Genomic DNA, 113085 nt, shown 5'->3' with positions numbered 1-113085 from the left:
TTGCCGAGTACCGGATTGCGCGATCGCGTCGGCGTGCTCGCCCGGCCCGCCGTACTGCGGGTTCTGCTGGTGACGACCCTGCAGATGACCGCGGCCTACACGACCATCGTCTACCTGCCGGTCGTCGTCGCACCATCGGTGCCGCAGGGGCACCTCGCCTGGCTGCTGCTGGTCATGGGCATCGGTCAGGTCATCGGCAACTCGCAGGCGGGCCGGGCAGTGGACCGCTTCGGCCCGGCACCGACGCTGACCGTCGGACTCGTCGGCAGCCTCATCGGCCTGCTCCTGCTCGACCCGGCCACCCACGCCAACTGGGCGGTCTTCGCGGTACTCGGCCTGACCGGCCTGTTCGGATCCGCGATCCTCATCCCGCAGCAGTTCCGGCTCTTCGCCATTGCGCACGACGCGCCGACCGTCGCACTCGGACTCAATGGCTCGGCCATCTACCTCGGCAGCGGCATCGGCTCCCTGCTCGGCGGCACGGTGCTGGATTCATCGGGCGCGAACTGGCTCCCGTGGACCTCCGCCGCGGTCGGCTTCGTCGCACTCGCGCTCGGCGTCGCGACACTGCGTCGACCGGCCCGCACCGCAACGGCGGTAGCCGTCGCGGCGTGAAATCGCGCGCACGCCAATAGCTCCCGGGTCGATCCGATCCGGGAGCTATTTTTTCGGCGCGGATTCGGGGCGAATGGAATCGAGCAGATCGGCGCAGCGGGTGAGCAGCTCGCGCAGCGCGGCGTGTTCGGCCTCGGTGAATTCGTCGGCCAATGCGCGTTCCACGCGCACGGCATTCACGTCCGCCTCTTTCGCGAGCGCCGCGCCCGCTTCGGTGAGACGGGTCTCCAGGACGTTCTTGTGCCAGGCATGCGGGGTGCGCTCGATGAGGCCGCGGTCCTGGAGGTTGGTCAGGATCGTATTCATGGTCGGCGGGGTCACCCCGCACAGCCGGGCCAGTGCGGCGGCATTGATACCCGGGTTTTCGATGAGGAACAACAGGGCCCCGTACTGGGGAACGGTGAGGCCCACCGGTTTGAGCGCCGCGCTCTTCGCCGAGTTGAGGGCCTGTTCGGCGCGCTTGAGATACGAGCCGAGGCGCTCGGAGGAGTGCATGGACGTCATATCCGCATGGTAACTGCGCGTCTTCTCGTTAGGATCTTGACGTTGATTAGAGTCCTAATATAGATTCGTGCACATTCCAGGATTTGAACACGTCTAGATGTTCGACTATCAGGAGTCATGAGCATGTTCCGCACCATCTCGACCATCGCCACCGCCATTGCCTGCACCGCCCTCACGTCCTGCGGCACCGCGACACAGGCCGTGAGCCAACCGACGACCCGCATCAGCACCGCATACGAACTGCCCGGTGATCGCGTCTATCCGGAGGGCATCGCCGTCGATCCGCGCACCGGCGACACCTACGTCGGCTCATACACCAACGGCGCCGTCTATCGCGCAACACCCGGCGCCGCGCGGGCCGAAATCTTCCTGCCCGAAGGGGCCGACGGCCGCAAGACCGCCAATGGGCTGAAAGTGGATGCGGCGGGGCGACTGTGGGTTATCGATTCGACGGCCGGAGTCGCGGTATACGACATCGGCAGCCGTGCGCTGATCGCCCGCTTCGAAGTCACCGGCACCGGGCCGAGACTGGTCAATGATCTGGCCATCACCCCTGACGGCAGCGCATACCTGACCGACAGCCTGCGACCGGTCGTCTACCGGGTCACCCCGGAGCAGGTCACCGCGGCACACGGCGGAAAGGCGGATCTGACAGCACAATTCGATCTGAGCACCATAATCAGCCCGCATGCGCCGGACGCATTCACCTTGAACGGCATCGTGTCCGACGATTCCGGTCGCTATCTGCTGATCGTCGATATGAACTCCGGTGACCTGTATCGCGTTGCGACCGCGCCGAATTCGCCGGAACCGATTCGAAAGGTGAGCATGCGCGGCGCCGATCTGAAACACGGTGACGGCCTGGAACTGCACGGCAGCACGCTGTGGGCGGCTCAGAATACGAGCAACACCATTACCCGCTGGAAGATCAGCGATGATGGCGCGACCGTCGAGCTGGAACGCACGGTCACCGATGAATCCCTGCGCATTCCCACCACATTGGTGCGCAGCAATGATCGGACGCTGGTTGTCTCTTCTCAATTCGATAGGGGCGGCCCGATGGGGCCCGGAACCCCGAGCATGCCGTTCGCCGTCCTGACGATCGACGGAATCTGATCCCACCGCACGGCCGGTTCGTTCAGCGGACCGGCCTTTGTCTTATTCGGCACATGACAACTTGATCTAAATCACGACGAAACGCCCGCACCGATCGCGGGTATGCCGCCGCGATGACGTAAGCTCGGCCGACTGACCGGGCACGAGGCTGGGGTGGCGACCTTCGGTCGAGTGTCATACGCTTCGCCGCGGAGGAAAACCGCCTCATGGAGGGACAATTGACCACTCCGAGCCATGGCGATGTCGGAACCGGCGGGCCACAAAAGGTTCCACTGTCGCAGCTGATCCACCTGATGGCCGAATATCAGAAGCTCGGCACGCACCGACAGACCTTTCTACCGGCGCCGGCGAGCGATAGCCTCGTGCGCGGCTACGGGATTGTCGCGGGCGGGTTCACGGCAGTCGGGGTTATCTGCGTGACGGTGGGGGCATATCCCGGTGCGCTCGCGATCGGTCTCATAGCCTTGGTGCCAGCGTCGTTGGCATTCTTCCGCGGACGGCGTAATCGTCGGCACCGCACCGCTCGGCTGGATCTATTCGAATTCGGCATGACCGTATACCGCTCCGGTGAGCAGGTGGCCGGATTCCGCTGGAACAGTGCCGAAGTGCGCCAGCAGGTCATCCCCTTCCAGAATTCCGCGCACACCGAGTACTCGCTGCGGATGTCGGGCCCCGACGGCGCCGAGGCAGCATTCGACGACACCCTGTTCGGCGATGCGCGCGAGTGGGGCAGGGCCATCCAGTCTGCCGTCACCCTGGCTCAACTCCCCCGCGCCGTGGCCGCCATCGATGACGGCGCGACCGTCCATTTCGGCGAAATCGCCCTCGACCTGGCCGCGCTCTATTTCCGCAGCCGGGCCTACGCCTGGGAACAGATCCAATTGATCGACGCCCGAAGCGGTTTGGTTCGCATGAAGGTAGACGGCAACTGGGTCTCGCTCACCCCCGTCGGCCAGATCCCCAACTTCTACATCTTCAACGAACTCGCCGAACGCCTACGCTTGGCCGCCGCCGCGGAGTTCGCCGCCGAATCGGCCGCAATCGGACCGGCGGAGTCCGAACTGCCCACCAGCACATCGGCCGCCGAACCCGATCCGATGGTCGACAGTGCACCCGAGACAACCGCCGATCAACAAATCGAATCCCCGACCCCAACGACCAACGGCACCGCCAAAACAGCCGATGGTCCCATCGAAATAACGCCCGCCCCAACATCTTCCACCGAATCAGTAGCAACAAAGCTTTGATCCGTTCGCTATCGCCGTACCCTTCGAACTGCAACGCCGCGATATCGAAATCTCCCCTCCGATAACCGAACACGCACAATCCATCCGCAAACCCATTGCGCCCCTGACGAACTCCCATCAGACAAATCCCGTAGTTCGGATAGGCCGAAGGCCGGGCCACCAAATGGTGGCCCGGCCTTCGGGTCTAGAAGTGGTGCCAGGAGGCTGGACTCAGAAGTCCATGCCACCCATGCCGCCGGTCGGGTCACCGGCGGGAGCGGCGGACTTCTCCGGCTTGTCGGCGACGACGGCCTCGGTGGTGAGGAACAGGGCCGCGATGGAGGCCGCGTTCTGCAGGGCCGAACGGGTGACCTTGACCGGGTCGGCGACACCGGCCGCCAACAGGTCCTGGTACTCGCCCGAGTCGGCGTTCAGGCCGTGGCCCGCCGGCAGGTTCGAAACCTTCTCGGCGACAACGCCGGGCTCCAGGCCCGCGTTGAAGGCGATCTGCTTCAGCGGAGCCGACAGCGCGACACGCACGATGTTCGCACCGGTCGCCTCGTCACCGGTGAGCTTCAGGTCGTCCAGCGCCGGAGCCGACTGCAGCAGGGCCACGCCACCACCGGCGACGATGCCCTCTTCGACGGCGGCCTTGGCGTTGCGCACGGCATCCTCGATGCGGTGCTTGCGCTCCTTGAGCTCGACCTCGGTCGCGGCGCCCGCCTTGATGACGGCGACGCCACCGGCCAGCTTGGCCAGACGCTCCTGCAGCTTCTCCCGGTCGTAGTCCGAGTCCGAGTTCTCGATCTCGGTGCGGATCTGCGCGACGCGGCCCTTGATGGCCTCCGCGTCACCCGCGCCCTCGACGATGGTGGTCTCGTCCTTGGTGATGACGACCTTGCGGGCCTGGCCGAGCAGCTCGATGCCGGCGGTCTCCAGGGAGAGGCCGACCTCTTCGCTGATGACCTCGCCACCGGTCAGGATGGCGATATCGGCGAGCTGCGCCTTGCGACGGTCACCGAAGCCAGGAGCCTTGACGGCGACGGACTTGAAGGTGCCGCGGATCTTGTTCACGACCAGGGTCGACAGGGCCTCGCCCTCGACGTCCTCGGCGATGATCAGCAGCGGCTTACCGGCCTGGATGACCTTCTCCAGCAGCGGCAGCAGGTCCTTGACGGTGGAAACCTTGGAACCGACGAGCAGGATGTACGGATCCTCGAGGACCGCTTCCTGACGCTCCGGGTCGGTCACGAAGTAACCCGAGATGTAGCCCTTGTCGAAGCGCATACCCTCGGTGAGCTCCAGCTGGAGCCCGAAGGTGTTGCTCTCCTCGACGGTGATGACGCCTTCCTTGCCGACCTTGTCCATGGCCTCGGCGATCAGCTCACCGATGGACGAGTCGCCGGCGGAGATACCAGCGGTAGCAGCGATCTGCTCCTTGGTGTCGATCTCCTTGGCGGTCGCGAGGAGCTTGGTGGTGACTGCCTCGACGGCCTTCTCGATGCCGCGCTTCAGACCCAGCGGGTTGGCGCCGGCCGCGACATTGCGCAGACCCTCACGTACGAGCGCCTGGGCCAGCACGGTGGCGGTGGTGGTGCCGTCGCCCGCGACGTCGTCGGTCTTCTTGGCGACTTCCTTGACCAGCTCGGCGCCGATCTTCTCGTACGGGTCCTCCAGCTCGATCTCCTTGGCGATGGAAACACCATCGTTGGTGATCGTGGGGGCGCCCCACTTCTTCTCCAGGACAACGTTGCGACCCTTGGGTCCCAGCGTCACCTTGACCGCGTCGGCGAGGGCGTTCAGGCCCCGCTCGAGGCCGCGACGGGCCTCTTCGTCGTACGCAATTGTCTTGGCCATTGCGTTGAGATCCTCCACATGTATATGGCTGACACACAGGACGATCGCAGGTTGGATCGCCCCATTTACGCTGGCCAGGTTCGGTGCCCGCGACGGACGACCGAGGGTGTCGATGGAACCCGGTCTCACCGTCCCGACCTGGCACTCACACGTCGAGAGTGCCAAGCCCTTTTTAGCACTCAAGGGTATCGAGTGCAAGGTCCGCCGCGCTGCTCAGGCCGAGCTGCGGTCGTCCACCCGGAGTATCAATGCGACAAACGCGTCGGCCCGGCGCTCTTCGGGCGTGCGTGGCTCACCCTCATCGACCGTTACGAGTTCCGCGTCGTTCAGCAGCAACTCCGCCTCCACCCGCATGATCGCCCGGATGAACGGTGGCGCGACATCGGGTGGCAGGTCGCCATTGATGATGTAGCTGCCGTCGGGCTGCGATTCGGTGGAGACATAGGTCAGCGCACGCTCGAGATCAGCGCGTCGTTCCCCCGCAACTAGGTCGGAATCCATGTCATCCGCCATTGCTATAGCTTACCGGTGCGCCGGATCAGCCCTTTCCCGACAGGCCGACCAGTCCGGGACCCGGTCGCTCGACCCGCAAATCGCTGTCCGCCAAGGGCTTGCGATCCCTGTGGCGCGGCGCATGGTCCGCGCCGACCTTATGGTGTCCAGGTGAGTGAAAGTCCCGGCTGGAACGCTATCGACGCCGCGTTGGAACAGCTGTACCACGACACCGCACCCAGCCATTGGGGGACGGGGGTCCCCTGGTCGCTCGGCGGGCCCGATCCGCTGGACGGCATCAGCGCCTATCCGCGCACCGAACCGGTCCCACACTGGCACTACATCAGCTACGGGATGACCGAGCTGTACGAGAAGGAATGGGATAATCCGGACGAATCCGGCTGGGGATTCGAATTCACCTTCCGACTGCTGCGCACACCGGCCGACGAGAAACCGCCGGTCTGGCCCGCGAACTTCCTGCAGAACCTGGCCAGGTACGTGTTCCAGTCCGGGAATTGGTTCGCACCCGGCCACACCATCAAGTCGAACGGTCCGATCGCCGCGGACCATCCGGATTCGGATATCCACGCCGTCGCCTTCGCCCTCGACCCGGAGCTCGGCGCCATCGATACACCGCACGGGCGCGTGCAGTTCCTGCAGATCGTCGGTCTGACCATGCCGGAGTACCGAGCCGCGCAGGGCGGGCAAACTCAGGCCGTCCTCGACGAACTCGCACCACGGCTGCCGCTGTTGGTCACCGATATCGAGCGCGGACCGCTCATGGAGGAACCGAAGACCAAGGCGAAATGGCCGCGCTGGGGCGGGGGTCTGCGCGGGCGGGCGTAAATTTCGAAGTGCAGGAAGATCAACGATCCCGAAAGGGGACGCCCGTGCCCGAACTGCCGTTCGACTCGCTTTATCGGCACGGGTTCGCGCGAGTGGCGGTCGCGGTGCCGCCGATCCGGGTCGCCGATCCCGCGTTCAATGTCGAGCAGACGCTCGAGCTCGCTCGGCAAGCGGCCGCCGACGGTGTGGTGCTGACGGTCTTTCCCGAACTCGGACTTTCCAGCTACACCGCCGACGATCTGTTCCACCAGGATGCGCTCGACGATGCGGTCGGCGCGGCGATCGAGCAGGTAGTCGCGGCGAGCGCGGAAATCGACACGGTGCTGTTGATCGGTGCGCCGGTACGTACCCAGGGTCGGCTGTTCAACTGCGCGATCGCGGTATGCCGCGGCACCGTGCTCGGCGCCGCGCCGAAGAGCTATCTGCCGAACTACCGCGAGTTCTACGAGAAGCGCCAGTTCGCGGCGGCGCGCGAGACCCTGGACGACCACATCACGATCGCGGGTCAGCGGGTGCCGTTCGGTTCCGATCTGTTGTTCACCGCGACCAATCTCGACGGCTTCGTATTCCACCTGGAGATCTGCGAGGACGGCTGGGTGCCGTTGCCGCCCAGTGGGTATGCCGCGCTGGCCGGTGCGACGGTGCTTGTCAATCTCTCGGCGAGCAATATCGTCATCGGCAAGGCCGACTACCGGCGCGCGCTGTGCACCTCACATTCCGCGCGCTATCTGGCCGCCTATCTGTATTCGGCTGCCGGACACGGTGAATCGACCACCGATATGGCCTGGGACGGGCAGGCGCTGGTCTGCGAGAACGGCGATCTTCTCGCCGAGGGCGAGCGGTTCTGCGACCATCCCCAGTTGATCACCGCCGATCTCGATCTGCAGCGGCTGGCCGCGGATCGCATCCGGACCACCAGTTTCGCCGACAATGTGCATGATCACCGCGAACGTCTGCTGCGGCTGCGGCGCATCGAGGTGGAGTTGCCGGTTCCGACGAGCGCCGCCGCCCTGCGACGCGAAATCCAGCGCTTCCCTTACGTTCCCAGCGATCCGGCCGCGCGCAACGAACGCTGTGCCGAGGTACATCACATCCAGGTCGAGGGCCTGAGCACCCGCTTACGAGCTACCGGCAGCCAGCGTTTGGTCATCGGCGTCTCCGGCGGATTGGACTCCACGCAGGCACTGATCGTCGCGGCCAAAACCATGGACCGGCTCGGCCTGCCGCGCACGAATGTACTGGCCTACACCATGCCCGGTTTCGCGACCAGCTCCCGGACCCGCACCGACGCGCACGCGCTGATGGACGCGCTCGGCGTGACCGCGCAGGAGATCGATATCCGCCCATCCGCCACCCAGATGCTGCGCGATCTGAATCACCCTGCCGCCGAAGGTATCCCGCAGTACGACATCACCTACGAGAATGTCCAGGCGGGCGAGCGCACCTCGCACCTGTTCCGACTCGCCAACCAGCACAACGCACTCGTGGTCGGCACCGGCGATCTCAGTGAACTCGCCCTTGGCTGGTGCACTTTCGGCGTCGGCGACCATATGGCGCACTACAGTGTGAACGCCTCGGTCCCCAAAACACTGATCAAGTATCTGATCGCCTGGGCGGTCGACACCCATCAGTTCGGCCCCGAGGCAAGCCGGGTGCTGTCATCGATCCTGCAGACCGAGATCTCGCCGGAGCTGGTGCCAAGCCACGATTCCACCGCCCCGGGCCAGAGTTCCGAAGCCACCGTCGGCCCCTATGAACTGCAGGACTTCCACCTCTACTACCTGCTGCGCTTCGGCTACCGCCCGAGCCGGGTCGCCTACCTGGCCCGGCACGCCTGGTCCGAGCGCGACCGCGGCAGCTGGCCGGACCTGATCCCGGCCGACCAGCGCAACACCTACGACCTGCCGACCATCAAACACTGGCTCGCCGAATTCCTGCGCCGCTTCGTCCAGACCAGCCAGTTCAAACGCTCCACCCTGCCCAATGCACCGAAAGTCGGTTCCGGCGGGTCGCTTTCACCCCGCGGCGACTGGCGTGCGCCGAGCGACGCCTCCGCCGCCGCCTGGTTGGACGAACTCGCCCGCAACGTGCCGGAGAACTGAGCCGCCGTCACGCCGCACCGAGCTCATCCGTGCGCCGCGTCGCGCCGATATCGCACGGGATCGGATGGTCCGCCGCTGCCGTGCCCTGGCCGCGTGCGCGCATCGAATGCCGATGACTATCCGGGCAATTCGACGTTGTCCGGCGGCGAACGCGGCCCGGACGTTCATGACTTCTCGGCGGCGATCACCGAAAGCAGTTCGGCCAGATCGGCTTCGGCCTTCGCCTTGTCGACCCCGAGATCGGACAGGATCCCGGAACCGTTCTCCTGTTCGAGCAGTGCGAGCAGTACATGTTCGGTGCCGACGTAATTGTGTCCCAAGCGAAGTGCCTCACGGAAGGTCAGCTCCAGCACCTTCTTGGCGTCGGGTCCGAACGGAATGAGGGCGGGCACATTCGCCGGATCGGCGGGCCTTTGGTCGATCGCGGCTGTTGCCGCATCCCGGACCGCGTCGAGTTCTACCCCTTGGGCGATGATCTCCCTGGCCCCGAGACCTTCCGATTGGGACAGCAGGGCCAGCACCAGATGTCCGAGGGCGATCTCCGTATGACCGGAGGCGCGCGCCGCCTCCTGGGAGCCCACCACCATTTTCCGTGCGCGCGGGGTGAACTTCGCGAAGCCCGCACTGGGATCCATGGTCGCCGGGTCACCCGGCCCCTTCGGCACGAACCGCTTCTGCGCCGCCTGTTTGGTGACGCCCATGCTCGCGCCGATATCGGTCCACGAGGCGCCGGAACGGCGGGCCTGATCCACGAAGTGGCCGATCAGATGATCGGCCACTTCGCCGAGATGCCCGGCCGCGACCACCGCATCGGAGAGTTGGTCGAGCACATTGTCCGGACGTGCCTTTTTGATGCCCTCGATCAGATCGTCGAGTCGTACGTTGATTGTCATACGTCAACCATAGGTTGACGATTCAGGCTTCGTCAACCTTTAGTTGACGATAATTAGGGACGCGCCGCTCCGGCCGCACCGCGCACGATCTGCTCCTTGAACCAGGCCGCCGTGCGCCCGGTGAGCACGGTCCGTCCCGGCGAGTCGTCCGCGTGCAGAAACTGGATGACGCCATCGCGGCGACCGAGACTGATGCACTGGAAGAAGTACCGGAACCGCAGCTCACGCGGCGCACGACCGGCCAGCCGGGCGACAACGGCATCGGCGGCGTACTTACCGGTAGGCAATGCCGTCGCACAGGCCATCCGCAGCTCTCTACCACCCGGACCCGCGATCACGGCGGCGTCACCGGCCGCGTACACATCCGGATGCGATATCGAGCGCAATGTCTCATCGGTCAGCACCCGACCGTGCCCGTCCACCGCGAGGCCGGACCGCCGCGCCAGCTCCGGCACCCCGAATCCGGCGGTCCACACCGTCGCGGCGGCCTCGACCACGGAACCGTCGGCCAACCGGACGCTCTCCGGCGTCACCTCGATAACCTTTGCGTCCGAACGGATCTCGACCCCGAGCCGCTCCAGCGTCCGTCGCACATGATCGCGCGCCCGCGCGGACAGCCAAGAGGCGGGCTCATCCGAGCCGAGCAGCAACACCCGCGAATCCGGACGGGACTCGGCCAGTTCCGCGGCCAACTCGATTCCGGTGGCGCCGCCACCGACCACCACGACCCGCCCCACCGGAATACTGGTCCGCAGGTACTCCGAATCCTCCGGTGTGGCAACCGAATACGCGCACTCGGCCACTCCTTGCACGCCCGGATCGTTGGTACTGCCCAACGCGTAGATGAGTGAGTCGTATTCGACATCCGGTGCGCCGTCGAGGATCACCCGCTTATGCTCGATCGCCTGCGCCGAGGCCTGCACGAAGTGGATTCGCTTGGGCTCGAGCAACTCGCGCAGATCCCATTCCGGAATCGACTGCCCCGCACCGTATTGGTGCAACCGCACCCGTTCGACGAAGCTCGCGCGGGCATCGACAACGGTGATGTGGGCGTCGCGGGCGGTGGGCACCAACCTGCGGGCCGCCGCCAGCCCCGCGTATCCGGCGCCGAGGACGACGATTCGATGCTGTCCGGTCATGATGTGGCTCCCTTTCGATCGGCCGACACCCCTCGGACTGGACAGCCCCGCGATCCCTGACAGCCTCGGATAATGACCCGCGTCACTCCCGGCCGATATGGGTCAGCTTCGCCGGATTGACGATCAAGCGCAGCGCGGTCACCGCATCGTCGAGAGTGTCCACGCCGACCACCAGTGCGGGCTCGCCCGCCAACCGCACGACGACCGCGAGCGCACCGTTGATCTCCTCCAGCGCCATCACCATCCCCGGCACTTCCCAGCGGAACAGTCCGGCCACATACCGCGCGACCGCGGAAGCCCCGACGATCGGCCGCCGGGCCGCGCTGACCTGACCGCCGCCGTCCGCGGTCGAGACGACATCGGCCGCGAGCATCCGCTCCAACGCCTCGATATCGCCGATCCGCGCCGCCTTCAGGAAGCGTTCGATCAGTTCGCGGGCCTGATCGGCCGGAACATCGAAGCGCGGCCGCCCCTCGCGCACCCGGATACCGGCCCGGCGGAAGATCTGCTGCGAATTGGCCTCGGATACCGCGAGCATGTCCGCGATCTCCCGGTGCGCGTATCCGAACGCCTCGCGCAGGACGAAAACCGCCCGCTCGATCGGGCTCAACCGTTCCAATGCCGTCAGCAGCGCAAGCGATACCAGCTCGCGCTCCTCCACCGTCTCCAGCGGCCCGAGCTCACCACGCGCGGTCGGCACCGGCTCGGGCAACCATGGGCCGACATAGGTCTCGCGGCGGGCCCGCGCCGAAACCAGCCAGGTGCGGCAGAGATTCACGATCGTGGTGGTCAGCCAGGCCTCGGCCGAACGAATCGTGCTGCGGTCGGTGCCATCCCAGCGCAGGTAGGTCTCCTGGACCGCGTCCTCGGCCTCGGTCGCGGAGCCGAGCATCCGATAGGCGAGCGCGAACAGACGCGGGCGATGCGCCTGGAATCCGCGCAGTCCGTCCGGTTCCACCGCCACCTTCTTCCGTGCTCGGCCGCCGAAGATGACGGTACCGGTCGCGATCCTCCCGGCCCCCGAGAGTTCGCCGGCCGATCCGATGGTCCGGCCGCCACCGAAAACCCGACCCAGATCGAATCCCCAGAACCCCAAACCACCAAGTGCCGCAACGCCGCTCATAGCTGCAGCATTCCCGCACGACCTAGATGATTCCTTAAGGAATACCTGGCAACCGGCAACAGCTCAGTGACGCAGATCGTCTACCGGACGTTCCTTACCCGGACGGCGCAGCCGCAAGCGGCTCGCCCCGCGGATCGCCGGACGCCGCAGCGCGGGCCGTCGCCGCTGCGCACGCCGCTGGGCCCGGCGTTCGGATGGCTTGTGCTGCCAGGTCTCCGGACGCGCGGCCACCCAGCGCTGCGAATGCCATGCGAACGGGATATGCCCGAGGTAGAGCGCGACCAGCACCAGCAGCAGCACGATCGGGTAGGTAACCAACAGCGCCGCCGCGAGCGCGGTCAGCACCAGCAGCCCGGCCGCCGCCTGCGGCGCCACCGATACCGACTTCATGGCCAGCGTCGGAATCGTACTGACCGCCAACCCCGCCGCGAATAACGTCCAAGCGGCGACCTCGTAGTAGCCGACCCACCAGCCGTCACCGAACTGCACGTACAGCCCGATCGGCACCAGCGCGATCAACGCCGCCGCCGGTGCGGGGACGCCGACGAAATACTCACGCGCCCACTGCGGTCGAGTGTCGTCGTCGAGCAGGGTGTTGAACCTGGCCAGGCGCAGCACAAGGCTCACCGCGAAAACCAGCGCGATGATCCAGCCCGCGCTGTTGCTGTCCAGCAGCGCGATGTAGATCACCAGACCGGGCGCGACACCGAAGGAGATGGCGTCGGAGAGCGAATCGAGTTCCGCGCCCATCTTGGTGGTGGCGCTCAACATCCGGGCCAGCCGACCGTCGAGGGTGTCCAGTACGGCTGCCGCGCCGACCATCGCCAAGGAAATGTCGAGCCTGTCGTCCAAGGCGAACTTCACCGCGGACAGTCCGGCGCACAGCGCCATGATTGTCACGATGCTCGGCAACAGCCGGATGGACCGGCGCCTTCGCTGCGGTGTGGGCAGGGCCTGCTCCATCATGAGTCGGTGGCAAGTACGGCCAGCACGGTCTCGCCCCCGATCGTGCGCTGTCCGGGTTCGACGAGCAGTTCGGTGCCCGCCGGGAAGTACGTGTCGACCCGGGACCCGAAACGGATCAGGCCGTAGGTGTCGCCGATGGTCAGTTTGTCACCGACCTGCGCGTCGCAGACGATGCGCCGCGCCAGCAGACCCGCGATCTGCACGACCACGAGCTGCGCGCCACCGGGGGTATCGATGACCATGCTGTTGCGCTCGTTCACCGCACTGGCCTCGGGCAGATCCGCCGAACGGAACTGACCGGACTGGTGCAGCACGGTGCGCACGGTGCCGGAGATGGGCGTGCGCTGCACATGGACGTCGAGCACCGAAAGGAAAATGCTCACGCGCGGCAGCGGCGCGTCACCGAGGCCGAGTTCGGCGGGCGGAGTCGCGGTATCGACCAGCGCGATCTCGCCGTCGGCCGGGGCGACGACCACGCCCGCCCGGTTCGGCGGCACCCGGTTCGGATGCCGGAAGAAGGTCGCACAGGCCGCGGCGGCCAACAGCCCCGTCCGGCGCACCCACTTGCGCTTACCCCCGATTACCGCCACCGCGAGCGGTGCCGCGACGAAGGGCAGCCCGGCGGGATGCAGCGGGGGAATCGCGGCCCGGACCAGATCGACGACATGGCCGACTCCGGTCGTTTCGGGCGTGCCGGGCGGGGTGGGACGGCGTGCCACAGGCTCCTCTTTCGTGCTCGATGCAGACGGTTTGCGCCCCTCAACGATAGGTCGGCGCAAGCGTTCACACCTTACGGGAATCGAGCCTGTGGCACCCTGCGGTCACCGCATGGCTTTACGGCCGGTGAACAGCCGCACCAGGAACAGCAGAATCACCGCGCCACCGAGGCAGGTGAAGAAGCTGAACCAGAGACCACCGCCCTCGACGTCGACGCCGAGCAACTTGAGTAGGAATCCACCAAGTAGGCCGCCGACCACGCCGACCACGATGTTGAGAAGGATGCCTTGTTGGGCATCCGTCTTCATGATCTTGCTGGCGATCCAGCCGGCCAGACCTCCGATGATGATCCACCCGATAATCCCGAGTCCGAGCATGGTGACCTCGAATCACTAGTTGGGGCAGCGCCGCAGCACAGGGCGTGCTTCGAGGGTATACCCGCCAAATGTGAGAATACGCACTCCCAACACGCGCGACTCGGGCTAATATGAGGGGGCCTCATGTCTACGGTGACGTAGGCGGCCGGCCGATGAGGGACTCATTTTTTGCTTTCGGGGTAGCACCCGGCGGCGCCGCCGCAGGTACATAGGAGACGCATCATGGCTGCTCGAATCGCCCAGACGACAGGGGCTGAGCACACGGCGATCCTCGGGCTCGGCGTTTACCGCCCCGCTCGAATCGTCACCAACGACGAGGTGGCCGGACCCATCGACTCGAGTGACGAGTGGATCCGCACCCGTTCCGGAATCAAAACGCGGCGCTTCGCCTCGAAGGAGGAGACGATTCAGAGCATGAGCGTCGCGGCCTCTCGCGGCGCGCTCGAATCCGCCGGAGTCGAAGTCGATCAGGTCGACTGTGTCATCGTCGCCACCTCCACCCATCTCTTGCTGACTCCGGCGGCCGCGCCGCAGATCGCCACCGAGCTGGGCATGAACGGCACGGCGGCATTCGATGTTTCGGCCGGATGCGCTGGCTTCTGTCACGCGCTCGCGCTGGCCTCGGATCTGGTGCGCGCAGGAACCGCCGGACATGTGCTGGTGATCGGCGTGGAGAAGCTGACCAACACCATCAATCCGAAGGACCGCGCGACCGCCTTCCTGTTCGCCGACGGCGCGGGCGCGGTGGTGGTCGGTCCTGCGGAGGAACAGGGCATCGGCCCGACGGTCTGGGGTTCGGACGGCACCCAGCACCATGCGATCCGCCAGGACAAGGACTGGATGGAGTTCTTCGCCGAAATCGAGGAGAAGGGCCTGGACGCGGTGCGGCCCTACCTCGCCATGGAGGGTACGGCGGTATTCCGCTGGGCGGCACATTCTTTGGAGAAGGTCTGCCGCGATGCCATCGATCGCGCGGGCCTATCCACCGACGACCTGGACGCGATGATCCCGCACCAGGCCAACGGCCGGATCATCGAGATCATGGCCCGGGTGCTCAAGCTTCCCGAGCACTGCGCACTCGCCAACGACATCGAGGAGACCGGAAATACCTCGGCCGCCTCGATTCCGCTGGCCATGGAGGCGCTGCTGCGCAAGGGCGAGTCGAAGCCGGGCGATACCGCGCTGCTGATCGCCTTCGGTGCGGGTCTTTCCTACGCCGCGCAGGTCGTGACGCTGCCCAACTGGCAGTAACTCAGCCCCAGATCCCAGGTGGCCTTCACCGTGAAGGTCACCTGGGGGTGCCCGGTTCCAGTTGGCCGGTGCAGCGGCCTTCCGGTCTTGTTGTCGGGCTCGCTGATGGTGATGACCGGGACACGGCCGCACGAGCCCAATCAGACTTCCTTGCGCTGCAGGTCTCGGCTTCGTACGGCTGGCAGGAAGTAGTCCCCAACCCTATCCGGGCCCGGTAGATCGCCGTTGCCGACGAGCGCGATCGGAAACGCCACCACTAAGTACAGATCTACCAACCACACGGCCAACAATCGTCCGAGCGAAGGGAAGGTTCCGTCGTCGGGGCGGATGACGCGCAATCCGAATACAGCCTTGCCAACGGTCGTGTGGAAGATCGCCTGCACACCGACGCGGTCGGCTACCGACGCCAGCGTCCAGAACCCCAGTGCGACAATCGGACTCACACCCAGATGCTTCCAATCGAACCGGGTAGCGGCCTCGATCGAAAACTCGGGACTGACCGCGATCGCCGAGCCGAGCCCGATGCCGAGATGTAATGCCCAATCAAGTGCGAAGGCCAAGACTCGCCGGAGCAGGCGGGGCGACGGATAACGAGTGTCTTGTGAGCCACCATGCCGCACCCTCGCTGACTCACCAACCGGCTTCATCAGCACGCGACCGCGGTCTGGAGTCAATTGGAATTCGCGAACGGGCCGTGGCGGCGAACCCTCCGGATCGGGTCGAGTGCCAGCACGATTCTCTCGGAAAGAGAACCTCGGAGGCTGTCTCGACCGTGAAAAGTATGCGTATCGAAGGTCACCGCCGCCGGGTCGGGAAATCACTCCGTACTTCGTCGGGTCCCCCGCGAACCACACCTCGGATGTCTTGTGATCGAAGACCTTGCCGATGTCTTTCGGCCACGTGCTCAAGATCAGGGTGGAGACCGGTTGACCATTCGGGTCGAGCAGTTCCACCCATTCGTGACGCCCGGCGGTGATGTAGTTCATTCGCCAGACTATCCACGGGTTCCTTTTCAGAGCTCGTCGTCTTCTGCGGTTTATCCAGAGCAGAGTTCCACCGAAGATGAGACCTACGGTCATCCCGACTGCGGCGAGGTTCCTGGTGACCCCGACAAGCGCCGACATGGTCGCGGACTCGATCCCCTCTCCACCATCGATCAGCATCGCAGTCAATGCCAGGCACACCAAGCCGAACAGCAGCAACGACCAACGAACGAACACGCCCTTCCGCGCCGATGCCCTGGTCGCAGGACACGACATCGCAGGAGGAACCCCGGAATCTACGTTACGAGACATCGCCAAACCCTTACAAATCCAACGACGATGGACCGGCAGACCGTCTCGGTAATAACCGGAACTCAATCGACGCCGCCATTGCAGCAATCATCGAAAGATACTCTTCGCCGCTATCTACAAATGGCGTGGATAGGTCGATAACCGCGATAGCCGAGCCATCCGGGGATGGCACGACTGCCTCGAGTTGGTAGACCTGCTGCTGCGGCTCGGACAAGTCGTACCCGGGGAGATCAGGAGTTGGCGTGGGTTTCACTCGGTCGAGCAACAAGACGGGACGCGTTGGTAATTCGACGAACTCGGCATTCTTGAATTTCTCACCGGCGGCCAGTCGGCCGGTCAGCACGTCACCGAGTGTCAACCTTGGATTTCTCTGCTCACCGTACTCTGTCAATGAAATAGTCAGTGTCGACGAGATCTGCCGCCCACCAGCAGACACGTGCCTGCCGAGGCCGCAGTAGGCGGTATTGACCTGCGCGAGGCGGGAAAGAAGGACTCTCAAGGCCTGGAGCACCGCGGGAGCGGCGGAAGTCACTGTGCCAGCGCCTAGCGAACCGAACAACGAATCCGCTTGGGCGATAGATTCATCGATGGTGTCGAGGGGGAGCTCCATAAAGCCCTGCGGGATATCGACAGTAATCGAGAAATTTATCGGCGTTTCATTTTCCGCCATCAGTCGCCTCCGAGCACAGGGTTCAGCATGGCTGACACCGCCTTACCCGAGCGAGCAAAAATGTCTACCGCCTCGACACCGGAAACGGAAGCATACGGACCGGCAACGCCGGTGAATTGCAGTACTTTGGTCGCGGCACCATCGAGATGCAGGAACTCGGCAGCCTTTGATGCCCCGAGACCACCGACAATCTTCGACGACAGAAGGGGCTCGTGCGTCAGAGCGTTATATGCTGCGGCTCCGAACCGTTCACCAACGCTGACTTCCTGAGCGGCATGTGCACCCGCCGCGACAGCCTCACCGCCCTTGAATAAATTCCATCCGACCTTCAAGGAGGAAATACCGGCACCTCCGACGGGCGCAATCCCCAGGGAGTCCAGGCCGACCTTCTTCCATGCGTCGAGCTCACCGTTCGCGAGTCCTTGTCGTATTTCTGGATCGGATAGATCGAGCGCTAACAGGCCACCGGTTGCGGCGGCCGCGACCGCGAACCCGATGATGTCGAACGGCGGAGGGGTGCAGACGGCGACAACACTGCCGACCGCGGCGATAATCGAGAGCGCCTGGTGGATTCCCTCGCGGTGCTGATCGATCCATTCGCCCAGAGACTTTACGGCATCGGTGATGCGATCCCAGATGCTCTTGTCCGGCGGGCTGGGCGCGAAATCCTTTGCGGCCGCATCCAGTTCGCTGGCTATCCGCCGGGCAACGGTGTCATGTGTGCTTTCGAGATCCCGCGCGCGACGGATGATCGAATCGACGTTCCCTTCCCAGGTGTTGACTGCCGCGACGGCAGCGTTGACCTGCGCGGTGGCCGCGTTGAGGCGGGTCTGCGCGGCCTGCAACTCAACCGGATCGGTGAAGGTCATACTGCCCAGACCCAGGTCTGTATTCGACCGAGCTTGCTGCAATGTTTGGAGCGCGCTGTTGTACTGCCCTTTGGCCTCGGCGGCTTCGGCTTCCAAAGCCTTGGCGGTGTCCTGGAAGCCCACCAGGTCCGTGTGCCATTCGGCGAGGAGCCCGACGGCCTTTTCGAGGGAATTCTGTGCGTAGCCGAGATCCTGGGCGAGGGTGGCATCGAAATGGGCGCGGAAAGCATCGCCGCCCTCGCCCTTCCAGACATTGTCGTTGCTGTTGCGCAGACCGTTCAACAGCTGATTGGTTTCCTTGACCGCCTCGGCGGCTGTGTTGATCTGCCCGCGCAGCCCCGCCACATCGTCAGGAGCGCCCGGGACGGGATCGAAACCGAGGTAGGGGTAAGGGTTCTGGCTCATGCGGTGGCCGAGGTGGTCGGCTGTCCGTCAACGACGCTCGCGGCTTGCTCGACCACCTTGGCAAATGCCTGGTCGGTCTGTTGATAGGCATCGAGGCACTGTGCGACACCGTCCGCGGTCGCCCTGGCCGACTCACCGATCCGTTCGATGCCGAATCTCCATCGCCGTTGGAAGCTGTCGGCGGCATCGTTGAGAGTCTTGGTCCCGATGTCGCCGTGGCTGCCTTCCTTCATCGCGTTCATCGCATCGTTGAGAACCTGCTCGGCGCCGCGCAGCGACTGAACCGTCTTACTCAACACCTCGATGTCTACCCCTAGAAACCCGGCCAACTCGACACTCTCCTTCACACGCGATCACGTACATGCCAGCCGCCGAGAAACCTGCCCGGCCCGTAGGACGGTTCACAGGGTGGAGTGGAGTTCCGGTCGGATCCAGGCACTTGTATCAGTAATGGACGCACCGGCTTTCGAAACGGTTCCATCGCGTGAACATTCTTGTGTGCCAGGTATCCGGATCGGCACCCCGCCGCACGAGTCCGCCGTCGAGGAACGCGACCTCCCCCACCGACCGCCGGTTTCCCGTGCGCATCGAACACGAGTCAGGCCCGGCCCGATGATGCGGACCGGGCCTGACTCGTGTTCAGGAAACGCTACCCGAGCGCGGGGCCGATGGGGTTCTTCGAGTGCCGGGCGCGATGGGTTCTAGACAGCCGCCTCCACCGCGGACTTGATCTTGGCGAGCGTTTCGTTCATCCCGCGTTCGAGCAGCTCCTCGAACGGCTGCTCGCCGCCCATCGCGGCGTCGATGGACTTACGGGAAAACCAGGTGGTGCCATTGGGCACATCACGGCGTTCGATCAGCCGGGTGCCGGTCGCGGTCGGCTCCAGCGTGTAGCTCCAGATACTGCGGTTCTCGTTGATCCGAAATGCGAAGGCCTGGTTGGGCTCATAGCGCACGATGCGCGCGGTGGTCGGCCAGTACTTCTTGCCGTCGGTATTGAGGTTGATCGTCCAGGTGCCGGCCTTCGGTGTGCCGAGCGCGAGCATCCGCACACACTGCGGGCTGAACTCCGGCATCCGCTTGAGATCGGCGACGACGGCCCAGACCTGTTCTGGCGGTGCCGCGATCTCGATCGTGGCTTCGATATTCTTCGGCAACGTTGCCTCCGGAGAACTGTGCGACGGACGTCCGTCTAGCACTACTTGACGTTTCGGCAAACAGCCTAGTCGGCGGCTGTTGGAAGACAAATGGGTCACTTTTTCGCGATTTGATGACCCGGCCTTGTAATGGCGGGCGCACAATGACGGATAGACGAAGCATCAGACACTGCCACAAGCTTTTCCGTCAAGCGTGAGGTGATCGGCCGTGAAACTGCGCTCGCTCTTACATCGTCGGCACGCGGATCAGGTTCCGCTGCTTCCCCCTATCGAGCCCGAGATCCGCGCTACCCGAGACATCTCCGCACCCCGCACCACCCACCCGCTGGTCACGGATGAACAACTCGAGCGACTGCTCACGCCTACCGAACTCGACTTGGTGCGCGAGCATCGCGTTTGACGAGCGTTCCATACTCGATAGGTGACTGCACCCGCTGCTACGAAACCGGCCATCCTCAGTGTCGACGACGATCCGGGCGTCTCCCGCGCGGTCGTACGTGACCTGCGCCGCCGTTATGGGGCTGATTACCGGATTCTGCGCGCCGAGTCCGGTGCGGAGGCGCTCGACGCACTGCGTGAGATGAAACTGCGCGGCCAACCGGTCGCGGTGCTGATCGCCGATTTCCGGATGCCGGGCATGGACGGCATCGAATTCCTCGAGCAGGCCATGGACCTGCATCCGTTCGCGCGCCGCGTGCTGCTGACCGCCTACGCCGATACCAGCGCCGCGATCGATGCGATCAATGTCGTCGACCTGGACCACTATCTGCTCAAGCCGTGGGATCCGCCGGAGGAGAAGCTGTATCCGGTGCTCGACGGGTTGCTCGAGGCCTGGCGCAGCAACGACCACAAACCCGTCACCGAGACCAAGGTCGTCGGCAACCGCTGGTCCCCGCGGTCGTCGGAAGTGCGCGAATTCCTGGCCCGCAATCAGCTGCCCTACCGCTGGTACCTGGCCGAGGAACCGGAAGGCGCTCGGCTGCTCGAGGCCGCGGGCGCCGATCCGAACATCTGTCCGGTCGTGATCACTGCCGGAGGGCGGGCGCTGGTGCAACCGAGCGACGGCGAACTCGCCGAAAGCGTCGGGCTGAATACCAATCCGATCGGTGATTTCTACGACTTGATCGTGGTCGGCGGTGGACCAGCCGGACTCGGCGCGGCCGTCTACGGCGCCTCCGAGGGCCTGCGCACGGTGCTCGTCGAGCGCACGGCGACCGGCGGCCAGGCGGGGCAGAGTTCGCGCATCGAGAACTACTTGGGCTTCCCGGACGGGCTGTCCGGCGCACAGCTGGCCGATCGGGCGCGGCGACAGGCCGCGAAGTTCGGCGCCGAGGTGATCACCACGCGCGAGGTGGTCGGGCTAGAAGTGAACGGGTCCGCGCGGACCGTGCGGTTCGCCGACGGCGGACGGCTTTGCGCGCACACGGTGATCATCGCGACGGGTGTGGATTACCGGCGTCATCCCGCACCCGGTGTGGACGATTTCACCGGGCGCGGGGTCTATTACGGCTCGGCCATGACCGAGGCCTCCGAATGCGCCGACCACGATGTCTACATCGTCGGCGGGGCGAATTCGGCGGGGCAGGCGGCGGTTTTCCTGTCCCGGAACGCGCGCACGGTGCATCTGGTGGTTCGCGCGGATTCGCTGGAGAAGTCCATGTCGCACTATCTGATCCAGCAGATCGAGCAGATACCGAATATCCGCGTGCACACCGATACCGAAGTGATCGCCGCCGACGGCGTCGATCACCTGCAGCAGATCGTGCTGCGCAACAACCGGACCGGTGCGGAAGAAAAAGCCGAGGCCGAACGGTTGTTCCTGTTCATCGGTGCCGCACCACAGACCGACTGGCTCGATGGCGTGGTCAAGCGGGACGAGGCGGGCTATGTGCTCGCCGGTCCCGATCTGCTCGTCGACGGAACCAGACCCGCGGGCTGGGAGCTACCCAGACCCCCGCATCACCTGGAGACCAGCGTCCCCGGCGTTTTCGTCGCGGGTGACGTGCACGCCGAATCGGCGAAGCGGGTGGCCTCGGCGGTCGGCGAGGGCGCGATGGCGGTCATGCTCGTGCATCGGTACCTGGCGTGATAGGAGGCTGGACCATGAATTCGAAGGAGACAGCGGATCGCAGCAGTCATCTGGTCTGCGATCCCGCGGAGCTGCGCAGCCTCTTTCTGTTCGAGAAGCTCACCGACGAACAGCTGGAGCTGCTGTGCGCCGATGGCCGCATCGAGACCATCGAACCTGGGCTGGTCTTCCGCGAGGGCGATCCGGCCACCTGCTTCTACGTGATGATCGAGGGCGAGGTGCAGCTCACCAAGCTCTCCGGCGGCACCGAGATCGAGACCTCGCGCACCGACTATCGCGGTGCGTACGCGGGCGCGTGGACGGCCTATCTCGGCGACAAGGTCGACCAGACCTATACCGGTTCGATGTATGTGACCCGTCGGTCACGCTTCTTCGTCCTGGATGCGGGCACCTTCGCGCGGATGATGCACGACTGGTTCCCGATGGCCGTGCACCTGCTCGAGGGCGCGTTCTTCGGTAACCGCAACTCCGCGGAGCGAATCGCCCAGCGCGAGCGCCTGCTCGCACTCGGCTCGCTGTCGGCGGGTCTGACCCATGAGCTGAACAATCCGGCCGCCGCCGCGGTGCGCGCCACCTCCGGCCTGCGCGATCGGGTCGCGGGCATGCGGCACAAGTTGGCCATGATGGCCCAGGGCAAATTCGACACCGAATCCTTGGAAGCGCTGGTGCGGTTGCAGGAGGAGGCCGCCGCCCAGGTCGCCAAGGCCCCGGAACTGACCACCCTGGAGGCCTCCGAGCGCGAAGACATCCTCAGCGAATGGCTGGAGGATCACGGCATCGAGGACAGCTGGAACCTGGCCCCGAATTTCGTGCAGGCCGGTTTCGATGTGGACTGGCTGGAGCGGGTTTCGGCCACCCTGGAGGGCTGTCCGACCCAGGTATTCCAGGGCGCGATCCGATGGCTGAACTACACCATCGAGACCGAGCTGCTGATGAACGAGATCGCCGATTCGACCACGCGCATCTCCACCCTGATCGGTGCCGCCAAACAGTATTCGCAGATGGACCGGGCGCCGTTCCAAGTGGTCGACATCCATGAACTGCTCGACAGCACGCTGGTGATGCTGAGCCGCAAGATCGGCGACGGTGTCAAGGTGGTCAAGGAGTACGACCGGACACTGCCCGAAGTGCCCTGCTACGCGGCGGAATTGAATCAGGTGTGGACCAACCTGATCGATAACGCGGTGTACGCGATGAGCGGCGCGGGCACGCTCACCATTCGCACCAGGCACGAAAACGATTGCGCCGTCATCGAGATCGGCGATACCGGCCCCGGCGTACCGGCCGAAGTGCGCAGCCGCATCTTCGAACCGTTCTTCACCACCAAGCCGGTCGGTGAGGGAACCGGTCTGGGCCTGGATATTTCGTTCCGGATCGTGGTCAATAAGCACCACGGCGATATCCGGCTCGATTCCGAGCCGGGTGATACCAGATTCACGGTCTGGCTCCCGCTGCACCGTCCCGAGGAAATGCCGGAATCCGGCGACGCATCCGAAGCCAATGCAGGAGGTCAGTGATGACGCAGGAGTTGGAGGGCATCGATCCCGCCGTCGCGCCCAGCGGTCCGGGCTGTATGGAATGTGAAGCGGCCCAGGGCTGGTGGGTGCATCTGCGCCGCTGTGCGCAGTGCGGCCATATCGGCTGCTGCGACACCTCGCCCGAGCAGCACGCCTCCAAACACGCCAAGGACACCGGACATCCGTTCATCCAGAGCTATGAGCCGGGCGAGGATTGGTTCTTCGACTTCCGCTCCGATGAGATGTACAGCGGCGGACCGGAGCTCGCGCCGCCGACGCACCATCCGGTGGACCAACCGGTGCCGGGCCCGCGCGGCCGGGTGCCCGCCGATTGGCAGAGCCGCATCCACTGACCGTCGGGGATCGTTGGGAAAAACGTAAGGCCCGCACCGCACTGTGGGCTCTATGACACCCAAACGATCTCACCCGGTAGCCTGCACCGGACGCGCCGGAGACTCCGGCGCCGCGAGTTACCGGGGAACGCACGTGATCAAGCGAATTACCGCCATCGTCCTAGCCACCGGGGCGGTGGCCGTCGCGCTGGCCGGATGTGGCAGTTCGGACGATTCCAACTCCGACGCGAACGGTCTGCGCAAGGGCGCGACGGGCACCAGTACGCCCGTGAGCACCACGTCCGCGACCGGCGCCGCGGCGACCACGGCCGCCGACGCACCGACCACGACCAAGACCACGGTGAGCTACCCCTCGCTCGGCCCGGCGTCGAGCACCACCTGCGGTGCATTCAAGAAGTTGGACAGCACCGAGGAGAAGGAGCTGATCGAGAAGGTGCTCGCGGAGAATCCGGGTAGCGAGTTCGAGGGCAGCCCGAATGTCGCGCTCGGCACCGCCAAACTCGTCTGCCTGGCACCCAGCTACGCCGATACCCCGGTCGCGGTGGCCGCCGGGATCGTCCAGAAGGACAAGTAGGGCCCGCGCTGCTCGGTCGCGGCACCAGCGGCCCATACACAGAACGCGCGTACACGGCGGACAGGCGCCGCGTACGCGCGTTCAGCTTAGGGCGCGACGATCAGGGCTGACCGGTGGCGAACGCGATCACGGCGTCCAGGAACTCCTGGCCGCCCATGACGTATCCGCCGATCAGCGCGCCGGCCGGGATGCTGATGATCCACAGGAACGGGATGAAAGCCCCGATGACGGCACCGATGACGATGCCGGGCAGGTTCTTGTTGACCTGCTCCATGAGCCGGTCGTAGGAGCTGATGTCCTTCAGCCCCGCGATGTCCTTCAGCTTCGCGGTGTCCGCCGGGGTCATCGTCGAAGTCAGCGCGACGGTGTGACCGTCCGCGCTGATCTGCTGACTCACCGCGATCGGGAGGCCCGCGACCTCGGAGCGCAGTGGCACCTGGTCCACCGTCGCGCCGTCGTCGGATTTCAGCAGCACTGCGGCACCGTCCGAGGCGAGCTCGAATCGGCCGCTGTCGACCGCCCAGGTGATGGTCTTATCAGTTGGGGAAACCGTTGTGTGGTAGTTGATTCCGTGTGCAACACCAGAAGTTACGCCCCCCGGGGTCACTGCCGCCGGCTGGTCAGTCGCCACGGCGGGCTGCCCATTGGCGGTGGCCGCGGTAATCCCCACCGCGGTGACGGCCATGAAGACAGCAGTAGTGATCTTTCCGAACTTCATTTCTTGAATTCCCTCCACTTTGTTGTCCCGCCCGACAACGGGCGGGACCAGAACGTTAGCGTGCGGAATTCGTTGTCGCACATCGGGGTTCGGCAATCAGGAAACGCGGCGGCGCGATCGGCCGATGCCGGTGAGATCGACTCGGACAGGCGTACCAGCCTCCGTGGCGAAATTACTGGTCAGAGCGCACCGCCGCGATTACACGTCCGATCGACGATATCGACGACGAACCGCGGCCGTTTTCGGTTCCGTGAGTACATTCACAATTTCCGGCGGCACGGGAAATGGCGGATCCAGGTACTCACCATCGGTGTTTTTCCGCGCATCTCGGATCTATCCGGCAGACCACTGACCAACCGGGCCTCGACGCGGGCAGAATGGCACAGTGGCAGAACTAGCGCTCACCGCTCGACTGAATCCCTCCGCCGCAGATGCCAGGCGCGGGGTGGTCCGGTTGCATCCGGAGGCGCTGACCGCGCTCGGCCTGCGGGAATGGGACGGTATCGCGCTGATCGGGGCGCGCCGCACCGCCGCGGTGGTCGGGGTGGCTCCGGCGGGCACACCGGCCGGGGTGGCGCTGCTCGATGACGTGACATTGTCCAACGCGGGCCTGCGCGAGGACGCGAATGTGGTGGTCTCCCCCGCGACGGTGTACGGCGCGAAGCAGATCTCGGTGAGCGGTTCGGTGCATGCCACCAGGACCATTCCGGCGGCGACGCTGCGGCAGGCGCTGCTCGGCAAGGTGGTCACGGTCGGTGACGCGGTATCGCTGCTGCCCCGCGATCTCGGTCCGGATATCAGTTCTTCGGCTGCCACCCAGGCCCTTTCACGGACCTTCGGCATCGCGTGGACCACCGAGTTGCTCACCGTCACCGCGACCGACCCCGGTCGCGCTCCGGTCAGTGTGCAGCCGAATACCGCGGTGGTCTGGGGCGCGAGCGCGGTGGCGGCCCGGGATTCCGCCGATCGGGCGGCGGCCGGACTGCCGGTAGCGGCGGGTGAGGCCGCGCGAGGGGCCACCGAGGCCGCGGCGCTGGCCGCGACCAATGGCGCGGGCGCGGGCTGGACCGCGACCGTCGGCGATGCGGCCATTCCGGTCGAGGATCTGGCGGGTGCGCACGGGCAGGCGGCGAAGCTCCAGGAATGGCTCAGCCTCGCGCTCGACGAACCGGAACTGCTGAAGGCCCTTGGCGCCACACCGCATCTCGGGGTGTTGATCACCGGCCCGGCCGGGGTCGGCAAGGCGACGCTGGCGCGTGCGGTGGCCGCGCCGCGGCGCGTTGTCGAACTGGATGGTCCGACGGTCGGCGCGGCCGAGAGCGGTGCCCGGTTGCGCGAGGTCGCCGCCGCGGTGGCCGAAATCGGTTGCGGGCGAGGCGGAATCCTGCTCGTCACCGATATCGACGCACTGCTGCCCGCACCGGCCGAACCGGTCGCCACACTGATCCTGGACCAACTGCGCGCGGCGATCGCCGAACCCTGCGTGGCACTGCTGGCCACTACCGCCCATCCGTCCGGTATCGATCCGCGGCTGCGCGCACCCGATCTCTGCGATCGCGAAGTCGCGCTCGCGCTGCCGACCGCCGCCGTGCGCAAGGCACTGCTGGAGCAGCTGTTGCGCAAGGTACCGACCAGGGATCTGAAGATCGAAGAAATCGCCTCGCGCACACCAGGTTTCGTGGTCTCCGATCTGGCCGCGCTGTGTCGCGAGGCGGCATTGCGCGCGGCTTCGCGTGCCAGTAAACAACATTCGGAACCGGAGCTGACCCAACCGGACCTGCTCGGCGCCACCGAGGTGATCCGGCCGCTATCGCGGTCCGGCACCGAGGAACTCGCGATCGGCGGTCTCAGTCTCGATGAAGTCGGGGACATGATCGAAACCAAAGAGGCCCTCACCGAGACCGTGCTCTGGCCGCTGCGCCACCCGGATTCCTTCGCCCGCCTCGGTATTCGCCCACCGCGCGGCGTACTGCTCTACGGTCCCCCGGGCTGCGGCAAGACCTTCCTGATCCGCGCACTGGCCGGGACCGGTCAGCTCAGCGTGCATGCGGTCAAGGGCGCCGAATTGCTGGACAAATGGGTCGGCGCCTCCGAGCGCGCGGTGCGCGAATTGTTCCAGCGCGCACGCGATTCCGCGCCCTCACTGATCTTCCTGGACGAGGTGGACGCGCTCGCACCGCGCCGCGGTCGCAACAGCGATTCCGGCGTCGGTGACCGCGTGGTCGCGGCGCTGCTGACCGAACTCGACGGCGTGGAACCGCTGCGCGACGTGGTGGTGCTCGGTGCGACGAACCGTCCGGAGCTGATCGATCCCGCACTGCTTCGGCCCGGCCGACTGGAACGGCTGATCTTCGTGCCGCCGCCGGATGGCGAGGCCCGGCTGGAGATCCTGCGGGCCGCCGGGAAATCGGTGCCGCTGGCCGCCGATGTCGACCTGGCCGCGCTCGCCGCCGACCTGGACGGCTATTCCGCGGCCGATTGCAGTGCCCTGCTGCGCGAAGCCGCATTGAGCGCGATGCGCCGGGATGTGAACGCCGCCGATGTCACCGCCGGGGATGTCGCCGCGGCCAGGGCGGCGGTGCGTCCGTCGCTCGATGCCGAGCAGGTCGAGTCGCTGCGCCGGTACGCGGACAGCCGCCGATAGCCGATCAGCGCAATCTCGCGGTAATCGCTGTCTTCCTGCGTTTTCCGCAGGTCCGACATATTCGGGCAATATGGGCGCAATCACCGGATCCGGCATCGAGCGCGGGTAAGTTCGACGGGGTGCGCAAGATCGGCGATGCGATCGATACGATCACGGCCTTCTTCGGGGCCGCGGTCGCGGGCGTCGCACTATTCCTGCCGATCACCTTCGGTTGGAGCGCCGACAGCTCGCCCTATCGGTTGGCCAGCCTGAACAACAGCGTCCCGCGCGGCGCCGCGATCGGGGTGATCGTCGCGGTTGCCGTCGCGGTGCTGGTGATCACCTCGCACCGGCCGCTGGTGGCATGGGCGGCGGCACTGTCCGGCGCGATCGGCATGGACATCAATCACTTTGCCGGACGCCATGTTTCCTCGGCCGAGCTGCTGACCACCCAGAACTATCTGGATTCGATTCTGGCCGGTGTACTGCTCGGCGCGTTGGGCGCGGCGGTGCTGCGCCGACCGGGTCCGGCGGTCGGATTCACGATCGGCGCCGCTGGCTTCTTCGTCTTCGGTGATCTCGCGGAACTGCTGGAGATCGCCGAGGACAATCCGTACGCGGTGCTCGAGACGCCGCCGCGCTGGCTCGTCAGTGTCGCGGTGCTCCTGCTTATCCTCAGCACGCTGCGCAATCGGTCCAAGCCCGAGGAATCGAAGCCGCCGCGGATCGCCGTCGAACTTCCGGTCACGCCGATCCTGGCGTCGATGGTGCTGGCACTGGTGATCCTGGCCATTACCGAATGGCTGGCGCGGCAGCATCAACATGCGCCCAACGTCAGTCATGCGATCGAAATCGGGATGGCGGTCGCCGCGACGGTCATCGCCGCCACCGCCGCGGCCATGCTGCTACCCGGGCGCGACGGCACCGGGGTATATCTGGCGGTCAGTCTGGTCGCCGCCGCCGAGGCGATCGGCGGGGATCCGCGGCCCGGTTGGAGCATCGCCGCGCTGCTCGCGGTCACCGCGGTCGGACTGCTCGTCGGGATCCGCCTGCCCTCGACCTTCATCGCCATCCTGCTGATCACAGGACTCGCGGTATTCGCCCTGGTGAAACCCGCCGACGACCATCGCTACGTGACCGCGGCGGGCAGCGTGGCCCTGGCATTGACGGTCGGTTACTGCTGTGGCACCGCCCGGCCCCGATACGCACCGAGCGGGGTGCTCGCCCTGTCCGCGCTGTACCTGCCGTCGATCATCACCGCATTGCCGCACGACACCGACGAATGGCCGCTCGACGGAGCCGCCGACCATCAAGCGCTGGCCGGTCGGACCGCGCTCGCGATAGCCTGTGGTTCGGCCCTCGGGTTGCTGGTGCTGCGCCGATTCCGGCCGCGCAGCCGACCCAAGCCGGGGCAATCCGTCGACGACGAAACGTTAGCGGACATATAGCCCATCCGCGCGGGGATGGCATACGCCATATTCGCTCGGCCGACGAAAGTCCCAGGCTCCAAGTAGGATCATGCGGTAACACCCCGCCGCAACTACCCGACGGAGTGCAGTTTGCTCGGAATCCTGCTCGCGCTCGCGATAGCCGCATTCGCGGCACCGTTGTGCGTGCGGGTGGTGGGGCGCAACGGTTTCTACCTACTCGCGCTCGTCCCGTTCGGCTGTCTCGGCTGGGTGATCGCGAATTGGGGTAGGACACAGCGGGTTCGAGTCGGTTGGGCGCCGAGTATCGAAATGAATATCGAGCTGCGCTTCGATTCGCTCGCGGCGATCATGTCCGCGCTGGTACTCGGCATCGGCGCGGTGATTCTGGCTTATTGCGCCCGGTATTTCGAGGACGACGAACCGCGGCTGCCGGTGTTCGCGGCGCAGTTGGTCGCCTTCGCGGGGGCGATGTTCGGCCTGGTCACCAGCGATAATATGTTGCTGCTCTTCGTCTTCTGGGAAATGACGACGGTGTTGTCGTTCCTGCTGGTCGGCCACAATGCCGAACAGGCGGTGAGCAGGCGGGCGGCGATCCAGGCGCTATTGGTGACCGCGGCGGGCGGCCTCGCGATGCTGGTCGGGATAGTCATCCTCGGTCAGGTGAGCGGCAGCTACCTGCTGTCCGATCTGCTCGCCGGGCCGCCGTCCGGCGTCGCGGTGGATGTCGCCGTGGGGCTGCTGCTGGTCGGGGCGTTGAGCAAGTCGGCGATCGTGCCGCTGCACTTCTGGCTGCCGGGTGCGATGGCGGCACCGACACCGGTGAGCGCTTATCTGCATGCGGCGGCCATGGTGAAGGCGGGCGTTTATCTGGTGGCGCGGCTGGCACCGGTATTCGCGGAAAGCCCGGCCTGGCATCCGCTGATCCTGACGCTCGGCGTGGCGTCGATGGTGCTCGCGGGGTTGCGGTCGTTGCAGGTGACGGATCTGAAGCTGGTGCTCGCCTTCGGGACGGTGAGTCAGTTGGGTTTCCTGATCATGCTGGTCGGGCTGGGGACGCCGGAGGCGGCGCTGGCCGGGGCGACCTTGATCGTGGCGCATGCGCTGTTCAAGGCGTGTTTGTTCATGGTGGTCGGGATCATCGACCATGGGGCGGGTACACGGGATCTACGGGAGTTGTCGGGGCTGGGGCGGCGTGCGCCGGTGCTGTGTGGAGTCGCGGCGCTCGCGGCGCTCAGCATGGCCGGGATTCCGCCATTGCTCGGATTCGTCGGAAAGGAAACCGCGCTGGCCGCGGTGTTGGATGCGGATGTCCTCGCCGAACCGGCGAAGGCCGCGTTGACCGTCGGTGTGGTGCTCGGGTCCATGCTGACCGTCGGCTACAGCATCCGGTTCATTTGGGGAGCGTTCGCGGATCGAGAGGTGCTATCCGGTGGCGAACACGCTGACGGGGACGTGCGCCAGCACGGTTCTTCGGAAAACTGGCATCCGCCCGGAGCACTGTTCACGGCCGCGCCCGCACTGCTGGCGGTGGGGAGCCTGATAACCGGACTCTGCGCGCCATGGCTGGACGAATTATTGAACCCCTACGCGAAAACCCTTCCCGGCGTACTCGATTCGCATCTCGCACTATGGCACGGGTTCAATATCCCACTAGCGCTGACGATCCTGATCGTCCTCGCGGGCATGGTGGTGTTCCAACTGCGTGGTCGCATCGGCGAATCGGCGACCATGCTCGGCAATGCCGACCGTGCCTACGACGCCACCCTGCGGGCCATGGACCGGCTGTCGCTGCGGATGACCGGTGCGGTGCAGCGTGGTTCGCTGCCACTGAGTCAGGCGGCGATCCTGGTGACATTGATCCTGCTGCCGACGGTACTGCTCGCGATCGGCACCCGCACCGGAGTTCGCCTGCGCGTGTGGGATTCGCCGTTCCAGGCCGCCATCGGCGCGATCATGGCCGTCATGGCGCTGACCGCGACAGTGCTGCGCAGCCGGTTGGCCAGCGTGCTCGTCGTCGGCGTCACCGGTTACGGCTGCGGCGTGATCTTCGCACTGCACGGTGCGCCCGATCTGGCGCTGACCCAATTCCTGGTCGAGACATTGACTTTGGTCTTCTTCGTGCTGGTGCTGCGCGCCTTCCCCGCCGAAATCGACGAAAGCCGCGCCACCGCATTCAAAGTGCGTCGCGCGATCCTGTCCGCACTGGTCGGTGCGACCGTCGCGGTGCTGGCCGCCTTCGCCGTAGCGGCCCGCTCCACCGAACCCATCTGGCACCTGATCCCCGATGCCGCATACACATTCGGCGGCGGTAAGAACGCCGTCAATGTCCTGCTTGTCGATATCAGAGCCTGGGATACCCTCGGCGAGATCTCGGTGCTCGTGGTGGCCGCGACCGGTGTGGCGTCGCTGGTATTCCGCAGCCGCCGATTCGGCAGCGCGCCGCGGGCGGCGGACGCCCCGAACTACGATCCGGACCTGATCAGCTGGTTGCCCGCGGGGCGGCTGGTGGATCGGCGCGACCGGTCGATGGTCCTGCAGGTCACCACTCGACTGGTCTTCCCGACCATCATGGTGCTGTCGGTGTACTTCTTCTTCTCCGGCCACAATGCGCCGGGCGGCGGATTCGCGGGCGGGCTGACCGCCGGACTCGCACTGACCCTGCGCTATCTCGCGGGTGGCCGCTACGAACTCGGGGAGGCGCTGCCGGTGGATGCGGGGCATCTGCTCGGCGGCGGGCTTGCGCTCGCCGCCGGGACCGCGAGCACGTCACTGCTGCTCGGCGCGCCGCCGCTGTCGTCGGCGATCGTGGCGGTGACGCTACCGGTGATCGGGCACATCAAGGTGGTCACCGCGCTGTTCTTCGATCTCGGTGTCTATCTCATCGTGGTCGGATTGGTCCTGGACGTGCTGCGCAGTCTCGGTGCGCGGCTGGACAGTGAGCTGGCCACCGACGAGGACGATTCCGCCTCGGTGCGAGGAGGGTTCCAGTGAGTGCGAATCTGACCCTGCTGATCCTGATCGGGATTCATGTCGCGTGCGGCGTCTATCTGATCCTCGAACGCGCGGTCTCGAAAATGCTGCTCGGCATGATCCTGTTCGGCAATGCGGTGAATCTGCTGATCCTGACCGTCGGCGGGTCGGACGGTCGGCCACCCATCCGGGGCGAGGGCGAGGATACGGCCGATCCGCTCGCCCAGGCCATGGTGCTCACCGCGATCGTGATCACCATGGGTCTGGCGGCCTTCGTGCTCGCCCTCGCCTATCGCTCCTACATCCTCACCACCACCGACACCGTGCAGAACGATCCGGAGGACGCCGAGGTCGCGGCCCGACGCGAGGGAGAGGATCCGGAGCATTGAGTCCGCTCACCGCGCTCGCGCCGCTGCCGGTCCTGGTGCCACTGCTCGGGGCTGCGGGCACGCTGGTGTTCGGGCGGCAGCCGCGTATCCAGCGCTTCGTCATGCTGTCGGTGCTGTCGGTCGTGGTGGGCATCTGCGGGGTGCTGCTGTATCTGGTCGATCGCGACGGGACCACCGCGCTGCAGGTCGGCGGCTGGGGGACACCGATCGGCATCACGCTGGTGGTCGATCGACTATCCGCGGCCATGCTGCTCGTCTCCGCGATCGTGCTGCTCGCGGTCTCGGTCTACGGTGCGGGCCAGAACATCCGCGACGGTGACGACCGCCAGCCGACCTCGATCTATCGACCGACGTATCTGGTACTCACCGCCGGTGTTTCGGCCGCCTTCCTGGCCGGTGATCTGTTCAACCTGTTCGTCGGCTTCGAAATCCTGCTCGCCGCATCGTTCGTGCTGCTCACCGTCGGCGCGACGGCGGACCGGATCCGGGCCGGTATCGCGTATGTGATGGTCTCGATGGTGTCGTCGCTCATCTTCCTGGCCGGTATCGCGCTGGCCTACGCGGCCACCGGAACACTGAACCTGGCCCAGCTGGCGGTGCGAATGGGTCAGGTGCCCGACGGTATTCGGATGGCGGTCTACGCCGTGCTGCTGGTCGCCTTCGGCATCAAAGCCGCGGTCTTCCCGCTGTCGAACTGGCTGCCCGACTCCTACCCCACCGCACCCGCGCCCGTGACGGCCGTTTTCGCGGGCCTGCTGACGAAGGTCGGTGTGTACGCGATCATCCGGACGCACTCCCTGCTGTTCCCGGACGGCGGATTCGACGGTGTGCTGCTGGTCTGCGGCCTGCTCACCATGGTGGTCGGCATCTTCGGTGCGATCGCGCAGAGCGATATCCGCCGACTGCTGTCGTTCACCCTGGTCAGCCACATCGGCTACATGGTGTTCGGCATCGGACTCTCCACCGCCGCAGGCCTTTCCGGCGCGGTGTTCTATGTTGCGCACCACATTCTGGTGCAGACGGCGTTGTTCCTGGTGGTCGGACTGATCGAGCGACAGGCGGGCTCGGTGTCGCTGCGGCGGCTCGGTGGTTTGGCGGCGGCCAGTCCACTACTGGCGATCCTGTTCTTGGTGCCCGCTTTGAATCTCGGTGGCATACCGCCGTTCTCGGGATTCATCGGCAAGGTCGCACTGCTGCAGGCGGGCGCGGCGGCTGGCAGCGTACTGGCCTGGGTGCTGGTCGCGGGTTCGGTGCTGACCAGTCTGCTGACGCTGTATGCCATGGCGCGGGTGTGGAGCAAGGCATTCTGGCGGCCGCGCGTCGAGGCGCCGGAGGGGCATCTCACCGCGGCGAAACCACCGACGCTGGTGGAGGATTCGACCGATGTGCTGTATGACGAACGCACCGATCCAGGACGGATGCCACTGCTGATGGTCGGTTCGACGGCGGCACTGGTGGTGGTCGGTCTGTGCCTGACGGTCTTCGCAGGTCCGATTCTGCGCATCGCGGACCGCGCCGCCGACGATCTGAGCAATCCCGCGGTGTATGTCGGCGCGGTGCTGGGCAATTCGTACGGCGAGGCGAAGGGAACGATCCGATGAACCAGTGCGGTACCCGAATCGCCACCGCATCGCGCACGCGGTGTACCGGTAGGGCTCGCACATGAGTACCGGTATCGCGCGACGGCTGATCCCAGGCCGATCGACGGCCGTACGCATCGGCGTGCTGTCGTGGCTGACGGCCGTGTGGGTGACGCTCTGGGGCGATCTCAGTGTCGGCAATCTGCTGGCCGGTCTCGTCGTCGGCGCACTGATCATGCTGACCTTGCCGCTGCCGCGCGTCCCGGTATCCGGGCGCATACATCCGCTCTCGCTGCTCGAATTGATCGTCGTCAGTTCGTATTACGCGCTGGAATCCAGTCTGCAGGTGGCCTGGTTCGCGATCCGTCCGGCACCGCCGCCGGTCTCCGGAGTGCTGCGGGTGAATCTGAGTGTGCGATCCGATCTGGTGCTGGTGCTGTGCGCCGATGTGCTCAATCTGATTCCGGGCACCATGGTGTTGGAGATCGACCGGCAGCGCTGCGTCTTCTATGTGCACGTGCTGGACGTGGGCAGCGAGAAGGCGGTCGAGGCATTCTTCCGGACCACCCGGCGGCTGGAGCGGCTGCTCATCTCGTCGTTCGAACGCCGCACCGAATGGCGTTCGACCCGAACAACTCCGGAGGTGCAGACGTGACTGTTGTCGCGATTGTGGCGGGCATCATGCTGATGGCCGCCGCGGTGATCGTCAGCTATCGCATCCTGGCCGGGCCGAGCACCCTGGACCGCGTTGTCGGCATCGATTCGCTGATGGCCATTGCCGCCTCCGGACTGGCGGTCTGGGCCGCCTACAGCGACGACACCACGGTCGTACCCGCGATCGTCGCGCTGGCACTGGTCGGCTTCCTCGGCTCCGCCGCGGTCTCCCGATTCCGCGTCCGGGACGACGCATGAATCTGTGGCACTTGGCCGCCGGGGCCCTCATCCTGAGCGGCGCGACACTCGCGCTGACCGCATCGATCGCCATCGTGCGCTTTCCTGACACCCTCTCGCGCATGCACGCCGCCACCAAACCCCAGGTGGTCGGCCTGATCCTGGTGCTGGAGGGTGCCGCGATCCAATTGCGCGGCCACGGCGATATCTGGATGCTGGTGCTGGTCGGGCTGTTCACCCTGCTCACCGCGCCGGTGATCGCGCATCTGATCGGCCGGACGGCCTATCGGGAGCAGCGCTACCGCGACGGACTGCTGCGGGTGAACGAAATGCGGGACGACACGTTGTGAGTCGGGCCGACTATTCGCGCTGAATCTGCGTGTTTCAGGGGCTAGCGAGCCGCACCGACCGGAATCTCTTCCGCCTCGACCACCGCAGCCCAGGCGAACCACGTCGCATGGAACGCCGCGGCCATCGCGGCCAGCAGGGCGAGCACAACAGTCCCCGCCAGCACCGGATATTCGGCCATCGACACCGCGAGATAGCGGAACGAGAGCAACAGCGCGCCGAGGATCACCGCGCCGAACAGCACCAGCCGCACCCGGAACCAACCCCAACCACGTTCCGGATCGCGCAGCGCGGACTCGACCGTCAGGCACAGCACCGCACCGGCGACCAGATCGACGCCATAGTGGTAGCCGAAGCCCAGCGTCGCCGTCAGCGTGGCGGCCAACCAGAACGCGCCGAGGCAGCGCAGCCACAGCGGGGCACGCGAACCATCGGTATCCCGGCGGGTGTGCAGGAAGACCGACAGCGCCCAAGCCGTGTGCATCGACGGCATGCAGTTGCGCGGCGTGAAGGAATCGAAGGACAGCACCGTCGGATTGCGATCGATCGGCGGGACGAAATCGGGCCAGAAGTTGCCCACCTGCATACCGTGACCGTCCGCACCGTAGCCGAACATCGGGCCGACCACCGGGAAGATCACGTAGATGACCGGACCGATCAGTCCGAGCACCAGGAAGGTGCGCACCAAGTAGTGGGTCGGCCACACACTGGTCGACACCACCCGACGCAGCTGCCACACCGCGACGACGATCGCCGCCACCGGCAATTCGATGTAAACCCAGTGCAGTACCGCGTAGACGGCCGGTCCGAGCGCATCCACCACGCGACCCATCACCCAGGACGGATCACCGAGCGCATGATCGGCCAGCGCCACATAGACGTCGTAGACCTGCGGCCGACTGACGATCGTAATGTGCAGCCACACATCACCGACCTTGGTGGCAAGCACCAGCAATGCGCCCAGCGCGGCGGCGTGCAGCGCATTGCGTCGTTCCACTCCGCTCCAGCGCAATCCCGCGACCAGCGCCAGACCGGTGAGCACGAGCGTCGGCCCATTGCCGATGGCGAACGATTCGCCGCTGAGCAGTCGAATGCCCGCCCACACCACGTCGATGCCCGCGGCGATGCCGACCGCGATTATCCTGCGGCGCTTGGCGATCCCGACCAGGGCCAGGATGAGTCCGGCCCACGGCAGCGACATCGACTTGGGCGTACCGACATAGTCGTGCCACAGACTGCCGAGCGGACCCTCGAAATCATGCCCGATCGAACCCACCTGTAGGGCGATGAGCAGTACCGGCACCGCCGCGATCGCGGCCGCCGTCCAGATCCGTGAACGCGGCGCGCGCACCCGCTCGGCGACGCTGCCACCTTTTTGACCCGGATCTTCGACAAGCACGTCGACCATAGTAAACGGCGGATGAACGCCATCCCCCTGACCAGCTGAACGTCAGCCGACCGTTCGACCAGGCAGAATTACTGGTCCAACTCCTTGACCAGGGCATCGACCACCGCGACCAGATCGCCCTGGGTGCTGGCGGCCACTTTGCGCTGCCGCTGATAGGACGCCCCGCGCTGTGGGATCTCGGCCACCAAGGCCAGTTCGTCCGCACAGCCGAGCCGCTTGGCGGTCGGCTCCAGCCGCTGCAGCAGATCCATCAGATCATCGGTGACCAGCCGCTCATTGTTGTTGTCGTCCACGACGACGATCGCGTCGAGACCGTAACGGGCCGCGCGCCATTTGTTCTCCTGAACATGCCACGGCGGGATGGTCGGCAGCGTCTCGCCATTGTCCAGGCGCTGATCGAGATCGACGATCAGACAGTGGATGAGCGCGGCCATGGCGGCCAGTTCCGCGCGGGTCGAGATCCCATCGCAGACGCGCACCTCGATGGTCCCCCATTTCGGCGCGGGCCGGATATCCCAATGCATGCCGCCGAGCTGTTCGAAGACCCCGGTCTTCATCTCGTCATGCACGAAACGCTCGAACTGGGACCAGTTTTCGAATTGGAACGGCAGACCGGCGGTGGGCAGCTGCTGGAACATCAACGTCCGGTTGCTGGCGTAGCCGGTATCCGAGCCCGCCCACATCGGGGAGGACGCGGACAGCGACAGCAGATGCGGATACGACAGCAGCAGCGAGTTCAGGATCGGAAAAACCTTCTCGGCGTGCGAAACTCCGACATGCACATGGACGCCCCAGATCATCATCTGGCGGCCCCACCACTGGGTGCGATCGATCAGTTCGTCGTAATGCGGTGAGCGCGTCAATTGTTGGGCCGACCACTGGGCGAATGGATGAGTGCCCGCGCAGAACAGATCGACGCCGAGCGGATCGGCGGCCCTGCGCACGGTATCCATGGTGCCGCGCAGATCGTCGACCGCCTCGCCGACGGTGTTGTGCACGCCGGTGACGAGTTCGACCGTATTGCGCAACAGTTCCTTGGTGACCTGAGGGGTTCCGTCGTAGGCGTGTAGGTCGCCGAGCGAATCGAATACGGCCGCAGCGGTATTCGACAGATCGCGGGTCACCTTGTCGACGAGCGCGATCTCCCATTCGATACCGATGGTCGGCCGGGGTGACCCGGGGAAGGGAACCCGCGCGATAGCTGTCCCGGCCATATCGGTGACCTTGCTACTGGATTACACCGCAGGCGATACGACCACCCGCGTCGCCGGTCGCCAGTGTGGTGTCGTCCGGGCCGGCAACGCCGTCGGCGCGAACATAACGGTTGGGGATATTGCCGAAGTTATCGGCGTCGGCGTGGATCATCAGGGCCTTGCCCTTGATGTCTTCCAACGTCACCGCATCGGTGGTGGTGACCAGTTTGGCCGAACCGTCGGCCCGGACCTCGAGCGAGGTCAGATCGCCGCTGGCCGGATGGGCATTGGCGCTGCCGACCTGCAGATGGCCACCGGCCGACAGGAAGTCACCTGCGGGCCCGCCGGTGGGTGCCACCGAGTTGGGCTCGCACTTGCCGACCTGGTGCACGTGCAGGCCGTGGAAACCGGGGCGCAGGCCGTGGGCCTCGATGCTGACCTGCAGGTGGTTGCCGTCCTTGGTGATATTCGCGACGGCGACCGACGACCCCGACGGGTCCTTCAGGTCGACCTTCACCCCGGCGTTGGCATTCGGGGCGCCCGTCTCGGTGCCGAATTCGTTGGCCGGCGGGGCGGAGGCGCCGGTCCACACGGGCGGCGTAGTTCCCTGGACGTCGCTCGACTCCTGACTGTTCGTGCAGGCGGCGAGCCCGAAGACCGCGACAGCGAGCACCGGGGTCACAGTCCGCCAGGACGGGCGACGAGTTGTGGACGGGGCCATCGGGGGAACTCCTTTACGAGTACCGAGTTTACGAGTAAAGCTGGGTGGACACGTTCGTTACCGGACAAGATGATGCCACGCCCGCCGTGTCGCACCCGTGACCGGGCCGTGTCGCGAGCCCCCGCACTGGTCAGTTACCCGTGACAACCACCGTCACACCTGAACCCGACCCGCCGGGGCGCGGCTCGGCGGTCGCGCCCAGTTCATCGGCTATGGCCAGTGCGGCTTCTTTCTCGCCGGGGTTATTGCCGTAGTACACAGTCGTATTCGTGATATTCGGGCCGGGATAGTTGCCGACCTCGGCGACGTTCCAGCCGCTGGCGGTGAGCTCGCTCGCGGTGCGCGCGGCCAGTCCGACAACGGTGCTGTTGTTCAGAACATGTACCGGCACAGCGCGATTCGCCGTGGTGGTCGCCCCCGCCGTCGTCGTGGTCGACGGTTTCGTGGTGGCCGAGGCGGAACTTGTCAGTGCCGAACTCGTGGTCTGCACCGAGGAGTTGGTCGTCGCGACCGCCGTGGTGGCGGCGGCCTGACTCGTGGTGCTCGAGGCATCACCAGCCCCCGAGGTATCGGAATCCGAACTCGATAACGACATCGCGCCGAGCCCGGCGAAAACGATGGCCAGCGCGATCAACACCATCGCCAGCGCGCGCAACGGCGGCCCGCCGGAGGTGGGATTCGGGTAGCTCACGAATAGAACCCTATCCGCAAACCGGGCCCCATGGTCGTTGCGCAGGCTCCGGTTTTACGGCGGCGCGTCATACCTGGAAGCCGAGCCTCCGAGCGGCTCGCGCCTTCTGCCTGCTCGCCCGCAGTCGGCGCAACCGCTTCACCAGCATGGGATCGGCGGCCAGTGCCTCCGGCCGATCCACCACCGCATTGAGCACCTGGTAGTACCTGGTCGGCGACATACCGAACAGTTCACGAATGGCTTCTTCCTTGGCCCCGGCGTACTTCCACCATTGCCGTTCGAAGGCCAGGATGTCGTGTTCGCGACGGCTCAGACCGTCACCGTCACCATCGACCCGCGGGGCTGCCGTGACCTCTTCGCTCGCGGAAGGGCCGTCCTGGATCGCGGAAAGATTCCGTGCCGCTGCGCCGTCCATCTTGCTCCCTCGCCGAGTAACCACCAGACGAAAATGATGCTTGTAGGTCGCGGATCATTCAACCATGGGGTGTGGGATTGCCCCAGCACTGTCGCGGCGTGTTCGCTACCGGTCGGTAGCGAGTCGCGACCACCCGCGATCGCGGCGGCTGCGATCTCCGCGAGCCCATCGGCAATAATTGCGCCCATGGCAATCCTCCCCATCGTGATCGTCGGTGACCCGGTTCTGCACAATCCGACCGAGCAGGTCACCCAGACGCCGGAGGAACTGGCCGGGCTGATCGCGGATATGTACGAGACGCTCGATGCCGCCAACGGCGTCGGACTGGCCGCGAACCAGGTCGGCGTGCCGCTGCGGCTGTTCGTCTACGACTGCCCGGATGTCGATGCCAAGGGTTCGGTCGTGCGACGCAAGGGCGCGGTGATCAATCCGGTGCTGGAGACATCGGAGATTCCGGAGACCATGCCGGATCCCGACGACAATGACGAGGGCTGCCTGTCGGTGCCCGGTGAACAGTTCCCCACCGGCCGCGCCGAATGGGCCCGCGTCACCGGAACCGATGAGCACGGCGAGTCGGTCGAGATCGAGGGCAAGGGGTTCTTCGCCCGCATGCTGCAGCACGAGGTCGGACATCTCGACGGTTTCCTGTACGTGGATGTGCTGATCGGCCGCAATGCCCGCGCGGCCAAGAAGGCGATCAAGCGAAATGGTTGGGGCACACCGGGTCTCAGCTGGATCCCGGGTACGGTGCCCGATCCGTTCGGCCACGATGACTGATCCCGCGGGTGATTCGCTACTGCCCGATATTCAGCTGGGTCGACGGGTGGTGCTGCGGTACCGGTTGCCGGCGGGTTATCCACAACCGCTGACAGATGTGATCGGCGAACTGATTTCGCTGGATCCGCCGACCGTGCGGGCCGCGGACGGACAGGTCGTCGCGGTCTCGGTGGATCGTGTGGTCGCGATGAAAGCGTTGGGGCCGAGGCCGATTCGCACCAGGGAGATCCGGGCGCTGGAGGCCGCGGCGGCGTACGGCTGGCCCGGTATCGAACAGGGTTGGATCGACGGCTGGCTGTTGCGGGCCGGAAACGGCTACACCAGCCGCGCCAATTCCGCTGTGCCGCTCGGCAGTTCGGACGGTCCGGCGGCATTGGGCGCGGATACGCTGCGGCGGATCGGCGAGTGGTACACCGCGCACGGTCTGCCGGTGCAGATCGCGCTGCCGGATCGGCTCGCGTCGCTGCCGCCGGGCTGGCGGAGTTGGCGCGAAACCCGGCTGCTCGCGATCGATATCGAGAATTTCGTCCTGCCGCAGGGACCGCGGATGGTGCGCATCGTGCCCGTACCCGATGACGCCTGGTTGTCGATGCACCGCTACAGCGGTGAAGATCCTGCGACACAGCCGGTTTCGACGCCGCCGGTGGTCGAGGTGCTGACGGCCGTGCACGACGGCGAAGTGGGGTTCGCCTCGCTCGGATTGCCGCAGCCCATCGCGATCGGGCGCGGCGCGCTCACCACCGCACCGGACGGTCGCCGCTGGATCGGCCTGACCTGCGTCGCGGTGGCGGCCGAACACCGCAGGCACGGACTGGGTTCGCTGATCTGCGCGGAGCTGATCCGCTGGGGCGCGGATCGTGGCGCCACCCACGCCTATCTCCAGGTCGAGGCCGGGAACACCGCGGCCGTCGCGATGTATCACGAGTTGGGCTTCCTCGACCACCACACCTACCGCTATGCCACACCGGACGGCTCTCGCTGACCGACTTCTACTGCGGTACAACAGACCTATAGCCCATTGCGAAGGAAGGCATCCGTGCGTCTCGCGACCTGGAACGTCAATTCGATCCGCTCCCGCCTCGACCGGGTCGCGGACTTCCTCGACCGCCAGGACATCGATGTGCTCGCGATGCAGGAGACCAAATGCCGCGACGACCAGTTCCCGTTCGAGCGCTTCGACGAACTCGGCTATGAGGTCGCCCATATCGGGTTGAACCAGTGGAACGGCGTAGCCATCGCCTCGCGCATCGGCCTCGACGATGTGGAAGCGGCCTTCCCCAACCAGCCCGGCTTCGACAAGGATGCGGGCGAAGCGCTGATCAGCACCCCGATCGTGGAATCGCGCGCACTGGGCGCGACCTGCGGCGGAGTCCGAGTGTGGAGCCTGTACGTCCCGAACGGCCGCACCCTGCACGACCCGCACTACGCCTACAAACTGGAATGGCTTGCCGCCCTGCGCGCCAACGGCGCCCAGTGGCTCGCCGAGCATCCGGAGGCGCAGATCGCTCTGGTCGGCGACTGGAATATCGCCCCGACCGACGACGATGTCTGGTCCGTCGAATTCTTCGCGAACAAAACCCACACCTCGCGACCCGAACGCGACGCCTTCGACGCCATAGTCGCAACCGGCTTCGCCGATGTAGTGCGCCCCTACGCCCCCGGCCCCGGCGTCTACACCTACTGGGACTACACCCAACTGCGCTTCCCCCGAAAAGAAGGCATGCGCATCGATTTCATCCTCGCCTCCCCCGCACTCGCAAACCGCGCGAAGGACGGGTTCGTCGACCGCGAGGAACGAAAAGGCAAGAGCCCCAGCGACCACGCCCCGGTAATCGCCGAATTCACCGACTAGGTACCGGCGTCGTCGGCTTCCCCGAAGTCGTGTGGGGCGAGGTCTCGCGCGCTTCTCAGCTCGCAGAGCGGCCGGTTGTTCGTCGAGGTAGGAATTCGATCTTCAGGCCCGGTACCAGGGCGAACCAGGTGGGTAACGCTGATACCTTGGTGCCCATGGGTAGCGAGACGGCGGTGCGGCCACGGCAGCGGGCACAGCATCTGGGTCCGGAGCGTCGCCGTCCTCAGGTGCTCGACACCGCGCTGGCGATTGCCGTCGAGCACGGCGTCGCGGCGGTCACCATGGCCGCGATCGCCGAGCGGATGAATGTGACAAGGCCCGTGGTGTACGCCTGCTTCCCGGACCGCGTCGAGTTGATCGAGGCGCTCATCCAGCGCGAGGAGAGCTTCCTGGTCGGCGGAGTGCTCGAGGTGCTGCCGCCGCGCGCTGTCGATGCGGGTGAGACCGTTTTCGTCGACGGCTTCCGCGCGCTGCTGGAGAAGGCGGCCGAGCGTCCGGATGCGTGGCGACTGCTGTACGGCAATCCCGATCCGGCCGTTGCGGATTCGTTCGGGCGAGGTCGCAAGCTGGCCATCGAGCGCTGCACCACCCTGCTGCGACCGACACTGCGCGCGTGGGGCACCGAGGACGCCGAGCGCAAGTTGCCGGTGCTGGTCGAACTGTGGGTCTCCGCTGGCGAAGGTGCGGTGCGCACGCTGCTGGCGGGCGAGGGCGGGTGGGATCCGCAGAGCCTCGGGGCCTTTGTCGGGGCAGCGGTATATCGCGCATTGCGTCACGCCTGACAATTGTTCAGCACTTCACGCCATCGCTAGGCGAAATGCCGTAGAAGTCGGCAGTGGGCCGACAAAATGTCCACCGTACCGGCGCCCGCCGCACTACGATGGAAGCAAATCCAGCGGTCCAGCCGGAGGTGCGGTCATGGCGTTCTATCGGCAGGTGGGTGCGGTGCCGCCGAAGCGGCACACCCAGCATCGAGACGACGGGGGACGGCTCTATTACGAAGAGCTGATGGGCGAGGAGGGCTTCTCCGGCGATTCCTCGCTGCTGTACCACCGCGGCCTGCCGCCCGCCATCGTCGATTCGACGGTATGGGAGCTGCCGGATCAGACCCTCACCCCGAATCATCCACTGCGCCACCGACATCTGCGCCTGCACAAGCTCTTCCCCGGCGATACCCCGGCCGGAACCGATCCGGTCACCGGCCGCCGACTGCTGCTCGGCAATGCGGATGTGCGGATCTCCTATGTGGTGGCCAAGGGCGCATCGCCGCTGTACCGCAATGCGATCGGCGACGAACTGGTATATGTGGAATCCGGTGCGGCCATTGTGGAAACGGTCTTCGGCACCATCCCGGCCCGGCAGGGCGACCAGGTGTTGATTCCGCGCGCGACCACGCACCGCTGGCTGCCGAGCGGCCCGGAACCGCTGCGCGCGTATGTGATCGAAGCATCCAGCCACATCACCCCACCGAAGCGGTATCTGTCGAAATTCGGTCAGCTGCTGGAACATTCGCCGTACTGCGAGCGGGATCTGCACGGCCCGGGGGAACCGCTGACCGCCACCGGAACCGATATCGAAGTGCTGGTGAAGCATCGTCCGGGCGGCCAGGTGGTCGGCACCCGGTTGATCTACGCGACGCATCCCTTCGATGTGGTCGGCTGGGACGGCTGCCTGTATCCGCTCACCTTCAATATCTCCGATTTCGAACCGCTCACCGGCCGGGTGCACCAGCCGCCACCCGCCCATCAGGCATTCGAGGGAATCAATTTCGTGGTGTGCAATTTCGTACCGCGCAAGGTCGACTACCACCCGCTATCGATTCCGGTGCCGTACTACCACTCCAATGTCGACAGCGACGAGATCATGTTCTACTGCGGCGGAAACTACGAGGCGCGCAGGGGGTCCGGTATCGGACAGGGCTCGGTATCGGTACATCCCGGCGGTTATGCGCACGGTCCGCAGCCGGGCGCGTACGAGCGCAGTATCGGCATCGATTTCTTCGACGAACTCGCCGTCATGGTCGATACCTTCCGACCGCTCGAACTCGGCGAAGGCGCGCTGGCCTGCGAGGATCCCGGATATGCGTGGACCTGGTCCGGTCGCGGACCGGAGTCCGACGGCCACCGGCGACCGAATCAGCGTCCGCACGCGAACCAGCGCCGTGGGCCCGCATGAAGACCCGTATCGAAGTTCCCGCCGACAGCCTCTTCGGTCCGGATAATCTGCCCTACGGGGTCTTCGCGCCGGAAGGGCAGGACTTTCGGGTCGGCGCGCGGATCGGCGAGCAGGTCATCGATCTGGCTGCGGCACTGGAGGATCCGGTATTCGCCGAGCCGAGTCTCAATGCGTTCATGGCGACGGGGCCACGTCGGTGGCAGGAAGCACGCAATAGGATCCGCGAGCTGATCGATGACGAAATCCCCAGGGAGGCAGTGCATCCACTGCGCGATGTGCGCACCAAACTGCCGGTGGCGATCGGCGATTACGTCGATTTCTACGCCAGCATCGACCACGCGACGAACCTCGGCAGGCTATTCCGTCCCGATGCCGAACCGCTGCTACCCAATTGGCGGCATCTGCCGGTCGGATATCACGGACGTGCGGGCACCGTCGTCGTCTCGGGCACCGATATCGTGCGGCCGTGCGGCCAGCGTAGAACCTCCTCCGGCGCACCGGATTTCGGGCCGTCACGACGTCTCGATATCGAGGCCGAGCTCGGATTCGTGGTCGGGGTCGGATCCGAACTCGGTACCCCCATCGATATCGACCAGTTCGCCGAGCATGTCTTCGGCGTCGCGCTGGTCAACGATTGGTCCGCACGCGATATCCAGGCCTGGGAGTATCAGCCGCTCGGACCGTTCCTCGGCAAGTCCTTCGCGACCTCGCTCTCGGCCTGGATAACGCCGCTGGCCGCCTTGGAGACCGCCCGCATACCGCTGCAAGAGCAAGAACCCGAACCGCTGCCCTACCTGCGAGGCAGCCAGCGCTGGGGCCTCGATATCGACCTGGCCGTGCATTGGAATGGCCAAACCGTCTCGCACCCACCGTATTCCCGGATGTACTGGTCACCCGCACAGATGCTGGCACATCTCACCGCGAACGGCGCCGCCACTCGAACCGGCGATCTCTACGCCTCCGGCACCATCTCCGGACCGGCACCGGACGAGCGCGGTTCATTCATCGAATTATCCTGGGGCGGAACCGAACCCGTCACGGTGAACGGGCTGCACCGAACGTTCCTGGAGGACGGTGACGAGGTGGTCATCACCGCTTCGGCGCCGGGTTCGGATACCCGACGCATCGGCCTGGGCGAAGTTCGCGGTCGCATCTGGCATGCGCGCGGATGAGCGTTCAACGCACGGCAGTTCGAACACCCGCATCGACAATGGCGATGAACCGCTGCAGATCCTCGATCAGCGTATCGACCATATCGGGAGCGCCACCGTCGTCATGATGGTGCAGCCAGTCCGCGACGAGTTCGAACATGCCGCCAATGGTGGCCAGCGCCAAGGCGATTCGCCTGCGCTGCTGCTCCGGATCCGAGGACGCCGCACCCGACCACTGCTGATCCAGAAAGGTCGCCGCCCAGCGCCGATTACTGCGCCGCTGCTTCTCCACCGCCGGTGAGATGCCGCCCGCCTCACCGAATGTCACCTTGGCCAGCCGCGGATCGTCGGCAATGGCGTGCACGAAGGCCGCGATAATGGCCTGCGCGCGCTCCGGCCACGGCAGTTCGGCGGATACGGTCGCCGCCTCGATGGCCCGCTGCTGAATCTGCTCGGTGATATGGGTGAGCAGCGCGACGTAGCACGCTTCCTTGCTGTCGAAATGGTCGTAGAAACCCTTGGTTCCGACGAACGCGCGCTGACAGATCTGTTCGATCGACGTACCCGAAAAGCTTTGCTCGGCAAATAGTTCGGTGGCCGCGTCGAGCAATTGGCGGCGCCGTTGCGCGCTGCGCTGCTCGGCATCGAGGCCACGGATGCGGCGCCGCGCCGGAGTCGGATCGGGCCGCGCGGCGGATTTGCTGCGGGTCATATCTCGACCTTAGTCGGAGCAGTTTCAGAAAGAGTTCTTGTTGGTAACAGGAACCCATGTTGTAATCACTGTCACGTCGATGAGGAAGGGACAGACGTGCCAGTGATCAATGAAGATCCGACCCGCACACGTCGGCGCGGATTGCGCGTGGCCGCCGCGCTGGTATCGATGGCGATGGCATTGACGGCCGGAGGGATCACGGCCACGCCCGCCACTGCCGTGCCTGTGCCGCAACAGGATTCGTTCTATCAACCGCCGGACGGCTTCGAGACGCAGGAAGTCGGCACGATTCTGCGCTCGCGCGAGGTGCATCTCGCGGTGCTCACCGTGCTGCCGCTGAACATTCGATCGTGGCAGCTGCTCTACCGCAGCACCGATCTTTTCGGTCAGCCGACGGCCGCCGTCACCACGGTCATCCTGCCCGCGGGCGCGGATCCGAACCGCTCGCGTCCGCTGGTCTCGCTGCAGTTCTACTACGACAGCGCCAGCATCGCCTGCTCGCCGTCATTCGTGCTACAGCAGGGCACCGGACTGCCGGGTGTCGAAGGCATCCATTCACAGAGCGAACTGATCGCGATCGCCGCGCTGATCAGTCAGGGGTGGGCCATTTCGGTACCGGATTACGAGGGCCTCAACGGGCATCTGGCAGTGGCCGAGGAGCCGGGATATATGACCCTGGACGGCATTCGGGCCGCCGAGCGATTCGAACCGCTCGGCCTCGACGGCGCGAATACCCCGGTGGCGCTGTGGGGTTATTCCGGCGGCGGCATGGGCAGCGGGTGGGCCGCGGAAATCCAACCCAGCTATGCGCCGGAGCTGAACGTGAAAGGCGCCGCGCTCGGTGCGCCGGTTTCGGATGTCGAATCCCTGCTGCACGTCAACGGATCCATGTTTTCCAGCCTCATCGGCATCGGCGTCTCCTCGCTCTACAACGCCTACCCGAAGTTCCGCGAGGCGACCGATCAGTACCTGACGCCCGAGGGCAAGGCGCTGATGAACCGGACCAACTCGCAATGCCTGCCGCGCAACGCACTGACCCAGATGTTCACCGATTACCAACGGATACTGACGATTCCGATCGCGCAGTACCTCGCACTACCGGAAATCCGCGAGGTCTTCGACGCGACCGTACTCGGCAAGCACCCCCCGACCGCGCCGCTGTTCATCTATCAGGGCGTGCTGGACGAGGCCGTCCCGATCTGGACCACCGATCGCCTGAACCAGCAGTGGTGCGCGGACGGCGCGTCGATCGTCTACAAGCGCGATCACCTCAGCGAGCACCTGAGCCTCCCGTCGCTCGGCATGGCCGACACCTTCAACTGGTTGAAGTCCCGCCTGGCGCCCAACGCACCGGATCAGGTCGGCTGCCGCACCGAGAACGTGGTTTCCATGCTCGCCGATTTCAATGCGCTGCTCACCCAGATCGAGATCAATCTTAACGCCACCTTCGGCGCCCTCGGTTTTCCGATCGGACCGCGCGAACGCTGATCTCGCAACTGGTCGACAGCAATTGTGCGAATCCACTCCTGAGCGGGAGATTCTTCGTGTATCTTCCTGAATAGAAGCCCCGGACCACCCCTTGGTCCGGGGCTATCGCCATTTCAGCGGCCGCTCATCTACCGATCACGAAACCACCGGCAAGTACACCTGTGCGCCGTGGTCGGCGAATTCGGCGGACTTCTCCGCCATACCGGCTTGCAGCGCTTCGGTCTCGGTGAGACCTTGGCGCGCGGCGTATTCCCGCACGTCGGCGGAGATGCGCATGGAGCAGAACTTCGGTCCACACATGGAGCAGAAGTGCGCGGTCTTGGCGGGTTCGGCGGGGAGGGTTTCGTCGTGGTACTCGCGGGCAGTATCCGGATCGAGCGAGAGGGCGAACTGGTCGCGCCAGCGGAATTCGAACCGCGCCTTGGACAACTCGTTATCGCGGTCCTGGGCGTGCGGATGGCCTTTGGCGAGGTCGGCGGCGTGCGCGGCGATCTTGTAGGTGATCACGCCGACCTTGACGTCGTCGCGGTTGGGCAGGCCGAGGTGCTCCTTGGGGGTGACGTAGCAGAGCATGGCGGTGCCCGCCTGGGCGATGATCGCCGCGCCGATGGCCGAGGTGATGTGGTCGTAGGCCGGTGCGATATCGGTGGCGAGCGGGCCGAGGGTGTAGAACGGCGCCTCCTCGCACAGCTCCTCTTCCAGTCGCACGTTCTCCACGATCTTGTGCATCGGCACGTGACCGGGCCCCTCGATCATGACCTGCACACCATGCGATTTCGCGATCTTGGTCAGCTCGCCGAGGGTACGCAGTTCGGCGAACTGGGCCTCGTCATTGGCATCGGCGATGGAGCCGGGACGCAGGCCGTCGCCGAGGGAGAAGGTCACGTCGTAGCGCGCCAGGATCTCGCAGAGTTCGGCGAAGTTGGTGTACAGGAAGGACTCCCGATGATGCGCCAGACACCATGCGGCCATGATGGATCCGCCGCGCGAGACGATGCCGGTGACCCGCTTGGCGGTCAGCGGCACATAACGCAGCAGCACACCGGCGTGCACGGTCATATAGTCGACGCCCTGCTCGCACTGCTCGATCACGGTGTCGCGGTAGATCTCCCAGGTGAGCGCGGTCGGATCGCCGTTCACCTTCTCCAGCGCCTGATAGATCGGCACGGTGCCGACCGGGACGGGCGAGTTGCGCAGGATCCATTCACGCGTCTCGTGAATGTTCTTGCCGGTGGACAGGTCCATGATGGTGTCCGCGCCCCAGCGGGTGGCCCACACCATCTTCTCCACCTCCTCCGCGATCGAGGAGGACACGGCCGAATTGCCGATATTGGCATTGATCTTCACCAGGAACTTCTTGCCGATAATGGTCGGCTCCAGCTCCGGATGCTTGTGATTGGCCGGGATGACCGCGCGCCCCGCGGCGACCTCCTCGCGCACCAGTTCCGGCGTGACGCCCTCGCGTGCGGCGATGAAGCGCATCTCGGGGGTGACGATGCCCTGACGTGCCCAGGCCAGCTGGGTCGGCGGACCGTCGACCGCTGGCTTGGTCCAGCCGTCGCGCAACTTCGGTAGACCGGCCTCCAGATCGATGGTCGCCGTGTCGTCGGTGTACGGGCCCGAGGTGTCGTAGACGTCGAAGTGCTCGCCATTGGTCAGATTGATCCGACGCACCGGAATGCGCAGGTCATCGACCTCTTGATAGTGCTTGACGCTGCCTTCGATCGGACCGGTGGTCACGGAGTCGACAGGTGTGCCCATGAATATCCTCCCTACGCCGGCATTACCCGGTCAGGTTCATACGGTCGACGGCCCTGAACGCCCGAATGGGCTAGCCGTCCTCTCAGCCCGCTGGTGCGAGCCCCCGTTGGTGTGTGAATTTCCCGCCCGACGATACCTTTCCACGTCCGCACCCCGCCGGGCGATCGGAGGAACATACAGCGAAGCGCCCGAGGCCCGACCGGGCGCCGGTACATTCCTCAGGGTGAAATTCATCCTCGAGGTAGATCTGGATGTCCTGCCCGAAGGCGTGGCGGCGCCGGCCGATCTCGCCGATGAGCTCGGCCGGATCCTGCGCTATTGGGGCGGCAATATGAAGCACTACCAGATCACCGAGGGTGACAGCTCCGCGATCTACAACTCCGGATACCGCGAGGTCGGATCCTGGCAGATCAGCTGATCTTGCCCTCGTAGGCGTCGCGCATGCCTTGCAGATCGATCTTCTGCATACCGAGCATCGCCTGCATCGCGCGGTTCGCGGCCGCGCGATCGGTACTGCCCAGCAGGGTGTCGGCTTCGACGGGCCAGATCTGCCAGGGAATACCGTATTTGTCGTTGAGCCAACCGCATTCGATCGGCTGGCCGCCGTCGGCGAGCAGTGCCGTCCAGAGCCGGTCGACCTCGTCCTGGCTGTCACAGTTGACCAGCAGCGACATGGCGTGGGTGTAGTGGTAGTCGCCGCCGCCGTTGATAGCGGTGAACTTCTGTCCGTTGAGTTCGAAATCGACGAGCATGGTGAGCCCGGCTTCGCGCGGCCCCACCTCGGAGTAGGGCACGACATTGGTGATCTTGGAATCCTCGAACAGCGAACAGTAGAACTCGGCGGCCTCCTCGGCCTGAGTGTCGTACCAGAGGTTCGTGACGATCTTCTGCATGGTGGTCCTCCCGATCGGTGTGCCTGTGTTAGTGCCGACGGTGCTGGCGGACGGAATTCATCGCCCGTCAGTAGGACTGGAGCTCGATCAGGGTACCCGCCGGATCGCGCAGGTGGGCCGAGCGCAGGTTCGGGCCCCAGTTCGGTCGATCGGCCGCGGCCGCGGCCAGGGTCGCGCCGTTGCGCAGGCACAGGTCGAGGCCCGCGTCGACGTCGGGCACTCGGCAGACGAACATCACGGCATCTTGCGCGGGGGCGGCGGTGCCGGGCAGCTCGGTGGTGCCGACGACTTCGGACATCGCGCCGCGGTCGAAGAGCACGAGTACCGCTTGGTCGTCGACATCCCAGTTCGCGTAGGGGCCCGCCGAGGTGCCTTTGATCAGCTTCGCGCCGATGAGCTGCGGCAGGACGGCGTGGTAGAAGTCGAAGCATTCGGCGAAATGGGTGACGAGCAGTCTCGGGTACAGGGCGTCCACTCGGTCTCCTTATCAGTAGGTGCGGACCTATCGTAGGTGCCACCCTATAATTTGTCGCATGGATTCCATGCGCGCACTTCCGCCGAGCCTGCTCGGGCTCGAGACCTACCTGCTGTCACGGGTGGGCAAGCTCGCGCGGGGACGGTTCGCCGATCGGCTCGCGGAGCGCGGACTTCGGCTGTGGCATATGGCGGTACTCGCAGCGCTCGCCGATTTCGGGCCGCATGTGCAGCGCGATCTCGGCATTCGGCTGGATATCCATCCGAGCGATGTGGCGAAGATCGTCGACGAATTGGCCAGTGCCGGTCAGGTCGAACGCACGCGCGATCCAGACGATCGTCGTCGAATGTCGGTGCGGATCACCAGGACCGGTCGGGCTTTGCTGCGAGCCCTCGACAAGGAGGCGGGACAGGTACGCGATGAGATTCTCGCTCCGCTCCGCCCCGAAGAGCGAATGGTGCTGGGAGACATGCTGCTTCGGCTATTCGAGCACACCCACCCGGATGCCGTAGCGGACTGATTCGCGCCTGCCCGATCTCAGTGTGACCGGGCAGGCGCGGTGGTCATTTCAGGCCGCGGCCTTGGTTTCGGGCTTGTCGATAGCAACCGGCTCAGGAGCCTTGCCGCGCAACGGAACTTCTTCGATGAACCAGGCGATCAGGAAGCCGAGTGCGCAGATCGCGGCGGCGGCCAGGAAGACATGTCCGGTGCCGGTGGCGAAGGCCGCTAGGTAGCCGTGCCCCTCGGTGGGCACATGGCCGTGCAGCGTCCTGGTGAACAGGGATCCGAAGGCCGCCACGCCGATGGATCCGCCCAGCGTGCGGAACAGCGTGACCGCACCGGATGCCGCGCCGATATTCGCCATCGCCACACTGTTCTGTGCGACGGCGGTGGACAGCTGCATGGAGAAGCCGAGTCCGGTGCCGAGTAGCGCCATGGCGAAACCCGTTGTCAGCCGACCGGTTTCGGCATCGACGGTGGCAAGCAGTACCGCGCCCACGGTGAGGAACAGCCCGCCGAGGATGAAGAAGATCTTGTACTTGCCGGTCGCGGTCATCCGCTTGCCGACGATTTGGGAGACAACGAGCAGCGGTATCATCATCGGCAACAGGAGCAGTCCGGAGTTCGCGGCCGAAGCGCCCTGCACCGTTTGCTGGAATAGCGGCAGATACAGTACCGATCCGAACATGATCACGCCGCCGACCAGTGCGGTCAGTGCCGCCAGAGTGAGATTGCGGGTGCGGAAGATCCGCAGCGGAATGACCGGATCGGCAGCCCGGCGTTCGATGACGAGGAATGCGGCCGAGGCGGCCACCGCGAGCACGGCCAAGCCGATGATCTGCGCCGAGAGCCATGCGTAGTCGACACCGCCCCAGGTCGCGATCAATACCAGGGCGGCAATCGCGACCGTCAGCGTGAGAATGCCCGCGTAGTCGATGGTCACTTTCCTGCGCAGGACGGGCAGTTCGAGCCGCCACCACGACCAGGCGAAGGCCAACAGGCCCAGCGGAATATTGATGTAGAAGGCCCAGCGCCAGTCGAGTCCGTCGGTGATCACACCGCCGAGCAGCGGTCCGCCGATGGTGCCGACGGCCATCGCGGTCGCGGTCATGCCTTGGTACTTTCCGCGTTCGCGCGGCGGGACCAATGCGCCGATCACGGCGAATGCGGTGACCGCGATGCCGCCCGCGCCGAGGCCCTGCACTGCGCGGAATCCGATCAGCGCGGGCATCGACCAGGATGCGCCCGCCAGCACCGAGCCGATCAGAAACACACCAATTGCACTGAGGAACACGGTTTTTCGGCTGTACAGATCGCCGAGTTTCGCCCATACCGGAGTCGATATCGCCGACAGCAGGGTGTAGGCCGTCACCACCCACGCGACGTGGGACAGGCCGCCCAATTCGCGCACGATCGTCGGCATCGCGGTGCCGACGATCGCGTTGTCCAACATTGCCAGCAGCATCGCCAGCAGCACCCCGGCCAATACCGATCGGATCTGTCGCGCGCTGTTCGTCTCGGTCATTTCTGCGGACATGGCCGCTCACCTCCTTCGAGTCTCGGCGGCTTCGGGAGCAGCCGACCTACCACAGAAAACCATATCCGCTACAAAAGTACAACTGCTCCGACTTTAGTGCCGATAGCCCAAACGGGTACAGTTGTGGCATGACCGCGACGATCGGGCGCAGGGAGCGCAAGAAGGCGCAGACGCGCCAGGCCTTGGCCGATGCCGCGACAAAGCTGTTCACCGAACGCGGCTACGACAATGTCGGCGTCCGTGAGGTCGCCGAGGCGGCGGATGTGTCGCTGAGCACGCTGTTCAAGCATTTCCCCAGTAAGGAATCCCTCGTCTTCGACCTGGACGCGGATATCGAGGCCGATTTGGTCGCGGCCGTTCGCGACCGGCCCGCCGGAGCATCGGTCATCCACGCCGTGCGCGACTATCTGATGCGCACCCGCACCGCGCGCAATGACGATCCCGCCATCGTGGCCTTTCATCGACTCGTCGACTCGACGCCCGCGCTGCGCGAGTACGCCCACCAGATGCTGCTGCGACACGAATCCGCATTGGCGGCCGCGATAGCCGAGGCGACCGGCGCACCGGAGGACGATCTCGCCGCCGCGGGACTCGCCCACTTCGCACTGGAGGCCGCCAAAGTCGCTCGCACCAGGGAAGATCCGGTGAGCGCGTTCCGCGAGTTGTTCGATCTACTCGAAAATGGATTCGGTCAGTAGTTTCCGGCGACCCGAAATCCCCTTGGGCACCATCCACACCGAACCCCCTGATTCCCGCCGAGATGTGTGAGGCGGTCGCCAGATACATCGAATGCGTCGCACGCCGAGGATTTGATCGCGCATCGAATCATTCAGGTTCCACCTAGCCCACGCCCTTAAAGATCATCACCACACAGCGGAGCCGACCATCACCACGGCACCGCCGATGACGAGCGGGGCCGATCGATTGCCAGCCGCGGCGCGAGGTCGCCGCGACCATCCGGCGCCAGTAGCAACGGGCTCACAATGCAGCGATACGGGTTGACGCACTGATCTAGCGTTGCTAGATTCTCTAACAACGCTACAGCAGAGAACGGAACAGCTCATGATCACCACACTCATCCAGGTCGTCGCCATCGTCTCGGTCCTCGCGAACGCCGTCGTCTACGGCACCGACGCCTGCTTCGCCCTGATCACGCGGTCGGTGTACGACAAGCTGGACGACCGCACCGTGACCATGTCGGCGGGGTGGGGTCACTACTACGGTGACCGCCGAATGCCGATCGTCGGCATCAGTGGTGTGGTAACCGCCGTTGCGGCAACGGCTCTCGCGGCCATCGGCGGCCACGCGGCGGCGGCGGTCGCGGCGGGTATCGCCGTGCTGGCGCTGGTGACCTGGCTCGGAATCTACGTTCGGGTCGCGAAGCCGGTGAACACCCAGCAGACCGCCGCGGCGCACTCCGGCGTCATTCCGGCGAATGCCCGTGCGCTGCAGGACAAGTGGAACAGCGTGATCAACGGCCGGGTAGCCCTGCAGTTCGTTGCCGTCGCCGCACTCTGCGCGACGATCGCGCTCGCCTGACGCATCTCATCGAAAAACCCTGTTTCGGCGTGCAAAGTGCCGCCGAAACAGGGTTTTTCGTTTGCCCGAGGTGTTCGTCAACATGTCGCCCTCGCCTTCGGCCGGGCATAGCGGTGGCGGCCGATCGCCGCCGAGTAGCGTCGTAGCAGAATCGTTAACCGTACGAACAACCCAGCGGAACGGGACAACGACGTGACCGACGCCTTCTACACCCCAGATCCGGCGAATCCGGATCGGTTCGTCTCGACCGAACTGACCCGCGGTCCGTGGTCGCCCGACGCCCAGCATGCCGGACCACCGTCGGCGCTGCTCGGGCACGCCATCGAGCGGTGTGCGCCGCGGGCCGGATTCCAGATCGGGCGGGTCGCGGTGGAAATCCTCGGCCCGGTTCCCTTGCAGCCGCTGACGGTGACGACCAGTGTGGCCCGCCCCGGACGCAGCGTGGAGCTGATCGAGGCGACCTTGTCCACCGATCGCGGACCGGTCATGCGAGCCAATGCCTGGCGATTCAAACTCGCCGAGCCCGAGCTCGAATTGCCCGAGCGGTTTCTGCCGACCGGTGTCCGTCCCGGACCGGATCAGGCGGTGCCCTCGCACTTTCCGTCGACCCAGTCCGTCGGTTTTCACACCGGTATCGACTACCGCTTCGTCGCCGGGTCCTTCGAAGATCCCGGCCCGGCGATCTGCTGGATCAGGCTGAAGTATCCGATCGTCGCGGGTACTACGCCGAGTCCGCTGGAACGCACTCTCGCCGCGGCGGATTCGGGCAACGGCGTCAGCCGGGTGCTGGATTGGAACCAATACCTGTTCATCAATACCGATCTCACGGTCACCCTGCACCGACAGCCGGTCGGCGAATGGGTCTGCCTGGATGCCGCCACCTATCCCCAACCGCACGGCATCGGCTTGGCCGAGTCGGCGCTCTTCGACGAAAAGGGCCCGCTCGGCCGAAGCACCCAAACGCTGTTCCTGGGACCGCGCTAGCTCGGCTGCGACCCGCCGCGCCCGTACAGCCGGATCGGGTTGCGCGGCAGATGCGGACCAAGGCTGAAGCGCCGCCGACCGGATCCGAACTGCGCAGGTCGAGACCACCGAACGGCATGTTGCTGAGCAATCGCCGCATGTGAAACCATAAATGTGATTCGGTCGACCCAAGAACCCTGATGACTGGACACCCGGCAGCAAACCGCGCACCGCGGACACCGGGCCCGGCGACCGATACCACTCGCGCAATGGTTCGCGGTCCGGGTCTTGCTGAATTTTGCGCCCTGCTCGGCGTGCTTGCGGTCGCGCCGCTACCGGCCTGGAGCGACCGGGCGTTGCGGTTGCCGACGAAGGTGCGCGAGCGCCCGTACCTGGGCTTCTTCGGCCGCCGCGGCATCCTGCGCAGCCAGGACGGTGCGGTAATGCCCACCGAGCCGCTGTCGCGCAGCGGCCAGGGCGCGGGAAGGAGTCGACGATGTTGATGCGCTTCCGACTGGCCCCGGACCAACTCGCCGCGGCCGTGTCCATCGCTGGGCTGAAGCCGGGACCGCAGTCCGCCCTGCCGCTGACGACCCCGCCGGACGACCCGGTAGCGACGCTGCGGGACACCGGACTGCTCGAAGCGGACGACCGACTCACCGGACCCGCGGCGGGAGCACTGCGGATCGCCGCCGATCCCGCCCACACCACATCCATCACCACCAACCACGTCGGGCAGGACGACTGGATAGCGGCGCTGGTGCTGCGCGGGGACGAAGACGACACCTTCGTCATGCAGGCCGGAACCGGCGACGACGGCTTCGATTTCACCATCGTGCCGACGCTCACCCAGGCCACCTCGCTGGTCGACCAACTGCTCGATCTCAGCTCCTACGGCCCCGGATTCGCATCACCGCCGATCGACCTCGATCTCATCGCATTCGCCGCACTGCTCGCCGCCGCCGATGCGGCCCAAGAGGCCCGCCTGGCCGGGGTCCTGCGTCGAAACGTCGCGCCCGGACCGCTGGAGTTGCGGGCACTCGAGCTGGAGGAGCAACTCGCCAAGGGACTGGCCTCTGGCGACACCCGTTGGGCCTTGTCCGCCACCCAGGCAGCCGCACCGGTATCGCTCGCGGCGGCGGCCGGTCGGATGCCGGAAGGACTGGCGCGGCTGGCGTTGCTCGGCCTGGTCCGACTGGAGGCGCTCGGTAGCTATCGATTCACCGATGCCGGGACCGCCGTGGCGCGGTCGTTCGGTCAGCTGTTGACGATCGGGAGCATAGCCGTAATGACCGGTGCGGCAACGAAAAAGGACGCGCTCGCCCATTTCACGGTGTTCCGTTCCACATTCACGACCCGGTTCGCGGTGTGGAGCGGGCTGACGGCACGCAATCCACGTGTCGAATTGTTCGAGACCACAACCGAAGTCGCGCTCCGTCTGGTGCGAGATGTGCTGGATCCCGCGGTGGTCAAGCCGTTCGCCGGTGGCATACCGGCATTCGACGCGTCCGCCGTACCCACGGAGGTCGTGCCGGTGGTCGAGCGCGGCGGCACAGCGGCGTTTCATCCGACCCACCAGGTGCCCGACAACGGCATGCCCGCATGGGCCGATCCCGACTCGACGCGGCCGCCCGTCGCCCACATCGACCCGCGGGTCGAACTGGAGATCCTCGAGCGCTCCGGCGACTGGGCGCATATCGCCTGCAACAACGGCTGGACCGGATGGGTCGACGGCCGCGCCATCGAACCCCTCGCCGCACCCTGGTACCCGACCCACCTGGTACCCGAGGGCGGATTGGACGCATGGGCCGCACCCGATCCGAGCCTCGGCCCTCTCACCAGCATCGATCCCGGCGTCGAACTCCAGATCCTCGGCCGCGCCGGGGACTGGGCGCATATCGCCTGCAACAACGGTTGGACCGCATGGGTCGACGGCCGCGCGATCCAACCCCTCGCACGGCCCGACGCATCCTGGACATCCACCGGCAACAAGCACGCCTGATGTCCCGGTCACAAGCGCGGTTTCCAGCGCCACGCGAATTCGCCCGCCTCCGGCGGTGGACCGGGCAGTTCACCTTTTCCCGAGAGCCCCGCGATCAGCATGGCGAGCACGCGCCTGCGTAGTTCCGCGGTTCGGGCCTGGTCCGGCATGGCGATGGCCGCGCAGGATTCCAGGACGAGACCGAGGTCGTTGGCATTGGCATCAGCACGCAGCCGACCGGAAGCGTGTGCACGCCGCACCAGTTCTTCGGTGACCTCACCCGAATGCGTGACGTCCGGGAGCATCGAATCGTCCGGTGTGAACGTGCCTGCCAGATGCACGGTCAGCGAGTGCACATCCGCGTCGACCACCCGCTCCAGGAACCCGACCAGGCCGCGCCAGCCATCCGAATCCTCCAGTGCCGCATCGGCTTCGGCGTTATAGCGACGCAGACCCTCATGGCAGAGGGTGCGCAGCAGCACCTCCTTACTCGGATAGCGGCGATAGAGGGCGCTGATGCCAACGCCCGCGCGCTCGGCGACGGCGGCGATGGGGGCATTGGCATCGGCGAGGAAGACCGCGCGGGCGGCCTCGAGGATGAGCCCGTCATTGCGGGCGGCCTGCGCCTTGCGCCCGGGCAGACCCTTCCGAGCTGGGGCATCGGATGTTTTCGGCATGAGTTCAGATTAGCACTTGAAACGGAATGATCCGTTCTGATACCGTTTAAACAGAACGAAGCATTCCGTTTCACAAGGAGTAGAGATGAACGCCATCACCCCCTTCACCATCCAGATCGACCAAGCCGAGCTGGACGACCTGCAGAACCGGCTGGCCCGTACCCGCTGGGCGGATCAGATTCCGGGTTCGGATGACACCTACGGGGTGAGCGTGGATCGGGTGCGGCATCTGGTGAACTACTGGCGCGACGGGTTCGACTGGCGCGAGGTCGAGGCGAAACTGAACGCCTACCCGCAGTTCAGCACCGAGATCGACGGTCAGAACATCCACTTCCTGCACGTGAAGTCGCAGCAGGACAATGCCTTTCCGCTGATCCTGACCCACGGGTGGCCGGGCACGTTCGTCGAATTCCTCGGTGTCATCGAGCCGTTGACGGCGGCCGGATTCGATCTGGTCATTCCGTCGGTGCCGGGCTACGGATTCTCCGGTCCGACAACGGAATCCGGCTGGAACGATCAGCGCATCGCCAAGGCTTGGGCCGAGCTGATGCGGCGGCTCGGGTATGCGAAGTACGGCGCCGTAGGCAATGACGGTGGTGCGCAGATCTCACCGGAACTCGGGCGGGTAGCGCCGGAAAACGTTGTCGGCATTCAGGTTTCGCAGGTGTACTCGTTCCCGTCCGGCGATCCGACGGAACTGGCCGACCTCACCGAGGACGAGCAGCAGTCGCTGGCGACGCTGGATTGGTTCGTCAAAAACAAGATGGGCTTCAATATCCTGCAGTCGCAGCAGCCGCAGACGCTGGCGCATGCGCTGATGGATTCGCCGACCGGGCTGATCGGCTGGAACAGCCAGCTGCTCGGTCCGGATCTGGACGACGAATTCGTGCTCACCAATATCGCGATCCATTGGCTCACCGGCACCGCCGGCTCCGCGATTCGGCACTACTTCGAGAAGGCCAAGGCGGAGCAGCCGACCGAACCGACCACGGTCCCGCTGGCATTGTCCGGATCGAATGGTGATTTCCACGGGATCCGCCGGTTCGCGGACCGCGATCACGCCAATATCGTGTCCTGGAAGACCCATGACGTGTACACCCACTACCTGCACCACGTCGCGCCCGCTTTGATGGCCGGTGAGATCACCGAGTTCTTCGCGCAGTACCGCTGATCGTCGGCCCGCGTCCCGATTTCGGGGCGCGGGCTCAGACACGTGCGTATGTCTTCGAGACGCACGGCCATGGTTCGTCTCGTTCTCCGTTGATGTACTGGATTCACCAACAGCTCAACAACTTCCAACACAGGAGAACATCATGCGCATCGCAGTCTTCGGAGCCACCGGCACCGTCGGTCGGCTGGTCGTCGAGCAGGCGCTCGAACAGGGCCACGAGGTCACCGCTTTTACTCGCAATGCGGCGAGTGTGCAGCAGCGGCACGAGCGGCTGCACATCGTCGAGGGCGATGTACTCGATACGAATTCGGTGGAGCGGGCCGTGGTCGGGCAGGACGCGGTGCTGATCTCGCTGGGCGCGGGCCGTAAGGGCGTCATCCGGGCCGAGGGCACCCGCGCGGTACTCGAGGCGATGAACCGGACCGGGGTGCGGCGCCTGATCTGCCAGACCACTCTCGGTGTCGGCGACAGCCGCGGCAACCTGAACTTCCTCTGGAAGTACGTGATGTTCGGGATGCTGCTGCGCGAGGCCTACGCCGACCACGTCGAGCAGGAAAAATACGTCCGCGCCAGCAACCTGGACTGGACCATCGTCCGCCCGAGCGCCTTCACCGACGGCCCGCGCACCGACGCCTACCGCCAGGGCTTCCCCGCCGACGCCAAGGGCCTGTCCCTCAAAATTTCCCGCGCCGACATCGCCGCCTTCATGCTCACCCAACTCACCGACCCCACCTACACCCACCAGTCCCCCGGCATCTCCAACTAGTGACCGAGAATGCGGTGGTGGCGGGGCGCTCTCGACGTTTGCCCGCATGGATGCATGGTGAGCAGTCGTCCAGGTCAGTGCTGGTGGAGGGCGCCCCAGGCGGGGAAGGGGTCGGGGTAGGTGGTCCAGGTGGTGGGGCCCGCGCTGAGTTCGTCGTCGGTGAGGAGGGCGGCGTCGAGGAGGGCGCGGATGTGGGTGGTGTCGAGTTTGATGCCGATGAAGACGATTTCCTGGCCGGCGGGAACTTCCAGGGCGGACCACCAGGCGGCGGGTTCGAAGGTCAGGTTGGGACCGGCTTGGGACCAGATGGCGGCGAGTTCGGGGCGACTGGCGAACCAGCAGAAACCCTTGCTGCGCAACAGCCCTCGGAGTTGGGTGAGGGCATCGGCGAGGCGTTCGGGGTGGAAGGGACGCTCGGCGGTGTAGGTGAGGCTGCGGATGCCGTATTCCTCGGTTTCCGGGGTGTGGCCGCCCGCCAGTTCCTCGGCCCAGCCATCGGATTCGGCGGCGACGACGGGGTTGTAGCGGCCGGTCGCGAGGACCTCCGCGAGATCCACCGCTGCATTCTCGGTGCGCAGCACATGGGCGCGCGGATTCAGTCGTCGCACAGTCGCTTCCACGGTTCCGGCGGCAGCAGTGCTGACCAGGTCGGTCTTGTTGATCAGCAGGACATCGGCGAATTCGACCTGATCGACGAGTAGGTCGGCGATGGTGCGCGTATCGCCTTCGCCCGCTTCGAGATTCCGCTCGGCGAGGCCCTGCCCGCGGGCGATTTCGGCGAGGAAGGTCGAGGCGTCCACCACGGTGACCATGGTGTCCAGGCGAGCGATATCGCCGAGTTTGAAGCCGTCCTCGAATTCCCAGTCGAAGGTCGCGGCGACCGGCATCGGCTCGGAAATGCCCGTTGATTCGATGACCAGCTGATCGAAGCGGCCCGCGCGAGCGAGTTTGCCCACCGCCTCGATCAGATCCTCGCGCAGTGTGCAGCAGATGCAGCCATTCGTCAGTTCGACCAGCTTCTCCTCGGTGCGATCGAGATGGCCCTGACCGGCGACGAGCGCGGCATCGATATTGACCTCGCTCATGTCATTGACGATGACCGCGACGCGGCGACCGTCCCGATTGGCCAGGATGTGGTTGAGCAGAGTCGTCTTGCCCGCGCCCAGGAAGCCGGAGAGCACGGTGACGGGCAGCAGGTCAGGAGTCGGTGAAGTGGTCACACCTTAATGATAATGGTTTTCATTTAATTGGGTTCAGGCGGCCGCGGATTTCACCGCGAGCCCGATCTCGCGGCGCAGTGCGGCGAACTCAGGGGAGGCGCGCAGTTCATCCGCGTCGGCACCGGTGCGCGGCAGGTCGACCGGTAGATCGAGGGCGATCCGCCCCGGCCGTTTGCTGAGCACCACCACCCGCGAACCGAGGAAGGCCGCCTCATCCGCACTGTGGGTGACGAAGACCGCGGTGCGTCCCTGTCCGACGCGGCGCAGATCGTCTTGCAGGCGTTCCCTGGTGAGGGCGTCGAGTGCGGCGAATGGTTCGTCGAGCAGCAGCAGTGCGTGCTCGGCCGCGAGTGCTCGGGCGATCGCGACGCGCTGTTGTTGTCCGCCGGATATTTCCCAGATCCGGCGGTCCGCGGTGCCGTCGAGGCCGACCCGGTGCAGCAGGTCCGCTCGGCGCTCGGCCCGCCGATCACGCCGCACGCCTGCGTATTTCAGTGCCAGATCGATATTGCCGCCGACGGTCTTCCATGGAAACAGCCGCGGCTGCTGGAAGACCATGCCGCCGGATCTACCTGGCACCGGTGTCGCGCCGGAGACCTCGATACTGCCCTCGGTCGCGGTTTCGAAGCCCGCGATCAGGCGAAGCAGGGTGCTCTTACCGCAGCCGGACGCGCCGACCAGGACGAGGAATTCGCCCGGCGGCACATCGAGATCGATCGGCCCGACCGCGGTGACCGTTTGCGCGCCGCGGCCGTAGCGGTGCGAGACATTGCGAATTCCGATGCCGCCCTCGGTGATCGGCGCTCGAGCCGGCACCGCGAGTTCTTCAGCTGCCGAGGACACTGGGCAATCCCTTGACATAGATGCCGTCCCGAATCGCCTCCAGCGACGGCGCGGCCGGAATCTGCTTCTGCGCCACCAGGAATTCGGCCGCACTATGCAGACTCACCGCGATATCGCCGACCGCGCCCTCGGTGCCCAGCCACTCCTTGGAGGTGAGCTGTTCCGTGGTCAGGAATACGCCCTGCCCCAACTGCTGCGCGGCATCCTGTGTGCTGAGACCGATTTCGGCCGATACCGCCTTCGCCGCCTCGTCGGGGCGGTTCTTGATCGTGTCCAGGGCTCGTGCCTGCACCTTGCGCCAGGTATCGACCACATCGGGATGGGCCTCGGCGAATTCCTTGGAGACCACGCCCAGGTCGAGGGTCGGTTTGCCAGCGGTCGCGAGTTCCCGGCTGGTGATCAGGGTTTTGCCGGTCTTGCGCAACTGGTCCAGGGTGGGCAGCCAGGTGTACACGGCATCGACATCGCCGCGCTCCCAGGCCGCCAGCGATGCCTGGGGTTGCAGATCGACGAGCTTGACATCATTGGCGCTCAACCTGTTTCGATCCAGCGCGGCGAGCAGGCTGTAGTGCGCGGTCGAGGCGAAGGCGGTGCCGATGCGCTTGCCCTTCAGGTCGGCGATCGATTCGATGCCGGTTCCATTGCGCGCCACCAACGCTTCATTGTCGCCCGCGACATCGAGCACGAAGGCGACCTGGTACGGAATATTCAGCGGCGCGGACAGACCGCGGGCGACCGGGCTGGAACCCAATGCGCCGAAGTCGACCTGCTTGGCGATGAAGGCGGTGTTCACATCGGCGCCGGAGTCGAATTTGGTCCATTTGATGTTGTAGCCGGGCAGTTCGGTCTCCAGCCACCGATTGTTCTTCACGACCAGGTCGCCGCTCGGAAAGCTTTGGTACGCAATGCGAATGGTCGGCTTGCTGTCGTCGGTGCCGGAGTGGTCGACGGCGCATCCGGCGAAGGCCACCGCTCCGGTGACGGCCGCGGCCACCGCGCGCAGGACGCGTCTGGAAAACGACTGGTAACTCATATCTTTCCTCTCCACGGCACCGCGCGGCGTTCCACCGCGCGCAGCAGGCCATCGATGACCAATCCCGAAATCCCGATCGCGGCAATGCCGACCAGCACAACAGGGGTGTTGTTGTAATTGCTCGCGTCCTTCACCACGCCGCCGATGCCGGGCAGGCCGTTGAACAGCTCCGCGGCGACCACCGACGAATACGCCATGCCGACCGCGAGCCGCACACCGGTGAAGGTCTCGGGCAGCGCGGCCGGGAACACCACATCGCGAATCACCTGCGTACGGGTCGCGCCAAGCGCTCGCGCGGACTCGACCAATCCGATCGGCGCCGCCGCCACTGCCGTCGTGGTGGCAATCGCCGCCGCGGGCAGTGCCGCGAGGGCCAGCAGGGTCACCTTCGGCGCTTCATCGATGCCGAGCCAGATCACCAGCAGGAAGAAGTAGGCCAGCGGCGGCAGGGTCCGCAGGAAGGTGAGCCACGGCTCGAGAATGCCGCGCAGCCAGCCGATGGTGCCCATGGCCACACCCAGCGCAACGCCGATAGCGACACCGACCACGACGCCCGCGAGCACCCTGCGCAGTGTCATATACAGGTGCTCCCACAGCAGATAGCCCTGATAGCCGCGGACGCCATCGTGCGTGGTCGAGAGGTCGATGGCCGCCCGCCACACCGTAATCGGATGCGGCACAAAGGTTTCGTTCCAGATCTCGGCTGCGGCGACGAGTTGCCACACGCTGAGGAAGACGGCAACCGACAACAGCGGCAATAGATTTCGGGTCAAGCGGTGCACGCGGACCGGTTCGGTGGATACCGCCATCAGGACGACACGACTTCCAGCTCTCGGTGCTTCCGCACGGTGCCGGTGCGGACATAGCACGCGGTGGTGAGCCACTCGTCCTCGCACCACACGTCGGCCGGGGTCAGGACCGCGTCGAAGCCGAGCGCCTCGGCGGCCGCCGCGATCTGGCCGAAGTGTTCCACCCTGGGCGGACGGTCGCCCGCGGAGTTCGCTGCGTACGCACCGTGACCACCGCCGACGACATCGCAGCTGCCGCCATCGGTTGGCAGAAACCAGTGCAAGGTGAGGGACATTCGTCCGATCCAACGCGCATACCTATGCGCTGCACAGGTATGCGATCGGGCAGATCGGAATGGTCGGGGCGACGCTGAGTAGGGTCTGGGATGTGAAATTCCTGCCGCTCGTGCCCGATGGGCAGACCCCGGTTCGCGTCCTCACTATCGCCGGGACCGACTCCGGTGGCGGCGCGGGCATTCAGGCCGATTCGCGGACCATGGCCCTGTGCGGGGTGCACGCGTGTGTGGCGGTGGCCGCGGTGACGGTGCAGAACTCGGTCGGGGTGAGCGGGTTCCACGAGATTCCGCCGCAGGTCGTGGCCGATCAGGTGCGGGCCGTGGTCGGGGATATCGGGGTCGGCGCGGCCAAGACCGGCATGTTGGCCTCGACCGCGATCATCGAGTCGGTCGCGGCGGTGTGTCAGGAAGTGGGGATCGGCAGGGATCGGACGCCGTTGGTGGTGGATCCGGTCGCGGCATCCATGCACGGCGATCCGCTGCTGCACGAGGAGGCGCTGGACGCGGTGCGGCACACGCTGATTCCGCTGGCCACGGTGGTGACGCCGAATCTCGACGAGGTACGGCTGATCACCGGAATCGAGGTCACCGACGATGCATCGGCGCGGCAGGCGGCGCAGGCGCTGCACAAGCTCGGGGCGCAATGGGCGATCGTCAAGGGCGGCCATCTGCGGTCCTCGACGGTGAGCACCGATCTGCTCTTCGACGGCGATCGTTTCCTGGAATTCACCGCGCCGCGAATCACCACCGGCAACGACCACGGCGGCGGCGACACCTTGGCCGCGGCCATCGCATGCGCCCTCGCCAACGGTTACTCGGTTCCCGATGCCGTCGAATTCGCCAAGGACTGGACCTACCGCTGTCTGGCCGCCTCATACGACCTCGGCGCAGGCCACGGCCCCGTCTCCCCGCTCTGGCGGCTCTCCCACTCCTGACAGCCGCGACGCCGAAACTTGTCGGTGGGTGGGGTCATACTGTGGGCATCGCAGACACCGTTGGCCTCGATGATGCGGTCGACGAGAACGATGTGGTTCGAAGTGGATGCGGGAGTGGATGCGGGAGCCGACCGCTGATGGCGCGCTCGCGGTCGGTGCCACCGGTGGGTACAGATCAGTCGTTGGCGAATGCGAGGTGCAGCGGTTGGTCGGCGTCGATGCGGATGCCGTTGAGCCGCGCATTGGCCTCGGCCAGTGCGGAGATGATCTCGGCCAGGTAGACGATGAATTTCTCGCTGGGCATGGTGTGTGCCTGTAGCCGGTTCGCGCCCAGCCACCAGTCGGTGGCCGAGGCCACCGCACCGAACACCGAATAATTGACGAGTTCGACGCTGGACACTTCGACGGATTTGTCGGCGAGCAGTCCGGTGAACAGATCGGCGGCCCGCTTGGCCGATTGTCGAGCCGACTGCAGTGCCCGCTCGGATTCATCGGCCCGCTGCGTGAAATGGCTGTGCAGCATGAACCGAAAGACATTGGGGTGCTCGGATACCACGAGCACATATTCGGCCGCGCCCCGTCGAATCAACTCGCGCGCCGAATCGTTGGTCAGATCGGCGCTGGAAACTATCCGCTCCCACAGCACGTCGCGCACCCGGTCGACAATCGCGTTGTACAGATCCGTCTTGTCCTCGAAGTGCCGATAAAGCTTAGGCTTGGCCGCCCCGGCCTCCTTCGCGATATCCCCCATGCTCACCTCGGGCCCGAATTTGTCCAGCGCCCGAAACGCCGCATCCACGAACTCCGCCCGAACCTTTACCCGGTGCTCGCGCCACCGCTCGGTCCGTGCATCGACCCGCCTGGGCGTCCCCGCATCTACTCCCCGCCCACTGCGCATCACGAATCCGACCGTACCAACCTCCGCCGCGCGCCTCGGCGGACGCGGTTGCCGAAACGGCAACGAAGTTGGCGTTGTCGCGGGCCGGGCGTACATGATGCGAACAGGGTCGAGATACGCGATATCGATGGGAGTGCGACACATGAGCGAGGGCACCGCAACCGGCACCCAAGAGTTCTGGGAGGGGTTCTATCAGGATCGAGATCAGATTTGGACCGGGAAGCCCAATCCGCTGTTGGTGCGTGAGGCGGCGGAGCTCGAGCCGGGGACGGCATTGGACCTCGGCTGCGGTGAGGGTGCGGACGCTGTTTGGCTTGCGGCGCGGGGATGGCGGGTCACCGCGGTCGATGTGTCCGTGACAGCGCTGCGGCGAGCGGCGGCGCATGCCGACGAGGCCGGTGTCGGGGAGCGCATCACGTTCGCCGAACATGATCTGGCGCAATCGTTTCCGGACGGAGAGTTCGATCTGGTTTCGGCGCAGTTCTTTCATTCACCGGTGGCGCAGGACGACGAGCGGACCAAGGTTTTGCGGCGGGCCGCGGAGGCGGTGGGCGTCGGCGGGGTTTTGCTGATCGCGGGGCATGCGGGTTGGCCTTCGTTTATCGAGGACCGCCATGACGTGCACTTTCCGACCATGGATGAGGTGCTCGACGGCCTCGCGCTCGGGGCGGATTGGAGCGTCGAGACCAAGGATGCGGTCGAGCGGGAAATTACCGGGCCGGAGGGGCAGGTGGGGCTGCGTACCGACACCGTGCTGCGGGTTCGGCGGCTGCGCTAGCCGCGGTCCCCAGGAACCTCACAGGTAGGGCCCAGCCAGGGTCCAGCGCGGTTCGCGAGGGTGGTCACCATGACCGAATCGACGACCGCCGCGCACCGGGCGGAAATGACCGAAAAGGTGATCACGCCCGTGCTGGACGTCGTGATCCCCGTCTACAACGAAGAGGCCGACCTGGGCATCTGCGTGCGGCGGCTGCACGCCTACCTGCGTGACGGATTCCCGTTCCCGGCGCGGATCACCGTAGCCGACAACGCGAGCACCGATGACACCATGCAGGTCGCCCAGCTGCTCGCGGACGAACTCGATGACGTGCGGGTCGTGCACCTCGACGCCAAGGGCCGTGGCCGCGCACTGCGCGCGGTGTGGGAGCACTCCGACGCCCAGGTCGTCGCCTACATGGACGTGGATCTGTCCACCGACCTGAATGCGCTGCTGCCCTTGGTCGCTCCGCTGATCTCGGGCCACTCCGATCTGGCTATCGGCACCCGGCTCGACGCGGCGTCGCGGGTGGTGCGCGGCCCCAAGCGCGAGTTCATCTCGCGTTGCTACAACCTGATCCTGAAAGCGTCACTGCAGGCACGCTTTTCGGATGCGCAGTGCGGTTTCAAGGCGATGCGCACCGATGTGGCGCGGCGGCTGCTGCCGCTCGTGCAAGACGGTGAATGGTTCTTCGATACCGAACTCTTGGTGCTGGCCGAGCGAGTCGGGCTACGCATACACGAGGTGCCGGTCGACTGGATCGACGATCCGGACAGCCGGGTCGACATCATCGATACCGCGCGTAAGGACCTGCTCGGCGTATGGCGACTGCTGCGCGGGCTGACGACCGGTGCGCTGCCATTGGACGAGCTGCGCCGCTCGGTCGGGCGGGAACCACTGGTGCCCGGTGTGCCGTTGGGGATGGTCGGGCAGATGGTGCGGTTCGCGATAGTCGGCGTCGTCTCCACGCTCGCCTATATGCTGCTGTACCTGGTGTTGCAGCCCATGACCGGCGCACAGGTCGCGAACTTCGTCGCGCTGCTGATCACCGCGGTCGGCAATACCGCCGCCAATCGTGCCTTCACCTTCGGGGTGCGTGGCTCGAATGGCGTGGTGTCGCATCAATTCCAAGGTCTGCTGATATTCGGCTTCGGCCTATTGGTCACCAGCGGCTCGTTGTTCGCCCTGCACCGATGGGCCCCCGATGCCGCCGTGCATCTGGAATTGTTCGTACTTGTGGTTGCCAATCTCATTGCCACGCTGATCCGATTCGTCGGCCTGCGCTGGGTCTTCCGTAACCCGACGGCCACCCGCACGGCGCTGGTCACCGAGGGCGGACAGCAGTGACGGCTACGCTCACGCCACCGTCGACAGCGGTACCGTCGCGATCGCGCCGCATACGCGAGATCGGCTGGGAATACCCGGCATTGGCCGCACTGCTGCTCGGGACCGGAATCGCATACCTGTGCAACCTCAGCGCCAGCGGTTGGGCGAATTCCTTCTATTCCGCCGCGGTGCAGGCGGGTTCGAAGTCATGGAAGGCCTTCTTCTTCGGCTCCTCGGATGCCGCGAACTCGATCACCGTCGACAAACCACCGGCCTCGCTGTGGCTGATGGAACTATCGGTGCGGGCGTTCGGACTGAATTCCTGGACCATCCTGATTCCGGAGGTACTGCTCGGCGTCGCCTCGGTGGCACTGGTGTGGGCGACGGTGCGCAGGCCCTTCGGCCCGGCGGCCGGGCTCATTGCCGGACTGGCGCTCGCGGTGACGCCCGTCGCCGCACTGATGTTCCGGTTCAACAACCCGGATGCGCTGCTGGTTTTCCTGATGGTCGCGGCGGCCTGGGCGATGACAAGGGCGGTCGAGGACGGGCGCACCCGCTGGTTGGTGCTCACCGGTGTCTTCATCGGATTCGGGTTCCTCACCAAGCAATTGCAGGTACTGCTGGTGGTGCCGCCACTGGCGCTGACCTATCTGTTCGCCGGTCCGCCCAAGCTCGGCAAGCGGATCGTGCAGCTGCTCGCGGCGGGATTGTCGATGATCGTCGCGGCGGGTTGGTGGCTGCTCACGGTCGAACTATGGCCCGCATCTTCGCGGCCGTGGATCGGTGGGTCGCACGGTAATTCGATCGTCGAGCTCACCCTCGGCTACAACGGTCTCGGCCGGTTGAACGGCAACGAACGCGGCAGCGTCACGCCTGGCGGTGGCGATATGCCGCGCGGCGGCGGTGGCAGCATGTGGGGCAGCACCGGGATCACCCGGATGTTCGAACCGGCGCAGGGCGGTCAGATCGCCTGGCTCATCCCCGCCGCATCGGTCGCACTCGTCGCGGGAATTCTGTTGCGCGGCAAGGCTGCTCGCACCGACGTACGGCGCGCGGCACTGATCCTGTGGGGTGGCTGGCTGCTGGTGACCGGGCTGACCTTCAGCTTCATGGCGGGCATCTTCCACCAGTACTACACGGTGGCGCTGGCTCCGGCGGTCGCCGCACTGGTCGGTATCGGCGCGGTTCAGCTGTGGCGGGATCGGCACCGGCTGTGGGTCCGGTTGTTCGCGGGGCTCGCGGTCGGCCTGACCACGGCGACCTCGTGGATGTTGTTGTCGCGCAGTTCGAGCTTCGTGCCGTGGCTGCGCTGGGCGGTGCTGGTGATCGGTGTGCTCGCGGCGATCGCGGTGCTGCTGCCCGCACCACGGAAGCTGGCGCTGGTCGCGGCGTTGGCCGCCGCATTCACCGGATTGGCCGGGCCCGTCGCATATTCCGCCCAGACCATTTCCACCGGACACGAGGGCGGGATCCCGTCGGCGGGACCGAATGTCGGGCGGTTCGGAATGTTCGGACCTCCTCCGCCCTGGGCCGAAGCCAACTCCGAAGGCGGCTTCGGTGGCGGTATGCCGGGTGGACGAAATGCGGATGGCCGCAACACGAATGGCCCCGCACGCAACGGCGTTCAGGGTGGCGAGCGAGGGACCAGCGAAGCAGGCAATCCGATGATGGGCGGCCCGGCCGGTGGTCTGCTCGGCGCGAGCAGACCGAGCGAGAAGGTCATCGCACTGCTGGAAAACAATGGCTCCGACTACACCTGGGTCGCCGCCGCCACCGGCTCCAACAGTGCCGCCGGATTCCAGCTGGCCACCGAACTACCGGTCATGCCGGTCGGCGGCTTCAACGGCAGCGATCCGTCGCCGACACTGGACCAGTTCGAGCAGTATGTCGCCGATGGAAAGATCCACTACTTCATCGGCAGCGGCAATCGCGGCGGCGAGGACGGCGGATTCGGTTTCGGCCGTTCCGGCACCAGCAGCGAGATCAGCAAGTGGGTGGAAGAGCACTTCACCGCGACCGAAGTCGACGGCATCACCCTCTACGACCTGACCGCCGCCCACTGATCCACTGTGGCGGGATCCGCACCACCTCGGGGAGCCCCGCATCGGGGTGCGGGTCCCGAAAACCACTGTGGGACTGACGCGCACGGCAATTCGCCCGGTGGCCACGCACCGGGCGAATTGCGTTGTGCTCACGCGTATGTCGCTTCGAGCCACTCGGCGAACGTCGGACCCGCCAACTCGGCATGCGCGCCCGCCAGCAGCCCACCGTTCTCGTACTGCTCGCGATCCGGGTTCGCCGGATCACTCGACTCGATGACCCGCGCGGGCGCACCGAGCTTTGCCGCGAGCAGCCCGGCCGCACCCGCCATCGTCTCCGGCTGCGGACCCGCGATCTCCGGGAAGGGCCGGTCGATCGAGTCCGGCAGCGGATTCACCGCCAATTCCACGAGCGCCTCGGCCACCGCACGCGCCGCTACCAGCTGGGTGCGCATCTTCGGGAGATAGGCGACGTCGCCTTGGGTTCCCCACTGCATCATCACCTCGACCAACTCGTGGAACTGGGCGGCCCGCAGAATCTGTACCGGCAGCGGCCCTTCCAGCAGCGCGGCCTCATGCGCCAGCTTCGCGGCGTTGTATCCGGCACGCGATCCGTCGATGCCGATAATGGACACCACGACCAGCCGCTCGACACCGGCCTTCTGCCCGGCCTCGTGCAGGTTGCGGGCCGCGGCCCGGAAGAATTCGGTCGCGATGGTCTGGTCCGCGGACGGCGTGCTGGATGCGTCGATGACGACGTCCACACCATCGAGTGCTTCCACGAGCCCGACGCCGGTCTCGATATCCACCCCGTTGGCGCGGGAGAATGCGACGACCTCGTGTCCCTGCTCGTTCAGCACATCCACCACATGGCGGCCCAGCCGTCCGGTCGCTCCGGCCACCGCGATCTTCTTGATATTCGACATGATTCCCGCTCCTGTGTTTCGCTGCGTTGTTCCGGTTTCACAGTGATGACGACGCCGGGGGCGCGAGTGTGACATGGCGTTTCGGACCGTTCCTCGAGATATCTTGACCTGCTTCCTCGAAATCCTCTTAATGCGACATTCATCCGAAACCCTTTCGCACGCCGGGAACTCCGGGAATGATGATCCAGTTGCCGCCAACTTTCGAACCACCAGGAAAAACGTGAGAAGCATTTCGAGATTCGTTCTGACCGTCATCGGTGCGCTGGTCGCCATCGCGCTCACCGTCGGCTTCGCCTCGACCGCATCGGCCGCACCGGGCGAATCACCGGAGCCGACCGCACCGGTCGCGACCGCGCCGATCGTCGCGGCAGCCGAACCGACCCCGCAGGCCAACCTCATCGGGCAGTGCCTGGCTCCCGGCGACACCATCGAGGTCAGGACGCTGGTCGGCGGTCTGCTCGGCGCGACCATCGGCGGCATCGCGGGTCTGCCGCTTTTCTTCGTCGGCGCGATTCCGGGATTGGTCATCGGCGGTATCCTCGGCGTCCTCATCGGTTCCACCTCCTACGCGGTCGATGAAGGGCACATGCAGCAGCAAGGCCTCTGCTAGTCGAACGAAAGTCGTTGTACGGCAAGGTGTTAGCGTGCCGGTATGAGCTCGACTACCGATCGCTTCATTGATGCCGTATTCGACTTCGAACGCGCGGTACATGCGCAGGACCCGGCGGCGCAGGAACAAGCCCACCGGGAGATGCATCGGCTATACGAATCGGCGACTCCGCCGGAGTTGGCACAGGGTGGGAAACTGCTCGCCGGTGTGCTGACAGATGTACAGCCGGGACCGCAAGCGAATATCGCGGTCCTCATCGGCGCGTGCGTCGAGGGTGGTGCGGATCCGGTGGCGTGCGCGCCCAGCGTACTCGGGAACCTCGCCAAATCCCTCGACAGCGCAACGGAATTCGCGCAACTGTGGGCGGCCGCCGAGGTCGGCGATGCGCCCGATCCGGAGCAGGTCGAGCTGGATCCGGAATTGTTCGAATACTTCGGCTTCGCCCCGACGCTGTCGTGGTGGACGCTCGACGATTGGCACCGGGCGGCGCTGGCCATGTTGTCGCACAAGGAAGTTCGGCAGAAGTTCGGAAACTCCGGTCGCGAAATCATCCGGGAGCGGCACGACGCCCTCGGCGAAATCTCCGACCGGTGGGACAAATGCTTCGGCTACGCGCTGATCGTGCTGGACGACGAGCCGGTCATCGTGCTGCACCGCGAGAGCGGCACCGGCTACGCCATGCGCATGACCGGCATCGGCGACAACTTCCAATTGCACACCCTGCTCGCCGACGCCCTCATCGGCGGCGGACATATTCCCGGTGCGGCACCGGCGGCGGAGGCGGTGGCCATGTGCCGCGATATGCCCGGCATGGTGCACACCACCGGATCGTTCAATCTGGTCGCGCCGGATGGCAGCTGGATCTGGAACGAGGGCACGCCTTCCGACATTCCGGTCGTCGACGGCACCCGCCTGCTGGTGCTGGACCCGCCTCCGTACCAACGCAGTTGGCCAGCCGGACGCTTCTTCCCGAATATGGTCGGCGACCTGACGTTCGAGCGGGTGCTCACCGCGGATGAGACGGCCGCGTGGTTCCGACACGTATCACCGGCAAAGGATCCCAGCGAGGACTGAGCAGTCACGCCTGATCCGCCCGGCGGCTCAGCTCGGGCCCGGCGACTCAGCTCGGCCCGGCAACCCGACTCGGCCAGCGGACTCAGCTCAGGCCCGGCAACCCGACTCGGCCAGGCAATCAGCTCCACTTGCGAGCCAGCCCGGCCCAGCAACCCGACTCCGACCCAGCAACTCGACTCCAGCCAGGCGATCACCTCCACCGGCAATTCGGCTCCGGCCCGGCACAGCCCGGCCCCAGTAGGGGGACGGGCTCAGCGCGGTGGGGAAGTCAATGCGGCGTGCAGTGTGGCCGCCCATTGCGCCACGATCTGCTTGCGGCGCGCCGAGTCATCGGTCAGGACATCGGCCAGCCCGAGTCCGCGCGCCATATCGAGGGTCGCCTGAACGAGGTGGTGGGCGACCGGATCAGCATCGTCCACGCCCAACGCTTCCACGGCCCGCCGATGCGATATGCGACCGAATTTGGCCTCCAGCGGCACAATTCGCTCGCGCAGCGCGGGATCGGCGGCCGCATGCGTCCACACCTGCAGCGCCGCCTTGAACAGCGGGCTGGTGTAGGAGTCGACCAGCCCTGCCACCACCGCCTCGGTGCGCTCGACCCCGACGGACAGCGCCGCCACCGCATTCGCCTCGTCCTTGGCCTGCTGGGTGCGGCTGTCGAACATGTACTCGAGTGCGCCGGTGATCAGGTCTTCCCTGGTCGGGAAGTGATGCTGGGCCGCACCACGCGACACCCCCGCCCGTTCCGCGACGACCGAGACCGTGGCCGCCGCCCAGCCCATTTCGGCCAGGCAGTCGATGGTCGCCTCCAGCAGGCGCTGCCGGGTGGCCCGGCTGCGGTCCTGTTTGGGTTCGTGGGATGTCACCATCGGCTCGCTCCGAACAGGCTGGCGGCTATGGTCATCGGCGATGTCACGGCGCTATTCTGCCCAGGCCGGTGGACGGCGCTGCAAGAAGGCCAGCATGCCCTCCCGCACCTCCGGGGTGCCGAAGAAGCTCGCGGAACGATTCGCCAGCTCCTCGGCGGCGCCGTCGAACTCCGCCAGGATGCCCGCATTGACCAGCCGCTTGGCCTCGGCGAGTCCCTGCGGGGAGCCCTTGCGCAGCTCCGCGCACAGCCGGGCCACCTCGGCCGCCGGATCGTCGGCGGTGATCGTGACCAGGCCGATCTGCTCGGCGATATCGGCATCGAATTTCTCGCCGGTGAGGTAGTAACGACTGGCCGCGCGCGGACTGAGCCGCGGCAGCAGGGTGAGCGAAATCATGAACGGCGCCAACCCGATTCGCACCTCGGTGAGTGCGAAGCTGCTGCCGGGACCGGCCACCACGATGTCACAGGCCGCGACGATGCCCATGCCGCCCGCACGCACATTGCCGTCGATGCGGGCAATGATCGGCTTCGGCGTTTCGACGAGTCGGCGCAGTACACCGATCATCACGCGGGTGCGTTCGTCGGCGGCCACCGCCGGATCGGCATTGCTGGCCTCGGTGAGGTCCGCGCCCGCGCAGAAGGTATTGCCGGTGTGCGCGAGCACGATGCCGCGGACGGCGGGATCGGCCGCGGCGTCATCGAGCCCCCGCAGCAACTCGGCGACCAACCGCGACGACAGCGCGTTGCGGTTGTGCGGCGAATCGAGGGTCAGCGTGGCGAACCCGTCGCGCACCTCGTACCGCACATACGGAGCGGTGGATGTTTCGGGCATCGAACCTCCTCTGGGTCAGTACGACTTGGGCAGGCCAAGGGAGTACTGGGCGACAAAGTTGAGCACCATCTCCCGACTGACCGGCGCGATGCGGCCGATGCGGGCCGCGGCGAGCATGGCGGCGAGCCCGTACTCCTTGGTGAGACCTGCGCCGCCGTGGGTCTGGATGGCCTGATCGAGTGCCTTGATACTGGCCTCCGCCGCGGCGTATTTCGCCATATTCGCGGCCTCCGCCGCACCCATCTCATCGCCCGCGTCGTAGAGGGTCGCGGCCTTCTGCATCATCAGCTTGGCCAGCTCCACCTCGACCTTCACCGCGGCGAGCGGATGCGAAATGCCTTGGTGCGCACCGATCGGCGTCTTCCACACCGTGCGTTCCTTGGCGTATTCGACGGCACGGTCGATGGCGTAGCGCCCCATGCCGACGGCCATGGCCGCGCCCATGATGCGCTCCGGGTTGAGGCCGGCGAACAGTTGCATCAGTGCGGCATCTTCCTTGCCCACCAAGGCATCCGATGGCAGGCGCACGTCATCGAGGAAGAGGGTGAACTGGTGGTCCGGCTCGATGATGTCCATTTCCTGCGGCGTCTTGACGAACCCGGGGGCGTCGGTGGGCACGATGAACAGCGCCGGCTTGAGCTTGCCGGTCTTGTGGTCCTCGGTGCGCGACACGATGAGCACCGCCTCGGCCTGATCCACGCCGGAGATGAAGATCTTGCGGCCGTTGAGGATCCAGTCGTCACCGTCACGGCGCGCGGTCGTGGTGATCTGGTGCGAGTTCGAACCGGCGTCGGGTTCGGTAATGCCGAAGACCATCTTGGCGGTGCCGTCGGCGAGCTTGGGCAGCCACTGCTGCTTCTGTTCGTCGGTGCCGTACTTGGTGATAATGGTGCCGCAGATGGCCGGTGAGACCACCATCAGCAGCAGGCCAGCGCCCTGCGCGGACAACTCCTCCATGACCAGCGCGAGCTCGTACATGCCCGCGCCACCGCCGCCGTACTCCTCCGGCAGATTCACCCCGAGGAAGCCGAGTTTGCCTGCCTCATCCCACAATTCGGTGAGCGGCTCGTTCTTGCGGGCCTTCGGCAGCACGTAATCGCGGAAGCCGTACTTGGTGGCGAGCGCGGCGACCGCCGCCCGTAGCGCCTTCTGCTCTTCGGTTTCGATGAAACTCATGAGTTCTCCTGGGATTCGGTGGGATCGACGACGGCGAGCACGGCGCCGATATCGACCTGCTGGCCGACGGTGACATTGAGGGCGCTGAGTACGCCCGCGGCGGGCGCGGAGATGGTGTGCTCCATCTTCATGGCCTCCAGCCACAGAATCGGCTGGCCCTGTTCGACGGCGCTGCCGACCTCGGCGCCGATGCGAATCACGCTGCCCGGCATGGGCGCGAGCAGTGAGCCGTGCGCGACCTGATCGGCCGGATCGCTGAAACGCGGCAGTCTGCGCACCGACACCGGTCCGAGCGGTGAGTCGACGCAGACCAGATCGCCGTAGCGGGCGATATCGAATTGCCTACGCACCAGACCGCGTTCGCCCGGAACCGAGAGGACCACGCGCTCGGGACCCATTTCCACCAATTCGAGGCCATCATGACCCGCAACCGTCACACCGGTTCGGGTGAATCGGTAGCCGATGTCGTGCGTTCCGCTGGTTCGACTTTCGTACGACTTGTGCTGCGATTGCGACGGCAGATTCCGCCAGCCCGCCGGCAACCCGCCGCCGACCTCGGCCGCCTTCCGGTTCGCCGCGGCATCCGCGAGCGCGGCGGCGACGATGGACAGCTTCTCATCGGACTCGGACACCAAAGGCGCTGCGAGCGAATCCAATCCGTGCGTTTCGAAGAATGCGGTATCGGTGTCCCCGGCCAGGAAGGCGGGATGGCGCAGCACCCGCACCAGTAGATCGCGGTTGGTCACCAGACCGTGAATCTTGGCTCGCTGCAGGGCTGTTGCCAACAGCCGCGCCGCTGCATCGCGGGTCTCGGCGTAGGAGATGACCTTCGCGAGCATCGGGTCGTAGTGCACGCCGACGACCGAACCGTCCACCACACCGGTGTCCAGGCGCACGCCCGGACGGTCGAGAATATCGAATTCGGTCAGCACCGAAGGGATATCGATCCGGTGCACTGTCCCGCTCTGCGGCTGCCACTCGTGCGCGGGATCCTCGGCATACAGCCGCACCTCGATCGAATGCCCACGCAGCGGTGGCGGTGCGGCAGCCAACCGGCCGCCAGCCGCGACCTCGAGCTGAGTCCGTACCAGATCCAGTCCGGTGGTGCATTCGGTGACCGGATGTTCCACCTGCAGCCGGGTATTCATCTCCAGGAAGAAGAACTCACCCGCCTCGTCGGCGAGGAATTCCACGGTCCCGGCACCGGCATATCCGATCGCACGGGTTGCCAGCTCGGCCGCCTCGAACAGCCGCCCGCGCATGCTCTGTCCATCGGCCGTGCGCGCGGGCCCCGCGTGGTCACGCTCCGCTACCGCCTCCTGGCCTGGCGCGCGCATGGCGTCGATCCGCTCGACCAGCGGCGACGGCGCCTCCTCGACCACCTTCTGATGACGGCGCTGTATGGAGCATTCCCGCTCGCCGACCGCCCAGATGGTGCCGTGGGTATCGGCCATGACCTGGACCTCGATATGGCGGCCGGTCTCCAGGTACCGCTCGCAGAACACCGTGGGATCGCCGAATGCCGATTCGGCTTCCCTGCGCGCGGCGGCGATCTGCGGTTCCAGATCGGCGAGTTCGCGCACCACGCGCATACCACGCCCGCCACCACCGGCGGAGGCCTTGATCAGTACCGGCAGCTGCGCCGCGGTGACCTCGGCCGGGTCGAGTTCGGCGAGCACCGGGACTCCGGCCGCATCCATCAACTTCTTGGCAGCGACCTTCGAACCCATCTGCTCGATGGCCTCGACCGGCGGGCCGATCCACACCAGTCCGGCCGCCAGCACGGCACGGGCGAATTCCGCGTTCTCGGAAAGGAATCCGTAACCGGGATGGATGGCGTCGGCACCGGTAGCCAAGGCGGCCTCGATGATCAGCTCACCGCGCAGATAGGTCTCCGCGGGTGTATTCCCCGGAAGACGTACCGCCGCATCGGCTTCGGCGACATGCGGTGCCGCGGCATCCGCATCGGAATAGACCGCGACGGTGCCGATTCCCATGCGCCGACAGGTCGCGAAAACCCGACGGGCGATCTCACCGCGATTGGCCACCAGAACATTCGTGACAGACATCGTGGCCCTCACATCCGGAAGACGCCGAAGCCATCGGCGCCCTTGACTGGGGCATTGTGGATGGCCGACAACGCCATTCCCAATACCGTGCGGGTATCACGGGGATCGATCACACCGTCGTCGTACAGCCGACCCGACATGAACATCGGCAGCGATTCGGCCTCGATCTGCGCCTCCACCATCGCGCGCATCCCGGCATCGGCCTCCTCATCGAACGGAAGGCCCTTGGACTCGGCGGCCGCCCGCCCCACGATCGAGATCACACCGGCCAACTGCGCGCCGCCCATCACAGCGGATTTCGCACTGGGCCAAGCGAAGACGAACCGGGGGTCGTAGGCGCGACCACACATGCCGTAATGGCCAGCACCATAGGACGCGCCCATCAACAGCGAAATATGCGGCACCTTGGAATTCGAGACCGCATTGATCATCATCGCGCCGTGCTTGATGATGCCCTTCTGCTCGAACTCCTTACCGACCATGTAGCCGGTGGTGTTGTGCAGGAACAGCAATGGCGTATTCGACTGGTTGGCCAGCTGGATGAACTGGGTCGCCTTCTGCGATTCCTCCGAGAACAGCACGCCGCGCGCATTGGCGAGAATGCCGACCGGATAACCGTGCAGCTCCGCCCATCCGGTGACCAGGCTGCTGCCGTACAGCGGTTTGAATTCGTCGAAATCGGAGCCGTCGACCACGCGGGCGATCACCTCGCGCGGATCGAACGGAATCTTCAGATCGGATGGGACGATGCCGAGCAGATCCTCCTGGTCGTACAGCGGCTCGATCACCTCGGCGCGCGGCGCCGGACCCTGCTTCTTCCAGTTCAGCCGCTTGATAATGGAGCGGCCGATGCGGATGGCGTCTTGCTCGTCGACCGCCAGATAATCGGCCAGACCCGAGACGCGCGCGTGCATATCCGCGCCGCCCAGCGATTCGTCATCGGATTCCTCACCGGTGGCCATCTTGACCAGCGGCGGTCCGCCGAGGAATACCTTGGAGCGCTCCTTGATCATCACCGTGTAGTCGGACATGCCGGGGATATACGCGCCACCGGCGGTGGAATTGCCGAAAACCAATGCGATGGTGGGGATTCCGGCCGCCGACGCCCTGGTGAGGTCGCGGAACATCCGTCCGCCGGGCACGAAGACTTCCTTCTGCGTCGGCAGATCCGCGCCGCCGGATTCGACGAGCCCGATTACCGGTAGCCGGTTCTGCATGACGATGTCGTTCATGCGCAGGTTCTTGCGCAACGTCCACGGATTCGAGGTGCCACCGCGCACCATGGGATCCGGCGCGACAATCATGCATTCGACGCCCTCGACTATGCCGATACCGCACACCACGCTCGCCCCGACGTGAAAGTCGCTGCCCCACGCGGCAAGTGGGCAGAGCTCCAGGAATGGCGAATCCTCGTCGATGAGCAGTTCGATGCGCTCACGCGCGGTCAACTTGCCGCGCTTGCGATGCCGGGCCAGCTTATCCGGCCCACCGCCCGCGATGGCCTTGGCGAATTCGGCCTCCACCTCGGCGAGTTTGGTGGTCATGGCCTCGGCCGCGGCCGCGTACTCCGGCGATGCGGTATCGAGGGTGGTGCGTAATGTCGTCAAGACTGGTACCCCAATCGCTTAGCCGCCAGTCCGGTCAGGATTTCGGTTGTGCCACCGCCGATGCCGAGAATGCGGATATCGCGGTACTGCCGCTCGACCTCGGATTCGCGCATATAGCCGAGGCCGCCGAACAGTTGCACCGCCTGATTGGCCACCCATTCCGCCGCCTCCACGGCGGTGTTCTTCGCGAAGCACACCTCGGCGATCAAATCCGTTTCGCCATCGGCGCTGCGCCGCACCACATCTCGGGTGTAGACGCGGGCCACGTCGATGCGGCGGGCCATTTCGGTCACCGTATTCTGCACGGCCTGCCTGCTGATCAGCGGGCGGCCGAAGGTTTCCCGATTGCGCACCCAGTCCAGGGTGAGGTCCAGGCACCGCTGGGCCTGCGAATATGCCTGCACCGCGAGTCCGACCCGCTCACTTACGAAGGCACCGGCGATCTGATAGAAGCCGGAATTCTCCGGGCCGACCAGATTCTCCACCGGCACCCGAACATCCACATAGGACAGTTCGGCGGTATCGGAGGCCCGCCAGCCCATCTTGTCGAGCTTGCGACTGACCGTGAAGCCGGGCATGCCCCTCTCCACCACCAGCAGCGAAATCCCGCCGGAGCCGGGGCCGCCGGTGCGCACGGCGGTCACCACGAAATCGGCGCGCACACCCGAGGTGATGTAGGTCTTGGCGCCATTGACGATGTAGTGGTCGCCGTCGCGGCGCGCGGTGGTGGTGAGATGGCCGACATCGGAGCCGCCACCCGGTTCGGTAATGGCGAGCGAGCCGATCTTCTCCCCGGCCAGTGTCGGACGTGCGAAGCGCTCGATCAGGTCTTCATTGCCCGAGGCGATGATGTGCGGTACCGCGATGCCGCAGGTGAACAGCGAGGCGAACAGGCCGCCGGAGCAACCGGCCTGATGCATCTCCTCACATACGATCATGGCGTCGATGCCGTCACCACCGGAGCCGCCCGCGGATTCCGGGAATTGGATGCCGAGCAGGCCGAGTGCGCCAGCCCTCTTGTGCAGTTCACGGGGGATCTCGCCGTCGCGCTCCCAGGCATCGAGGTACGGGAGAACTTCTCGCTCGGCGAAACCCCTTACGGTGGCGCGCAATTCGCGCCGTTCCGGCGTATTCCACGGACTCATAGCAACTCCAATGGGATATCAACATGACGCGAGCGCAGCCATTCGCCGAGCCCCTTGGCCTGCGGATCGAAGCGCGCCTGATAGGCCACACCCTGCCCGAGCAGACCCTCGACAATGAAGTTCACGGCACGCAGATTCGGCAGTACGTGCCTGGTCACGGTGAGCGGTGCGGCCTCGGGCAACAGTTCCTTGATCCGCTCCACCGTCAGCGTATGCGCAAGCCAGCGCCACTGCTCATCGGTGCGCACCCACACGCCGATATTGGCATTGCCGCCTTTGTCGCCGCTGCGTGCCAGCGCGATCGCGCCCAGTGGCGCTCGACGAGTTTCGTTGGCGGGCAACGGCTCCGGCAGTTGCGGCTCGGCCACCTCCGCCAATTCCTGAGTGTCCGACGCGGGCGCGATATCGACGCGGGTGCCCTGCGGCAGCACGGCGGCATGCGGCACCTCGGCGGCATCGACGAATCCCGGTGTGTACACGCCGTACGGCGAACCATTGCCGGGCAGGCTGGTGAAGTTTGTCCCCGGATAGCTCGCCAATGCCAGCTCGACCGCGACATTGGAGAAGGAGCGGCCGACCTTGTTCGGATCCGGATCGCGCACCACGCAGCGCAGCAAAGCGCTTGCCTGCTCCTCGGTTTCGGCATCCGGTCGGTCGAGCCGCGCCAGGGTCCAGGTCAGTTCCGCGGGCCGCACCGGCAGCCAGGACTCCAGCTGTCGTTGCGCCAGTTCGGCTTTCGCCTCGATATCGAGTCCGGTGAGCACGAACTCCATCTCATTGCGGAAACCGCCGAGGGTATTGAGCGAAACCTTGAGCTGCGGCGGCGGCGCTTCACCGGTAACACCGCTGATCAACACCCGATCCGGGCCTTCCTGACTCAGCTCGACGCGGTCCAGCCGCGTGGTGACATCCGGCCCCGCATAGCGCGCCCCCTGGATCTCGTACATCAGCTGTGCCGCAACGGTATCCACGGTCACCGCACCGCCCGTGCCCTGGTGCTTGGTAATGACACTGCTGCCATCCCTGCGCACTTCGGCGATCGGGAAGCCTGGCCGACCCAGATCGGCCAGTTCGGTGAAGAAGGCGAAGTTGCCGCCGGTGGCCTGCGTACTGCATTCGATCACATGTCCGGCCACCACGGCACCGGCAAGCTGGTCGTAATCGGTTCGCCCCCAACCGAAATGAGCGGCGGCCGGTCCGACGATCACCGAAGCGTCGGTGACCCGGCCGGTGACCACGATATCCGCGCCAGCATTCAAGCATTCGACGATGCCCCAGGCACCGAGATAGGCATTGGCGGTCAGCGGCGACCCGAGGCCGAGCTCGCCCGCCCGGCTGAGCAAGTCGTCACCCTCGACGTGCGCGATCTTGGCATCCAGTCCGAGATCAGCGGCAACCTTGCGCAGCTTCTCCGCGAGCCCGGCGGGGTTGAGGCCGCCCGCATTGGTGACGATCTGAACATTGCGTTCCAATGCCAGCCCGAGGCAGTCCTCGATCTGCCGGACGAAGGTCTTGGCATAGCCGAGGCTGGGATCCTTCATCCGGTCCCGGCCGAGGATCAGCATGGTCAGCTCGGCAAGATAGTCCCCGGTGAGCACATCGAGCTGCCCGCCCTCGAGCATCTCCCGCATGGCACTGAGCCGATCACCGTAGAACCCGGAACAGTTGCCGATTCGGATCAGCTCCGGATCGGCGGCCAGCATACTCATCAGCTGGAAGGCCCTCCTGTGCGGCGAACCGTCCCGGCGCGCCGCGTTGCGCCGCCGGTGGAGTCCGCTTTCCGGAGTCCAGCATCACATCCGATCCAGAAAAAAGCAAGCACGCGTGCTTGTTAATTGCCGATGGCATGCGAGGCAGAATGACCAGATGTCGTCCGTCATCCTGTTCGCGCTGGCCGGGTTCCTGCTCGGCGGCGCCTACTCCACCTGGAAGACCGCCCGCCCACTCGCCATCGCCCTGGTCGTGCTCGCTGTTCTAGCGGCTGCGGGAGCGGTCGCGTGGCTGATGTAGACACCTCACAACCCAGCACAGGTCAGTTCGACGACAGGCGGAAGATCCGCAGATCCTCTGGCACGCCATTCAGTGGTGCGGCGAAGAAGCTGCGCCTGTACGGCTTGACCGACAAGCCGAGTTCGTCGAGTGTCTCCGGCGCGAGGGACTGCAATGTCGCATGCGAAAGCATGGTGTTGCCATTGCCACCGGCCTCCATCACGCGAGCGGCAATCGTCACATCCACGCCGAGCCAGTCGCCACCGATTTCGCGCGGCGAGCCGGTGTGCAGACCGATCCGCATCTGCGGACGATAACCGCGCACACTGACGTCGGCCAGATTCCGTTTGGCCTGCACGGCGGCGTGCACCGCGCGATCGGCCGAGGTGAACACGGCCATCACGCCGTCGCCCATGCGCTTGATCACCTGACCGCCGCGATCGGCGATCGGCGGCTCGATGGCCTTGGCAACCCCGCGCAACAATTCGAGAGTCGCCTCATCGCCTGCCGAGAGCGACCAACTGGAGAAGGCCACCAGGTCGGTGAACATCACAGTTATTTCTTCGCTACCTCTACCGCGACCGACGCGCTCCAACATGGCCTGCCAGACCTGCAGTGCGCCGAACCCGATTTCCCGAGCCGCGCTCGGCGTATCGCCGACCAACTTATCCGCCGCGCGGGCCACCGCGCGGGCGCCGCCTGGACCCGAAACCGAAAGCGGGTCACCGAAAGACGGGTCACCGGGCAGCTGTTCGCGTGCCTTGCGCAGCACACCGATGATGTCGGGCCGCTGGTTCGCGGCATTCACCAAGGCGGAGAACTGCCCGCGTCGAATTCCCGAGCCGGGACGACGAGCGGATCGGTCCGCATCGGCGGGCACCAACGGTATGGTCACCTCGGACGGAGCGCCCCCGTTGTCTTCCTGCCCCATCCCCGGCTCAGCACCGCCGGAAGGTGTTTCGGTCACGCCCCGAGCGTATCTCAGCCGACCAACCGTCGGCGGGTTACTTATTGTCGCCACCAGAGCCCCCTCGATCAGACTCGATCAGACTGAGCGGGCACTTCGACGGGTCCGCCAATGGATAACTCATTGGTTGCTGAACCTCGAGCGTAGCCAGTGCTGATTCCTGATGGAAGCGGTGCAGGTCATAGTTTCCGGGATGTTCACACGCCGCCCGGATTGTCCCCATACATGCACCGACCCGGTGTGGAAGGGGATTCGCACACCGGGCCGATGTCGCATCATCTGCCGGGCAGTGGCAGACGATGCGCGGGGCACGCGAACCTCCCGACAAGGTCGGCGCCCATCACCCGAGCGGCGAGGGAGGGCAACTCGGGTAGTTCCATCATGCGTCGCGTTGGTTGACGATGACCAGTGCGGCGCCGAAGACAATTGCGACGAAAGCCGCGAAGTAGAGCAGGCCGCCCCACGGTCCCCAGTGCCAGTTCGCCGTCGATTCCGAGGCGCTGTAGAAGTGGCTCGCATTCGCGAAGGGCAGGAACGGCTGCACATTGCGCCCGAAGCTGCCGAATGCGCCGAGCAGCGGCTCGATCAGCAGTGGCCACAGCACGATCAGCGAAATCGCCGCGGCCGACTGCCGAACCAGCACACCGATGCCGACCGCCAGGATCACGCTGAGCAGGGCATAGATCGGAATGCCGTAGATCTCGCGCCAGGCATCGCCGTCGGAGAGCGTCAGATTGTCGGCCGCATCACCACCGATTGCCTTGGCGATCGCGTAGGCGGCGAAGGCGAGCACGATAGTGAGCACGGCGCCGTAGACGCCGACCAGCCCGGCCTTGGTGGCGATCACCTTGGCGCGGTGCGGTGTCGCCTGGAATGTGGTCCGGATAATGCCGAAGCGGTATTCGCTGGTCACGGTCAAGGTCGCCATGATCATCAGGACCATTACGCCGAATCCGCTGATCCCGCCGACAGCCGTGGACACGGTGAGATCGAGCGCATTCTCCTTGCCCGATGACGAGCGGGCCACCGCCGCGAAGAGCGCGGCCAGGCCGAGGGCGAGCACCACCACGATCGCCGAGCACCACCATGGCGACCTGGTCGAGGTGAGCTTGATCCGTTCCGCTGCCAGTACGCCCATCAGAGCGCACCTCCCATCACCTGGTCGAAGCCTTCGCCGTGGTACTGCACCGCGCCGCCGGTCATCCGCATGAAGGCCTCCTCCAGCGAGGCCCGCTGCGGCGCCAATTCGTACAGGGTGATCCCGTTGGCGCCGGCCAGCTTGCCGACCGCGTCACTGGTCACGCCGGCCACGACCAATGCGGCGCCGTCTTGGCCGACGACACCGTCCTCCCGGACGGTCATGCCATTGGAGGTGAGCAGGCTGCGCAACTGCTCGAGCTGCGGACTGCGCACGCGCACCGACTGTTCCGAGGCGCGCTCGATGAATTCCTGGGTGGTCGAATCGGAAATCAGCTGACCGCGTCCGATCACCACCAAATGCTCTGCGGTCTGGGCCATTTCGGAGAGCAGATGACTGGAGACCAGCACGGTCCGTCCCTCGGCCGCGAGCCGCTGCATGAAGCGGCGGATCCAGAGGATGCCCTCGGGGTCCAGGCCGTTCACGGGCTCGTCGAACAGCAGCACCGGCGGATCGCCGAGCAGTGCCCCGGCCAGGCCGAGCCGCTGCGACATACCGAGGGAATAGCCACCGGCGTTCTTACCCGCCACCTCGGACAGGCCGACCAGCCGCAGCACCTCGTCCACCCGGGACATGGCGATGCCGTTGGAGGCGGCCATCCACTGCAGATGGGCGCGCGCCGAACGGTTCGGATGCACCCACTTGGCATCCAGCAGCGCGCCGACGGCGCGCAGCGGATGTTCCAGCTCGTGGTACGGCTTGCCATTGATCAACGCGGTGCCCGCGGTGGGCTTGTCCAGCCCCAGGATCATCCGCATGGTGGTGGATTTACCGGCGCCGTTCGGCCCAAGAAAGCCCGTCACCTGTCCGGGTCGAACAGTGAAGGAGAGATCTTGAACCGCGACAGTCTGCCCGAAATGCTTGGTCAGGCCTCTCAGCTCGATCATGGTGACCAGCTTTCCTCATTACGCGGCCGTGCGCGTCATTAAATGGTGCCTAGTTCGATCATCCTCGAGGATGATCAGGGATGTGGTCGGCACCGAGTCGCCATCAGGGAATCCCCCTGAGCGTGGCCCCCGTTAACGAGCACAGACTCCGAGCGCGCCGCCACAGCCAACTCGACTGTCCCGCTCACGACTGGCCTGGCCGACGCTCGGCTCTATCGTGCGCTGTGCTGATGATGCTCACGCACCGCGGCGGCCGACCGCCGCCCACTGGCTATGCGACGGCACGGGAGGGGGCCGGGGACTCAGCGGGCCGGCGAGGAGGCTTGGGCCCAAAAGCGTTTAGGGATGCGGCCCGCGCGACGGGCCAGGTGACCGGCATTGACCGCATCCTTCATGGCGGCGGCCATGAGGGCGGGGTGCTGGGCGCGGGTGACGGCGGTGGCGAGTAGGACGGCCGAGCAGCCGAGTTCCATGGCCAGTGCGGCATCGCTCGCGGTGCCGATGCCCGCGTCGAGGATGACCGGGACGCCCGCGGCCGCCACGATCATCTCGATACTGTGCGGATTGCCGATGCCGAGTCCGGTGCCGATCGGGGCGCCGAGCGGCATGACGGCGGCGCAGCCCGCATCCTCGAGTCGGCGGGCCAGGATCGGGTCGTCGGTGGTGTAGGGCAGAACGATGAAGCCGGCGTCGACCAATTGTTCTGCGGCGGTGAGCAATTCGATCGGATCCGGGAGCAGGGTGCGCTCGTCGGCGATCACCTCGAGTTTGACCCAATTGGTGTCGAGCGCCTCGGCCGCCAGTTGCGCGGTGAGCACGGCCTCGGCGGCCGTGCGACAACCCGCGGTATTGGGCAGCGGCGTGATCTCGAGGCGTTTGAGCAGGTCGAGCACGCCGGTGCCGCCGACCGCGTCGACCCGGCGCATGGCGACCGTGGTCAGCTCGGTGCCCGAGGCGAGTAGCGCCTCCTCCAGCACGGCGAGATTCTCGGCGCCGCCGGTGCCCATGATGAGGCGGGAACCGAACCGCTTGCCCGCGATCTCCAGTGTGTCAGGGGTTTCCAGTGCCTCAGCCACCCTGAACCGCCGTCAGCACTTCGATCTCCCAGCCGCGGCCGACCGGCTCGTCCCAGCGGGATTTCGGGAAAACCGCACCGTCCACCGCGAGCGCGACGCCCTGCGACGGCAGCCCGAGACGATCGAGAAGTTCACGCACCGTGAGGGATCGGTCGAATTCGTGGTCCTGCCCGTTCACGGTGACACCGATGGGGACCGAGGTCATCGAACTCCTCCTGCAGATGTAGCGAGTGACGACGGGTGTGCCGTCGAAAAACGTTGCGGGTCGGCGGCTTTCGCGTCATCGAGCGGCGCGCCGTCGAGCAGGCTCAGCACCGCGTCGACGGTGAGCGGCACCGCGAGCATGCCGTTGCGGCCGTGTCCGGTGGTGGCGACGACCCGGTCGGTGAGCCGCCCGATCAGGGGCAGGTTGTCTGGTGTGCCCGGCCTGGATCCCGCACTGGCTTCCGCCAATTCGTATTCGCCGATACCGGGCAGCACCGCCTCGGCGTCGGCGATCAGGTCGCGGACCCCGGCGACGGTCACCGTCGTGTCGTAGCCCGCCTCGTATTGTGTTGCGCCGACGACGATTCCGTCCGCGCGCGGCACCAGGTAGACCTGCCTGCCGTGCACTCGCGCGCGAATCACGCGCCGCGGCGGGGGTGTCGCGCCCGGACGATGGCGTAGACGCAGGATCTCGCCCTTCACCGGGCGGACCGGAAGGTCGGGCCACAGCCGCGACGATGCCGCGCCCGCGGCGAGCACGATCTGGTCGTGCGGCAGTGCGTCGACCGAGTCGACCGTTTCGGCGCGTAGCTCGACTCCGGCTGTGTCGCAAGCTTTTCGGAGCGAGTCCAGCAGTCGTCGGTTATCGATGGCGGGCTCGGCGGGGGCGCGCAGACCGGCGCGCACGGTGCGTGCCAGTGTGGGTTCGATGGCTCGCACACCGGCTCGGTCGAGCACCTCGAGCTCATGGCCGCGGGCACCGACCCATTCGGCCACCGTGCGCAGGTCGGCGGCATCCGCGCCATCCAGTGCGACGGTCAGGGTTTCGTCGGCGACGAATACCGACACACCGGTCGTCGATTCGAGCCGGGCGGCGAATTCGGGCCAGCGGGCCAGCGAGGCCGCACCGAATTCCAGGACCAGATCCTCCCCCGGCCAGCCCTCGGACAGTGGTGCGAGCATCCCCCCGGCAACCCAGGATGCGCCGGAGCCGACGGCGGGATCGAATACGGTGACCGACCAGCCGGCCTCGGCCGCCCGCCAGGCGGCGGCGAGTCCGATGGCGCCGCCACCGACGACCGCCAGAGTCCGCATCAGATCCACCTGCCTCACTATTCGCATCCCCACGGTAGCGCGACTACGGTCGAGCACGTGCAACCCTCCCACCAGTTCCGGTCCCTACCGCCCAGGGAGCGTTTGGCTACCGCCCGGCTGTACATGTGCACGGACGCACGCAGGGAGAAGGGCGACCTGGCCAAGTTCGCCGAGGCCGCGTTCGCGGGCGGTGTCGACATCATTCAGCTCAGAGATAAGGGTTCCCCCGGTGAGGCGAAGTTCGGCCCGCTCGAGGCCAAGGCCGAAATCGGCGCACTCGCCGAATTGAAGGCCGCGGCCCGCAGGCACGGCGCACTGATCGGGGTGAACGACCGCGCCGATATCGCACTGGCCGCCGGAGCCGATGTGCTGCACCTGGGACAGAACGATCTGCCGCCGTGGTACGCGCGGCGCATTCTCGGCCCCGATGTGGTGATCGGGCGCTCCACCAACAACCGGGCGCAAGCCGGGCTCGCCGCGATCGACGAACACATCGACTACTTCTGCACCGGACCGGTCTGGGCGACGCCGACCAAACCGGGACGTCAGGCGGCGGGCCTGGACCTGGTGCGCTCCACCGCCGACGCCCACCCCACCCGCCCGTGGTTCGCGATCGGCGGCATCGACGCCGAGCGACTACCCGAGCTGCTGGCCGCCGGAGCGCAGCGCGTTGTCGTGGTGCGCGCGATTACCGAGGCGCGCGATCCGGAAGCAGCGGCGCGTCAGCTCAAGACGGCACTGTTGCAGAACGCTCAACTCATCTGAGACTCGCTAGGCGCGACTCCAGACGCGACAGCACATCAACCGACGACACCGCTGCCACGAATGCTCGACTCGGCTACGTCTCGCCGGGTCGAGCCCGAAGGCCGACCCGACGGCTCGAGACAGCACTGCTGCAGAACGAGCTGAAACTCGCCGGGCGCGATCCCGATGTGACGCCGGTCGCTCAACTCAGCAGAAGACCTTCAGGACAGCACCTGGACTCGGGTAAGCGCCAAGATCGAGTCGGACGTCGCGATCGTCGAATTCGCATCCGGCCGCGCGACATCCGTCGCATCCGTATGCGCGTCGACTATGCGGGCGTAGACACCAGGGCCTTCGGGGTCAGCGTGCAACCAGACGAAGCCCTGATCGGCGAGATCGACGGTGCGGGGCAGCGCGGCCGCGACGGTATCGGCGTCGTCCACGTCGATGTCGTCGAGGCAGACGCGCGCCGGAGCGGCCCGCAGCGCGGGCCATGAGACGGCGAAACCGGGGTGCAGCGGATGGCTGTCGACCTCGCCCTCGGGAACCCAGGCCAGCGCACTGCTTTCCCGGTTGCGACTGGTCGGCAGCGTCATCACGGCATCGGCGACCACGGTGGTGTATGTCCAGCCGCTCAGTGCCGTCGCGGTGACTCGCTCGCCGCGCACCCGAACATCGGCGGGATCGATACCCGCTTCCTCCCATGCCTCGCGGACCGCCGCGTGCACCGGGGTCTCGTGACTGTCGCGGGCGCCGCCGGGCAGCGCCCAGGTGCCGCCCTGATGACTCCACGGCGCGCGGTGCTGCAACAACACCGCAGACCCGCCGCCAGCGAGCGGTGCGCGCAGCAGCAGTCCGGCGGCCCCGAAGCGGCCCCAATGCCGCAATCCGTCCGGGCCGCGTGACCAACCGTCACCGTCACCACGCATCTGGTTACCATCCTCATCTAGCCGTCGCGCGGTTGTTTCACACGCCACGGCGCCGGTAAGACCACAATAAGCTCCGAGCAGGAGCACATGTGCGCACCAACCGGGGAGGTGGAGATGGCAGCGCTCGACTCGACGACGGCCCCGCGGCCGCCGTCGGTCACGGCCGATGTCGGGCCCGAGCGGCTGGACGTGCCGCGCGAGGCCGGGCTACGAGCCCATCTGGACCCGGCCAACCTACGATCCTTCGCGCTGTCGACCCCGGGTCGGCTCATCGCCGTCGGACTGCTGCTCATCGGCCTGTGCCTGGCCGCGGGCATGATGACCGCCGCGACGGTGAGCGATCGCCAGCAGTCGCTGGACATCCTGCTCGACGACACCGAGCCGGACGCGAACTCCTCCCATCACCTCTACACCTCGCTGTCCATCGCCGATGCCGCGGCGAGTACCGCGTTCATCGCGGGCGGTCTGGAACCGGAGACGGTGCGCGACCGCTACAGCCAGGCGCTGGGCGAGGCGTCCGCGGAATTGGTGACGCAATCGGGTCACGCGGCCGGACAGGCCACCGATGACGATCCGGATACCCGACTGCGCACCGGTATCGCCACCGGCCTGCCGGTCTACTCTGGTCTGGTCGAAACCGCCCGCGCGAACAATCGCAACGGGTACCCGGTCGGCGCCGCGTATTTGAGCGAGGCATCGAATCAGATGCAGACCGTCCTGCTGCCGATGGCCGCACAGTTGCAGAGCCACCGTTCCGATGCCGTTGGTGCGGCCCAGCGGCATCATGTGCAGCCGCCGTGGTCCGCGATCGGTGTGCTGATCCTGGCGTTGGGAGCGTTGGTCTGGGCGCAGTTCGATTTGTCGAAGCGCTGGCACCGCGTACTCAATCCGGGTCTACTGCTCGCTTCGGCCGGGATGCTGATCCTGTTGGCGTGGACGCTGATCGCCGGATCCATCTCGGCCGCGGAGATGATCGATGGCCGCGACCACGGCGCGGTGCCGAGCTCCCGGTTGACCGAGAGCCGCATCCTGACCCAGCAGGCGCGTTCGGCGGAGACGCTGAAGCTGGTGCGCCGCGACGCCACCGGCGACTACGACCGCACCTACGAGTCCAGTGTCACCCGGCTCAACGAACTGCTCAGCGGCTATCCGTCCGACGCACCAGCGGCCGATGAGATCGCGAAGGCCCGTGAGGCACTCACCCGTTGGCGAGCGGCGCATCAACGCATGAACGACGCTCTCGCCCACGGCGATTTCGTCGGGGCGGCGACGGTGACTACCGGACCGGGCTCGGCGGATGCCACGGCGCAAGTGGATTCGCTGGACCGAGCACTGGGAGTGGGCCTGGATGCGACGCGCGATACGTTGCGCGACAACATCTCCGGTGCGGCCAGGTCACTGGACTTCCTGGCGCCGGGCGCGCTGGTGCTCGGAATACTGGCCGCGGCCTATGTCGGCCTCGGTATCTGGCCGCGACTTCGGGAGTACCGATGAACCGCGTGCGCGGACTGCTCGCCGCGCTCGCCGCAACCGCCCTGCTCGCCGGGTGCGCGGCGGGCTCGGACTCGATCGCTACCAAGACCACCAAATACACCGAACCGCCGCTGCCCGCCAAAGCCGTTGTGATACCGACGGATTCGCCCATTCCACCGGAACGCGACGAGCAGTGCGGCGATCCCACCGCGAGTCTGCGACCCACCGGGGCGGGTGCGGCCGCCCATGGACCGACCATCGATGCGATTCGGGCCCGCGGGCGGCTGGTGGTCGGATTGGATACCGGCAGTAACCTTTTCAGCTTCCGCGATCCGGTCAGCGGCACGATTGTCGGGTTCGACGCCGATATCGCCAGGGAGGTCGCCCGGGATCTGCTCGGTAGTCCGGAGCAGGTCGAGTACCGCAGTCTCGGGTCCGCCGAGCGTGAATCCGCGCTGCAGAATCATGTTGTCGACATCGTCGCCAAGACGATGACAGTCAATTGCGAACGGCGGCAGAAGGTCTCCTTCTCCACCGTCTACCTGCACGCCAATCAGCGGGTGCTCGCGGTGAAGAACTCCGGTATCCGAAGCCTGGCCGATCTGGCCGGTAAGCGGGTGTGCATCGTCTCCGGCACCACCTCGCTGGACCACATGCGCCGCGAGCAGCCCGCCGCGACCATCCTCACGGTGCCGACCTGGGCCGACTGTCTGGTCGTGCTGCAGCAGCGTCAGGTCGACGCGATCAGCACCGACGACGCCGTTCTCGCGGGTCTCGTCACGCAGGACTCGTCGTACACCGAGTTGGTCGGCCCCAGCATCAGCGTCGAGCCCTACGGCATCGGAATCCCCAAGGGCAACGACGATCTGGTCCGCTTCGTCAACGGCACGCTGGAGCGCATCCGGAACGACGGCACCTGGGCCCGGCTGTATCAGCAATACCTCATCGCACTCGGGCCGGTCCCAGCCCCGCCCGCCGCGACCTATCAGGACTGACGGCGATGACATCACCGCACGATGCCGCCGATTCGACCGAGGACCAGCCGAAGGAACCCGCCGCAGAATCCACCGAAACCACCAGGGCAACCCCGTTCCTCGGACCAGACGAACCGGGCTCCGCGGCCATCGAAACGATCAGGTGGTCGCCGGGCACCGGCCCCGAGGCCGAAAACCCGCGTACCGAAGGCACTGGGGAGACCGAGGGCGAAAATACCAGCGCCGCTTCCGGTGAAACGGTTCGTCACCAGCCCTCCGCCGAAACGATCCGTGACCACCGCGCCTCCCACGAGACCCGCCGCGGAACCGCCTCCGGCGAAACCGTTCGTCGCGACGATATGGCCGCCGAATTCACCGTTGGCGCATGGAACGCCCCGGAGCCCACTTCAGCCGCGATCACGCGCACCTCCGGCCGCAGCGTGCGCACCGCGCGCTCGCGACCGACGACGCGCAAACTCGGCGCCGGACTGGTCACCATTCCGAATATCCCGCCCGCCGATCCACGCACCGCGGTGCTCGCCGATCCCGTTGTCTCCGAGGGCAGACGCTTCTGTTGGCGCTGCGGCAACCCGGTCGGCCGTGCCACCGCGACCCGCCCCGCGACCTCCGCCGGCACCTGCGAAACCTGCGGTGCGCCATATGATTTCCGCCCGTCGCTGCACGAGGGCGATATGGTGTCGAGCCAGTACGAAATCCAGGGCTGTATCGCGCACGGCGGGCTCGGCTGGATCTACCTCGCGATCGACCGCAATGTCAGCGACCGCTGGGTGGTGCTCAAGGGCCTGCTGCACGCGGGCGATACCGAGGCCCAAGCGGTGGCCGTGGCCGAACGCCAATTCCTCGCCGAGGTGGCACATCCGAGCATCGTCAAGATCCACAACTTCGTCGAGCACCCCGGGCCGGACGGCGAGTCGATCGGCTACATCGTCATGGAGTACGTCGGCGGCCGCTCGCTGCGCGATATTCTCGACACCTATCCGCGACCGCAGCGGATGCCGGTGCCCGAGGCGATCGCCTATCTGCTGGAGATCCTGCCCGCGCTGGAGTATCTGCATTCGATCGGGTTGACCTACAACGACCTCAAACCCGACAACATCATGGTCACCGAGGATCAGGTCAAACTCATCGACCTCGGCGCCGTCGCCACCATCGAGGCCTACGGAAACCTCTACGGCACCAGGGGTTTTCAGGCTCCCGAGATCGCCAGGACCGGGCCGACGGTGGCCTCGGACATCTACACCGTCGGCCGGACGCTGGCCGTGCTGACGCTGAGCATGCCGATGGAGCAGGGCCGTTATCTCGACGGCATTCCCGATCCCGCCGACCAACCGGTGCTGCAACGCTACGAGTTCTTCCATCGCCTGCTGCTGTGCGCGACCGATCCCGATCCCGAGCGCCGCTTCCCCTCCGCGCGCGTCATGTCCGCCCAGCTGGCCGGGGTACTTCGGGAGATCCTCGCGATGGACACCGGTGCCGAACATCCACAGCTGTCCACAGTTTTCAGTCCACAGCGCGGCAGCTTCGGCACCGAGGAGTTGATCAGTCAGACCGACGCCTACGCCGACGGCATCGCCAGAAGCACCCTGCTGCGCGCCAGCGAAGTGGCTGCGGCACTTCCGGTTCCGCTCATCGATCCGACCGACGCATCGGTGCCGGTGCTCGCGGCCGTGGCACATCCGGAGCCGAACGACGCGCTCGCGGCGTTGCAGGAGGCACATGAGCGCGCCGTGGCCGATCCCGAAAAACCCCAGGAGACACGGGATCTGGAGCTGACGCTGGCCGAGGTCAGATTACGGCTCGAACTCGGCGAATCGGCGGCGGTGCTGCATATGCTGTCGCGGCTGCCGAGCGATCACGATTGGCGCATCGACTGGTACCTCGGCCACGCCCAGCTGCTGGAGCTGGATTATGAGCAGGCCTACAACAGTTTCGATGCGGTGCTGCGGGTGCTGCCCGGTGAGATCGCACCCAAGCTCGCACTCGCGGCGACCGCGGAACTCGTTCTGCAACAGTGGGATTCGGCCGACCACGAACAATGGCGAGCCTACGCGGAAAAATTCTACGTCACCGTCTGGCGCACCGACCGCGCCGTGGTGAGCGCCGCATTCGGCCTGGCCAGGCAGTCGGCCGCCGCGGGCCAGGTCGACGAGGCCGTACGCGCGCTCGACGAGGTGCCGGCCGCCTCCCGGCACTACACAACGGCCCGGATGACCGCGGTATGGCTGCTGCTCACCGCCGCACCGATCGCGGAACTCCCCGAATCCACACTGCACATTTCGGCCGAGCGCGTTGCCAGCCTGCCCAGCGGGGAGAGCCGTGCGACCCAGATGCGCGTGCTCGTCCTCGGCGCCGCGCTGGCCTGGCTGCAATCGGGCAATACGCCCGCGAGCGACGAGGCGACCCTCTTCGACGCGCCGTTCACCGAGCGCGAGCTGCGCGCGGGCACCGAGGCCGGACTACGGGCCTTGGCCCGCAGCGCCCCCGGCCGCAATCACCGCTATGCCCTGGTCGACCTCGCGAACTCCATTCGAGCAAAGACCTGGATCTAGATTCGAAGCTGGATGACTGATCTCGTACGAACATGGGTAACTCATCGGGTACCCCCAAAACCGAGCCACCCTCGCAACCGCCGGCCCGCGACGACCGGTCCCCCACCTCCCAACGACCGGCAAAAGGCCCGGGGAGGCGGGGGAGCCTCGGATCTCGATTCGCGGAGCAGTCGGCACGCCGATAATCCCCGGGGTTCCGCGCTCGGCCCGCCCCGGGGGCAGCCGGAGCGGGCACATCGGGAGCGGCGAGGGCATCGCGGTCCCGATAGCGGCGGAGGTCCGGCCCCGGTTTCGGCGTCCGGCGCGAACCTGATCCGACACCAATACTGCCGCAGCGACTGTGAGGATTCCGTGAGGTTTTCTAGGGCCGTCAATCAGCACGCTGAGCTGCGACAACGCCGAGCGCGGCCTGTGCGATCGCCAATTCCTCATTGGTCGGCACCACCAGCACGGCGACCTCGGCCCCCGGTGCGGAGATATGCCGGGCGGCACGGTCCTTGGCGGTATTGCGGTCCGGATCGACTTCGATACCGAAGTGCGACAGCCCGGCGAGCGCGTCGGCGCGGACCTGCGGACTGTTCTCGCCGACGCCCGCGGTGAAGGTGATGGCGTCGACGCCGCCGAGCTCGATCAGATACGCGCCGAGGTAGCGGCGCAGGCGGTGGATATACACGTCGTAGGCCAGGCGGGCAGCGGCATCGCCCGCGTCGATCAGCCGCTGCAACTCACGGAAGTCGTTGACGCCGGACAGGCCCTTGAGTCCGGCGTTGCGGTTCAGCATTTCGTCGATCTGGTCGACATCCATGTGGGCCGCACGGACCAGGTGCGCGATGATCCCCGGATCGAGATCGCCGCCCCTGGTGCCCATCACCAGCCCCTCCAGCGGGGTCAGGCCCATCGTGGTGTCGATCGGATGGCCGCCGCGGATGGCCGAGGCCGATGCGCCGTTGCCGAGGTGGAAGATGATCTGATTCAGGTCGGCGGAGTCTCGGCCGAGCAGTGCGGCGACCCGTCCTGAGACGTACTCGTGCGACGTGCCGTGAAAGCCGTACTTCCGGATCCCATGCGCGGCAGCGAGTTTCGCGTCGATGGCATATGTCTTGGCGGCATCGGGCAGGCCGTGGAAGAACGCGGTATCGAAGACCGCCACCTGTGGGACGCCTGGCAGCAGTTCGCGCGCACTCTCGATGCCCGCGACATTCGCCGGATTATGCAGCGGCGCAAGCGAAGACAGATCGGATATGGCCGCGACCACGGCGTCATCGATGAGTGTCGGCCGGTAGAACACCTCGCCGCCGTGCACCACTCGGTGCCCGACCGCGCGCACACCGGCCGCGGCCAGATCGTGGCCGGATTCGGCGAACACATCGAAGACCAGCCGTAGCCCCGCCGTGTGATCGGCGATCGGCTCGCGACGTTCGATGGTTCGGCCGTCGACCTGATGCTCGATCCCAGCCTGCTCCTCGCCGATCCGATCGATCATGCCGGATGCGGCGACCACACCCGACTCCGGGTCGAGCAGTTGGTATTTGATCGACGACGAGCCGGAATTGATCACCAACACCAGGTCGTCGCGGCCACCGCCGCTTGTCGGATCGCTCCGCGATGCCGCGTTCATATCTGCACCTCCTGCATCACGCGCGTGTCCCGCACTCGGTCCGCAACCGTGAGTCCGGGCGCATTGTTCCGCCGTGTGCCACACCGCACATCAGCCCTCCTGCGCCTGGATCGCGGTGATGGCAACGGTATTGACGATATCGGCGACCAGCGCACCGCGGGACAGGTCGTTGACCGGTTTGCGCAGCCCCTGCAGCACCGGGCCGATGGCGATCGCACCGGCGCTGCGCTGGACCGCCTTGTAGGTGTTGTTACCGGTGTTGAGGTCGGGAAACACGAAGACCGTCGCGCGCCCGGCCACTTCCGAGTCCGGGAGTTTGGTGGTTGCCACGGTGGGTTCGATCGCGGCGTCGTACTGGATCGGGCCCTCCACCAGCAGTTCCGGCGCGCGCTCGCGGACCAGTTTGGTCGCGACGCGCACCTTGTCCACATCGACGCCGCTACCGGATTCACCGGTCGAATAGGACAGCATCGCGACCCGCGGGTCGATGCCGAAGCGGGCCGCGGTCTGCGCCGAGGAGATCGCGATATCGGCCAGTTGCTCCGAGGTCGGATCGGGCACGACGGCGCAGTCGCCATAGGCGAGCACCCGATCGGCAAGACACATGAGGAACACACTGGAGACGGTGGAGACGCCCGGCACGGTCTTGATGATCTCGAAGGACGGCCGGATGGTGTGCGCCGTGGTGTGCGCGGCACCGGAGACCATGCCGTCGGCAATGCCCTTGCGCACCATCATGGTGCCGAAATACGAGATATCGGCCATGGTTTCGCGGGCACGCTCCAGCGTCATGCCCTTGTGCTTGCGCAGTTCGGTGTACTCCGCGGCGAATTCGTCGAGGTAACCGGAGGTACGCGGGTCGAGAACTCGCGCCGCCGAGATATCGACACCGAGTTCCGCGGCGCGGGCGCGCACGGCCGCCTCGTCACCGAGGATGACCAGGTCCGCGATTTTGCGCTGCAGTACCCGACCGGCCGCGCGCAGAATCCGGTCGTCGTCGCCCTCGGGCAGCACGATGGTCTTGCGGTCGGCCCTGGCGCGTTCGATCAGCTGGTATTCGAACATCTGCGGCGTCACCACCGAGGTATCCGGAATCGCTATGCGCTGCAACAACTCCGACGCGTCGACATGCTGTTCCATCAGAGCCAGCGCGGTATCGACCTTGCGCGGACTGCCCGCCGACATACGGCCGCGGGTGCGGTAGGCGGCGCTCGCGGTGTCGTAGGTGCCAAGGTCGGTGGTGAGGATCGGCAGCTTGGGTTTGAGGCCGTTCATCAGCCGGGCGATGGCCGGATGCGGCAGCATGCCGCCGTTCATGATGATGCCCGACAGCGACGGAAAGCCTTCCGCCTCATGCGCATTCACGACGCTGAGCAAAACGTCGGAGCGATCGCCCGGCGCGATGACGACGACACCGTCGACCAACCGCTCCAGAATATGTTCGGCGGTCATGCCGCCGACCATGATCTTCAACGCCTCGCGCTGCAGCAATTCCACATCGCCGCTGTACATTTCGCCGCCGATCGCGGTACACAGCTCGGCCACGGTGGGCGAAATCAGCAGCGGCACTTCGGGTAACGACCAGGACGGCACATCGAAGCCCTTCAGCGCGGCGCGGACTTCGTCCAATCGCTCCGGCTCGCAACGATTCGCGATGATGGACATCAGGTGCGCGTGTTCGAGGGACAGCTCGTGCGCGCACAATTCGGCCAGCTGTTCGACCTCGTCCGGCGAGCGGCCCGCACCGCGCACCACCAGCAGGACGGGCGCGCCGAGGTTCACCGCGATGCGGGCGTTGAAGCGCAACTCGCTCGGGCTTGCCACATCGGTGTAGTCGCTGCCGACGATCACCACCGCGTCACACAGCTTCGCGACCTCATGGAACCGCATCACGATCTCACTGATCGCGGCATCCGGATCCGCGTGTACCTGCTCGTAGGTGACGCCGATGGCCTGCGCGTAGTCGATATCGGCGGTGCTGTGCTCGAGCAGCAGTTCCAGGATGTAATCCGGCTCGGCGGTGGAGCGGGTGATCGGCCGAAAAACGCCGACCCGGGCGGTGGTCGCGCACAGCATCTGGAGCATGCCGAGGGCCACCGTCGATTTTCCGGTGTCACCCTCCGGAGATGCGATGTACACAGCGGATGGAGCGGAATCGGCCATGTTCGAGAGCTTAATCAACTACCCAGTCCCGCAAGACGAGGGTTTGCTGCTCACGTTCTAACTGGCTGTTAGAGGGGTGGCTGCTTTAGGCACGGTTGATTGGGCGGCCCGATAGCTTTGATATCCGAGAGTGCGGCGATGTTGATTGCGGCGTTGTGGTCGGCGTGGCCGTTCCACCCACAATTCCGGCATCGGAAAAGTTCTTGACTGCGTCTGTTCGCGGAGTCGCAGCGTCCGCAGCGATGACAGGTTTTGCTGGTGTTACGCGGGTCGATAACCTGCACGGGCAATCCTGCGGCTTGTGCTTTGTAGATGATCTGGTGACGCAGCTGCGCGAACGCCCAGGAATGTAATCGACTCCGCTGCTCCCTAGCTAGCCGTACCCGGTCCCGAATTCCCGACAGATCTTCTATCGCAATTCCCTGGCCGGTGCGTTGTGCTTGGGCGACAATGGTTTTGGAGAGTTGATGGTTGATGTCGGTGGCGTAGCGCGTTTCCTTCCTGCGGCGGGTCTTCAGTTTTCGTTTCGCGGACTTGGTCCCCACTTTCTGCAGGGCGTTCCGCAAGGATCTATTCCTCTTCCTCCGTGCAGTGACCGCGCCACCGGACCACCGAGAGTCAAGATCGGTGGGGTTATCGGCACTGGTGACTGCGAGGTTCACAATCCCCAGATCGACGCCAAGCCACCCGGTGGGGTCATCCGCCGGGACCAGCTCGGGCGGGGCGTCAATGTCGACGGTAGCGTGCAGGTAGAAGTCGCCGTCGCGGAAGATCAAATCCGACTCACCCTTACGGGCAGCGAGCAGGCTCAACTGCCATGGCGCGCATACGAATACGATACCTCGTAGCCGCCCCGCACTGCTCCAGATCGAAACCGTCGATTGATCGATCTGCCACGACAGGCAGAGGTCATCGAATGGTTGGCCCGCGTCCTCGCGGAACATGATCGGCTTACCGACGACTTTCGCATATCGTTTCGATCCCGGCTTGCCGAAATTCCCTCGGGCTAGGTTCGCATGTCGGGTCGCATACGCGTCCGCGACCTTCTTTATGACTCGGATCGCCGGTTGCGCAGACAAGCCGCACGTCTTGAGGTGGGCGTACACCTGCTTCTGCAGCGCGAACGGGCGACGATCAGCAGCGGCGTGCGCGACCCGCGCGACCATGTTCGCCCCCGCATTGCACAACTTCAGTGTCGCTTTCAGCGCCGCATACTGCTCCCGGGTGGGAGCGAGCTTAACGACGACGACGCGCTTCACACTCCCCCTCCCGCGAGGTTGCCATCCGGTTTGTCGCTGCCATGAGCGCCTGATCCGAACCTACTGCGGATAGATCATGACAGAGGTGTGTGACAAGTTCGGCGCAATGTCAACAGGGTTGAACGGAGCGACCGACAACGGTTGACGCGAGGATCTCGCAGCCGTCCGGCCGAGACCGTGATCACTCGGTCGCGGGTGTGCTTCGACGGATATAGTCCGGGCATGGCTGAGCAATTCCCGAAGCGGCAGTGGGGTTCGAACACCAATTTTCTTGCCCGCCTAGCGACCAAGCTCGCTTCGACCAAACCCGGGTCGTGGCTGATTCGGAAGGTCACCCCGCTGGATCGGGCCATACTCGAGCGCACGAATGCCAAGTACACCCTCCTCGGCCCGATCGGCGCCCCGGTCATGCTGTTGACCACCACCGGCCGCAAATCCGGTGCGCCGCGCACCCAACCACTGCTCTGCCTGCACGACGGCGACACCATCTACGTGATCGGCAGCAACTTCGGCCAGCACAAGCACCCGGCCTGGACCAACAACCTGCTGGCGAACCCGAACGCCACCGTCGCCATCGCAGGCCAACGCATCCCCGTGCGCGCCACCCTGGTCGAATCCGACAAGGACGCGCTCTTCGCCCGCTTCGTCGAAATCACCAGCGCCTACAGCGTCTACCGCACCCGCACCACCCGAGACCTCCGCATCTTCGCCCTCACCCGCGCCTGACCATTCCGCACCATCCCGATAGCTGCGGATTTCGCAGGGGCAGTCCAGGTTGCGCTAGAAGAGCCCGCGGAAACGGGACTGGCCCGACTGCGGTGTCCGGCCGAATATCGACGGGCGGGAACCAACGATATTCAGCCGGAACGACCGAGGTCGGAGCGGTTGCGGGTCAGCCGAGGGCGCGGAGGCGGGGGGCCAGGTCGCGCTGGAAGAGGTCGAGGAAGCGGGACTGGTCGTGGCCGGGGGCGTGGAAGACCAAGTGGTTGAGCCCGGCGTCGAGGTAGGGCTTGATCTGTTCGACGGCCTGGTCCGGATCGTTGGCGACGATCCAGCGCTTGGCGATCTGCTCGATCGGGAGGGCGTCGGCGGCGGCCTCCATTTCGATCGGGTCGGTAATGGAGTGCTTCTGCTCGGCGGTCAGCGAGAGCGGGGCCCAGAAGCGCGTATTCTCCAGTGCCAGTTCGGGATCGGTGTCGTAGGAGATCTTGATTTCGATCATCCGGTCGATCTGCTCGACGGTGCGTCCGGCCTTGGCGGCGCCCTCCGCGACGGCGGGCATCAACTTCTCGGTGTAGAGGTCCATGCCCTTGCCGGAGGTGCAGATGAAACCGTCACCGACGCGGCCCGCATAGCGCGCGACCAGCGGTCCGCCCGCGGCGATGTAGATCGGGATGCCGCCCTTGGGCACGTCGTAGATGGACGCGCCGACGGTCTTGTAGTACTCGCCGTCGAAGTCGGTGCGCTCGCCGGTCCACAGGGCGCGCATCAGGTCGACGGATTCGCGCAGTCGGGCGAAACGCTCCTTGAATTCCGGCCATTCGCCGGTGTAGCCGGTGGCGATCTCATTGAGCGCCTCACCGCTGCCGACACCGAGCATGATCCGGTCCGGGTACAGACACCCCATGGACGCGAAGGCCTGCGCGATCACGGCGGGGTTGTAGCGGAAGGTCGGGGTGAGCACCGAGGTGCCGAGTTGGATGCGCTTGGTGCGTTCGCCGACCGCGGCCATCCAGGCCAGCGAGAACGGCGCGTGTCCGCCCTTGTGCCGCCACGGCTGGAAATGGTCGCTCACCGTCGCGCTGTCGAGGCCGTGTTCCTCGGCCGCCACCGCGATTTCCACCAATTCCCGCGGTCCGAACTGTTCTGCCGACGCCTTGTATCCGAGCTTCAGATCACCCATATGCGCCACTCCTGTCGCTTCGCTCAACGGTCCGTGCGGGAGGTTCCGCACACCGTCGGCCGCCTGAATCCCGCGACCGCATCCCGGTACAACCGCAAGTGCGACACCGGAGTTCCCGGGCCGCGATCGGCCTACCTGAGCGCGCGCGATCGGTTCTCACACGGCCTCCCCTCGACCATAGTCAGCCCGCGCCCGTATCCAGGGTTGCCCCCTGCTGTCGCATACCCAGTGGGCATCGCGCACAACTCACACCTTCTGCGGGATCGGCACTGGATATGCGTAAGCGGAGGAGGCGGCGCGGTGTGGGGATGGTCGCATCGGAGTCGGTATTCGCGCGCTGGATGGGCGGATAGCCGACAATTGACTCGTGAGCACACCAGATGAGCCGATCCTGTCCTACCTCACCGATATGGATGGGGTGTTGGTGCACGAAGACCATCTGGTGCCCGGCGCGGACAAGTTCCTTGCCGAGCTGCGCAGCAAGGAGATTCCCTTCCTTGTGCTCACCAATAATTCCATCCGCACGCCGCGCGATCTGCAGGCCCGCCTGCGCCACACCGGACTCGACATTCCGGAGGAGGCGATCTGGACCTCGGCGCTGGCCACCGCGACCTTCCTCAATGACCAGCGCCCCAATGGAACCGCCTACGTGGTCGGCGAATCCGGTCTCACTACCGCACTGCACGAAATCGGCTATGTGCTGACCGATAGCGATCCGGACTATGTGGTGCTCGGCGAAACCCGCACCTACTCCTTCGAGGCGATCACCACCGCGATCCGCCTGGTAGACCGGGGCGCCCGCTTCATCGCGACCAACCCGGACGCGACCGGCCCCTCCCGCGAGGGTCTGCTCCCCGCGACCGGCTCGGTCGCCGCGCTGATCACCCGTGCGACCGGTAGGGAGCCGTACTACGTAGGCAAGCCGAACCCACTGATGATGCGCTCGGCCCTACGCCGAATCGGCGCACATTCCCAGTCGACGGTGATGATCGGCGACCGGATGGACACCGATATCGTCTCGGGACTCGAGGCGGGCATGCGCACCGTCCTGGTCACCACCGGCATCTCCACCCGCGAATCCGTCGAGCAATTCCCCTACCGGCCCACCCTGGTCGTCGACTCGGTAGCCGACCTGGTCGGCCGAACCGACAGGCCCTTCGCCTGACCCGCGCAAGGGAATCGAGATCAGGTGGCGCGGGCTACTTCGCGGTTTGCCGCCATGGTTTCCACGTGATCATCTGTCCAGTTAGGGGTTCTCGGTGGGCGTGATTGCGTCCAAGGCGGCGGAGAGTTGGGTCATGAGTTGTACGGTGTGGGCGAGGTGGTCGGCGCCGAGTTGATCGGTGAGGCGCTTCGCCATGACCGCGTGGTGTGGGTTGATGCGTTTGATCGCATCGCGTCCCGCGTCGGTCACCGCGACGAGTTTGGCTCGGCGGTGCGCGGGATTCGGCTGGAATTCGGCAAGCCCCTTGTCCACCAATAGGTCCGCGATGCGCTGCACACTCTGCCGGGTGATGCCCATGGCACGGGCTATTCCGGCAACCGGCAGCGGTTCACGCAGCACCGCGCCGAGCACCTGCCACCATGCCGCCGTGATTCCGCCGGGAGCGGCCAATTCCTCTGCGATGGCGAGGAATTGACCGTTCAGCTGGAATGAGGTGATCGCGACCGCGGCGAAGAGTTCCTGCTCGGGCGTGTCACTCATATCGGAACTCCTGTTCTGCGCCTTCCCGGATCGGCGATCATCCGCGAATTCTTCCTCACACGGAAGCGATGGCCCGCTGCGCCTGGTACTCGGAAAGCTCGGCGAATGCCGCCGGATCGCTCTGACCGAACAAGCGGTACCACGCGTCGAGCACATGCGGTTCATAGACATCGAGCCTGCGCAGCACCTCACGAGCGAATTCGAACGGCGCGGTCGGGCCCGCCGTGATGAGATCGCCGTCCAGCACCGCCGCCTGGTCCAGATAGCGATCACCGCCCGAATATCCGCTGTAGGCAAGGTATTCCGCGGCGGCACCGGTATGCGCGTGGTTATCGAGCAGCCCCGCCTTCGCCAATCCGAAGGTGGCACCGCAGATCGCCGCGACCGGAACCCCCGCGTCCAGGAACTCCCGCGCCTTCTGCGCGAAGGGCTCGAGTTCACCTGTCTCCCAGGTGTCGGCACCCGGCAGGATCAGCATCGCGCTCGCGGCGGGCGTGAGATCGGCGAGCACCACATCCGGAACGACGCGCATCCCGCCCGTCGTAGTGATCGGATCAGCGGTGAACCCGACGGTCTGCACGCGAAAGGTTCCCGGCGCCTTCTGCCAGAGGGGCCGATTGATATGCGCGGTCGCCGCGCCGACCTCCCAATCGGCGAGCGTGTCGTAAACGGCCATGTGCACTGTTTTCGTAGGCATGACAGTATGCTGTCATATTTGACAGCATACTGTCAATGATGCCCGCGTTCGATCTTCGACAAATGCGCGATATTGGCGCGATCCTCCGCATCCGCACTCGGTTCACCGGCGAACCACGCATCCAGAATCTCCGTCAGCTCCGCACGGGAAGTCGAACGCAGGCTCAGCGCAAGCACATTCGCGTCATTCCATTTCCGCGCACCGGCCGCCGTCGCCGCATCCACACACAGCGCGGCCCTGATCCCCGCCACCTTGTTGGCGGCAATAGAAGCCCCCGTTCCGGTCCAACAGCACACCACCCCCTGGTCCGCCCGCCCCTCGGCCACATCCCGTGCCGCCGCCTCACTGGCCCAAGCCCAGTCATCGCGCTCACTGTCCGACAACGCCCCGTGCACTACCGTCTCGAATCCCCGCCGCCCGAGCTCCACCACCAGCTCCTCGGCCACCCCCACCCGTTCATCCGCCGCAACCGAAATTCGCATATCCCAAGCGTAATAACGCCCGCACCGCACAACCGGCGAAAACGGCGAGCGGCCCGTCCTCGGTTCCCAGGACGGGCCACCCGCGCCGGTCACCAGCCGACAGGACCGAGGCGGTCGATGAAGATCCCGGTCGGGCCGTCGGCGTCGATCGTCGCGAGTTCGACGATCGAGTCGGTCCCCTCGGTGACCGTCATTTGGCCGGTGTGATGGTTCATATCGGTGGCGGCGAACCTACGATTCGCGACCTCGCCGGGTGTGGCGACATTGAACTTGATCTTCGGGAGCGCCTGGGCGTACCGCACGGTAATCATGTTCAGCGCCGCTTTCGACGAGCTGTAGGCGAGTTCGTGCATCTTCGATACCGGCTGATCCGGATCGGTCACCACCGCGAACGAACCGCCCCCACTGGACACCATCACCACCCGCGGATTGTCCGCCGCCTCCAGCAAGGGCAGAAACGCATGCGTGACCCGGATCGGTCCATACACGTTGGTGTCGTAGACGGAATGAATTTCGTCAGCCGTCGCGTCCGCGGGCGCGACAATATTTCCTGGCGCACCGGCATTGTTGATCAGCACATCCAGCCGATCGGTGTGCTCCCGAACGAGCCGCACCGCGTCGGACACCGACTCGTCCGAGGTCACGTCCAACGGGACCACGACTACCTTCACCCCATCAGCGGCGAGTTTGTCCGCGGCGGCCTGTCCCCGAGCTTCGTCGCGCGAACCGAGGAAGACCATCCACCCCTGTTCCCCGAGCCGCCGCGCCGCTTCGAGACCGAGCCCCTTGTTGGCTCCGGTGATCAACACTGTGGTCTGTTCTGTGTTCGTCATGCCCACTGAGACGTCCGCTCCCGCCCGCCCTGTGACAACCTGTGAGCGGCGTCACAAAGACCGGAAAATTCATGGCAGTGGGCCAGAATCCTGGCAGGCGTGACAAGACGCGGAAAGCGGAGGACCGGCAGTGTCAGCTTGGGGTGAGGTCGTTGTCGGCCTGGTAATTCTGGTCGGCCTGGTCGGGATCATCGTCCCGATACTGCCGGGCGCCATCTTGATCTTCGGGGCCATCGCCGTGTGGGCGTTCATGACCGGGGGCACGACGGCGTGGATCGTATTCGCCATCAGCACAGCCTTCTTGGTGCTGTCCGGCGTCATCAAATACACCTGGCCGGGGCGGAAGATGAAGGATGCGGGCGTATCCAATCGCGCGCTGTTCGTCGGCGCGATCTTCGGCATCGTGGGCTTTTTCCTCATCCCGGTGGTCGGGTTGTTCGTGGGATTCGTTCTGGGCGTATACCTTTCGGAGCTGCAGCGGCTCCGCGACAACCAACCCGCTTGGCAGGCAACGGTTCATGCGCTCGAGGGGGTCGGATTGTCGATGCTGATCGAGCTCTTCGGCGCGCTGTTGGCCACGGGCGTGTGGGTCATCGGCGCGATCATCGCCTGATCGTCAGCATTGGCGGCACAACGTCGGCGATCGCGGGTGTGCGCGGACGGGCAGTCTGTCGCGGCTAGCCGGCGACGTCGGCGAGCACCCTCGTCACACGCTGTGCCCCCGGTCCACCGCTCACTCGATGATCGGGAACGGAATCGTATCCGCTGGTTCCGGTAGCTGATCGCGCCGCAGCGGCAGCGTCGGCTGTTCGGTGCGGTGGATCGGCAGCGTCGGCATCGGATCGACCGGAATCGCACGTTCGCGGGCGGGAAGTCGATAGAACGCCCGCGCATTGTCCTCCAGCACCTTGAACATATCGGTGCCGACCACATCGCAGATCAGATCGACATCGGAATCCTGGAACGGCCGTCCCGCCCGGGTGCCGGGCAGATCGGTACCGAACATCAGCGCCTCGGGATTGACCGCGTGGATCCGGCGCAGCGTATCGGACACCTTCATCTGCACGCGCCCGAAACCGGTCGCCTTGACCCGCGCCCCGCGATCCACCAGATCCAGCAGATAGGGCAGACCCTCCTCGGACATGCCGAGGTGGTCGATGGAGAGCACCGGCAGCTTCGAGATCACCGGCTCCATCGAGGTGAGCATGGTGCCGTCGATATACACCTCGACATGCCAGCCGACGAGGTCGTGCGCACGCAATGCCTGCAGCGTCATCGCGGTGATATCGGCAGCCGCGCGCTTGACATTGAACCGCAGCCCGCGCACCCCGATCCGGTCGAGTTCGATGATCTCTTCGTCGGTGGCGTCCGGGTCCAGCGCCGTGACGCCGACCCATCCCTCGCCGAGCTCCGCGAGCGCCGCTTTCAGGTAGGTCTGATCGGTGCCTTGGAAGGATCCGCTGACCACGGCGCCGCCGCCGACATCGAAGCGCGACATGCGCTTTCGATAATCGGCGATGGTGAACGGGTCGGGCAGGTAGCCCTGGTTCTCGGCCAGCGGGAACCGCGGGTCGAAGATGTGGAGATGGGCATCGAACACTTGTACAGAATGCCTCAGGGACGGAATTTCCGCTGCCGCGGACCCGACAGATTTCGCGCGGCCGCGGCCGTGTCGGTTTGTCGAGTACCACAGGAGGTGACGCTCACCCCCTGCGGCATTCGCACTAGACCTTGTGCGGCTCGCTGGCGCGCAGCATGTCCTCGCGCTCGACGACCTTGACGCGCTCGCGGCCCTCCGGCTCGCCGAGGGCGCGCTCGTGCGCGTCGAGGCGGTACCAGCCCTGCCAGGTGGTGAACGGGATGCCCTTGCCCTCGAGGAATTCGGTGACGGCATCCAGTTCCGGCTCGGCGGCCGGGGTGAAGTTCACACTGTCGTCGAGCAGGCAGGCCACGGTCTCGTTGGCGTCGCCCTTGGTGTGGCCGATCAGGCCGACCGGACCGCGCTTGATCCAGCCGGTGACGTAGGTGGCGGGCAGGTAGCGGTCCGCACCGTCGGCGTCCTCGTCGGCGAGGACGCGTCCGGCCTCGTTCGGGACGACACCGGCCTGATCGTCGAACGGCAGATTGGTGAGGTTCTGCGACAGGTAGCCGACGGCGCGGTAGACGGCCTGGACGTCCCAGTCCTTGAATACGCCGGTGCCCTTGACATTGCCGGTGCCGTCGAGCTGGGTGCGCTCGGTGCGCAGACCCACGACCCTGCCGTCCTCACCGAGGATCTCGGATGGGGATTCGAAGAAGTGCAGGAACAGCTTGTGCGGGCGGTTGCCGACATCGCGGATGGCCCACTGCTCCAGGGTGTTGGCGATCATGTCGACCTGCTTGGAGTGCCGACGCGCGGCCTCGGAGCCCTCGTCGTAGTCGATGTCCTCGGGATCGACGATGACCTCGATGGTCGGGGAATGGTCGAGTTCGCGCAGCTCGAGCGGGGTGAACTTGGCCTGCGCCGGGCCGCGGCGACCGAAGACGTGCACCTCGATCGCCTTATTGGCCTTCAGTCCGTTGTAGACGTTCGGCGGGATCTCGGTCGGCAGCAGTTCGTCGCCGGTCTTGGCCAGCACGCGCGCCACGTCGAGCGCGACATTGCCGACGCCGAGGACCGCGACCTTCTCCGCCTCCAGCGGCCAGGTGCGCGGCACGTCCGGATGGCCGTCGTACCAGGAGACGAAGTCCGCGGCGCCGTAGCTGCCATCCAGGTCGATGCCCGGGATCGGCAGCGCGCGGTCGGCGTTGGCGCCGGTGGAGAAGATCACCGCGTCATAGAACGTGCGCAGATCGTCGAGGGTGATGTCGGTGCCGTAGTCGATATTGCCGAGCAGGCGGACCTGCGGCTTGTCCAGCACCTTGTGCAGGGCGGTGATGATGCCCTTGATGCGCGGATGGTCCGGCGCGACGCCGTAGCGGATCAACCCGAACGGCGCGGGCATGCGCTCGTACAGGTCGATGCTCACCTCGGCATCGGACTTCATCAACGCGTCGGCGGCGTAGATACCGGCCGGTCCCGCGCCCACGATCGCGATGCGAAGCGGGCGAGTCGCTGCACTGTCTTCGGTCATCTTTACGCGCACCCTTATGGTCGAAACAATTAACGGCGTCAGTCTTAGCTTAGGCTAACTTGACGCACCCTCTCGATCGCATCTGCCGATGCGAACAGGCGGCCATCTCGGCTATGACAGCAGGCCGCAGTCTCGCGATTCTATCGGTGGCACAGCACGCGCCCCGCGGCGGTGCGTACACCGGGTGTTTGCTACCCGGCCCACCTACCGTGACTACCCGCTCTGCGCGCTTCTATCGAATCCGCGCGTCGCCGGTATCGGGGCCGAATGCCTGATACCACCGCCCACCAGGGATGATCGACTCATGACAGAGCAGCAGGGCACCGATGAAGAACCCGTAATCGTGGTCGATCAGACCGATCGTCGCTCCATGGTGCCGTTCATCGCGGCGGCCGTCTTCGCGGCTGTCGTGCTGCTCGCGATCGTGCTCGGTGCGGTGCTCTCGCCAGCTGAGAAAAATGTCACAGAATCGGACAAGATCGCGGCGGCGGTGCAGCGCTACGCGGAGGCCCGCACCACCACCGACAACACGCCGCCGCCTGGCGTGGCCTGTTCGGGATTCGACGAGAGCAAGACGCCGCTCGCCGGTCAGTTCGGTGGGGCCGCCGCCGGAAAGTCGATCAAGGTAACCAAGATTGAGAACGCGATCGTCGACGGCGATAAGGCCAAGGCGACGGTGACCATCGCGGTCGATGGGCGGGAGACCCCGGCGACCTGGAATCTGATCCGCTCACAAGACCGCTGGATCGTCTGCGGTTGATTGCTTATGCGCGACGCGAAATGGGGTTTGACATGGCGGCCCCTGCCCAGGCAATCTCATTTTCAGGTCATGAGTACCAGTGCCAAGCCCCGGCTGACTGGTCGGCAACCCTCCTCCGCGGTGGGGTGCTCCGGGTGACGACCTGGCCGCGACCCAATCCCAGGTGCGGCAAGCGTGGATTCACAGGAGGATCGCATGACATATGCCGGTGACATCACCCCACAGCAGGCGTGGGAGTTGTTGCAGGACAATCCCGAAGCCGTCTTGGTAGACGTGCGCACCGAGGCCGAATGGCGCTTCGTCGGTGTGCCGGATACGAGTTCGATCGACCGGCCGACGGTGCTGATCGAATGGGTGGACAGCAACGGCGCCCGCAACGGTGAGTTCGTCGAGCAGCTGAGCAAGGCGCTGGAGGGTCGCGATCCGGCGGCGCCGGTCGTCTTCCTCTGTCGCTCCGGACAGCGTTCCGTCGGTGCGGCCGTGGCCGCGACCGGGGCTGGTATCGCCCCGTCGTTCAATGTGCTGGAGGGCTTCGAAGGCCCGATCGACGAGTTCGGACATCGTGGCGGCTCCGGCTGGCGCGCCATCGGCCTGCCGTGGCGGCAGTCATGATCACCGGTGGTGCGTTCGACAAGCCGCTGCCCGAAGGCGTCGGTCCCGCCACGCTCGGTGTGCGAGGTGGGCTGCGTCGCTCGGGATTCGAGGAAACCGCCGAGGCGCTGTATCTGTCCTCCGGTTTCGTCTATGAGAGCGCCGAGGCGGCCGAGGCCGCGTTCACCGGCGATATCGAGCATTTCGTCTACTCCCGCTACGGCAACCCGACGGTCGCCATGTTCGAGGAGCGGCTGCGTCTGATCGACGGCGCCGAAGCATGTTTCGCGACCGCGAGCGGTATGTCGGCCGTATTCACCGCGCTCGGTGCGCTTTTGGGCGCGGGCGACCGACTCGTGGCCGCGCGCAGCCTGTTCGGCTCGTGCTTCGTGGTGTGCAACGAGATTCTGCCGCGCTGGGGTGTGGAGACGGTCTTCGTCGACGGCGATGATCTGGATCAATGGGAGCAGGCGCTTTCGGTGCCGACCCAGGCCGTGTTCTTCGAGACACCGGCCAACCCGATGCAGACGCTGGTCGACGTGCGTCGGGTGACCGAACTCGCGCATGCCGCGGGCGCGAAAGTGGTGCTGGACAACGTCTTTGCCACGCCGCTGCTGCAGCGCGGTTTCGACCTCGGTGCCGATGTGCTGGTGTATTCGGGCACCAAGCACATCGATGGTCAGGGCCGGGTGCTCGGTGGTGCGATCCTCGGCGCCCAGGACTACATCGACGGTCCGGTGAAAACCCTCATGCGCCATACCGGTCCGGCGCTGAGCCCGTTCAACGCGTGGACCCTGCTCAAGGGTTTGGAGACCATGCCGCTGCGGGTGCGTCATTCCACCGAATCCGCACTGCGCATCGCGCGGTTCCTCGAGAGCAACAAATCCGTCTCATGGGTGCGCTACCCGTACCTGGAGTCGCATCCGCAGTACGACCTGGCGATCAGCCAGATGAGCGGCGGCGGCACCGTGGTCACCTTCGAACTGAACGCGCCCGAGGACGAGGCCAAGAAGCGCGCCTTCGAGGTCCTCAACCGTCTGCGCATCATCGATATCTCCAACAACCTCGGCGACTCCAAAACCCTCATCACCCATCCGGCCACCACAACCCACCGCGCCATGGGCCCCGAAGGCCGCGCCACCATCGGACTATCCGACGGCGTCGTGCGCATTTCAGTGGGGCTGGAGGATGTCGAGGATCTGCTGGGCGACTTGGACTTCGCGCTGAGTTAGAGCTCGAGTCACCGACGCCGCCGGACATCGGCCCGGGTGTAGCACCGGTGCCCGCCCGATGTCCGCGACGACGGCACCAGTAGCCCGAGCCGGTCGTAATGGTGCAGCGTCCGCACCGTCACGCCGGATTCCCGGGCGAGTTCTCCTACCCGCCACACCCGCTCGGCCAATGTGCCCTCCTCTCGATGTGCACCAACCACGCTAAAACCTGACGTAACGTCGGATTCAAGTGTCGTTTCGATCACGGGTCCGAGGGGTTGTCGTTGGGCCGCAAGCGATGTCGTGGAAGGCGGCGCGGAGTAGGGCGGTGACGCGTTCGGGCTCGGCGTCGCGCAGTCCGTCCAGTTGGAGTAGGTGCCGACCGATGACGGTGCCGATGGTGATCGCGCCGATCAGCCCGGCGCGCAAGTCCGCATCGTCGTCGGCCAGGTGCTGGGCGGCTTGGCGCTGCCGGGACACCATGGCGAACTGCACTTCGGCGGCGGCGTCCGGATGGGTGAACATCGAACGGATCGCGGCGAGTGCGTCGGTGGGTTGCTGGGCGAGCTTGGTTTCGAGTGCCGCCAGCAGTTGGTCGGCCGCCTCTTCGGGCGTGCCGGTGACCAGTTCATCCTGTTCGAAGCCGGAAGCCTGGGCGAAGAGATTGTCTTTCGACCCGAAATAGCGCATCACCAGACCGGGATCGGCCTGCGCCTCGGCGGCGATCGCACGAATGGTGGTCCGGTCGTAGCCGACCTCTGCGAATAACCGCCGGGCCGCATCCAGGATCCGGGATTGAGTGCGCTGCCGTTGCTCCGCGCGGCTGCGAGGGCGAGAATTCATGCGCTCAGTCTACGACCGTTGACCGAAGCGGATCGCCATGCTAATTTTCGGTCTACAACCGTTGACTGAAAAGAAGGTGGATCGTCATGTGGCACACGATTTTGTTGTCCGCACTGGCCGGACTGTTCGGCGCGAATGCGGTACCGCCCTTCGTCAAAGGCATGGTCGGCGAACAGTTTCCGAATGTGTGGGGTAACGATCCGCTGCGCAATTCGGTGGCCGGGACGTTCGGAATCGCACTCGCGGTCGTCATCGGATACTGGGCCGACTTGCCTGCGCACGCCTACCCGGGTATCGGCGGCGCCTTGGTGGGCGCGCTGCCGATGGCGATATTCCATGGCCGTGGCGGGGCGTATCGGCTCAACTCCGCCTTGGGGCTCGCGAACCCGTCTCGGGTATAGCTTCGGCGTTATTGTCATACTGTCAATACAGCCTCGGGTCGCCCCGGGGAGCGCTGGATCAACGACGAACCGAGGTAGGGCGTGAGCACACCATCCACCGCCGAGCAGGGCCCGCTCGCGGGCATCAAGGTCATCGAACTGGCCGGGATCGGCCCAGGACCGCATGCGGCACTGCTGCTGGCCGATCTCGGCGCCGATGTGGTGCGAGTACAGCGGCCCAATATGCTGCCCGGCTTCATGGAGCGGCCGCAGTGGCGCGGGCGCACCATCGTCGAGGCGAATCTGAAGGATCCGGCGGATATCGAGAAGGTGCTCGCACTCGCCGAAAGGGCTGATGTGCTGATCGAGGGCTTCCGGCCGGGCGTCACCGAGCGCATGGGACTCGGCCCGGATGCCGTGCACGCGCGCAATCCGCGGTTGGTCTACGGCCGGATGACCGGCTGGGGTCAGGACGGCCCGCTGGCCGATCGCGCCGGACACGACATCAACTACATCTCGCTGACCGGTGTGCTGCACGCCATCGGCCGCAAGGGTGAACGTCCGGTGCCGCCGCTGAATATGGTCGGCGACTTCGGTGGCGGCTCGATGTTCCTGGTGTTCGGCATTCTCGCGGCACTGGTCGAGCGACAGAGGTCCGGTAAGGGTCAGGTCATCGATTCGGCGATGATCGATGGGGCGCTTGCGCTTTCGCACATGATCTGGGGTATGCGCGGCATGGGCCTGTGGTCGGATGAGCGGGGCACCAACCTGCTCGATACCGGTATGGCGTTCTACGACACGTACGAAACCTCGGACGGCAAGTACATGGCGGTCGGTGCGATCGAACCGCAGTTCTACGCGGAACTGTTGCAGGGCTTGGAGATCGACCCCGAAGGTCTGCCGATGCAGCTCGATCCGAATGGTCAGGATCAGCTGAAGAAGCTGTTCTCGGAGAAGTTCAAGACCAAAACCAGGGACGAATGGGCCGCGATCTTCGAGGGCACCGATGCGTGCACGACTCCGGTGC

112 protein-coding genes, 1 pseudogene and 2 riboswitches (2 of these 115 only partly in view) are annotated in these 113085 nt (G+C 65.8%); of the genes and pseudogenes, 54 read left to right on the top strand and 59 right to left on the bottom strand.

Going from position 1 to position 113085, the window contains the following annotated elements; all coding sequences use genetic code 11:
- Positions 1–615, top strand: the 3' portion of a protein-coding gene (locus tag ACQP1T_RS03700) for an MFS transporter (RefSeq protein ID WP_433758549.1). It extends 567 nt beyond the left edge of the window; 615 of the gene's 1182 nt are visible here — the last part of the coding sequence; its start codon lies beyond the left edge, outside the window; its stop codon occupies positions 613–615.
- 45 nt (positions 616–660) lie between these two features.
- Here ACQP1T_RS03700 and ACQP1T_RS03695 read toward each other — a convergent pair whose 3' ends face one another.
- The gene (locus tag ACQP1T_RS03695; protein WP_433758548.1) at positions 661–1119 is read right to left on the bottom strand and encodes a MarR family winged helix-turn-helix transcriptional regulator; all 459 of its coding nucleotides are present in this window, start codon (positions 1117–1119) and stop codon (positions 661–663) included.
- Between the two features lie 117 nt (positions 1120–1236).
- Here ACQP1T_RS03695 and ACQP1T_RS03690 point away from each other — a divergent pair, with 117 nt between their 5' ends.
- Both ACQP1T_RS03690 and ACQP1T_RS03685 read left to right on the top strand, forming a co-directional pair.
- A complete protein-coding gene (locus ACQP1T_RS03690) occupies positions 1237–2235 on the top strand; it encodes an SMP-30/gluconolactonase/LRE family protein (RefSeq protein ID WP_433758547.1) in 999 nt (332 codons plus the stop codon).
- A 218-nt stretch (positions 2236–2453) separates the two neighbouring features.
- Positions 2454–3482, top strand: coding sequence for a DUF6585 family protein (locus ACQP1T_RS03685; protein WP_433758546.1), 1029 nt, complete (start codon positions 2454–2456; stop codon positions 3480–3482).
- A gap of 210 nt (positions 3483–3692) precedes the next feature.
- Here ACQP1T_RS03685 and groL read toward each other — a convergent pair whose 3' ends face one another.
- Positions 3693–5318 (bottom strand): chaperonin GroEL, encoded by a 1626-nt coding sequence (gene groL / locus ACQP1T_RS03680; RefSeq protein ID WP_433758545.1) that lies wholly within the window; start codon positions 5316–5318, stop codon positions 3693–3695.
- Positions 5319–5531: 213 nt separating this feature from the next.
- On the bottom strand, positions 5532–5831 hold the full coding sequence (locus tag ACQP1T_RS03675; RefSeq protein ID WP_040696580.1) for a DUF222 domain-containing protein: 300 nt from the start codon (positions 5829–5831) through the stop codon (positions 5532–5534).
- A 150-nt stretch (positions 5832–5981) separates the two neighbouring features.
- Here ACQP1T_RS03675 and ACQP1T_RS03670 point away from each other — a divergent pair, with 150 nt between their 5' ends.
- Positions 5982–6656, top strand: coding sequence for a suppressor of fused domain protein (locus tag ACQP1T_RS03670; RefSeq protein ID WP_433758544.1), 675 nt, complete (start codon positions 5982–5984; stop codon positions 6654–6656).
- Positions 6657–6700: 44 nt separating this feature from the next.
- Positions 6701–8758: an NAD(+) synthase gene (locus ACQP1T_RS03665; protein ID WP_433758543.1), complete on the top strand. Its 2058-nt coding sequence runs from the start codon at positions 6701–6703 to the stop codon at positions 8756–8758.
- A 164-nt stretch (positions 8759–8922) separates the two neighbouring features.
- On the opposite strand, the gene ACQP1T_RS03660 is transcribed toward ACQP1T_RS03665, so the two are convergent.
- The 6 genes from ACQP1T_RS03660 to ACQP1T_RS03635 form a co-directional block, all read right to left on the bottom strand.
- Complete coding sequence (locus ACQP1T_RS03660; protein WP_433758542.1) at positions 8923–9651, bottom strand: Clp protease N-terminal domain-containing protein; 729 nt, start codon at positions 9649–9651, stop codon at positions 8923–8925.
- 53 nt (positions 9652–9704) lie between these two features.
- On the bottom strand, positions 9705–10790 hold the full coding sequence (locus ACQP1T_RS03655; RefSeq protein ID WP_433758541.1) for an NAD(P)/FAD-dependent oxidoreductase: 1086 nt from the start codon (positions 10788–10790) through the stop codon (positions 9705–9707).
- Between the two features lie 82 nt (positions 10791–10872).
- Positions 10873–11913 (bottom strand): RNA polymerase sigma-70 factor, encoded by a 1041-nt coding sequence (locus tag ACQP1T_RS03650; protein ID WP_433758540.1) that lies wholly within the window; start codon positions 11911–11913, stop codon positions 10873–10875.
- 63 nt (positions 11914–11976) lie between these two features.
- Entirely contained in the window at positions 11977–12879 is a 903-nt protein-coding gene (locus tag ACQP1T_RS03645) for a CDP-alcohol phosphatidyltransferase family protein (protein ID WP_433758539.1), read from the bottom strand.
- The gene (locus ACQP1T_RS03640) at positions 12876–13598 is read right to left on the bottom strand and encodes a phosphatidylserine decarboxylase (protein WP_062983415.1); all 723 of its coding nucleotides are present in this window, start codon (positions 13596–13598) and stop codon (positions 12876–12878) included. The genes ACQP1T_RS03645 and ACQP1T_RS03640 overlap by 4 nt, the downstream gene beginning before the upstream one ends.
- Before the next feature lie 102 nt (positions 13599–13700).
- On the bottom strand, positions 13701–13973 hold the full coding sequence (locus ACQP1T_RS03635; protein WP_062983414.1) for a GlsB/YeaQ/YmgE family stress response membrane protein: 273 nt from the start codon (positions 13971–13973) through the stop codon (positions 13701–13703).
- A gap of 222 nt (positions 13974–14195) precedes the next feature.
- Between ACQP1T_RS03635 and ACQP1T_RS03630 the strand changes: the two genes are divergently transcribed.
- A complete protein-coding gene (locus ACQP1T_RS03630) occupies positions 14196–15224 on the top strand; it encodes a beta-ketoacyl-ACP synthase III (protein WP_433758538.1) in 1029 nt (342 codons plus the stop codon).
- Positions 15225–15364: 140 nt separating this feature from the next.
- Here ACQP1T_RS03630 and ACQP1T_RS03625 read toward each other — a convergent pair whose 3' ends face one another.
- The 5 genes from ACQP1T_RS03625 to ACQP1T_RS03605 form a co-directional block, all read right to left on the bottom strand.
- Positions 15365–16426, bottom strand: coding sequence for an RDD family protein (locus ACQP1T_RS03625; RefSeq protein ID WP_433758537.1), 1062 nt, complete (start codon positions 16424–16426; stop codon positions 15365–15367).
- Between the two features lie 103 nt (positions 16427–16529).
- The gene (locus ACQP1T_RS03620; RefSeq protein WP_433758536.1) at positions 16530–17189 is read right to left on the bottom strand and encodes a hypothetical protein; all 660 of its coding nucleotides are present in this window, start codon (positions 17187–17189) and stop codon (positions 16530–16532) included.
- Positions 17189–18463, bottom strand: a complete 1275-nt coding sequence (locus ACQP1T_RS03615; protein WP_433758535.1) for a hypothetical protein — start codon at positions 18461–18463, stop codon at positions 17189–17191. Before ACQP1T_RS03615 ends, ACQP1T_RS03620 begins: the two co-directional genes overlap by 1 nt.
- Positions 18460–18810, bottom strand: a complete 351-nt coding sequence (locus ACQP1T_RS03610; protein WP_433758534.1) for a hypothetical protein — start codon at positions 18808–18810, stop codon at positions 18460–18462. Before ACQP1T_RS03610 ends, ACQP1T_RS03615 begins: the two co-directional genes overlap by 4 nt.
- Positions 18811–19164: 354 nt before the next feature.
- Positions 19165–19620, bottom strand: a complete 456-nt coding sequence (locus tag ACQP1T_RS03605; protein WP_433758533.1) for an SRPBCC family protein — start codon at positions 19618–19620, stop codon at positions 19165–19167.
- Between the two features lie 208 nt (positions 19621–19828).
- Here ACQP1T_RS03605 and ACQP1T_RS03600 point away from each other — a divergent pair, with 208 nt between their 5' ends.
- The 5 genes from ACQP1T_RS03600 to ACQP1T_RS03580 all read left to right on the top strand — a co-directional run bounded on the left by ACQP1T_RS03600 (position 19829) and on the right by ACQP1T_RS03580 (position 24153).
- Complete coding sequence (locus tag ACQP1T_RS03600; protein WP_433758532.1) at positions 19829–20020, top strand: hypothetical protein; 192 nt, start codon at positions 19829–19831, stop codon at positions 20018–20020.
- Between the two features lie 21 nt (positions 20021–20041).
- Positions 20042–21709 carry an FAD-dependent oxidoreductase gene (locus tag ACQP1T_RS03595; RefSeq protein WP_433758531.1) on the top strand — a complete coding sequence of 556 codons (1668 nt, stop codon included), beginning with the start codon at positions 20042–20044 and terminating at the stop codon, positions 21707–21709.
- Between the two features lie 14 nt (positions 21710–21723).
- On the top strand, positions 21724–23226 hold the full coding sequence (locus ACQP1T_RS03590) for an ATP-binding protein (RefSeq protein WP_433758530.1): 1503 nt from the start codon (positions 21724–21726) through the stop codon (positions 23224–23226).
- A complete protein-coding gene (locus tag ACQP1T_RS03585; protein WP_433758529.1) occupies positions 23226–23579 on the top strand; it encodes a UBP-type zinc finger domain-containing protein in 354 nt (117 codons plus the stop codon). The genes ACQP1T_RS03590 and ACQP1T_RS03585 overlap by 1 nt, the downstream gene beginning before the upstream one ends.
- Positions 23580–23712: 133 nt before the next feature.
- Positions 23713–24153, top strand: coding sequence for a hypothetical protein (locus ACQP1T_RS03580; RefSeq protein ID WP_433758528.1), 441 nt, complete (start codon positions 23713–23715; stop codon positions 24151–24153).
- Positions 24154–24253: 100 nt separating this feature from the next.
- Here ACQP1T_RS03580 and ACQP1T_RS03575 read toward each other — a convergent pair whose 3' ends face one another.
- Positions 24254–24871 carry a hypothetical protein gene (locus tag ACQP1T_RS03575; RefSeq protein WP_433758527.1) on the bottom strand — a complete coding sequence of 206 codons (618 nt, stop codon included), beginning with the start codon at positions 24869–24871 and terminating at the stop codon, positions 24254–24256.
- A gap of 385 nt (positions 24872–25256) precedes the next feature.
- On the opposite strand from ACQP1T_RS03575, the gene ACQP1T_RS03570 reads away from it, so the two are divergent.
- From ACQP1T_RS03570 to mnhG, 8 genes are all read left to right on the top strand, one after another.
- The gene (locus ACQP1T_RS03570) at positions 25257–27515 is read left to right on the top strand and encodes an AAA family ATPase (RefSeq protein WP_433758526.1); all 2259 of its coding nucleotides are present in this window, start codon (positions 25257–25259) and stop codon (positions 27513–27515) included.
- Positions 27516–27634: 119 nt separating this feature from the next.
- Positions 27635–28942 (top strand): hypothetical protein, encoded by a 1308-nt coding sequence (locus ACQP1T_RS03565; protein ID WP_433758525.1) that lies wholly within the window; start codon positions 27635–27637, stop codon positions 28940–28942.
- A gap of 111 nt (positions 28943–29053) precedes the next feature.
- A complete protein-coding gene (locus tag ACQP1T_RS03560; protein ID WP_433758524.1) occupies positions 29054–31915 on the top strand; it encodes a Na+/H+ antiporter subunit A in 2862 nt (953 codons plus the stop codon).
- Positions 31912–32283, top strand: a complete 372-nt coding sequence (locus ACQP1T_RS03555; RefSeq protein WP_433758523.1) for a Na(+)/H(+) antiporter subunit C — start codon at positions 31912–31914, stop codon at positions 32281–32283. Before ACQP1T_RS03560 ends, ACQP1T_RS03555 begins: the two co-directional genes overlap by 4 nt.
- Positions 32280–33884, top strand: a complete 1605-nt coding sequence (locus ACQP1T_RS03550) for a Na+/H+ antiporter subunit D (RefSeq protein ID WP_433758522.1) — start codon at positions 32280–32282, stop codon at positions 33882–33884. Before ACQP1T_RS03555 ends, ACQP1T_RS03550 begins: the two co-directional genes overlap by 4 nt.
- Before the next feature lie 61 nt (positions 33885–33945).
- The gene (locus ACQP1T_RS03545) at positions 33946–34518 is read left to right on the top strand and encodes a Na+/H+ antiporter subunit E (protein ID WP_433758521.1); all 573 of its coding nucleotides are present in this window, start codon (positions 33946–33948) and stop codon (positions 34516–34518) included.
- The gene (locus ACQP1T_RS03540; RefSeq protein WP_433758520.1) at positions 34515–34775 is read left to right on the top strand and encodes a monovalent cation/H+ antiporter complex subunit F; all 261 of its coding nucleotides are present in this window, start codon (positions 34515–34517) and stop codon (positions 34773–34775) included. The genes ACQP1T_RS03545 and ACQP1T_RS03540 overlap by 4 nt, the downstream gene beginning before the upstream one ends.
- Positions 34772–35104 (top strand): monovalent cation/H(+) antiporter subunit G, encoded by a 333-nt coding sequence (gene mnhG, locus ACQP1T_RS03535; RefSeq protein ID WP_433758519.1) that lies wholly within the window; start codon positions 34772–34774, stop codon positions 35102–35104. The genes ACQP1T_RS03540 and mnhG overlap by 4 nt, the downstream gene beginning before the upstream one ends.
- A 41-nt stretch (positions 35105–35145) precedes the next feature.
- Here mnhG and ACQP1T_RS03530 read toward each other — a convergent pair whose 3' ends face one another.
- From ACQP1T_RS03530 to ACQP1T_RS03510, 5 genes are all read right to left on the bottom strand, one after another.
- Entirely contained in the window at positions 35146–36510 is a 1365-nt protein-coding gene (locus ACQP1T_RS03530) for a DUF5933 domain-containing protein (protein ID WP_433758518.1), read from the bottom strand.
- 68 nt (positions 36511–36578) lie between these two features.
- A complete protein-coding gene (locus ACQP1T_RS03525) occupies positions 36579–37724 on the bottom strand; it encodes a glutamate--cysteine ligase (protein WP_433758517.1) in 1146 nt (381 codons plus the stop codon).
- A gap of 13 nt (positions 37725–37737) precedes the next feature.
- Complete coding sequence (gene sodC / locus ACQP1T_RS03520; RefSeq protein ID WP_433758516.1) at positions 37738–38424, bottom strand: superoxide dismutase[Cu-Zn]; 687 nt, start codon at positions 38422–38424, stop codon at positions 37738–37740.
- A gap of 130 nt (positions 38425–38554) precedes the next feature.
- Positions 38555–39115 carry a LytR C-terminal domain-containing protein gene (locus ACQP1T_RS03515; protein ID WP_433758515.1) on the bottom strand — a complete coding sequence of 187 codons (561 nt, stop codon included), beginning with the start codon at positions 39113–39115 and terminating at the stop codon, positions 38555–38557.
- Between the two features lie 67 nt (positions 39116–39182).
- A complete protein-coding gene (locus ACQP1T_RS03510; protein ID WP_433758514.1) occupies positions 39183–39530 on the bottom strand; it encodes a DUF3263 domain-containing protein in 348 nt (115 codons plus the stop codon).
- Between the two features lie 186 nt (positions 39531–39716).
- Here ACQP1T_RS03510 and ACQP1T_RS03505 point away from each other — a divergent pair, with 186 nt between their 5' ends.
- The 6 genes from ACQP1T_RS03505 to fahA all read left to right on the top strand — a co-directional run bounded on the left by ACQP1T_RS03505 (position 39717) and on the right by fahA (position 45506).
- Positions 39717–40307 carry a peptide deformylase gene (locus ACQP1T_RS03505; protein ID WP_433758513.1) on the top strand — a complete coding sequence of 197 codons (591 nt, stop codon included), beginning with the start codon at positions 39717–39719 and terminating at the stop codon, positions 40305–40307.
- Positions 40300–41289, top strand: coding sequence for an N-acetylglutamate synthase, CG3035 family (locus tag ACQP1T_RS03500; RefSeq protein ID WP_433758512.1), 990 nt, complete (start codon positions 40300–40302; stop codon positions 41287–41289). The genes ACQP1T_RS03505 and ACQP1T_RS03500 overlap by 8 nt, the downstream gene beginning before the upstream one ends.
- A gap of 54 nt (positions 41290–41343) precedes the next feature.
- Positions 41344–42159: an exodeoxyribonuclease III gene (locus ACQP1T_RS03495; RefSeq protein ID WP_433758511.1), complete on the top strand. Its 816-nt coding sequence runs from the start codon at positions 41344–41346 to the stop codon at positions 42157–42159.
- Between the two features lie 155 nt (positions 42160–42314).
- Entirely contained in the window at positions 42315–42941 is a 627-nt protein-coding gene (locus tag ACQP1T_RS03490) for a TetR/AcrR family transcriptional regulator (protein ID WP_433758510.1), read from the top strand.
- A gap of 136 nt (positions 42942–43077) precedes the next feature.
- Positions 43078–44334: a homogentisate 1,2-dioxygenase gene (locus ACQP1T_RS03485; protein ID WP_433758509.1), complete on the top strand. Its 1257-nt coding sequence runs from the start codon at positions 43078–43080 to the stop codon at positions 44332–44334.
- Positions 44331–45506 carry a fumarylacetoacetase gene (gene fahA / locus ACQP1T_RS03480; protein ID WP_433758508.1) on the top strand — a complete coding sequence of 392 codons (1176 nt, stop codon included), beginning with the start codon at positions 44331–44333 and terminating at the stop codon, positions 45504–45506. The genes ACQP1T_RS03485 and fahA overlap by 4 nt, the downstream gene beginning before the upstream one ends.
- 4 nt (positions 45507–45510) lie before the next feature.
- On the opposite strand, the gene ACQP1T_RS03475 is transcribed toward fahA, so the two are convergent.
- Entirely contained in the window at positions 45511–46197 is a 687-nt protein-coding gene (locus ACQP1T_RS03475; protein ID WP_433758507.1) for a TetR/AcrR family transcriptional regulator, read from the bottom strand.
- 96 nt (positions 46198–46293) lie between these two features.
- Between ACQP1T_RS03475 and ACQP1T_RS03470 the strand changes: the two genes are divergently transcribed.
- Positions 46294–47685, top strand: coding sequence for a lipase family protein (locus ACQP1T_RS03470; protein WP_433758506.1), 1392 nt, complete (start codon positions 46294–46296; stop codon positions 47683–47685).
- A gap of 135 nt (positions 47686–47820) precedes the next feature.
- Here the strand turns inward: ACQP1T_RS03470 and thiC are convergent, their stop codons facing one another.
- Positions 47821–49446, bottom strand: coding sequence for a phosphomethylpyrimidine synthase ThiC (thiC, locus tag ACQP1T_RS03465; protein WP_433758505.1), 1626 nt, complete (start codon positions 49444–49446; stop codon positions 47821–47823).
- Positions 49438–49563, bottom strand: a riboswitch (TPP riboswitch). Its footprint overlaps the gene before it by 9 nt.
- Positions 49564–49669: 106 nt before the next feature.
- Between thiC and ACQP1T_RS03460 the strand changes: the two genes are divergently transcribed.
- Positions 49670–49864 carry a hypothetical protein gene (locus ACQP1T_RS03460; protein WP_364353751.1) on the top strand — a complete coding sequence of 65 codons (195 nt, stop codon included), beginning with the start codon at positions 49670–49672 and terminating at the stop codon, positions 49862–49864.
- On the opposite strand, the gene ACQP1T_RS03455 is transcribed toward ACQP1T_RS03460, so the two are convergent.
- Both ACQP1T_RS03455 and ACQP1T_RS03450 read right to left on the bottom strand, forming a co-directional pair.
- Positions 49857–50339, bottom strand: coding sequence for a VOC family protein (locus ACQP1T_RS03455; protein ID WP_433758504.1), 483 nt, complete (start codon positions 50337–50339; stop codon positions 49857–49859). The genes ACQP1T_RS03460 and ACQP1T_RS03455 overlap by 8 nt on opposite strands.
- Positions 50340–50406: 67 nt before the next feature.
- A complete protein-coding gene (locus tag ACQP1T_RS03450; protein WP_433758503.1) occupies positions 50407–50814 on the bottom strand; it encodes a hypothetical protein in 408 nt (135 codons plus the stop codon).
- A 58-nt stretch (positions 50815–50872) separates the two neighbouring features.
- Between ACQP1T_RS03450 and ACQP1T_RS03445 the strand changes: the two genes are divergently transcribed.
- Positions 50873–51334, top strand: a complete 462-nt coding sequence (locus ACQP1T_RS03445) for a MarR family winged helix-turn-helix transcriptional regulator (RefSeq protein ID WP_433758502.1) — start codon at positions 50873–50875, stop codon at positions 51332–51334.
- A gap of 48 nt (positions 51335–51382) precedes the next feature.
- Here ACQP1T_RS03445 and ACQP1T_RS03440 read toward each other — a convergent pair whose 3' ends face one another.
- Positions 51383–52852, bottom strand: coding sequence for an MDR family MFS transporter (locus ACQP1T_RS03440; RefSeq protein ID WP_433758501.1), 1470 nt, complete (start codon positions 52850–52852; stop codon positions 51383–51385).
- Between the two features lie 128 nt (positions 52853–52980).
- Here ACQP1T_RS03440 and ACQP1T_RS03435 point away from each other — a divergent pair, with 128 nt between their 5' ends.
- The 5 genes from ACQP1T_RS03435 to ACQP1T_RS03415 all read left to right on the top strand — a co-directional run bounded on the left by ACQP1T_RS03435 (position 52981) and on the right by ACQP1T_RS03415 (position 57356).
- The gene (locus tag ACQP1T_RS03435; protein WP_433758500.1) at positions 52981–53550 is read left to right on the top strand and encodes a TetR/AcrR family transcriptional regulator; all 570 of its coding nucleotides are present in this window, start codon (positions 52981–52983) and stop codon (positions 53548–53550) included.
- Positions 53551–53914: 364 nt separating this feature from the next.
- A complete protein-coding gene (locus ACQP1T_RS03430) occupies positions 53915–54391 on the top strand; it encodes a DUF1772 domain-containing protein (RefSeq protein WP_433758499.1) in 477 nt (158 codons plus the stop codon).
- Positions 54392–54583: 192 nt separating this feature from the next.
- Positions 54584–55375, top strand: coding sequence for a thioesterase family protein (locus ACQP1T_RS03425; protein WP_433758498.1), 792 nt, complete (start codon positions 54584–54586; stop codon positions 55373–55375).
- Between the two features lie 248 nt (positions 55376–55623).
- A complete protein-coding gene (locus ACQP1T_RS03420) occupies positions 55624–55857 on the top strand; it encodes a hypothetical protein (protein WP_433758497.1) in 234 nt (77 codons plus the stop codon).
- Positions 55851–57356, top strand: coding sequence for an SH3 domain-containing protein (locus tag ACQP1T_RS03415; RefSeq protein WP_433758496.1), 1506 nt, complete (start codon positions 55851–55853; stop codon positions 57354–57356). Before ACQP1T_RS03420 ends, ACQP1T_RS03415 begins: the two co-directional genes overlap by 7 nt.
- An 8-nt stretch (positions 57357–57364) precedes the next feature.
- On the opposite strand, the gene ACQP1T_RS03410 is transcribed toward ACQP1T_RS03415, so the two are convergent.
- Positions 57365–58012 (bottom strand): TetR/AcrR family transcriptional regulator, encoded by a 648-nt coding sequence (locus tag ACQP1T_RS03410; RefSeq protein ID WP_433758495.1) that lies wholly within the window; start codon positions 58010–58012, stop codon positions 57365–57367.
- An 85-nt stretch (positions 58013–58097) separates the two neighbouring features.
- Here ACQP1T_RS03410 and ACQP1T_RS03405 point away from each other — a divergent pair, with 85 nt between their 5' ends.
- Entirely contained in the window at positions 58098–59183 is a 1086-nt protein-coding gene (locus ACQP1T_RS03405; RefSeq protein ID WP_433758494.1) for an epoxide hydrolase family protein, read from the top strand.
- 142 nt (positions 59184–59325) lie between these two features.
- Complete coding sequence (locus ACQP1T_RS03400; protein WP_433758493.1) at positions 59326–59949, top strand: NAD(P)-dependent oxidoreductase; 624 nt, start codon at positions 59326–59328, stop codon at positions 59947–59949.
- Positions 59950–60023: 74 nt separating this feature from the next.
- Here the strand turns inward: ACQP1T_RS03400 and ACQP1T_RS03395 are convergent, their stop codons facing one another.
- Genes ACQP1T_RS03395 through ACQP1T_RS03375 form a run of 5 tightly spaced genes read right to left on the bottom strand, consistent with a single transcriptional unit; the run spans position 60024 to position 64129 of the window.
- The gene (locus tag ACQP1T_RS03395) at positions 60024–61169 is read right to left on the bottom strand and encodes a GTP-binding protein (protein ID WP_433758492.1); all 1146 of its coding nucleotides are present in this window, start codon (positions 61167–61169) and stop codon (positions 60024–60026) included.
- A gap of 33 nt (positions 61170–61202) precedes the next feature.
- Positions 61203–62012 (bottom strand): ABC transporter ATP-binding protein, encoded by an 810-nt coding sequence (locus ACQP1T_RS03390; RefSeq protein WP_433758491.1) that lies wholly within the window; start codon positions 62010–62012, stop codon positions 61203–61205.
- Positions 61996–63045: a taurine ABC transporter substrate-binding protein gene (locus tag ACQP1T_RS03385; protein WP_433758490.1), complete on the bottom strand. Its 1050-nt coding sequence runs from the start codon at positions 63043–63045 to the stop codon at positions 61996–61998. The genes ACQP1T_RS03390 and ACQP1T_RS03385 overlap by 17 nt, the downstream gene beginning before the upstream one ends.
- On the bottom strand, positions 63042–63854 hold the full coding sequence (locus tag ACQP1T_RS03380) for an ABC transporter permease (RefSeq protein WP_433758488.1): 813 nt from the start codon (positions 63852–63854) through the stop codon (positions 63042–63044). The genes ACQP1T_RS03385 and ACQP1T_RS03380 overlap by 4 nt, the downstream gene beginning before the upstream one ends.
- On the bottom strand, positions 63854–64129 hold the full coding sequence (locus ACQP1T_RS03375) for a hypothetical protein (RefSeq protein WP_433758487.1): 276 nt from the start codon (positions 64127–64129) through the stop codon (positions 63854–63856). The genes ACQP1T_RS03380 and ACQP1T_RS03375 overlap by 1 nt, the downstream gene beginning before the upstream one ends.
- 92 nt (positions 64130–64221) lie before the next feature.
- On the opposite strand from ACQP1T_RS03375, the gene thiD reads away from it, so the two are divergent.
- A complete protein-coding gene (gene thiD, locus ACQP1T_RS03370; protein ID WP_433758486.1) occupies positions 64222–65064 on the top strand; it encodes a bifunctional hydroxymethylpyrimidine kinase/phosphomethylpyrimidine kinase in 843 nt (280 codons plus the stop codon).
- Between the two features lie 175 nt (positions 65065–65239).
- Here thiD and ACQP1T_RS03365 read toward each other — a convergent pair whose 3' ends face one another.
- Entirely contained in the window at positions 65240–65863 is a 624-nt protein-coding gene (locus ACQP1T_RS03365) for a TetR/AcrR family transcriptional regulator (RefSeq protein ID WP_433758485.1), read from the bottom strand.
- Positions 65864–66104: 241 nt separating this feature from the next.
- Between ACQP1T_RS03365 and ACQP1T_RS03360 the strand changes: the two genes are divergently transcribed.
- The 3 genes from ACQP1T_RS03360 (at position 66105) to ACQP1T_RS03350 (ending at position 70108) form a co-directional block, all read left to right on the top strand.
- Positions 66105–66740, top strand: coding sequence for an SAM-dependent methyltransferase (locus tag ACQP1T_RS03360; RefSeq protein WP_433758484.1), 636 nt, complete (start codon positions 66105–66107; stop codon positions 66738–66740).
- A 69-nt stretch (positions 66741–66809) separates the two neighbouring features.
- Positions 66810–68066 carry a glycosyltransferase gene (locus ACQP1T_RS03355; RefSeq protein WP_433758483.1) on the top strand — a complete coding sequence of 419 codons (1257 nt, stop codon included), beginning with the start codon at positions 66810–66812 and terminating at the stop codon, positions 68064–68066.
- On the top strand, positions 68063–70108 hold the full coding sequence (locus ACQP1T_RS03350; RefSeq protein WP_433758482.1) for an ArnT family glycosyltransferase: 2046 nt from the start codon (positions 68063–68065) through the stop codon (positions 70106–70108). The genes ACQP1T_RS03355 and ACQP1T_RS03350 overlap by 4 nt, the downstream gene beginning before the upstream one ends.
- Positions 70109–70236: 128 nt before the next feature.
- On the opposite strand, the gene ACQP1T_RS03345 is transcribed toward ACQP1T_RS03350, so the two are convergent.
- Positions 70237–71010: an SDR family oxidoreductase gene (locus tag ACQP1T_RS03345; RefSeq protein WP_433758481.1), complete on the bottom strand. Its 774-nt coding sequence runs from the start codon at positions 71008–71010 to the stop codon at positions 70237–70239.
- A gap of 220 nt (positions 71011–71230) precedes the next feature.
- Here ACQP1T_RS03345 and ACQP1T_RS03340 point away from each other — a divergent pair, with 220 nt between their 5' ends.
- Together ACQP1T_RS03340 and ACQP1T_RS03335 are read left to right on the top strand one after the other, a co-directional pair.
- Entirely contained in the window at positions 71231–71620 is a 390-nt protein-coding gene (locus ACQP1T_RS03340) for a hypothetical protein (protein ID WP_433758480.1), read from the top strand.
- A gap of 42 nt (positions 71621–71662) precedes the next feature.
- On the top strand, positions 71663–72694 hold the full coding sequence (locus ACQP1T_RS03335; protein ID WP_433758479.1) for a hypothetical protein: 1032 nt from the start codon (positions 71663–71665) through the stop codon (positions 72692–72694).
- 251 nt (positions 72695–72945) lie between these two features.
- Here ACQP1T_RS03335 and ACQP1T_RS03330 read toward each other — a convergent pair whose 3' ends face one another.
- The 7 genes from ACQP1T_RS03330 to ACQP1T_RS03300 are packed head-to-tail and all read right to left on the bottom strand — an operon-like array spanning position 72946 to position 82103.
- The gene (locus ACQP1T_RS03330) at positions 72946–73563 is read right to left on the bottom strand and encodes a TetR/AcrR family transcriptional regulator (RefSeq protein WP_433758478.1); all 618 of its coding nucleotides are present in this window, start codon (positions 73561–73563) and stop codon (positions 72946–72948) included.
- Positions 73564–73614: 51 nt separating this feature from the next.
- Positions 73615–74397 (bottom strand): enoyl-CoA hydratase family protein, encoded by a 783-nt coding sequence (locus ACQP1T_RS03325; protein WP_433758477.1) that lies wholly within the window; start codon positions 74395–74397, stop codon positions 73615–73617.
- Positions 74398–74412: 15 nt separating this feature from the next.
- Positions 74413–75573: an acyl-CoA dehydrogenase family protein gene (locus tag ACQP1T_RS03320; protein WP_433758476.1), complete on the bottom strand. Its 1161-nt coding sequence runs from the start codon at positions 75571–75573 to the stop codon at positions 74413–74415.
- Positions 75570–77642 carry an acetyl/propionyl/methylcrotonyl-CoA carboxylase subunit alpha gene (locus ACQP1T_RS03315; RefSeq protein WP_433758475.1) on the bottom strand — a complete coding sequence of 691 codons (2073 nt, stop codon included), beginning with the start codon at positions 77640–77642 and terminating at the stop codon, positions 75570–75572. Before ACQP1T_RS03315 ends, ACQP1T_RS03320 begins: the two co-directional genes overlap by 4 nt.
- 8 nt (positions 77643–77650) lie before the next feature.
- Complete coding sequence (locus tag ACQP1T_RS03310) at positions 77651–79249, bottom strand: acyl-CoA carboxylase subunit beta (protein WP_433758474.1); 1599 nt, start codon at positions 79247–79249, stop codon at positions 77651–77653.
- Positions 79246–80394, bottom strand: a complete 1149-nt coding sequence (locus ACQP1T_RS03305) for an acyl-CoA dehydrogenase family protein (protein ID WP_433758473.1) — start codon at positions 80392–80394, stop codon at positions 79246–79248. Before ACQP1T_RS03305 ends, ACQP1T_RS03310 begins: the two co-directional genes overlap by 4 nt.
- Entirely contained in the window at positions 80391–82103 is a 1713-nt protein-coding gene (locus ACQP1T_RS03300; RefSeq protein WP_433758471.1) for an acyclic terpene utilization AtuA family protein, read from the bottom strand. The genes ACQP1T_RS03305 and ACQP1T_RS03300 overlap by 4 nt, the downstream gene beginning before the upstream one ends.
- A 157-nt stretch (positions 82104–82260) precedes the next feature.
- On the opposite strand from ACQP1T_RS03300, the gene ACQP1T_RS03295 reads away from it, so the two are divergent.
- A complete protein-coding gene (locus tag ACQP1T_RS03295; RefSeq protein ID WP_169338115.1) occupies positions 82261–82404 on the top strand; it encodes a hypothetical protein in 144 nt (47 codons plus the stop codon).
- 22 nt (positions 82405–82426) lie between these two features.
- Here ACQP1T_RS03295 and ACQP1T_RS03290 read toward each other — a convergent pair whose 3' ends face one another.
- From ACQP1T_RS03290 to thiO, 6 genes are all read right to left on the bottom strand, one after another.
- Complete coding sequence (locus ACQP1T_RS03290) at positions 82427–83350, bottom strand: adenylate/guanylate cyclase domain-containing protein (RefSeq protein ID WP_433758470.1); 924 nt, start codon at positions 83348–83350, stop codon at positions 82427–82429.
- 379 nt (positions 83351–83729) lie between these two features.
- Positions 83730–84488, bottom strand: a complete 759-nt coding sequence (locus tag ACQP1T_RS03285) for an ABC transporter permease (protein WP_433758469.1) — start codon at positions 84486–84488, stop codon at positions 83730–83732.
- Positions 84488–85435: an ABC transporter ATP-binding protein gene (locus ACQP1T_RS03280; RefSeq protein WP_433758468.1), complete on the bottom strand. Its 948-nt coding sequence runs from the start codon at positions 85433–85435 to the stop codon at positions 84488–84490. The genes ACQP1T_RS03285 and ACQP1T_RS03280 overlap by 1 nt, the downstream gene beginning before the upstream one ends.
- Positions 85436–85737: 302 nt before the next feature.
- Entirely contained in the window at positions 85738–86442 is a 705-nt protein-coding gene (locus ACQP1T_RS03275; protein ID WP_433761957.1) for a thiazole synthase, read from the bottom strand.
- A gap of 61 nt (positions 86443–86503) precedes the next feature.
- Positions 86504–86716: a sulfur carrier protein ThiS gene (thiS, locus tag ACQP1T_RS03270; protein WP_062990150.1), complete on the bottom strand. Its 213-nt coding sequence runs from the start codon at positions 86714–86716 to the stop codon at positions 86504–86506.
- Positions 86713–87810: a glycine oxidase ThiO gene (gene thiO, locus ACQP1T_RS03265; RefSeq protein ID WP_433758467.1), complete on the bottom strand. Its 1098-nt coding sequence runs from the start codon at positions 87808–87810 to the stop codon at positions 86713–86715. Before thiO ends, thiS begins: the two co-directional genes overlap by 4 nt.
- Positions 87811–87867: 57 nt before the next feature.
- Here thiO and thiE point away from each other — a divergent pair, with 57 nt between their 5' ends.
- On the top strand, positions 87868–88575 hold the full coding sequence (gene thiE / locus ACQP1T_RS03260; protein WP_433758466.1) for a thiamine phosphate synthase: 708 nt from the start codon (positions 87868–87870) through the stop codon (positions 88573–88575).
- 200 nt (positions 88576–88775) lie between these two features.
- Here the strand turns inward: thiE and ACQP1T_RS03255 are convergent, their stop codons facing one another.
- Positions 88776–89483 carry an NUDIX hydrolase gene (locus tag ACQP1T_RS03255; protein ID WP_433758465.1) on the bottom strand — a complete coding sequence of 236 codons (708 nt, stop codon included), beginning with the start codon at positions 89481–89483 and terminating at the stop codon, positions 88776–88778.
- 114 nt (positions 89484–89597) lie between these two features.
- On the opposite strand from ACQP1T_RS03255, the gene ACQP1T_RS03250 reads away from it, so the two are divergent.
- The 3 genes from ACQP1T_RS03250 to ACQP1T_RS03240 are packed head-to-tail and all read left to right on the top strand — an operon-like array spanning position 89598 to position 94500.
- Entirely contained in the window at positions 89598–90977 is a 1380-nt protein-coding gene (locus tag ACQP1T_RS03250) for a hypothetical protein (protein ID WP_433758464.1), read from the top strand.
- Positions 90974–91951, top strand: coding sequence for a glutamate ABC transporter substrate-binding protein (locus ACQP1T_RS03245; protein WP_433758463.1), 978 nt, complete (start codon positions 90974–90976; stop codon positions 91949–91951). The genes ACQP1T_RS03250 and ACQP1T_RS03245 overlap by 4 nt, the downstream gene beginning before the upstream one ends.
- Positions 91952–91956: 5 nt before the next feature.
- Positions 91957–94500: a serine/threonine-protein kinase PknG gene (locus tag ACQP1T_RS03240; protein ID WP_433758462.1), complete on the top strand. Its 2544-nt coding sequence runs from the start codon at positions 91957–91959 to the stop codon at positions 94498–94500.
- Between the two features lie 370 nt (positions 94501–94870).
- Here ACQP1T_RS03240 and ACQP1T_RS03235 read toward each other — a convergent pair whose 3' ends face one another.
- From ACQP1T_RS03235 to ACQP1T_RS03225, 3 genes are all read right to left on the bottom strand, one after another.
- Complete coding sequence (locus ACQP1T_RS03235) at positions 94871–96118, bottom strand: acetate kinase (RefSeq protein ID WP_433758461.1); 1248 nt, start codon at positions 96116–96118, stop codon at positions 94871–94873.
- Positions 96119–96208: 90 nt separating this feature from the next.
- Positions 96209–98281, bottom strand: a complete 2073-nt coding sequence (gene pta, locus ACQP1T_RS03230; protein ID WP_433758460.1) for a phosphate acetyltransferase — start codon at positions 98279–98281, stop codon at positions 96209–96211.
- 68 nt (positions 98282–98349) lie between these two features.
- Complete coding sequence (locus ACQP1T_RS03225) at positions 98350–99540, bottom strand: RNA-guided endonuclease InsQ/TnpB family protein (RefSeq protein WP_433758459.1); 1191 nt, start codon at positions 99538–99540, stop codon at positions 98350–98352.
- 222 nt (positions 99541–99762) lie between these two features.
- Here ACQP1T_RS03225 and ACQP1T_RS03220 point away from each other — a divergent pair, with 222 nt between their 5' ends.
- Positions 99763–100266: a nitroreductase/quinone reductase family protein gene (locus ACQP1T_RS03220; RefSeq protein WP_433758458.1), complete on the top strand. Its 504-nt coding sequence runs from the start codon at positions 99763–99765 to the stop codon at positions 100264–100266.
- Positions 100267–100432: 166 nt separating this feature from the next.
- Here the strand turns inward: ACQP1T_RS03220 and fgd are convergent, their stop codons facing one another.
- Positions 100433–101443 carry a glucose-6-phosphate dehydrogenase (coenzyme-F420) gene (gene fgd, locus ACQP1T_RS03215; protein WP_433758457.1) on the bottom strand — a complete coding sequence of 337 codons (1011 nt, stop codon included), beginning with the start codon at positions 101441–101443 and terminating at the stop codon, positions 100433–100435.
- A gap of 409 nt (positions 101444–101852) precedes the next feature.
- Between fgd and ACQP1T_RS03210 the strand changes: the two genes are divergently transcribed.
- A complete protein-coding gene (locus ACQP1T_RS03210) occupies positions 101853–102608 on the top strand; it encodes an HAD-IIA family hydrolase (protein WP_433761956.1) in 756 nt (251 codons plus the stop codon).
- A gap of 81 nt (positions 102609–102689) precedes the next feature.
- On the opposite strand, the gene ACQP1T_RS03205 is transcribed toward ACQP1T_RS03210, so the two are convergent.
- The 4 genes from ACQP1T_RS03205 to ACQP1T_RS03190 all read right to left on the bottom strand — a co-directional run bounded on the left by ACQP1T_RS03205 (position 102690) and on the right by ACQP1T_RS03190 (position 105160).
- A complete protein-coding gene (locus tag ACQP1T_RS03205) occupies positions 102690–103148 on the bottom strand; it encodes a MarR family winged helix-turn-helix transcriptional regulator (RefSeq protein WP_433758456.1) in 459 nt (152 codons plus the stop codon).
- Between the two features lie 55 nt (positions 103149–103203).
- Entirely contained in the window at positions 103204–103845 is a 642-nt protein-coding gene (locus ACQP1T_RS03200) for a DJ-1/PfpI family protein (protein ID WP_433758455.1), read from the bottom strand.
- A gap of 32 nt (positions 103846–103877) precedes the next feature.
- A complete protein-coding gene (locus ACQP1T_RS03195) occupies positions 103878–104327 on the bottom strand; it encodes an RpiB/LacA/LacB family sugar-phosphate isomerase (protein ID WP_433758454.1) in 450 nt (149 codons plus the stop codon).
- 89 nt (positions 104328–104416) lie between these two features.
- Entirely contained in the window at positions 104417–105160 is a 744-nt protein-coding gene (locus ACQP1T_RS03190; protein ID WP_433758453.1) for an SDR family NAD(P)-dependent oxidoreductase, read from the bottom strand.
- Positions 105161–105290: 130 nt separating this feature from the next.
- On the opposite strand from ACQP1T_RS03190, the gene ACQP1T_RS03185 reads away from it, so the two are divergent.
- Positions 105291–105773 (top strand): DUF456 domain-containing protein, encoded by a 483-nt coding sequence (locus ACQP1T_RS03185; RefSeq protein ID WP_433758452.1) that lies wholly within the window; start codon positions 105291–105293, stop codon positions 105771–105773.
- Between the two features lie 120 nt (positions 105774–105893).
- On the opposite strand, the gene ACQP1T_RS03180 is transcribed toward ACQP1T_RS03185, so the two are convergent.
- Together ACQP1T_RS03180 and ACQP1T_RS03175 are read right to left on the bottom strand one after the other, a co-directional pair.
- Complete coding sequence (locus ACQP1T_RS03180) at positions 105894–106760, bottom strand: amidohydrolase family protein (RefSeq protein WP_433758451.1); 867 nt, start codon at positions 106758–106760, stop codon at positions 105894–105896.
- Between the two features lie 124 nt (positions 106761–106884).
- Positions 106885–108273, bottom strand: coding sequence for an FAD-dependent oxidoreductase (locus tag ACQP1T_RS03175; protein ID WP_433758450.1), 1389 nt, complete (start codon positions 108271–108273; stop codon positions 106885–106887).
- Positions 108274–108577: 304 nt separating this feature from the next.
- Here ACQP1T_RS03175 and ACQP1T_RS03170 point away from each other — a divergent pair, with 304 nt between their 5' ends.
- The 3 genes from ACQP1T_RS03170 to ACQP1T_RS03160 all read left to right on the top strand — a co-directional run bounded on the left by ACQP1T_RS03170 (position 108578) and on the right by ACQP1T_RS03160 (position 110856).
- Entirely contained in the window at positions 108578–109033 is a 456-nt protein-coding gene (locus ACQP1T_RS03170) for an Rv0361 family membrane protein (RefSeq protein ID WP_433758449.1), read from the top strand.
- A 65-nt stretch (positions 109034–109098) separates the two neighbouring features.
- A riboswitch (SAM riboswitch) is annotated at positions 109099–109214 on the top strand.
- Positions 109215–109228: 14 nt separating this feature from the next.
- Entirely contained in the window at positions 109229–109645 is a 417-nt protein-coding gene (locus ACQP1T_RS03165; RefSeq protein WP_433758448.1) for a rhodanese-like domain-containing protein, read from the top strand.
- Positions 109642–110856, top strand: a complete 1215-nt coding sequence (locus tag ACQP1T_RS03160; RefSeq protein ID WP_433758447.1) for an O-succinylhomoserine sulfhydrylase — start codon at positions 109642–109644, stop codon at positions 110854–110856. The genes ACQP1T_RS03165 and ACQP1T_RS03160 overlap by 4 nt, the downstream gene beginning before the upstream one ends.
- Before the next feature lie 17 nt (positions 110857–110873).
- On the opposite strand, the pseudogene ACQP1T_RS03155 reads toward ACQP1T_RS03160, so the two are convergent.
- Together ACQP1T_RS03155 and ACQP1T_RS03150 are read right to left on the bottom strand one after the other, a co-directional pair.
- Positions 110874–111026: pseudogene (locus tag ACQP1T_RS03155) on the bottom strand (MerR family DNA-binding transcriptional regulator); the annotation flags it as partial.
- A gap of 55 nt (positions 111027–111081) precedes the next feature.
- Positions 111082–111678 carry a TetR/AcrR family transcriptional regulator gene (locus ACQP1T_RS03150; protein ID WP_433758446.1) on the bottom strand — a complete coding sequence of 199 codons (597 nt, stop codon included), beginning with the start codon at positions 111676–111678 and terminating at the stop codon, positions 111082–111084.
- A gap of 86 nt (positions 111679–111764) precedes the next feature.
- Between ACQP1T_RS03150 and ACQP1T_RS03145 the strand changes: the two genes are divergently transcribed.
- Entirely contained in the window at positions 111765–112079 is a 315-nt protein-coding gene (locus ACQP1T_RS03145; RefSeq protein ID WP_433758445.1) for a hypothetical protein, read from the top strand.
- A gap of 81 nt (positions 112080–112160) precedes the next feature.
- Positions 112161–113085 carry the 5' portion of a CaiB/BaiF CoA transferase family protein gene (locus tag ACQP1T_RS03140; RefSeq protein WP_433758444.1) on the top strand. The gene runs 173 nt beyond the window's last position, so 925 of the gene's 1098 nt are visible here — the first part of the coding sequence; it begins with the start codon at positions 112161–112163; the stop codon falls past the right edge of the window.

The sequence above is a fragment of the Nocardia sp. CA-135398 genome (genome assembly GCF_050955845.1).
In the GTDB taxonomy this organism is placed as follows: Bacteria; Actinomycetota; Actinomycetes; order Mycobacteriales; family Mycobacteriaceae; genus Nocardia.
Note: the sequence above shows the minus strand (reverse complement) of the source record. Positions and strands in the feature narration are given on the sequence as shown.

Excerpts from the sequence above, each read along its gene's own strand:
- thiC (WP_433758505.1), bottom strand. The coding sequence starts at position 49,446 with ATGGGCACACCTGTCGACTCCGTGACCACCGGTCCGATCGAAGGCAGC.
- ACQP1T_RS03525 (WP_433758517.1), bottom strand. The coding sequence starts at position 37,724 with ATGGCCGGGACAGCTATCGCGCGGGTTCCCTTCCCCGGGTCACCCCGG.
- ACQP1T_RS03220 (WP_433758458.1), top strand. The coding sequence starts at position 99,763 with ATGGCTGAGCAATTCCCGAAGCGGCAGTGGGGTTCGAACACCAATTTT.
- ACQP1T_RS03145 (WP_433758445.1), top strand. The coding sequence starts at position 111,765 with ATGTGGCACACGATTTTGTTGTCCGCACTGGCCGGACTGTTCGGCGCG.
- ACQP1T_RS03320 (WP_433758476.1), bottom strand. The coding sequence starts at position 75,573 with ATGAGTTTCATCGAAACCGAAGAGCAGAAGGCGCTACGGGCGGCGGTC.
- ACQP1T_RS03190 (WP_433758453.1), bottom strand. The coding sequence starts at position 105,160 with ATGACGAACACAGAACAGACCACAGTGTTGATCACCGGAGCCAACAAG.
- ACQP1T_RS03160 (WP_433758447.1), top strand. The coding sequence starts at position 109,642 with ATGATCACCGGTGGTGCGTTCGACAAGCCGCTGCCCGAAGGCGTCGGT.
- ACQP1T_RS03675 (WP_040696580.1), bottom strand. The coding sequence starts at position 5,831 with ATGGCGGATGACATGGATTCCGACCTAGTTGCGGGGGAACGACGCGCT.
- ACQP1T_RS03315 (WP_433758475.1), bottom strand. The coding sequence starts at position 77,642 with ATGTCTGTCACGAATGTTCTGGTGGCCAATCGCGGTGAGATCGCCCGT.
- ACQP1T_RS03240 (WP_433758462.1), top strand. The coding sequence starts at position 91,957 with ATGACATCACCGCACGATGCCGCCGATTCGACCGAGGACCAGCCGAAG.
- ACQP1T_RS03300 (WP_433758471.1), bottom strand. The coding sequence starts at position 82,103 with ATGAGTATGCTGGCCGCCGATCCGGAGCTGATCCGAATCGGCAACTGT.
- ACQP1T_RS03170 (WP_433758449.1), top strand. The coding sequence starts at position 108,578 with ATGACAGAGCAGCAGGGCACCGATGAAGAACCCGTAATCGTGGTCGAT.
- ACQP1T_RS03150 (WP_433758446.1), bottom strand. The coding sequence starts at position 111,678 with ATGAATTCTCGCCCTCGCAGCCGCGCGGAGCAACGGCAGCGCACTCAA.
- ACQP1T_RS03400 (WP_433758493.1), top strand. The coding sequence starts at position 59,326 with ATGCGCATCGCAGTCTTCGGAGCCACCGGCACCGTCGGTCGGCTGGTC.
- ACQP1T_RS03645 (WP_433758539.1), bottom strand. The coding sequence starts at position 12,879 with ATGATGGAGCAGGCCCTGCCCACACCGCAGCGAAGGCGCCGGTCCATC.
- ACQP1T_RS03440 (WP_433758501.1), bottom strand. The coding sequence starts at position 52,852 with ATGTCCGCAGAAATGACCGAGACGAACAGCGCGCGACAGATCCGATCG.
- ACQP1T_RS03325 (WP_433758477.1), bottom strand. The coding sequence starts at position 74,397 with ATGCCCGAAACATCCACCGCTCCGTATGTGCGGTACGAGGTGCGCGAC.
- ACQP1T_RS03590 (WP_433758530.1), top strand. The coding sequence starts at position 21,724 with ATGAATTCGAAGGAGACAGCGGATCGCAGCAGTCATCTGGTCTGCGAT.
- ACQP1T_RS03500 (WP_433758512.1), top strand. The coding sequence starts at position 40,300 with ATGACTGATCCCGCGGGTGATTCGCTACTGCCCGATATTCAGCTGGGT.
- ACQP1T_RS03435 (WP_433758500.1), top strand. The coding sequence starts at position 52,981 with ATGACCGCGACGATCGGGCGCAGGGAGCGCAAGAAGGCGCAGACGCGC.
- ACQP1T_RS03175 (WP_433758450.1), bottom strand. The coding sequence starts at position 108,273 with ATGACCGAAGACAGTGCAGCGACTCGCCCGCTTCGCATCGCGATCGTG.
- ACQP1T_RS03355 (WP_433758483.1), top strand. The coding sequence starts at position 66,810 with ATGACCGAATCGACGACCGCCGCGCACCGGGCGGAAATGACCGAAAAG.
- ACQP1T_RS03345 (WP_433758481.1), bottom strand. The coding sequence starts at position 71,010 with ATGTCGAATATCAAGAAGATCGCGGTGGCCGGAGCGACCGGACGGCTG.
- ACQP1T_RS03510 (WP_433758514.1), bottom strand. The coding sequence starts at position 39,530 with ATGGACGGCGCAGCGGCACGGAATCTTTCCGCGATCCAGGACGGCCCT.
- ACQP1T_RS03690 (WP_433758547.1), top strand. The coding sequence starts at position 1,237 with ATGAGCATGTTCCGCACCATCTCGACCATCGCCACCGCCATTGCCTGC.
- ACQP1T_RS03205 (WP_433758456.1), bottom strand. The coding sequence starts at position 103,148 with ATGAGTGACACGCCCGAGCAGGAACTCTTCGCCGCGGTCGCGATCACC.
- ACQP1T_RS03695 (WP_433758548.1), bottom strand. The coding sequence starts at position 1,119 with ATGACGTCCATGCACTCCTCCGAGCGCCTCGGCTCGTATCTCAAGCGC.
- ACQP1T_RS03280 (WP_433758468.1), bottom strand. The coding sequence starts at position 85,435 with ATGATCGAGCTGAGAGGCCTGACCAAGCATTTCGGGCAGACTGTCGCG.
- ACQP1T_RS03630 (WP_433758538.1), top strand. The coding sequence starts at position 14,196 with ATGGCTGCTCGAATCGCCCAGACGACAGGGGCTGAGCACACGGCGATC.
- ACQP1T_RS03305 (WP_433758473.1), bottom strand. The coding sequence starts at position 80,394 with ATGAGTCCGTGGAATACGCCGGAACGGCGCGAATTGCGCGCCACCGTA.
- ACQP1T_RS03490 (WP_433758510.1), top strand. The coding sequence starts at position 42,315 with ATGGGTAGCGAGACGGCGGTGCGGCCACGGCAGCGGGCACAGCATCTG.
- ACQP1T_RS03410 (WP_433758495.1), bottom strand. The coding sequence starts at position 58,012 with ATGCCGAAAACATCCGATGCCCCAGCTCGGAAGGGTCTGCCCGGGCGC.
- ACQP1T_RS03285 (WP_433758469.1), bottom strand. The coding sequence starts at position 84,488 with ATGGGCGTACTGGCAGCGGAACGGATCAAGCTCACCTCGACCAGGTCG.
- pta (WP_433758460.1), bottom strand. The coding sequence starts at position 98,281 with ATGGCCGATTCCGCTCCATCCGCTGTGTACATCGCATCTCCGGAGGGT.
- ACQP1T_RS03250 (WP_433758464.1), top strand. The coding sequence starts at position 89,598 with ATGGCAGCGCTCGACTCGACGACGGCCCCGCGGCCGCCGTCGGTCACG.
- ACQP1T_RS03195 (WP_433758454.1), bottom strand. The coding sequence starts at position 104,327 with ATGCGAATTTCGGTTGCGGCGGATGAACGGGTGGGGGTGGCCGAGGAG.
- thiS (WP_062990150.1), bottom strand. The coding sequence starts at position 86,716 with ATGACCTCGGTCCCCATCGGTGTCACCGTGAACGGGCAGGACCACGAA.
- ACQP1T_RS03635 (WP_062983414.1), bottom strand. The coding sequence starts at position 13,973 with ATGCTCGGACTCGGGATTATCGGGTGGATCATCATCGGAGGTCTGGCC.
- ACQP1T_RS03210 (WP_433761956.1), top strand. The coding sequence starts at position 101,853 with ATGGATGGGGTGTTGGTGCACGAAGACCATCTGGTGCCCGGCGCGGAC.
- ACQP1T_RS03615 (WP_433758535.1), bottom strand. The coding sequence starts at position 18,463 with ATGAGCCAGAACCCTTACCCCTACCTCGGTTTCGATCCCGTCCCGGGC.
- thiO (WP_433758467.1), bottom strand. The coding sequence starts at position 87,810 with ATGCGGACTCTGGCGGTCGTCGGTGGCGGCGCCATCGGACTCGCCGCC.
- fahA (WP_433758508.1), top strand. The coding sequence starts at position 44,331 with ATGAAGACCCGTATCGAAGTTCCCGCCGACAGCCTCTTCGGTCCGGAT.
- ACQP1T_RS03530 (WP_433758518.1), bottom strand. The coding sequence starts at position 36,510 with ATGGTCGACGTGCTTGTCGAAGATCCGGGTCAAAAAGGTGGCAGCGTC.
- ACQP1T_RS03360 (WP_433758484.1), top strand. The coding sequence starts at position 66,105 with ATGAGCGAGGGCACCGCAACCGGCACCCAAGAGTTCTGGGAGGGGTTC.
- ACQP1T_RS03545 (WP_433758521.1), top strand. The coding sequence starts at position 33,946 with ATGAGTACCGGTATCGCGCGACGGCTGATCCCAGGCCGATCGACGGCC.
- ACQP1T_RS03620 (WP_433758536.1), bottom strand. The coding sequence starts at position 17,189 with ATGGCGGAAAATGAAACGCCGATAAATTTCTCGATTACTGTCGATATC.
- ACQP1T_RS03245 (WP_433758463.1), top strand. The coding sequence starts at position 90,974 with ATGAACCGCGTGCGCGGACTGCTCGCCGCGCTCGCCGCAACCGCCCTG.
- ACQP1T_RS03330 (WP_433758478.1), bottom strand. The coding sequence starts at position 73,563 with ATGGTGACATCCCACGAACCCAAACAGGACCGCAGCCGGGCCACCCGG.
- fgd (WP_433758457.1), bottom strand. The coding sequence starts at position 101,443 with ATGGGTGATCTGAAGCTCGGATACAAGGCGTCGGCAGAACAGTTCGGA.
- ACQP1T_RS03430 (WP_433758499.1), top strand. The coding sequence starts at position 53,915 with ATGATCACCACACTCATCCAGGTCGTCGCCATCGTCTCGGTCCTCGCG.
- ACQP1T_RS03415 (WP_433758496.1), top strand. The coding sequence starts at position 55,851 with ATGTTGATGCGCTTCCGACTGGCCCCGGACCAACTCGCCGCGGCCGTG.
- ACQP1T_RS03485 (WP_433758509.1), top strand. The coding sequence starts at position 43,078 with ATGGCGTTCTATCGGCAGGTGGGTGCGGTGCCGCCGAAGCGGCACACC.
- ACQP1T_RS03380 (WP_433758488.1), bottom strand. The coding sequence starts at position 63,854 with ATGGCGGTATCCACCGAACCGGTCCGCGTGCACCGCTTGACCCGAAAT.
- ACQP1T_RS03405 (WP_433758494.1), top strand. The coding sequence starts at position 58,098 with ATGAACGCCATCACCCCCTTCACCATCCAGATCGACCAAGCCGAGCTG.
- ACQP1T_RS03335 (WP_433758479.1), top strand. The coding sequence starts at position 71,663 with ATGAGCTCGACTACCGATCGCTTCATTGATGCCGTATTCGACTTCGAA.
- ACQP1T_RS03445 (WP_433758502.1), top strand. The coding sequence starts at position 50,873 with ATGGATTCCATGCGCGCACTTCCGCCGAGCCTGCTCGGGCTCGAGACC.
- ACQP1T_RS03235 (WP_433758461.1), bottom strand. The coding sequence starts at position 96,118 with ATGAACGCGGCATCGCGGAGCGATCCGACAAGCGGCGGTGGCCGCGAC.
- ACQP1T_RS03455 (WP_433758504.1), bottom strand. The coding sequence starts at position 50,339 with ATGCAGAAGATCGTCACGAACCTCTGGTACGACACTCAGGCCGAGGAG.
- ACQP1T_RS03275 (WP_433761957.1), bottom strand. The coding sequence starts at position 86,442 with ATGGGCACCGGCGGCGCCGAGAATCTCGCCGTGCTGGAGGAGGCGCTA.
- mnhG (WP_433758519.1), top strand. The coding sequence starts at position 34,772 with ATGAATCTGTGGCACTTGGCCGCCGGGGCCCTCATCCTGAGCGGCGCG.
- ACQP1T_RS03200 (WP_433758455.1), bottom strand. The coding sequence starts at position 103,845 with ATGCCTACGAAAACAGTGCACATGGCCGTTTACGACACGCTCGCCGAT.
- ACQP1T_RS03575 (WP_433758527.1), bottom strand. The coding sequence starts at position 24,871 with ATGAAGTTCGGAAAGATCACTACTGCTGTCTTCATGGCCGTCACCGCG.
- ACQP1T_RS03295 (WP_169338115.1), top strand. The coding sequence starts at position 82,261 with ATGTCGTCCGTCATCCTGTTCGCGCTGGCCGGGTTCCTGCTCGGCGGC.
- ACQP1T_RS03375 (WP_433758487.1), bottom strand. The coding sequence starts at position 64,129 with ATGTCCCTCACCTTGCACTGGTTTCTGCCAACCGATGGCGGCAGCTGC.
- sodC (WP_433758516.1), bottom strand. The coding sequence starts at position 38,424 with ATGGCCCCGTCCACAACTCGTCGCCCGTCCTGGCGGACTGTGACCCCG.
- ACQP1T_RS03505 (WP_433758513.1), top strand. The coding sequence starts at position 39,717 with ATGGCAATCCTCCCCATCGTGATCGTCGGTGACCCGGTTCTGCACAAT.
- ACQP1T_RS03585 (WP_433758529.1), top strand. The coding sequence starts at position 23,226 with ATGACGCAGGAGTTGGAGGGCATCGATCCCGCCGTCGCGCCCAGCGGT.
- ACQP1T_RS03385 (WP_433758490.1), bottom strand. The coding sequence starts at position 63,045 with ATGAGTTACCAGTCGTTTTCCAGACGCGTCCTGCGCGCGGTGGCCGCG.
- ACQP1T_RS03660 (WP_433758542.1), bottom strand. The coding sequence starts at position 9,651 with ATGACAATCAACGTACGACTCGACGATCTGATCGAGGGCATCAAAAAG.
- ACQP1T_RS03255 (WP_433758465.1), bottom strand. The coding sequence starts at position 89,483 with ATGCGTGGTGACGGTGACGGTTGGTCACGCGGCCCGGACGGATTGCGG.
- ACQP1T_RS03655 (WP_433758541.1), bottom strand. The coding sequence starts at position 10,790 with ATGACCGGACAGCATCGAATCGTCGTCCTCGGCGCCGGATACGCGGGG.
- groL (WP_433758545.1), bottom strand. The coding sequence starts at position 5,318 with ATGGCCAAGACAATTGCGTACGACGAAGAGGCCCGTCGCGGCCTCGAG.
- ACQP1T_RS03165 (WP_433758448.1), top strand. The coding sequence starts at position 109,229 with ATGACATATGCCGGTGACATCACCCCACAGCAGGCGTGGGAGTTGTTG.
- ACQP1T_RS03650 (WP_433758540.1), bottom strand. The coding sequence starts at position 11,913 with ATGAGCGGCGTTGCGGCACTTGGTGGTTTGGGGTTCTGGGGATTCGAT.
- ACQP1T_RS03475 (WP_433758507.1), bottom strand. The coding sequence starts at position 46,197 with ATGACCCGCAGCAAATCCGCCGCGCGGCCCGATCCGACTCCGGCGCGG.
- ACQP1T_RS03420 (WP_433758497.1), top strand. The coding sequence starts at position 55,624 with ATGGTTCGCGGTCCGGGTCTTGCTGAATTTTGCGCCCTGCTCGGCGTG.